The following is a 113,451-nucleotide window of genomic DNA, read 5'->3' on the forward strand; positions in this document are numbered from 1 at the left end:
AGCCCGTCCGGCGTTTGAGGACAGCGCCCGCAGGGCGCTTCGGGGGTGCGGGGGCTCGCCCCCGCAAGAAACGGTGAAAGGGCGGGACCGGGGCAACACCCCCTGGACGGCGACGCCACTCCGCGCTACGACAGAAGCGCGACGCGTCACCGACCCGCCCACGAAAGGGCCCGCATGTCCAAGCGCACCCGCAAGCGCAAGTGGCGTCTCAAGAAGAACCGAGCGAACCACGGCCGCCGCCCGGCCTGAGCAAGGCTCAGCGAGAGGACACCCCGGGCCCGGCGCCCGCCTCCCACGGCGGGCCCGACTCCGGATCCCGCGGCCCGAACGCCGCGGTGAGCAGCAGATGGACAGCCATCGCCGCGATCGGGAAAGCGAGCAGCATCCCCTTCGCCCCCAGCCGCAACGGCGCGTCGAAGACGACCCCCTTGCCGACCGACCGCGCGTGGGCCGCCACGTCCGAGGCCGGGCCCAGCCAGACCCCCAGCCGCCAGGCGAGCACCGACGCCAGCAGGGAGCCCACCGCCAGGGCGGCGACGACGCCGATCCCGCCGGCCCGCCGGAAGAGGAAGACCAGGGCCGCGGCCACCGCGCCGAACCCCAGGCCGAGCAGGGCGAACGTGCCGTCGGCGCCGATCGCCTGCTCGCCCTCCGAGTTCTTGAGGAACACCGCCCGGCCGTCGGAGATCAGCGGTACGTGCGGCGCCAGCCACACCCACAGCAGCCCGAACAGCGCCCCGGAGACCGTCACGGCCGCGGCCACGACGCCGGCGGCGGGCAGTTCGGCGCGCACCGCGTCGAGGAGGGCGGCCCGGCCGCCGCGGCTCTCGTAGGAGGGGCTGTGCGGGGGCCGGTCGTTGGGGGTCAGTGGTGCGGTCACCCCGCCATCGTGCCAGGTCGAGGACGCGCCGTCGGCGGCAGGACGGGCATCGCGGCGCGTCACCGCACCGCCGCCCGGCGGTAGGCCCAGGTGGCGACGGCCAGCGAGACCACGCCGACGGCCGCGCAGACGCCGAGGTCCCCGGCGACCCGCAGCCAGTCGGGGTGCGCGTCGAAGCTGCGGGCGAACGCCTCCACACCGTAGGTGGACGGCAGCAGGTCGCGGGCGAGGGCGATCGGCGCGGGCATGTGGGAGACGGGCAGCACGCCGAGCAGCAGCGCCGCCGACATCCCGAGCTGCCCGAGCAGCGTCGCCAGTTCCTGCCGGGGCGCGAGCAGCCCGAGGGCGGCGCCCAGCCCGGCCAGGGCCGCGCCGGACAACGGAATGACGCCGGCCAGCACCCACAGATGAGCCAGCGGCAGCTTGAACAGCACGCTCCCGATGACGGCGGTGACGGCCGTCCCGGGCACGGTGAACGAGGCGTAGGCGCCCGCCGCGCCCAGCACCACGGCGGCAGGCGGCACGGGCAGCGTCGCGTAGTGGTCGAGCCCGCCGCTCGCGCGCAGTTGCCCGAAGTACTGGGCCAGCAGGTTGAGCGCGACGAACGCGACCACCAGCACGCTGGAGCCGGCCACGACGGCCCGCGCCTCGTCGCCGCCGTCCACGACGCCGCGCATCAGGATCATGATGCCGACGGACTGGAAGGTCGCCACGAACAGCAGCGGGATCCGCGCCACCCGGGCGCGGGAGAGCTGCGCCCGGTAGACGGCCGACAGCGCGGGCAGCAGCCGCGCGCGCGGGGCCAGCGGCGCGGGCTCCCCGCCCACGGGCCGGGAGCGGACCGCACCCCGCTCCCGTACCTTCCCGGACACCGCTTCTGCGGACACAGCACTCACGCGGAACGACTCCTGTTCGGTACGGGCGGTACGGGCGGCATGGGCGGCACGGCGGCGGACGTTCCTCGGGCCCTCGTCACCCCTTCACCAGACCCTCCGCACGGCCGCCCAGCGCGAGGTACACATCCTCCAGGCTGGGCGTGGCGAGCGTGAAATCGTCGAGCGCGGCGAAGGCGGGTCCGCCGGTGACGGCGGCGACGGCCGCCCGGGCCTCGGCGTGGCCGAGCCGCAGCGACCAGCGGCGGCCGGTCTCGGTGGCGATGTCGCGGAGCGCCGCGACCTCGGGGACGTCGAGCGGCGGCGCGTCGCGCCAGACGAGGTCGAGCCGCACCTCGTCCGCGACGAGCTCCTTGAGTCCGGCCGGGGTGTCGCAGGCGATGATGCGCCCGCGCTCCAGCACGGCGACGCGGTCGAGGACGGTCTCGGCCTCGATGACGTTGTGGGTGACGAGCAGGACGGTCGCCCCGCGCTCGGCGCGCCGCCGGTCGACGGCGGCCCAGACGGCGCGCCGGGCGACCGGGTCCATGCCCGTGGTCGGCTCGTCGAGGACCAGCAGCGGGCGGTCGCCGACCAGGGTGGCGGCGAAGCAGGCGAGGCGGCGCTGGCCGCCGGAGAGCTTCTTCAACGGCCGTGCCGCGAGCGGGCCGAGACCGAGCTCGTCGAGGACGGCGTCCCGCTCGGCCCGCGCCGCCCGCAGCCCCAGCCCGCGCAGCCGCCCGGTCGTCTCGGCGGCCAGCGCCACCGTCAGCTCGTCGAGAGCGCTGGACTGCTGCCCGAGGTAGCCGACGAGCCGCGCGGCGCGGTCCGGGTACCGGACGAGGTCGTGCCCCAGCAGCTCGACGCTGCCCCGGTCGGGGCGGAGGAGGCCGGTGAGCTGGCGGACGAGGGTGGTCTTGCCGGCGCCGTTGGGACCGAGCAGCCCGAAGATCTCGCCTCGGTGGACGTCGAGGTCGATGCGGTCGCTGGCGCGGATCTCCTGGTCGGCCGGTCTTCCGCGACGACCGCGAGCGGCGGCGTATGTCTTGACCAGACCGCGCACGGAGCACACCACCGGCTCCCCGGCGTGCCCTGCCGCCTGCTTCACGCCCATCCTCACGAGCTATGAGGGTACGCGTACGGCGGGCGACGGCTGCGACGGGGGTACGGGGGTGTTGCCCCGGTCCCGCCCCTTCACCGTTTCTGCGGGAGGGCCCGCACCCCGGCATCGCGGCTTCGCCGCGAGGTCCTCAAACGCCGGACGGGCTGACAAGTCAGCCCGTCCGGCGTTTGAGGACAACCGCGCGGAGCGCGGTTTCGGGGGTGCGGGGGCGCAGCCCCCGCAAGAAACTGGGGGCACCTCCCAGCGGTAGCTGGGGGAGAAAGGGCGGGACCGGGGCAAACCCCCTAATCCCCCGCAGGCGCATGCTCCGCCGCCGTCCGCGCATCGATCTCGCGCCAGAACCCGGCGCGAATCGCGTACCGGTCCCGCTCATCGATCTGATCGTCCTTGTGCGCCAGCAGCCCGAACCGCGCCGCATACCGCAGCAACTCCCCGTCGATCCGGTGCGGAATCCGCGGATACTCCGTCGACAGATGCTGCAGGTGCACGGAATCGGTGATCCGCTCCGTCCACCGCCGGGCGAACACCTGCCCCACCTCGAAGGGGTCACCACCCACCGTGGTGATGTCCTCCTCCCGGTCGGCCCACCGCTGCTCCGCGCTGGTGAGCTGGGCGAGCGTCGGGAGGGCGGCGATCTCGGGAGGTTCCCCGGAGCCGTTGCCGGGCCCCCGGTCGACCAGCCCCCGGTCGGAGGACCAGCGCAGCGTCGCGTTCGGATGGCCGAGAGCGGGCGTCGCCGGCACGGCCGCGCCGGCGGCGGGTCCCTTGCCGAGGACGGCGAGGTCCTTGGGCGTGGGCACGGTCCGCGTGCCGGAGGCCTCCCCCCGCTCGGAGGCGGCAGCGGCGGCGGGCACCGGCGCGGGACGCACCCCGTTGCGTACGGGCTCCCGCCGCTCGGCGGACGAGGCCGGCGCCCCCACCCGCTCCCCCGCCCCGCCGCTCTCGGGCAGCGGCGCGGAGAGGATCGCCGCGATCTCCGGCTCGGCGGTGGGCGCGGGGGCGCAGGGTCCGGTGAGTTCGCGGGCGCGGACGGCGCGGGTGATCCAGGTGCGGTCGAGGACGCGGCGCTCGTCGGCCTCGGCGACGAGGTCCTCGGACTGGTTGTAGTCGCCGTCGGCGGCCTGGACGGCCCAGAGGTGGACGGCGACGCCGTGTTCCTTGGCGGACATCAGGCCGGGCAGCAGGTCGCCGTCGCCGGTGACCAGGACGATGTCGGAGCAGGCCCGGTTGCGGGCGAGTTCGGTGAGTTCGGCGTGCATGGCCGCGTCGACGCCCTTCTGGGCCCACCGGCCGTCGGTGCGGGTGAGGGCGCCGAGCCGGACGGTGACCCGGGGCATCACGCGCAGCCGGCGGTGCTCGGGCTGGGGCACCCGGTCGGGGGCGCCGTCGAACCAGTAGATGCGCAGCAGGGGGCGTTGGGTGTCGTCCTCGGCGCGTTCGCGCAGGCCCTGGATGAGGGTGGTGTGGTCGACGGTGATGCGGGACCGGGCGGGCTCCCCGGCCAGCAGGCTGGCGGCGGCGCCCAGCAGGTACCCGGCGTCCACCAGGACGACGCAGCGGTCCACGGTGCACCTTCTCTCCGTATGTCCAGCATGTCCGGCATGTCGAGTGATGCGGTCGCCCCCGGCACGGCAGTGCCCCGGTTGTCACATGGCTTTCCCAGGAGTCTGCCCGACCGCACGGGGGTTATCAGTCCGAACTGGATCATCGGCGTGGCGGATACGGGGTGCGGCCGAGAAGTATCCCTGTCACACATGGTTATGGACCGAAATGCGGGTTTCGTCCACGCGTGCCAGGGTGTTGTGCGGAGACACCCGGGGGGCATCCGGAGTGGAGGCGAACAACGGCCATGGCCAAGAACAAGAAGCAGGACCGGAGTCAGCAGAAGGCGACGCAGGCCGAGCGCGGCCAGCAGCAGGCGCAGCAGTCGTCCATCGAGGCACAGTCGACACGGGTGACGCCGGCGGACGTCGCCCACAAGAGCCGGCAGAAGCGCTTCGGCCACAACTGACCGCCGCACGACCGGCGTCTCGACGCACGTGAGGGCGCGCCCGCGGCAAGCGGGCGCGCCCTCCGTCGTGCAAGACCCTCAGCCCGCCAGGCAGGACGGCCCGAGCAGCTGCTTCAGGTCACCGAACAGGGCGGGGTCGGGGTTGACCCGGTGCCGGTCCAGCCGCAGCACGGTCGTCTTGCGCGCGCCCTGGAGCTTGATGCGCACCTCGGTGGAGCCCCGGTGGTGGGTGAGCACCTGGCCGAGCCGCTCGACCAGCGGCGGGGTGACCTTCACCGTCGGGATGGAGATGATCACGGGGGCGTTCGTCCCCGCGTTGGACAGGTCGGGGACCATCAGCTCCATGGCGACCAGCCGCGGGATGTCCTCCCGCTTGTCCAGCCGGCCCTTGACGAAGACGACGGCGTCCTCGACGAGCTGGGTGGAGACCAGCTGGTAGGTGGCGGGGAAGAACATGCAGTCGATGGAGCCGGCCAGGTCCTCGACGGTGGCGATGGCCCAGGCGTTGCCCTGCTTGGTCATCTTCCGCTGGAGGCCGGAGATGATGCCGCCGATGGTGACGATCGCGCCGTCGGAGTAGTCGCCGCCGGTGAGCTGGCTGATCCCGGCGTCGGCCTTGTCGTTGAGGACGTGCTCGATGCCGAAGAGCGGGTGGTCGGAGACGTAGAGGCCCAGCATCTCGCGCTCCTGCGCGAGGAGGTACGACTTCTCCCACTCGACGTCGGAGAACTCCACGTCCAGTCCGAAGCCGGGCTCGCTGCTGTCCTCCTCGCCCATGCCGCCGAAGAGGTCGAACTGCCCCTCGGCCTCCTTCCGCTTGACCTGCACCACGTTGTCGATCATCGGCTCGTAGTGCGCGGTGAGGCCCTTGCGGGTGTGCCCCATCTCGTCGAACGCGCCGGCCTTGATCAGCGATTCGACGGTGCGCTTGTTGCAGACGACCGCCTCGACCTTGTCCAGGAAGTCGGGGAACGAGGTGTACTTCCCCTTGGACTTGCGGCAGCGGATGATCGAGTCGACGACGTTGGCGCCGACGTTCCGGACGGCGGTGAGGCCGAAGAGGATCACGTCGTCACCCTGGGCGGCGAAGTTGGCCTCGGACTCGTTGACGTTCGGCGGGAGCACCTTGATGCCCATGCGGCGGCACTCGTTGAGGTACGTCGCGGACTTGTCCTTGTCGTCCTTGACGGAGGTGAGCAGCGCCGCCATGTACTCGGCCGGGTGGTTGGCCTTGAGGTAGGCGGTCCAGTAGGACACCAGGCCGTACGCGGCGGAGTGCGCCTTGTTGAACGCGTAGCCGGCGAACGGGACCAGCACGTCCCAGAGCGCCTGGATGGCCTCGTCGGAGTAGCCCTTGTCCCGCGCGCCCTTCTGGAAGAGGACGAAGTTCTTCGCCAGCTCCTCGGGCTTCTTCTTGCCCATGACGCGGCGGAGGATGTCGGCCTCGCCGAGCGAGTACCCGGCGATGATCTGGGCGGCCTTCTGGACCTGCTCCTGGTAGACGATCAGGCCGTAGGTGACGGCCAGGACCTCCTGGAGCGGCTCCTCCAGCTCCGGGTGGATCGGGGTGATCTCCTGCTGGCCGTTCTTCCGCAGCGCGTAGTTGGTGTGCGAGTTCATGCCCATCGGGCCCGGCCGGTACAGGGCGGACACGGCGGAGATGTCTTCGAAGTTGTCGGGCTTCATCAGCCGCAGCAGGGACCGCATGGGCCCGCCGTCGAACTGGAAGACGCCGAGGGTGTCACCGCGCTGGAGCAGTTCGAAGGTCGTGGGGTCGTCGAGCGGCAGGCTCAGGAGATCGATGTCGATCCCCTTGTTGGCCTTCACCATCTTGACGGCGTCGTCCATGATCGTGAGGTTGCGCAGGCCGAGGAAGTCCATCTTCAGCAGGCCGAGCGACTCACAGCTCGGGTAGTCCCACTGGGTGATGGTGACGCCGTCGGAGTGCCTGACCCAGACCGGGACGTGGTCGGTGATCGTCTCGCTGGACATGATCACGCCGGCCGCGTGCACACCCATCTGGCGGACCAGGCCCTCGACGCCCATCGCGGTGTCGATGACCTTCTTGACGTCCGGCTCGTTCTCGTACATCGCCCGGACCTCGCCCGCCTCGCTGTAGCGGGGGTGGTTGGGGTCGGTGATGCCGGAGAGCGGGATGCCCTTGCCGAGGACGTCGGCGGGCATGGCCTTGGTGATGCGGTCGCCCATGGCGTACGGGTAGCCGAGGACGCGCGCCGAGTCCTTGATCGCGTTCTTGGCCTTGATGGTGCCGTAGGTGCCGATCATGGCGACCTTGTCGGCGCCGTACTTCTCGGTGACGTACCGGATCACCTCGGAGCGCCGGCGCTCGTCGAAGTCGATGTCGACATCGGGCATCGAGATGCGCTCGGGGTTGAGGAACCGCTCGAAGATCAGGCCGTGCGGGATGGGGTCGAGGTCGGTGATGCCCAGGGCGTAGGCGACGATCGAGCCGGCCGCGGAGCCTCGGCCGGGGCCGACGGCGATGCCCTGCTTCTTGGCCCACATGATGAAGTCGGCGACCACGAGGAAGTAGCCCGGGAAGCCCATCGAGATGATCGTGTCCATCTCGTACTCGACCTGCTTCATGCGGTCCTCGGGGATGCCGCCGGGGAAGCGGCGGTGCATGCCCCGCATGGTCTCCTCACGGAACCAGGTGACCTCGGTGTAGCCCTCGGGGATGTCGAACTTGGGCATGAGGTTCTTGGCCGTGAACATGCCGTCGATGTTGATCTGCTCCGCGACCAGGCGGGTGTTGGCGCAGCCCTCCTGCCAGGCGTCCGAGGAGTCGATGGCGTACATCTCCTCCGTGGACTTCAGGTAGTAGCCGGAGCCGTCGAACCGGAAGCGGTCCGGGTCGGAGAGGTTCTTGCCGGTCTGGATGCAGAGCAGGGCGTCGTGGGCCGCGGCCTCGTGCGCGTAGGTGTAGTGGGAGTCGTTGGTGACCAGCGGGGGGATGCCGAGCTTCTTGCCGATCTCCAGCAGGCCGTCGCGGACCCGGCGCTCGATCTCGATGCCGTGGTCCATCAGCTCCAGGAAGTACCGGCCCTCGCCGAAGATGTCCTTGTAGTCCGAGGCCGCCTTGATGGCCTCGTCGAACTGCCCGAGGCGGAGCCGGGTCTGCACCTCGCCGGACGGACAGCCGGTGGAGGCGATCAGCCCCTCGGACCACTGGGAGATGGTCTCCTTGTCCATCCGGGGCCACTTGGTCAGCCAGCCCTCGGCGTAGGCGTCGGAGGACAGCCGGAAGAGGTTGTGCAGGCCGGTGGCATTCGCCGCCCAGATCGTCTTGTGCGTGTAACCACCCGAACCGGACACGTCGTCCCGCTTCTGGTGCGGCTGGCCCCACTGGATGCGCCGCTTGTTCCGCCGCGACTCGGGCGCGACGTACGCCTCGATGCCGATGATCGGGGTGATCTCGGCCTTCTTCGCCTGGTGGAAGAAGTCGTAGGCGCCGTGCAGGTTGCCGTGGTCGGACATGGCGATGTGCGTCATGCCCATGTCCTTGCAGGCGGCGAACATGTCCTTCAGCCGCGCGGCGCCGTCCAGCAGCGAGTACTGGGTGTGGACGTGCAGGTGCGTGAAGGGCGGCTTGCTCACGGGGGAGGACCTCCGGCGGGGCGGGTGGGGGTGGGCGAGAGTCGGCAGTCTTGAAGGTTACCGGCCCGCCCCGGGCGTCGAGCCGGGCCCGGGAGTCACCCACGCCACGGGCGACACTTCGCACGTACATTCGAGCACCACCCGCATGAATCGCCCTTTAAGCAGCGCTTACCGCAGAACGTGCCAGACTCGCCATATGGACATATCCGCAGCACTGCCGCGGGCCCTGCGGGCGGCCCTGTTCACGGCGCTGTGCGTGCTGCTGTCCACCTCCTCCCACGTCCTGCTGTCCGGCCGGCAGCTGCCCGCGGCCGTCGTGGCCGCGGTCGCGGCGGGCGTCTACGCCGCGGCCTGGGCGCTGTACGGCCGCGAGCGCGGGTACGGGCGCACGGCCGCCCTCCTCGTCCCCCTGGAGCTGGCCGCCTCCACCGTCTTCACCACCGGCCAGCACGCCTGCTACGACCCGGCCGGCCGGCCCCTGCCCGGCGCCCTCACCCTGATCTGCGGCGGAGGCGGGGTGGGCGGCCCGCTGGCCCGGGTCGCCGGCCCCGGCACCGTCCCCTGGCTCGTCCTCGCCGGGCACCTGGCGGCCGGCCTGCTGGCCGCCGCCTGGCTCGCCCGCGGCGAGGCGGCGCTCGGCCGGCTGGTACGCGCCGCCGGCGCCGCCGCCTTCCGCCCGCTGCGCCTGGCCGCGGCCCGCACCACCCCGGCCGCGCGGGTGCCCGCTCCCGCCCGCCCCGCCCCGTACGTCCCCCGCACCGGCGCACGCCCCCTGCTCCTCCACTCCGTCATCCGCCGCGGCCCTCCGGCCCAGGCCGCCCCCGCCTGACCGGAAACCCCCCGCAGCCACACCACGGAGAAGCAGCATCATGAGCAAGCGCAACAACTGGGAGAACAAGCAGTCCGCCCGCGAGCGGCTGCGCGCCGAGCGCGAGCAGCAGGCGAAGAAGGAGCGGACCCGCCGCCAGCTCCTCGTCGGCGGCGCGGTCGTCGGCGTCCTGGCCCTCGCGGCCGGCATCGGCGTGGCCGTGTCGCAGCTCGGCGGCGACGGCAAGGACTCCGCGTGGGAGGCCGCCGCCAAGAAGACCCTCGTCAAGCCGGCCAACACCGCGGGCGACAAGGGCACCGAGATCGTCATCGGCGACAAGAACGCCAAGCACACCCTGGAGATCTACCAGGACATGCGCTGCCCGGTCTGCTCGGTCTTCGAGCAGAACGTCGGCGACACCGTCGACAAGGACGTCAAGGCCGGCACGTTCAAGGTCAGGTACCACATCGGTGCCTTCCTCGACCGCGGCCTGGGCGGCACCGGCGCCAAGAACGCGCTCAGCGCCGTCGGCGCGGCCCTCGACGTCAGCCCCGAGGCGTTCTCCGCCTACAACAAGGCCCTCTACTCCAAGGCCAACCACCCCGTGGAGACCAAGGACGCCTTCGCGAACGACGACACCCTGCTGGAGATCGCCCAGCAGGTCCCCGCCCTGAAGGGCAACGCGAAGTTCGAGAAGAACGTCAAGGACGGCACCTTCGACAAGTGGGCGCTGGAGATGTCCGACGAGTTCGACAGCCACAAGGACGTGACCGGAACGCCGACGATCAAGCTGGACGGTGAGAAGCTGACGGTGGACACCCCCCAGGGCAAGGGCGCTCCGATGACCGCCGAGCAGTTCCGCCAGGCGGTCGACGCACGCCTGAAGTAGCCCGCGCGGCGCGGCTCCCGTCCCCGCCGGAAGATGCCGAATCTTGACACGACAATTACGGAGTGTCGTGGCACACTTCCCGGTTATGGAGGGGACGGGAGTTCGGTTGCGGGCGCTGCGCGCCGCGCTGTTCACCGCGGTGTGCGTCACCCTGTCGTCCGCCTCCCACGTGCTCCTCTCCCGGATGCCGCTCCCGGTGTCCACGGTCGCCGCCCTGTCGGCCGCCTTCTTCGCCCTCGCCTACGCCCTGGCCGGCCGCGAGCGCGGTTACGGGCACATAGCCGCCCTCCTCGTCCCGCTGGAACTGGCCGCCGACACGGTCTTCACCACCGGTCAGCACGCCTGTTACGGCGCGGCGGGCGGCCCGGTCGCGGGCCCGCTGCGCTCCATGGGCATCGACCTGGTCTGCCGCGGCGGCGACGTCGGCACCCCCCTCGCCCACCTCACGGCGGGCCAGGGCCCACCGGCGGACGCGCTGGACTCGGCGGTGCCGTGGCTGTTGCTGGCCCTGCACATCGCCGTCGGCATGCTGGCCGCCGCCTGGCTCCACCGCGGCGAAGTGGCCCTCGCCCGGCTGCTGCGCGCGGTGGCCGCCTTCGCCTTCCGCCCGCTGCTGCTGGCCATCGCGAAGGGCACGGCACCCGCCCCGTCGGGCGTGACGGCACGTCCGTCCCGCGACACCCTGCACGCGCGCGCCCTCCCCCTGCTCGTCCACTCCGTCGTACGTCGGGGACCGCCCCAGGCACGCACCGCCTGAGCCGGACCGTCCCCGACCTTCGTACGTCCCGTGAGAGGACATCATGAGCAACCGCAACAACGCCCAGAACAAGCAGGCCGCGCGCGAGCGGCTGCGCGCCGAGCGCGAGCGCCAGGCCAAGAAGGACAAGACCAGGCGCCAACTCATCGTCGGCGCCGCGGTGGTGGGCGTCCTGGCGATCACGGCCGGTGTGGTCGTCGCGGTCACCAAGATGAACGACGGCACCAGCGACCACTGGAAGGCGGCCTCCGAGAAGACGCTCGTCAAGCCCGCCAACACCACCGGCGAGAACGGCAACGAGATCGTCATCGGCCAGAAGAACGCCAAGGAAACCCTGACCATCTTCGAGGACCCGCGCTGCCCCATGTGCTCGGACTTCGAGCAGTCCGTCGGCTCGACCGTCCGTCAGGACATGAAGGACGGGCGGTTCAAGGTCCGCTACGTCATGGTCAACTTCCTCGACCGCCAGCTCACGGGCGACGGCTCCAAGAACGCCGTCAGCGCCCTGGGCGCCGCCCTGAACGTCAGCACGGACGCCTTCCTCGACTTCAAGGAAGCCCTCTACTCCAAGAAGAACCACCCGAACGAGCGGGACGACGCCTTCGCCGACGACCAGCACCTCATCGACATAGCCCAGCAGGTGCCGGCCCTGAAGGGCAACACCAAGTTCGAGACGAGCGTCAAGGACCACGTCTACGACCGCTGGGCCCTGGAGATGGGCAAGCTCTTCGGCAAGAACGGCGTGAACGGCACCCCGACCCTCCTCCACGGCGACAAGCAGCTGACCGTGGAAGGGCCCAACGGCCCGGTCCCGCCGGCGACCAAGGAGCTGTACGACGGGGTCATGGACAAGGAGTTCGGCCCGCGCAAGAAGTAGCGGCCGGCCCCCGGCCGGGGAGGCGGAGGCCCGCGCGGCCGTCCGCCTCCCCGCCGGACACCGGACGGTTCTCCGACGGCGGCGTGGAATGCGGCGCGAATTCGAGGCGACGGCACGGAGACGGGCGGACGAACTCCTGACAGAGCGTCCGCTCATACGTGCGAACAGCGATAAAGTAAGCGCCCGTGAACCCACGCCCCCCGATATCCCGCCGTGCAGCCGTGACCGGCGTGGCGGCCACCGCCGCGCTGCTGCCCCTCGCCGTCGCCCCGGCCGCCCGCGCGGCCACCGCCGCCACCGCCGCGGCCCGTGCCGAGACGGCGTCGGCCCCCGCCTTCCTGCACGGTGTCGCCTCCGGCGACCCGCTGCCCGACGGCATCCTGCTGTGGACCCGGGTCACCCCGGTTCCGGAGGCCGCCCCCGGGTCCGGTCTCGGCCCGGACGTCCAGGTGAGCTGGCAGGTCGCCGAGGACGCCGGGTTCGGCCGGGTCACCGCCTCCGGCACGGTCACCGCGTCCGCCGCCGGCGACCACACGGTCAAGGCCGACGTGCGCGGACTGCGCCCCGGCACGGACTACTTCTTCCGGTTCACCGTCACCGGCGGCGCCGGCACCGGCGGTTCGGGCGAGGTCCACTCCCCCACCGGCCGGACGCGCACCGCGCCCGCCCCCGACGCCCAGGCGGACGGCCTCCGCTTCGGCGTGGTCTCCTGCGCCAACTGGGAGTCGGGCCACTTCTCCGCCTACCGCCACCTCGCGGCCCGCCGCGACCTGGACGCGGTGCTGCACCTCGGCGACTACCTCTACGAGTACAAGTCGGGCGAGTACCCGGCCGCCAAGTACGTCGTCCGCCCGCACGAGCCCAGACACGAGATCATCACGCTCGCCGACTACCGCACCCGGCACGGCTGTCACAAGACCGACCCCGACCTCCAGGCCCTGCACGCGGCCATGCCGTTCGTCGCCATCTGGGACGACCACGAGTTCGCCGACAACGCCTGGTCCGGCGGCGCCGTCAACCACACACCGGGCACCGAGGGCGCCTGGGCCGACCGCGTCGCGGCGGCGAAGAAGGCGTACTTCGAGTGGATGCCGGTACGTCCCTCCGTCGAGGGCACCACCTACCGCCGGCTCCGCTTCGGCCGCCTCGCCGACCTGCACCTGCTGGACCTGCGCTCGTTCCGCTCGGAGCAGGTCAAGGCGGGCAGCGGCGCGGTCGACGACCCGTCCCGGACCCTCACCGGCCGCGCCCAGCTCGACTGGCTGAAGGACGGCCTGGCCGCCTCCGACACCACCTGGCGGCTCGTCGGCAACCCGGTGATGATGTCCCCGCTGGCCTTCGGCGCCATGCCCGCCCACCTCCTCAAGCCGCTCGCCAAGCTGCTCGGCCTGCCCGAGGAGGGCATCGCCGCCAACACCGACCAGTGGGACGGCTACACCCACGACCGCCGCGAACTCCTCGGCCACCTCACCGGCCGCGGCATCGGCAACACCGTCTTCCTCACCGGCGACATCCACATGGCGTGGGCCAACGACGTCCCGGAGACGGCCGCGACGTACCCGGTCTCCCGCTCGGTCGCCACCGAGTTCGTCGTCACCTCGGTCACCGCCGACAACCTCGACGACACCCTCCACGTCCTCCCCCACACGGTCTCGCTCCCGGCCGTCGCCGCCATCCAGGCCGCCAACCGGCACGTGAAGTGGGTCGACATGGACTCCCACGGCTACGGCGTCCTCGACATCACCGCCGAGCGCGCGCAGATGGACTACTACGTCCTCTCCGACAAGCGGGACCCGAAGGCGACGTCGTCGTGGGAGCGCTCGTACCGCACGCTGTCCGGGAGCCAGCGGGTGGAGCGGGTGAAGGCGCCGGTGCGCTGAGCGCTGACGCGGGTGGGGTGCCCCGGTCCCTCCCCTTCGCCGCTTCCTGGGGCTGTGCCCCAGCCCCCCCTTCGCGGCTTCGCCGCTCGTCCTCAAACTCCCCCAGAGGGGGCACCCCCAACGGGCTGAAATAGCCCGTCCGGCGTTTGAGGACAGCGCCCGCAGGGCGCTTCGGGGGTGCGGGGGCGCAGCCCCCGCAAGAAACGGTGAAAGGGCGGGACCGGGGCCCCTACAGTTCCGCGAGGAACGCGAGCGCCACCCGCCAAGCCGCCTCCGACGCCTCCGCGTCGAAATCGTCCAGCTCCGGATCCGTGAACAAGTGCCCGGCCCCGTGGTACCGATGCACCTCAACCTCCGCCCCCGCCCGCCCCATCCGCAGATACCAGGCGTTCAGCCAGTCATGCGGCTCGAACGGATCCGGATCCGCCACATGCAGCTGCACCGGCAGCTCGTCCACCGCCGCGTCCTCCGCCAGATCGGACGTCCCGTGGAACAGCAACAGCCCCCGGGCCTTCTCGTCCCCCAGAGCCAGGTTCTGCGCGATCGACCCGCCCAGTGAGAACCCGGCGTAGACGAGCCCCCGCTCGGACAGCGGCGCCGCCGCCGTGATCGCCCGCCGCAGCAGCTCCTCCCGCCCGATCTCGTCCTTGATGGCCATGCCGTCCTCGACGGTGTCCGCCGTCCGCCCGTCGTAGAGGTCGGGTACGTGCACCTCGTACCCCGCGCCGCGCAGCCGCTCGGCGGCCGCGTGTACGGCCGGTCGCAGACCGTAGGCCGAATGGAACAAGACGATCGTGGTAGGAGACGGCACCGGAGTCACTTCCTTGCAGGGCTGGATCGCGTGGCCTCCATCGTGCCAGCTACGGTCGAAAGGAGGAGCGCGTGCCCGGCAGGAGCCGGAAGGAGCTGGTGCTCATGGAGGACGTGCTGCGGCCTCTCGCGGTCCTCGGCGCCGCCCTGGTCATCACGGTCGTGGTGGGCTGGGCCGCCGACAAAACGGTTCGCCGGATCGCCGAACGGCATCCGGAAGCCCCCTTGTGGCGCCTGCTGCGCCGCTGCCGGATGCCCCTGCGGCTGGTGCTGTGCACGGCCCTGCTGCGCGGCGGCTACGAGTCGGCCGAGCTGTCCGACAAGCACGAGGCCCTGCTGACCAGGCTGCTCACCCTGGTGCTCATCGGAGCCTGCGCCTGGCTCGCGACGCGGGTGGCGACGGCCGTCGTGGAGTCGGCGTACGCGCGCTACGCCGCCGGCAGCCGCGATCCGGCCCGGATGCGCCGGGTCCGCACCCAGGTGACGCTGATCCGCCGCATCGTCACGGCGGCCGTCTGCGTCGTCGCGGTGGCGGCGATGCTGCTGACCTTCCCCGGCATGCGGACGGTCGGCACGTCCGTGCTGGCCTCCGCCGGTCTGATCGGCATCGTGGCCGGTGTCGCGGCCCAGTCCACGCTCGGCAACCTGTTCGCGGGCCTGCAGATAGCGTTCGGCGACATGGTGCGCATCGGCGACACCGTGGTGGTGAACGGCGAGTGGGGCACGGTCGAGGAGATAACGCTCACCTATCTGGTGGTCACCACCTGGGACGAGCGCCGCATCACCATGCCGGTCTCGTACTTCACCAGCCGCCCCTTCGAGAACTGGTCCCGCGGCAACCCCCGGATGACCGGCACGGTCTTCTTCCACCTGGACCACTCCGCCCCCATCGACCTCATGCGGGACCGGCTGCACGAGGTGGTCAAGGGCAGCCGGCAGTGGGACGGCCGGGCCTGGAGCCTCGTCGTCACGGACACCACCCCCACCACCATCCAGGTGCGGGCCCTGGTGACCGCCAAGGACGCCGACGACATCTGGACGCTGCGCTGCCTGGTCCGCGAGCAGCTGATCGAGTGGCTGCGCCGGAAGCACCCGTACGCGCTGCCGCGCCTCAGCACCGCGCCCGCGCCGGGCCCGGCCGAGACACCGGACCGCCGGCAGACACCGCCCACGTCGGGCGACATCGGCCCGGGCCCGGGCCCGGTCTGAACCGGCCGCACGGCGTGAACGGACCACCCGGCCCAAACGCGCCGCCCGGCCCAAGCGGACCACCCGGCCGTAGCCGACCGCACGCGCGGAAACGCTCACATCCCCCGCAACGACCGCATGTCCAACTGCCGCAGCACCCGGTCCACCACCTCCGGATCCATCCACGGCTCGCTCCGCGCGTCGAGCACCGCGTGCCGCGCCGCCGAGAGGAGCTCGCCCTGGATGCGCTGGATCGTGTGCAGCCGCTGCACCCGCTGCGTATGCGCCTCCCGCCGCTCCTCGTCGACCATCTCGGGGCTGATGCGGGCGCCGACGTCGTAGGCGCGCCGGTGGAGCATCTCCCGCAGGTCCTCGGAGAGCTCCTCCTCCTGCTCGATCTCCAGCAGCCGGTGCCGGGCCGCCTTGGCGGCGCGAACGGCCAGCTGGCGCTCCAGCTCGCGGGTCCAGTCGGTGTCCGCGCGCACGCCGAGCAGCTCGACGAGCCAGGGCAGCGTCAGCCCCTGGACGACGAGGGTGCCGATGATGACGGCGAAGGCGATGAAGAGGATCTCGTCCCGGGCCGGGAAGGCCGATTTGTCGGCCGTGGTCAGCGGGATGGCCAGGGCGAGCGCCGCGGAGGCCACGCCGCGCATCCCGGACCACCACATCACGAGGGTCTCCCGCCAGCTGGTGAGGATCTCCTCGTCGACGTCCCGGCCCTTGTGCAGCCGCTTGGCCAGCCAGGCGGCGGGCAGCAGCCACGCCAGCCGTACGACGACCACGACGGCGAGGACGACGCCCCCGATGCCGAGCATCTCGCCCCAGCGGCCGGAGGCGGTTTCGACGGCGTTGTGCAGTTCGAGGCCGACGAGGCCGAAGGCGACGCCGGTGACGAGGGTGTCGACGACCTCCCAGAAGGTGTGCCCGGCCAGCCGCCCCAGGACGTCGTCCGCGTCGCTCGCGAACTCCGCGAGGAAGAGCGCGGTGGTCAGCACCGCGAGCACCCCGGAGCCCTTGAGCTCCTCCGCGAGGACGTAGGAGACGAACGGCACGAGCAGCGTGAGCCCGATCTGGAGGGTCGCGTCGCCGAGGACGTCCATCAGCCGCTTGGCCCCCCAGCCGAGCAGCAGACCGACGCCGAGCGCCACCACGGCGGAGAACACCAGCTCGCCGACGGCCTTCGGCACCGAGAAGCTGCCGCTGACGGCCGCGGCGACGGCCACGTGGTAGAGCACGATGGCGGTCACGTCGTTGAAGAGCCCCTCGCCCTCCAGGATCGACACCAGGCGGCGCGGCAGCCCTATCGAACCGGCGACGGCCGTGGCGGCGACGGGGTCGGGCGGGGCGACGAGCGCGCCCAGGGCCACGGCCGCGGCGAGCGAGATCCCCGGCACGATCGCGTGGGCCACGGCCGCGACCGCCGAGGTGGTGACGAAGACCAGCGCGACGGCCAGCAGGAAGATCGGTCGCTTGTTGGCCGCGAACTGCCGCCAGGAGGTGCGCTGCGCGGACGCGTAGAGCAGGGGCGGCAGGACCAGCGGGAGGATGAACTCCGGCGGGACGTCGATGTTCGGTACGAACGGCAGCAGGGCCAGGACGATGCCGCCCAGCGTCATCAGCACCGGGGAGGGCAGGCCGAGCCGGTCGCCCAGCGGCACCGTGACGAGCGCCCCGAGCAGCAGCACGAACAGCAGGGCCAGCTGGTCCACGTGTGCCCTCCGGGGCGCATGGGGGAACAGTCGTTCACCCCAGCGTGCCATGAAGCGGCTCGTCAGGCGGCCCCGGGGGCCCCTGCGGCCACCCGCCCCGAAGGGGGCGGACGGGTCAGAGCGCCTTGCTCATCGCCCGGTGCGGTATCCCGCTGCCCTCGTCGAACTCCGGCCCGTACGCCGCGTAGCCCAGCCGCTCGTAGAAGCCCAGCGCGTGCGTCTGCGCCTCCAGGTAGACGCGGGCCAGGCCCAGCCGCCGGGCCTCCTCCTCGACGGCCCGGACCAGGGCGGCGCCCAGCCCGGTGCCCCGCGCGGCCCGGCCCACGGCCAGCCGGCCGAGCACGGCCGTCAGGTCGTCCGCCACGCCCGCGTGGGCGTACTTCCGGCGGGCGGGCTCGCCGTGCAGGAAGCGGACGGTGCCGACAGGCCCGGACGGGCCGGTGGCCAGCAGGTGGACGGCGTGGACGTCATAGGCGTCCAGCTCCTCCGCCTCGGGGATGTTCTGCTCCCCCACGAACACCTCACGGCGCACCGCGAAGCAGTCCTCCAGCTCTCCCGGCCCGGCGACGACCCGTACCTGGGCGGGGATCCCGCTCACGCGCTCTCGGCGCGCACGATCTCCAGGGCGCGCCGCAGGTCCTCGGGGTACTCGCTGGCGAACTCCACCCAGCGGCCGTCCGACGGGTGCTCGAAGCCGAGCCGGACGGCGTGCAGCCACTGGCGGGTGAGCTTCAGCCGCTTGGCGAGCGTCGGGTCGGCGCCGTACGTCAGGTCGCCGACGCAGGGGTGCCGGTGGGCGGCCATGTGCACCCGGATCTGGTGGGTGCGGCCGGTCTCCAGCTTCACGTCGAGGAGGCTGGCGGCGCGGAACGCCTCGATGAGGTCGTAGTGGGTCACCGAGGGCTTGCCCTCGGCGGTCACGGCCCACTTGTAGTCGTGGTTGGGGTGCCGGCCGATGGGCGCGTCGATGGTGCCGCTCATCGGGTCCGGGTGGCCCTGGACGAGCGTGTGGTAGCGCTTGTCGACCGTGCGCTCGCGGAACTGCTGCTTGAGCAGGGTGTAGGCGCGCTCGGACTTGGCGACGACCATCAGCCCCGAGGTGCCGACGTCCAGCCGGTGCACGATGCCCTGGCGCTCGGCCGCGCCCGAGGTGGAGATCCGGTAGCCGGCGGCGGCCAGGCCGCCGATGACGGTGGGACCGGTCCAGCCGGGGCTGGGGTGCGCGGCGACGCCGACCGGCTTGACGATGACGACGATGTCCTCGTCGTCGTGGACGATCTCCATGCCCTCGACGGGCTCCGCGACGATCTGCACCGGCGCGGGCGGCGCGGGCATCTCGACCTCCAGCCAGGCGCCGCCGCTGACGCGGTCGGACTTCCCGGCCTCGGCCCCGTCCACCTGGACCTTGCCCGCGGCGGCGAGCTCGGCCGCCTTGGTACGAGAGAACCCGAACATGCGTGCGATGGCGGCGTCGACGCGCTCGCCCTCCAGGCCGTCGGGTACGGGCAGGGCGCGGATCTCGGGAATCGTGCTCACCCGTCGAGTATGCCGGACGGGTGACCCACCGCCGTACGACAGCCCGGGCCGGGGCTGCCGGATCCGGGGTCAGTCCTGATGGACGGTCCCGTCCGGATCCAGCCCCCGGAAGGACAGGATCACGATCAGGAAACCGCCGCAGACGATCGCCGAGTCGGCGAAGTTGAAGACCGCGAAGTGGGCGGGGGCGATGAAGTCCACCACCCCGCCCTCGAACCCGCCGGGCGAACGGAACAGCCGGTCCGTGAGATTGCCCAGCGCGCCGCCCAGCAGCAGGCCCAGCGCGATCGCCCAGGGCAGGCTGTACAGCTTCCGGGCGATCCGGGCGATCACCAGGATCACCGCGGAGGCGATGATCGTGAAGACGATGGTCATCGTCTCGCCCAGGCTGAACGCGGCCCCGCGGTTGCGGATCACGTCCAGCTGCAGCCAGGTGCCGAACACCTCGATCGGGTCGTGGTGCTCCAGCTTCGCCACCACGAGCATCTTGCTGGACAGGTCGAGGAGGTAGGCGAAGGCGGCGACCGAGAACAGCGCCACGAGCCGGCGCCTGCCCCGTGCCGCGCCGTCGCCGCCCGTCGTCCCCCCGGTCACGTCGGTGCCCTCCGGCGTACCGGTGGGCCGTCCGGCCTGCTCCGCCTCTGTCACGTGAGTCCTTCGCTTCCGCGCGTCACCCACCACCGGCCATGGCGGTGCCGCGCACCGCTGTGTCTGATGGGCTCCGGGTGCACTGCCCGGATGAGGACGAGGGTACGGCACACCACCCGCGCCGGGTCAGCGACGTTCCTGGCGCTGCTTGCACTCGACACACAGCGTGGCCCGGGGAAACGCCTGCATCCTGGCCTTGCCGATCGGCCTCCCGCAGCTCTCGCAGAGGCCGTACGTACCGGCGTCCAGCCGGACGAGCGCCCGCTCGGTCTGGTCGAGCATCTCGCGGGCGTTGGCGGCGAGGGCGAGCTCGTGCTCACGGGCGATGTTCTTGGTCCCGGTATCGGCCTGGTCGTCCCCCGCCCCGTCCCCGGAGTCCCGCATCAGCCCGCTGACCGCCTCCTCCGCCGACCGGATCTCGCCCCGCAGCCGCGCCACCTCGCCCTCCAGCACGGTCCGCGCCTCGTCCACCTCCCCCGGCGACCAGGGCTCCTCTCCCGGCCGCACGGCCAGCTCGCCGGGCCCCGCGGCCCCGTCCGCCCGCGCTCCCGGCACCTTCGCCGCGTCCGGCACCTCGCCCACGGTCTTCTTCGCAGCCACGGTTCCGACTCCCGTCTCCTCGCTGGTCCCCGCCGGCGCGTCCCCCGCGACGACGATCCCCTCTCCCACGGCCCCCGCCTTCACCGGAGCGGCCTTCCGCGCCACGGCCGACCCGGAAAGCCTCGTCCGGTGCGGCGAGGCGACACTCTTCGCGGGCGCGGGCGCACCGGCCGCCGTCTCCTCGGCCTCTGCCCCGGCAGGGGCCGCCTCGACCCCCGACGCCTCCGCGGCCGAGACCCCCGCCTTCTTGGCGGAGCGCACGCCCCTCTCCGCCGACGCCTTCGCGGCCGAGGACGCGGTCTTCCCGGCGGAGGGCACGGCCTTCCCGCCCGCCGCAGTGGCGGACTCCGCGTGCTTCACCGACGCCTTCCCGGCCGAAGGAACGGCCTTCGTCCCCGCGACCCGCTTGGCCGGGGCCGCCACCGCTTCCCCGGGCGCCGTTCCCACAGCCGCCGGCTTACCCGCGGCCGATGTGCCGGCCGCCGCCTTCTCCGGCGAGGGCGCCGCCTTCTTGGCCGATGCCCTCTTCTCCCCGGCCTTCTTGGCCGGCGCCGCCGTGGAAGCGGCCCTTTTCCCCGACGCCTTCTCCGAAAGGTCGCCCGCGCCGGCCCCCGCCTTCGCCGCCTTCTCAGCGGCGGACCCGGCCGCGGTCGCCTTCCCGCCGGTCCGCTTCGCGACCGTCTTCGTAGCCGCCGACTTCCCCACCGCCTTCTTTTCCGCCTCTCCAGCGGCCGGCTTCGCGCCGGCCTTCTTCGTGGCGGTGTTCTCCGCCGACTTCTTCACGGCGGTTTCCGCCGACTTCTTCGCGCCGGACTTCCTCGCGGCCGTCTCCGCAGCCGCAGTCTTGCCGGACGCCGCCCTGCCGGCCACCGCCTCGTCGGCCGATCTCTTCCCAGCGGCCTTCTTCGCCACCGACTTCGCGGCAGCGGGCTCCTTCGCAGCGGCGGCCTTCTTCGCCGACGCCTTCCCCTTCGCGGACACGCTCCCGTTCGCGGGCGCCTTCCCGGCAGCCGTCTTCGCCGCCGCCTTTCCGGCGGTCTTCTTCGCGGGCGCAACCGCCGCCTTCCCCGCCGCTCCCCGCGCGGCCGCCTGCTCGGGCCCCGGGGCGCCCCGCCCCGCGGCCTTCGACGCCACTGCCTCAGCCACCGATTTCCCGGCCGCCGCCTTCTTGGCCGAGGTCCCCTTCGCCGACGCCCTCTTGCCCGAGGCCGTCTTCCCCGAAGCCGTCCCCGCCCCCGCTTCCGACACCTTCTCCGGCCCCGCCGGAGCCTTCTTGGCGGCCTTCACCCCGGCCGCTCCCGCCGTCACAGCGCCCCCCGGCGCCGGCCCCGAAGGGCCCGGCCCACCGAGCCCACCCGGCCGGCAGGCCCCCGCGCCGCGGTCCCTGTCGAGGACTTCTCCGCCATGACCGCGACCCCTTCACATTTTATGATCTTGCGCGCGAATCGTGCGGGAACGATAAATCGGCTCGGAGCACGCGGCAACGGGGCACGCCGGTGCCGACCCGTGTGCCCCGCGCCCGGCCCTGTAACCCGCGGGGCGCGTCCCGCCCGGCCCCGGACGGAATATCCGGTCGGTCCGGCCCGCCCGCGCCCCGTACACTGGGCGCAGCGAAAGGCGTGGATGGGACGAGTAGCGCCGCACGCAGCCATCAGCGATCCGGGGACGGTGTGAGCCCGGAGGCGTGCGCGGTGTGAAGATCACCCCGGAGCCGCCGGAGGAAAGCCAGGGGTGTCACCACACACCCTCGGTGAGTAGAACCGGCATCGCGACCCCAATGAGGGGGCCACGGGCACACGCCCGCGGCCAAGGAGGGTGGTACCGCGGGAGTACGGACAACGGCTCTCGTCCCTCCGACGGACAGCGCACAACCGTCCAGCCGGAGGTAGCCACCGATGAGTTCCGCGAGCCCCCAGAGCCCCGCGCCCCAGTACCGCTCCGTCCCCGCCCAGGTCGACCTGCCCGCGCTCGAACGCGCCGTGCTCGACTTCTGGCAGGAACAGAAGATCTTCGCCCGCACCCTGGCCCAGTCCGAGGGCCGGCCGGAGTGGGTCTTCTACGAGGGCCCGCCGACCGCCAACGGCATGCCGGGCGCGCACCACATCGAGGCCCGCGTCTTCAAGGACGTCTTCCCCCGCTTCCGCACCATGCAGGGCTACCACGTGGGCCGCAAGGCCGGCTGGGACTGTCACGGCCTGCCCGTCGAGCTGGCCGTCGAGAAGGAGCTGGGCTTCTCCGGCAAGCAGGACATCGAGGCGTACGGCATCGCCGAGTTCAACGCCAAGTGCCGCGAGTCCGTGACCCGGCACACCGACGCTTTCAGCGAGCTCACCACCCGCATGGGCTACTGGGTGGACCTGGACGACGCCTACCGCACCATGGACCCGGACTACGTGCAGTCCGTCTGGTGGTCGCTGAAGGAGATCTTCACCAAGGGCCTGCTGGTCCAGGACCACCGCGTGGCCCCCTGGTGCCCCCGCTGCGGCACCGGCCTGTCCGACCACGAGCTGGCGCAGGGCTACGAGACGGTCGTCGACCCGTCCGTCTTCGTCCGCTTCCCGCTGACCTCCGGCCCGCTCGCCGGCGAGGCCGCCCTGCTCGTCTGGACGACGACGCCGTGGACGCTGGTCTCCAACACGGCCGCCGCCGCGCACCCGGACGTCACCTACGTCGTGGCGACGGACGGCAACGAGAAGCTGGTCGTCGCCGAGCCGCTGCTGGAGAAGGCCCTCGGCGAGGGCTGGACGGCCACGGGCCAGTCCTTCACCGGCCGCGAGATGGAACGCTGGACGTACCGCCGCCCGTTCGACCTGGTCGAGTTCCCGGACGCCGCCCACTACGTCGTCAACGCCGAGTACGTGACGACGGAGGACGGCACCGGCATCGTCCACCAGGCCCCGGCCTTCGGTGAGGACGACCTCCGCACCTGCCGCGCCTACGGCCTGCCGGTCGTCAATCCGGTCCGCGCCGACGGCACGTTCGAGGAGGACCTGCCGCTCGTCGGCGGCCAGTTCTTCAAGAAGGCCGACGAGGCCCTCACCGCCGACCTCGACGCGCGCGGCCTCCTCTTCAGGCACGTGGCGTACGAGCACAGCTACCCGCACTGCTGGCGCTGCCACACCGCGCTCCTCTACTACGCGCAGCCGTCCTGGTACATCCGCACGACGGCCGTCAAGGACAAGCTGCTCGCGGAGAACGAGAAGACCAACTGGTTCCCGGACTCGGTCAAGCACGGCCGCTTCGGCGACTGGCTGAACAACAACATCGACTGGGCGCTTTCCCGCAACCGCTACTGGGGTACCCCGCTGCCCATCTGGCGCTGCGAGGACGACCACCTCACCTGCGTCGGCTCCCTCGCCGAGCTCTCCGAGCTCACCGGCACCGACCAGAGCGGCCTCGACCCGCACCGTCCGTACATCGACGACGTCACGTTCCCGTGCCCGACCTGCGCCGGGACCGCGACGCGCGTCCCCGAGGTGATCGACGCCTGGTACGACTCGGGCTCCATGCCGTTCGCCCAGTGGGGCTACCCGTACAAGAACAAGGAGCTCTTCGAGAAGCGCTACCCGGCGCAGTTCATCTCGGAGGCCATCGACCAGACCCGCGGCTGGTTCTACACCCTGATGGCCGTCGGCACGCTCGTCTTCGACAAGTCGTCGTACGAGAACGTCGTCTGCCTGGGCCACATCCTCGCCGAGGACGGCCGGAAGATGTCCAAGCACCTGGGCAACATCCTCCAGCCGATCCCCCTGATGGACCAGCACGGCGCCGACGCGGTCCGCTGGTTCATGGCGGCCGGCGGCTCCCCGTGGGCGGCGCGCCGCGTAGGCCACGGCACGATCCAGGAGGTCGTGCGGAAGACCCTCCTGACCTACTGGAACACGGTCGCCTTCCAGGCCCTCTACGCCCGCACCGCCGGCTGGGCCCCCTCGGCCGCCGACCCGGCCCCGGCCGACCGCCCGCTGCTGGACCGCTGGCTGCTCGGCGAGCTCAACACGCTCACCGACCAGGTCACCCAGGCCCTGGAGGCATACGACACCCAGCGCGCCGGCAAGCTGCTGTCCGCGTTCGTCGACGACCTGTCCAACTGGTACGTCCGCCGGTCCCGCCGCCGCTTCTGGCAGGGCGACGCGGCCGCGCTCCGCACCCTGCACGAGGTCGTCGAGACGGTCACCCGCCTGATGGCCCCTCTGGTGCCGTTCATCACCGAGCGCGTCTGGCAGGACCTGGTCGTCCCGGTCGACCCGGAGGCCCCGGAGTCGGTGCACCTCGCCACCTGGCCGACCGCCGACACCACGCTCATCGACCCGGAACTGTCCCGTCAGATGCTCCTGGTCCGCCGCCTGGTCGAACTGGGCCGCGCCACCCGCGCCGAGTCCGGCGTCAAGACGCGCCAGCCGCTGTCCCGCGCACTGGTCGCGGCGGCCGGCTTCGAGACGCTCGGCGAGGAGCTCCGCGCCCAGATCACCGAGGAGCTCAACGTCTCCTCCCTCGCCTCCCTCTCCGAGGTCGGCGGCTCCCTGGTCGACACCACCGCCAAGGCCAACTTCCGCGCCCTCGGCAAGCGGTTCGGCAAGGGCGTCCAGGCCGTGGCCAAGGCGATCGCCGCGGCGGACGCGGCGGCGCTGTCCCTGGCCCTGCGCGAGGGCAACGCGTCGGTGGAGCTCGACGGCGAGACCGTGACGCTGACCCCCGACGAGGTCATCATCACCGAGACCCCGCGCGAGGGCTGGTCCGTCGCCTCCGACTCCGGCGCCACGGTCGCCCTCGACCTGGAGATCACCCCGGACCTGCGCCGCGCGGGCCTGGCCCGCGACGCGATCCGCCTCATCCAGGAGGCCCGCAAGAACTCCGGCCTCGACGTGGCCGACAGGATCGCTCTGCGCTGGCAGTCGGCTGAGGAGGAGGTCCGGACGGCCCTGGCCGACCACTCCTCGCTGATCGCGGACGAGGTCCTGGCGACGGACTTCGCCTCCGGCGAGGCTGACGACTCGTTCGGCGAGCCGTTCACGGACGAGCCCCTGTCCCTGACGTTCCGCCTGCGCAAGGCATAGTCAGTCCCCACTCCCGCCCCTTCCCATTTCCTGCGGGGAGGGGCCCCGCACCCCCGAAACCGCGCTCCGCGCGGCTGTCCTCAAACGCCGGACGGGCTGAAATGTGCGCCCGGGCGCGATATCCAGCCCGTCCGGCGTTTGAGGACGAGCGGCGAAGCCGCGAAAAGCGGGGTCTGGGGCGGCAGCCCCAGGAAACGGCGAAAGGGCGGGACCGGGGCCCCACCCTTCCACCAAAGCGAACGCGCCGGAGCGGGACGGAATCGAACCGCCGTCTTCCTAGATGCCATCGAGGCGTTCCACCTACTGAACTACACACCCCGGCGCTGCCGATCAGCATACATGCACACGACAACGGGCCGGGCCCCGGGGATATCCCCGGGGCCCGGCCCGTTGTGATTGCGACGACCACCGCTCAGCGGCAGCGGACCGCCGCCGTCAGTTGTCGTCCTCGTCGATGAGGAACCCACGCATCGGCGAGGGCGCCTGCATCGGCTGCGGCCCCTGCGGCCGCACCGGAGCCATCGGCTGCGTCATCGCGGGCGACATCTGCTGCTGCCCACCGTACGACGGGTTGCCCGACGACTGGCCGTGGCCGCCACCCATGGACGAGTTGCCGCCCATGCTGTGACCGCCCATGCCGGCACCGGCCGAGGCCATCGACCCGCTCATCGAGGGGGCCGGCGGCAGCGACGGGGCGCCGGTGGCGCGCGGCGGGGCGAGCGAGTCGTCCGCCTGGTTCTCCAGCTGGCGCAGCTGGCTCTCCAGGTAGGACTTCAGCCGCGTGCGGTACTCGCGTTCGAAGCCGCGCAGGTCTTCGACCTTGCGCTCCAGCGTGGCGCGGGCGGACTCCAGGGAGCCCATGGCCACGCGGTGCTTCTCCTGCGCGTCCCGCTCCAGCGCGTCGGCCTTGGCGCGGGCATCCCGCTCCAGGCCCTCGGCGCGGCTGCGGGCCTCGCCGACGATCTTGTTGGCCTCGGAGCGGGCCTCCGCGATCGCCTGATCGGCCGTCTGCTGCGCGAGCGAGAGCACGCGAGCGGCGCTGTCGCCACCCGGGCCCTGACCCGGCTGCTGCATCTGGGGACCGGGGCCGCCCATCGGACCGCCCTGACCCATCGGGCCGGGACCACCCTGGCCCATCGGACCGCCCTGACCCATGGGGCCGGGACCGCCCTGACCCATGGGACCGCCCATGGGTCCACCCATCGGACCGCCCTGGCCCATGGGGTTCTGTCCCATCGGACCCGCGCCGTGCGGGCCCTGGGGACCGTGGCCGTGTCCGCCCGGCCCGGCCGGCAGCTGCGGGGCACCGCCCGGAAGCTGCGGCGGGCCGCCCATCTGCTGCTGGTTCGGCGGCACCGGCTGCGGGCCGGATATGGCGGCGGGCACCGGAGCCCCGGGACCTGGTCGTTGGTCCTGCGGCTCGGGCTTGCGCATGTTCTGCTGCTGGTTCTGCGCCGCGGCTCGGGTCGCTGCCGCCAGCTTGGCGCGCAGGTCCTCGTTCTCCCGGAGCAGGCGGGTCAGTTCTGCCTCGACCTCGTCGAGAAAGGCGTCGACCTCGTCCTCGTCGTAGCCTTCTCGCAGACGGACGGTCGTGAACTGCTTGTTCCGCACGTCCTCGGGGCTCAGCGGCATCTCTTCTTCACCTCAACGTAGTCGTCGGCAATCGGCAAGACCGTATCGTTCACAGCCGCGTTCACAGCCGCTCCACGACGGTGATCAGGATGTAGACGATGATCATCAGTACGAAGAAGGACAGGTCGAGCGCCACGCCCCCGAGACGCAGCGGCGGGATGAACCGCCGCAGAAGCTTGAGTGGCGGATCGGTGACAGTGTAGGTGGCCTCAAGGACGACCACCATCGCCTTACCGGGTTGCCACGAGCGGGCGAACTGGAAGACGTAATCCATCACCAACCGGAAGATGAGCACGATGAGGAAGACGTACAGCGCGATGTAGACCACCTGCCGTGCGATGTCCATCCTCGCGCTTCCCTCTCCCCTTGTGCCCGGCCTATTGACCGTCTCTCACCGGCATTGCCTGATTGTGCGTCTCTAGCTCTGGTTGAAGAACCCGCCCTCTGCGATGCGGGCCTTGTCCTCCGCCGTGACATCGACGTTAGCAGGAGACAGCAGGAACACCTTCTGCGTCACCCGTTCGATGCTGCCGTGGAGGCCGAAGACCAGACCGGCGGCGAAGTCGACAAGTCGCTTCGCGTCGGTGTCGTCCATCTCGGTCAGATTCATGATCACCGGGGTGCCTTCACGGAAGTGTTCCCCGATGGTACGGGCCTCGTTGTAGGTCCGAGGGTGCAATGTCGTGATGCGGTAAGGCTCCCGCTCGGACACGACTTTGGGCATGATCACCGGTGCGTTCTTCTCCAGGGAGTGGCGTTCGGGTGTGATGGACGACACGGGGGCGATTCGGGCGGGTCGTCCCGTTTCCGCTGTCAGCGGAGCCGGTTCGCGCTGTGCCGGAGGCTGGGCGACCCGTACCGGTTCGTCCGGTTGCGTCTGCTGAGCCTGGTGTTGCTGGTGCTGCTGCCGGCGCCGGTCGGGCTCCGGCTCGGGCTCGAACTCGTCATCGGGATCGAATCCCCGGCCGTCGTACCCATCGTCCTCCACGAGGCCGAGGTAGACCGCCATCTTGCGCATCGCGCCGGCCATTCTCTGCGTCCTCCGCTCTGTGGTGGATCGGCTCCTCAACGGCGCTGGATCCACTTGGTCCGCCCGTCTTTTGACGGGAATGACCATATTTTGTGCTGTGGTCCGACTCTTGGCGACGTTACCCGAGGCCGGGTCGGTCTCCGAGTACCGCTGTGCCGACGCGTACATGTGTCGCACCCGCCGCCACGGCGTCCTCCAGATCCGCGCTCATTCCCGCGGACACCATGTTCGCAGCCGGATGCGCCGCGCGCAGGTCCGTTGCGATTTCCCGCAGCCGCTCGAAGGCCGCCCGGGGGCGGCCCGCATAGGGCCCGGCCAGCGGAGCGACCGTCATCAGGCCCGCCGGGCGCAGCCCGTCGGCCTCGGCCAGGGCGTCGGCGAGGGCCGCCACCCCGTCCGGCGCGACGCCGCCGCGGCCGGGGCCGTCGCCCGTCTCCGCGTCGAGGGCCACCTGGATCAGACAGCCGATTTCCCGTCCGGGACCCCGGCCTTTCCGTACCGCGGCGGCGGAAAGCGCGGTGACCAATCTCAACCGGTCAATGGAGTGCACCACGTCTGCATAATTCACCACGCTTTTCACTTTGTTTGTCTGCAATTGACCGACGAAGTGCCAGGTGAGCGGCAGATCCGCGCATTCCGCGGCTTTCGGCGCCGCGTCCTGGTCGCGGTTCTCGGCGACGTGACGGACCCCCAGTTCCGCGAGCAGCCGGACGTCGCTCGCGGGATAGGTCTTGGTGACCACGATCAGGGTCACCTCTTCACGCTTTCGGCCCACCGCCGCACAGGCGTCGGCGATACGTTCCTCCACCCGGGCGAGGTTGCCGGCCAGTCGCGTCCTGCGGTCCGTCATCGGCCGTCCCCTCCTTCCCCGGCACGGTCGTCGCCGAGCCACACATAACTGGCGAGCCGTCCGGTCACGCGGTCGCGCCGGTAGGAGAAGTGGTCCGCCGATTCCATCGTGCAAACGTCCGACTGCCCCGCGAGGCTGACGCCCATTCGGCCGAGTTGCGCGCGGACCCCGGCGGCCACGTCCACGGCCGGGGTGCCCCACCGGGTGGTGGCCCACGCCTCGGGCACCACCGCGGTGACGTCGGCCCGCATGGCCTCCGGCACCTCGTAGCAGCCGCCGCAGACCGACGGGCCGATCCACGCGAGCGTCCGGGCCGGGTCGGCGCCGAGTCCGGTCATCGCCTCGACCACCGCGGGCACCACCCCGGCGACCAGGCCGGGGCGGCCGGCGTGGGCCGCGCCCGCGATCCCGGCGACCGGGTCGGCCAGCAGGACGGGGGTGCAGTCGGCGGTCAGCACCGCGAGGGCGAGCCCCCGGCGGTCCGTCACCACCGCGTCCACCGCGGGGATCTCGTCCCCGGCGCGCCACGGTCCGTCGACCACGGCCACGTCCTTGCCGTGCACCTGATGCATCCAGACGACCGCCGCCGGGTCGATGCCCAGCGACCGGGCCGCCCGCTCCCGGTTGGCCCGGACCGCGGCCGGGTCGTCGCCGACCGCGCCGCCCAGGTTGAGCTCCGCATACGGAGCGGCGCTCACCCCGCCCCACCGGTCGGTGAAGGCGAAGTGCGCGCCGCTCGCGTGTGCCACGTGTGGCCGTCCCCGGGTGTCCGGGGCCGGGTTTCCTATCACCGGGGTCACGTCCTGCCCGGTCACTTCAGGAAGTCGGGAACGTCCAGTTCCTCGGCGGTCGAGTCCTGGTACGGACGGGCCGGCGGCACCTGCGGGGAGGCGACCGGGGGCGGCGGGACCTCGGCGACCGGCACCGGGTCCGGGACCGGCTCCTCGGTCCGCGGGGTGACGTTGCCGAGACCGCCGAACGAGGGGCGGACCGGCTCGGCCGGCCGCTCGGTGCGGCTCACGGCCGGCGCCGGCGCGGCGGGGGTCTCCTCGCGGCCGTAGGAGGAGCCGAGCACCTTGTCGCGGCTGCCCTTGGCCGGCGGCTGGCCGCCGTCGAAGCCGGCGGCGATGACGGTGACGCGGACCTCGTCGCCCAGGGCGTCGTCGATGACGGCACCGAAGATGATGTTCGCCTCGGGGTGGGCCGCCTCGCTGACCAGCTGGGCCGCCTCGTTGATCTCGAAGAGACCGAGGTCGGAGCCGCCGGAGATGGAGAGCAGGACGCCGCGGGCGCCGTCGATGGACGCCTCCAGCAGCGGCGAGGAGATGGCCATCTCGGCCGCGGCCACCGCGCGGTCGTCGCCGCGCGCCGAGCCGATGCCCATCAGCGCGGAACCGGCCTCCGACATCACGGACTTGACGTCCGCGAAGTCCAGGTTGATGAGGCCCGGGGTGGTGATGAGGTCGGTGATGCCCTGAACACCCGACAGCAGCACCTGGTCCGCCGACTTGAACGCGTCGAGCACGCTCACCTGGCGGTCCGAGATGGACAGCAGCCGGTCGTTGGGGATGACGATGAGGGTGTCGACCTCGTCGCGGAGGCTGGCGATGCCGTCCTCGGCCTGGTTGGCCCGGCGGCGGCCCTCGAAGGTGAACGGGCGGGTGACCACACCGATCGTCAGGGCGCCCAGCGAGCGGGCGATGTTGGCGACGACGGGCGCGCCGCCGGTGCCGGTGCCGCCGCCCTCGCCCGCGGTCACGAAGACCATGTCGGCCCCCTTGAGGACCTCCTCGATCTCCTCGCGGTGGTCCTCGGCGGCCTTGCGGCCGACGTCCGGGTTCGCGCCGGCGCCGAGACCCCGGGTGAGCTCCCGGCCGACGTCGAGCTTGACGTCGGCGTCGCTCATCAGCAGGGCCTGTGCATCGGTGTTGATCGCGATGAACTCGACGCCCTTGAGACCGACCTCGATCATCCGGTTGATGGCGTTGACGCCACCGCCGCCGATACCGACGACCTTGATGACTGCGAGGTAGTTCTGCGGTGCTGCCACGTCGAAGGCCTCTCGCCTCGAGTTACGTATGCCTGGGGGACGGTTCGCAATGCCAACCCGAACCCTAACGTTGAAGTTTAGGGTTACCCGTGCCACTGTTCCCTGGGTTCTCGGAACAGGACACTAAGTCGACAAGTGGCGCGTGTTCAACGAACACGCCGAACCTCCCGTTTTTCTTTTCACCCTATGTGATCACCCATAGGCGTAGCCAACCAGGGTGCTGCCAGCTCCCGGCCGCCGTCAACTCCCCGACGCGGCAGGGGCGCCCGGGGCGCTCACGTCGAAGTGGTCCGCCCCGTGCGCCGCCTTCATCAGGGCGGTGAGCGAACGGGCCTTCGCGTCACCCCGTTCACCGCTGCCCCAGACGACGGTCCGACCACCCGTCAGCTCCATGATGATCGAATCGTATGAGCGTACCCGGATCACGCGGGTGTCGCGGCGGACGTCGGACGGGAGCGCGGCGGCGGCGCGCACGCCCTCGCGTTCGAGGCGGGGGCGCCCGAACCGGCGGGTGCTCGGGGCGTCCGCCGGGGCCTCCATCACCAGCCGCGGCACCTTGGCGGGCGGCCGGTCGACTGTGGCGAACCGCACTCCCGAGCCGTCGATCTCGACGAACTTCCCGTCCTTCTCGACGATCGCCCGCGGCTGGCGCTCCGTCACCTCGACGGCGACGCCGTGCGGCCAGTCCCGGGAGACGTCGACGGACTCGATCCGGGGCAGCCGTTCGCGCAGCCGGGCGGCGATGGCGTCGGTGTCGACGGAGATCAGCGGGTCGCCGAGCGGGACGGCCGCGGCCTCGCGCACCTCGGCGGCGGAGAGCACCTCGACGCCGTCCACGTCCACGCGGGTGGCGCGCAACCAGCCGGAGCCGTAGAGGACCCAGCCGGCGCCGGCGCCCGCGAGGGCCACCGCGAGGACCCAGAGGATCAGGCGGGGGCGGCTTCCCGGCAGCAGGCGGCGGAGGCCCGTGCGGGCCCCCGCCGCTCCGGCGGACTTGGACTTTCCGCCCGCTTTCCCGCCCTTGCCGCCGTTCTTGGGAGCCTGGGAGGAGCCGGCCGGCGACTTCCGCTTCGGCTTACGGTTCCGTTCGTCACCGCGCCGGGCGGTCGTCGGTCCGGCCACGCTTCCCAGCCTCCTGCCGCGACGTCAGCCCCTGCGGGCGGCGATCGCCTCGTAGACCATGCCGACGAGCAGCTCGTCGGCGTCCCGGCGGCCGAACTCGGCGGCGGCGCGGGACATGTCGTACAGCCGCTGCGGGTCGCTGAGGACCGGGAGCACGTTGTGGTGGATCCACTCCGGGCTCAGCTCGGCGTCGTCGACCAGCAGTCCGCCGCCCGCCTTGACCACCGGCTGGGCGTTGAGCCGCTGTTCGCCGTTGCCGATGGGCAGCGGGACGTAGGCGGCCGGGAGCCCGACGGCGGAGAGTTCGGCGACGGTCATCGCGCCCGCGCGGCAGAGCATCATGTCGGCCGCGGCGTACGCGAGGTCCATGCGGTCCACATACGATACCGGGATGTAAGGCGGCATACCGGGCATGTTGTCCACATGCGGCACGTCGTTCTTCGGGCCGACCGCGTGCAGGATCTGGATGCCCGAGCGCTGCAGCGACGGGGCGACCGCCTGGACGACCTCGTTCAGCCGGCGGGCGCCCTGGGAGCCGCCCGAGACCAGCAGGGTCGGCATGTTCGGCTCCAGGCCGAACGCGGCGCGGGCCTCCCAGCGCAGGGCCGCCCGGTCCAGGGTGGCGATCGTGCGGCGCAGCGGGATGCCCACGTAACGGGCGTTGCGCAGCTTGCTGTCCGGGGTGGACACCGCGACGCCGGCCGCGTAGCGCGAGCCGATCTTGTTGGCCAGGCCGGGGCGGGCGTTGGCCTCGTGGACGATGATCGGCACACCGAGCCGCTTGGCGGCCAGGTAGCCGGGGAGCGCCACATAGCCGCCGAAGCCGACCACGCAGTCGGCCTTGGTGCGCTCCAGGATCTGCTCGGCGGCCTTGATGGTGCCGCGCAGCCGCCCGGGCACGGTGATCAGCTCGGGCGTGGGCTTGCGGGGCAGCGGCACCGCCGGGATCAGGCCCAGCTCATAGCCCCGCTCGGGCACGAGCCGGGTCTCCAGCCCGCGCTCCGTGCCGAGCGCCGTGATCCCCACGGTCGGGTCCTGCCTGCGCAGGGCGTCCGCGAGGGCGAGCGCGGGCTCGATGTGGCCGGCGGTCCCCCCGCCGGCGAGTACGACATGCACCGAAATTCACCGCTCTCCGGACGGCCGCTTCTTGACGCGCCGTCTCATCGTCTTCCATCTCACCCCAGGCTGCCGCATGGCCAGCGCCGCCCGCGCACCGGGTTCGTCGCGCGCGAAGGCGATCAGGAGCCCGATGGCGAACATGGTCGGCAGCAGGGCGGACCCTCCGTAGGAGAACAGCGGGAGCGGCACACCGGCGATCGGCAGCAGGCCGAGCACCGCACCGATGTTGACCACGGCCTGGGCCGTGATCCAGGTGGTCACCGCTCCCGCGGCGTACCTCACGAAGGGGTCCTCCGTGCGTCCGGCCACGCGGATACCCGCATAGCCTAGAGCCGCGAAGAGGGCGAGGACCGACAGCGTCCCCGCCAGGCCCAGCTCCTCGCCGGTGATCGCGAAGATGAAGTCGGTGTGGGGCTCGGGCAGTTCGCCCCATTTTTCGACGCTGGCACCCAGTCCGGCACCGAACCAGCCGCCGTTGGCCAGGGCGTAGATTCCGTGCACGGCCTGCCAGCACTGGTCGTTGGCGCCCGGGTCGGTGGCGCCGATGCAGTCCAGGCGGGACATCCGGTTGGCGCTGGTCTTGATGAACAGGACGGCGAGCGCGCCTGTGACACCGATCACCCCGGCGAACAGCCGGGTGGGGGCGCCGGCCACCCAGAGCAGGCCGAACAGGACGAAGGTGAGCACCACGGTGGTGCCCATGTCGCCGCCGACCATGATCAGGCCGAGCAGGACGAAGGTGACGGGCACCAGCGGCACCAGGAGGTGCTTCCACTGGGTGAGCAGCTTCTTGTGCTGCTTGCGGGCCAGCAGGTCGGCGCCCCAGAGCACCAGGGCCAGCTTGGCGAACTCGCTGGGCTGGGCCTGGAAGGGGCCGCCGAGGGAGATCCAGTTGGTGTTGCCGTTGATGGTCTCGCCGATGCCGGGCACCTGGACCAGGACGAGCAGGAAGGCCGAGACGGCGAGCAGCGGGTAGGCGAGCGCCCGCAGCACCTTCACCGGCAGCCGGGCGGCCACCAGCAGCAGGACGGTGCCGATGGCGGCGGCGAGCAGCTGCTTGCGGAAGAAGTAGGTGGGGGCCAGCCCGTTCTGCAGGGCCTTGATCTGGGAGGCCGAGTAGACCATCACCAGGCCCAGCACGGTGATCAGCAGCGAGCCGCCGAGGACGAGGTAGTACGCCGTCAGGGGCCGGTCCCAGGCGCGGCGGGCGCGGGCGTGCAGCGTACGCAGCCCGCCCGGGCCGCCGGGGAGCCGGCCGCGCGGCGGGCCGCCGCGCGGGGAGCCCGTGGCCGGGCGTCTGCCCGCCGCCCCGCGGGCCGGGGTGGCACCGGACGGGCGGGCGGACCGGGGGCGCGCGGAGGGCCCGCGCAGGGCCGTCCAGGCGCCGGGCGGCCCCGCGGTGGCGTGGACGTGGTCGGCGTGCATCCGGGTCCCCTCCGCTGCTGTTCCGGGCCGCCCGGCCCGCGGCGCGGGGCCGTGGCGGCTAGTTGTCCGTGGCGCGGCCGCCGGCGGACTCCCCGGGCCCGGCCTCGTCGGCCAGCTCCCGGACCGCCGCCGCGAACGCCTCGCCCCGCTCGCCGTAGTGGGTGAACATGTCCATCGACGCGCAGGCCGGGGCCAGCAGGACCGTATCGCCGGGGGCGGCGAGCCGGGCCGCCTCCCGGACGGCCTCGGCCATCGCCCCAGTGTCGGTCCGGTCGAGGTCCACCACCGGGACATCCGGGGCGTGTCGTGCCAGCGCCTCCTTGATCAGGGCCCGGTCGGCCCCGAGCAGGACGGCGCCGCGCAGCCGCCCGGCGGCGCCGGTGACCAGGTCGTCGAAGGTCGCGCCCTTGGCGAGGCCGCCCGCGATCCACACCACGGACCCGTAGGCGGCCAGGGACGCCTCGGCGGCGTGGGTGTTGGTGGCCTTGGAGTCGTCCACGTACGCCACCCCGGCCACGTCGGCGACGTGGGCGATGCGGTGGGCGTCCGGCCGGAAGGCGCGCAGGCCGTCGCGGACGGCCTTGGGCTCCACGCCGAAGGCGCGCGCCAGGGCGGCGGCGGCCAGGGCGTTGGCGATGTTGTGCGGCGCCGGCGGGTGGATGTCGGAGACCTCGGCGAGCTCCTGCGCGTTGCGCTGCCGGTCGGCGACGAACGCACGGTCGACGAGGATGCCGTCCACCACGCCGAGTTCGGAGAGGCCGGGGGCGCCGAGGGTGAAGCCGATGGCGCGGCAGCCCTCCTCGACGTCGGCGTCGCGGACCAGCTGCTCGGTGCGCGGGTCGGCGGTGTTGTAGACGCAGGCGATCCGGTTGCCCTCGTAGACCCGGCCCTTGTCGGCGGCGTACGCCTTCATGGAGCCGTGCCAGTCGAGGTGGTCCGGGGCCAGGTTGAGGACGGCCGCGGAGTGGGCGCGCAGCGAGGGCGCCCAGTGCAGCTGGTAGCTGGAGAGCTCGACGGCCAGGACGTCGTAGGGCTCCTGCGAGAGCACCACGTCGACGATGGGGGTGCCGATGTTGCCGACGGCGGCGGTGCGCAGGCCGGCGGCCTCCAGGATGGAGGCGAGCATCCGGACGGTCGTCGTCTTGCCGTTGGTGCCGGTGACGGCGAGCCAGGGGGGCGCGCCTTCACCGCGCAGCCGCCAGGCGATCTCGACGTCGCCGACGACGTCGACGCCGGCCTCGGCGGCGGCGGTGAACAGCGGGCTGTCCGGGCGCCAGCCGGGCGAGGTGACGACGAGGTCGGTGCCCTCGGGGAGGGTGTCGGCGTCGTTCAGCCGGACGGTGACGGCGTCGCCGAGGCCGGCCGCGCGCTCGCGCAGGGCCTCGCCGTCACCGCCGTCGACGACGGTGACCCGGGCGCCGAGGCCGGCCAGGGCGCGGGCGGCGCTGACGCCGCTCACGCCGAGGCCGGCGACGGTGATGTGCTTGCCGTGGAATTCCGAGGTGGTCACTTGATGGCCAGCCATCCCGCGTAGAAGATTCCGAGGCCGACGGCCACGCACAGGCCCTGGATGATCCAGAAGCGGACCACCACGAGGACTTCGCTCCACCCCTTGAGTTCGAAGTGGTGCTGGAGCGGGGCCATCCGGAAGACGCGCTTCCCGGTGAGGCGGAACGAGCCGACCTGGATCACCACGGACATGGTGATGAGGACGAACAGACCGCCGAGCACGGCGATGAGGAGCTCGGTGCGGGAGCAGATGGCCAGTCCCGCCAGCGCGCCGCCGAGGGCGAGCGAGCCGGTGTCGCCCATGAAGATCTTGGCGGGCGAGGTGTTCCACCAGAGGAAGCCGAAGCACGAGCCCATCAGCGCGGAGGCGACGACGGCGAGGTCGAGTGGGTCTCTGACCTCGTAACAGGCGGCGCCCGCGGTCAGCGGGTTGCCGCAGGACTGGCCGTGCTGCCAGGTGCCGATGAACACGTACGCGCCGAAGACCATCACCGAGGCGCCGGTGGCGAGGCCGTCGAGGCCGTCGGTGAGGTTCACGCCGTTCGACATCGCGAGGATCATGAACAGCGCCCAGACCACGAAGATCACCGGACCCAGCGCCCAGCCGAAGTCCTGGGTGAACGACAGCCGGGTGGAGGCCGGGGTCTGGCCGCGGGTGTCCGCGAACTGCAGGGCCAGCACCGCGAACGCGATGCCGACGATCAGCTGACCGGCCATCTTGGCCTTGGCCCGCAGACCGAGGCTGCGCTGCTTGACGATCTTGATGTAGTCGTCGAGGAAGCCGACCAGGCCCATGCCGGCGGTCAGGAACAGCACCAGCAGACCGGAGGTGGTCGGCTTGCTGCTGGTCGCCACCTTGGTGACGGCGTACGCGACCAGGGTGGCCAGGATGAAGGCGATGCCACCCATGGTGGGCGTGCCCTTCTTCCCGGCGTGGCCGCGCGGGCCGTCGTCCCGGATGAACTGGCCGTAGCCCTTGCGGGCGAGGAACTTGATCAGCAGCGGAGTGCCGATCAGCGTCAGGAAGAGTCCGACGACTCCCGCGACAAGGATCTGGTTCATCGACCGGTGACCTCGCCCTCACCCGCGAGCAGCTGTTCCGCGACCCGCTCCAGCCCGACCGACCGGGACCCCTTCACCAGGACGACGTCCCCCGGACGCAGCTCGCTGCGCAACAGGTCGACCGCCGCCCGCACGTCGGACACGTGCACCGACTCCTCACCCCACGAACCCTCGTTGTAGGCGCCCATGCACAGCCAGGCCGCTTCCCTGTCCCCGACTGCCACGAGCTTGCTGACGTTGAGCCGGACGGCCAGCCGTCCGACCGCGTCGTGCTCGGCGAGCGACTCCTCGCCGAGCTCCGCCATCTGGCCGAGCACCGCCCACGTGCGGCCCCCCCGCGCCCTGGCGGTCTCGCCCATGGCGGCCAGCGCGCGGAGCGCGGCCTTCATGGACTCGGGGTTCGCGTTGTAGGCGTCGTTGACGATCGTCACGCCGTCCGCGCGCTCGGTGACCTCCATCCGCCAGCGGGAGAGCTGGCCCGCCTCGGAGAGCGCGGAGGCGATCTCCTGCACGGGCATGCCCAGCTCGTGGGCGACGGCGGCGGCGGCGAGCGCGTTCGACACGTGGTGCTCACCGTACAGCCGCATGGTCACCTCGGCGCACCCGGTGGGGGTGTGCAGCGTGAAGGCGGGCCGGCCGTCCGGGGTGAGGCGGACGCCCTCCGCCCGTACGTCGGCGTCGGCGGCCTCGCCGAACAGCACCGTACGGGCCTTGGTGCGCGCGGTCATCGCGCGGACCAGCGGGTCGTCGGCGTTGAGCACGGCGACGCCGCCCTCGGCCGCCGACGGCAGCGCCTCGACCAGCTCGCCCTTGGCCAGCGCGATCCGCTCCCGGCCGCCGAACTCGCCGATGTGCGCGGTGCCGACGTTGAGCACGAGGCCGATGCGCGGCGGGGTGAGCTCGGCGAGGTAGCGGATGTGGCCGACGCCGCGGGCGCCCATCTCCAGGACGAGGTGGCGGGTCTCCTCGGTGGCGCGCAGGGCGGTCACCGGGAGGCCGATCTCGTTGTTGAGGTTGCCGGCCGGGCACACCGTCGGTCCCAGGCGGCCCAGGAGCTGCCCGATCAGGTCCTTGGTGCTGGTCTTCCCGGCGGAGCCGGTCAGGCCGACGACGGTGGCGCCCAGGCGCTCCACGACGGCGCGGGCCAGGGCCCCGAGGGCTGCGACGACGTCCGGGACGACGATGGCGGGTACGCCGACGGGACGGGTGGCCAGTACGGCGACCGCCCCGGCCTCGATGGCGCGTCCGGCGTAGTCGTGCCCGTCGACGTGCTCCCCGGCGAAGGCCGCGAACAGGCCGCCGGGGACGACCTCACGGGAGTCGTAGACGACCGGGCCGGTGGCCAGGGCGTCCGGGTCCGGTATGTCGTGCTGCCGCCCGCCGACGAGGGCGGTGATCTCGGCGAGGGACAGGGGGATCACCTGGGGTCACCTCCAGCCGTTCGGTCGGGCTTCCGGGGGGAGGTTTGTGCGCGCATGGCGGTCTGTCATCCCTGGTCGTTCCGGTGCTTGGTGACCGCGTGGGTACCGGTGCCGCGCTCGATGGCCTCGCGCAGCACCTGGCGGTCGTCGAAGGGGCGTACCACTCCGGCGATGTCCTGGCCCTGCTCGTGGCCCTTGCCCAGGACGAGGACGGTGTCTCCGGGCTCGGCGCGGGCGACGGCGGCGGCGATGGCGGCGGCGCGGTCCTCCATGAGCAGGACGGCGCCGCGCTCGGCGGCGGGCACCTCGGCGGCGCCCGCGAGCATGGTGGCGAGGATCGCGAGGGGATCCTCGGAGCGGGGGTTGTCGGAGGTCAGGACGGCGGTGTCGGCGAGCCGGGCCAGCGCGGCGCCCATCGGGGCGCGCTTGGTGGTGTCCCGGTCGCCGCCGCAGCCGAGGACGGCGTGGATGCGGCCGGGGGTGACCTTGCGCAGGGCGCGGAGAACCGATTCGACGGCGTCCGTCTTGTGGGCGTAGTCGACGACGGCGAGGTAGCCCTGCCCGGCGTCGACGCGCTCCAGCCGGCCGGGGACGCCGGCGACGGCGGCGACGCCGTCCGCGGCGGTCCGCGGGTCGGCGCCGGCGGCGACCAGCGCCACGACGGCGGCGAGCGCGTTGGCGACGTTGAACGGGCCGGCCAGCGGTGAACGACCGGGGACGGAGACGCCGTCGGGGCCCTCGATGGTGAACGTGGAGTCGAACAGGCCGCTCTCGACGTCCACCGCGCGCCAGTCGGCGTCCGGGCTGCCCGCGGCGGAGAAGGTGACGACGGGGACCTCGGACTCGCCCCCGGCGAGCCGGCGGCCGTACGCGTCGTCGAGGTTGACCACGCCGATCCGGCTGCGCTCCTTGGTGAAGAGCTCGGCCTTGGCCCGGAAGTAGTCCTCCATGTCGGAGTGGAACTCCATGTGCTCCGGGCTGAGGTTGTTGAAGACGGCGACGTCGAAGACGCAGCCGTCGACCCGGCCGAGCACCAGCGCGTGGCTGGAGACCTCCATGGCCACCGAGTGGACGCCCTTCTCGCGCATCACGGCGAACAGGGCCTGGAGGTCGGTGGCCTCGGGGGTGGTGCGCTCGGACTTCACGCGCTCGTCGCCGATGCGGGACTCGACGGTGCCGATCAGGCCGGTGAGGGCCGCTGGGCGGTCGCCGGTGGCGCGGGAGCGCTCCCAGGCGCGCAGGCCACCCTCGATGAGGTACGCGGTGGTGGTCTTGCCGGAGGTGCCCGTGATGCCGATGCGCAGCAGGTCCCGGCCGGGCTCGCCGTAGACGGCGGCCGCGAGGGCGCCCATCCGGCCGCGCGGGTCGTCGACGACCAGGACCGGCAGGCCGGTCGCGGCGGCGCGCTCGGCGCCCGCCGGGTCGGTCAGCACGGCCGCGGCGCCGAGCTTCGCCGCCTGCTCGCTGAAGGCGGCGCCGTGGAACCGGGCGCCGGGCAGGGCCGCGTAGAGGTCACCGGGGCGGACGGCACGGGAGTCGTGCGTGATGCCGGTGACCTCGGACGCCGGGCTCCCCGGGGCGCGGACGCCCAGCTGACCGGCGAGCTCCGTGAGCGGCACGGGCCGGACCCGGGTGGGGCGGGGCGCTCCCGGAGCGGTGGGTTCCGGGGTGGTGGCTGGGGACTGATCAGCGTGGGGCACGGCGGTGAGCGTACCGGGCGCACCCGGCCCGTCGCGAAGCGAGGGGCGCGCCGGGCCGCGGTTCCCCGGTTCCGACGTGCCGTGCGTCACAGTCGGCACGCCCCGGTGGCACGGCGCGGCGGCACCGTCAGTACTCCACGGGCAGCCGGGGCGGCCCGCTGCCGGAGGGCGGCACCTGGAGCGTCTTCAGCGCGAAGGACATGACCTGCTGGAACACCGGTCCGCAGATCTGGCCGCCGAAGTAGCTGCCCCGGGTGGGGTTCTGGATGGCGCAGTAGACGGTGACGCGGGGCTGGTCGGCGGGGGCGAAGCCGGCGAAGGAGGCGGTGTAGCCGTGGTAGCGGCCGGTGCGCGGATCCACCCGGTTGGACGTGCCGGTCTTGCCGGCCACCCGGTAGCCGGGGATCTTCGCCTTGGTCCCGGTGCCGTCCCGGTCGTCGACGACCGACTCCAGCATCTCCGACAGCTGCTTGGCGGTCTTCTCGCTGATCACCCGGGTGCGGGGCGGGGCGGGCGCGGGGAGGTAGCGCCCGTCGGGGCCCTTGGTGCCGCGTACCAGCGTCGGCCGGACGCGTTCGCCGCCGCCGGCGATGGTCGAGTAGACGGAGGCGGCCTGGACGGCGTTGAGGGACAGGCCCTGGCCGAACGGGACGGTGTAGCGCTGGGAGGCGCTCCACTCCCGCGCCGGGGCCAGGATGCCCGGCGTCTCGCCCGGGAAGCCCAGGCCGGTGGGCTGCCCGAGGCCGAACTTGCGCAGGTACGAGTAGAGGACCGCGCCCGACTCCTCGGGGGTCTTGCCGAGCTGCTCGCTGGCCAGGATGGTGCCGATGTTGCTGGACTTGGCGAGCACCCCGTTGAGGGTGAGGTGCCAGGTGGCGTGGTCGATGTCGTCGGCGAACGCCCGGTCGGCGCGCGGCAGCCGGTTGGGGACCTCCACCCGGGTGTCGGGGGTGGCGACGCCTTCCTCCAGGACGGCGGCCATCGTCATCACCTTGTTGACGCTGCCGGGCTCGTAGGCGTCCTGGAGCGCGGCGTTGCCCAGCGCGGCGCGGTCGGCGTGGGCGAGGTCGTTGGGGTTGTAGCCGGGGGCGTTGGCCATGGCCAGGATCTCGCCGCTGCGGGAGTCCTGGACGACGACGTAGCCGCGGTCGGCGGCGGACGCGCGGACCTGGGCGGCGATGGCGCTCTGGGCGGCCCACTGGATGTCCCGGTCGAGGGTCAGCTCGACGTCCGAGCCGGGGACGGCCGCCTGCTCCTTCAGGTCGCCGGTGGGCACCTGCCGGCCGCCGGACTGGGCGTAGACCCGCTTGCCGTCCTTGCCGGCGAGCGCGGTGTTGAGCTGGGCCTCCAGCCCGCCGCCGCCCTTGCCGTCGGCGTTGACGAAGCCCAGTATCCCGGCGGCGAGGTCGCCGTTGGGGTACACGCGCTTGCTGTGCGCCTCGCGGTTGACGCCGGTGAGCAGGTTGAGGGCGCCGTTCCTGCCGCGGACGCGGGCGGCCTTCCCCTGCTTGAGCTCCCTGATCCGGTCCCAGACCTGGGGCGGCTGCTGCCGGGCCAGGACCACGTACTTGGAGGCCGGGTTGGCGGTGAGCTTCTCCTCCACCTCGTCGACGGGCCCGCCCAGGACCGGGGCCAGCAGCTCGGCGGCCTTGCGGGCGGCGTTCTTGAGGCCGGTGTGCTCGGGGGTGAGCAGGTCGGGGGCGGCGGTGATGTCGTAGGCGTCGACGGTGGTGGCCAGGTTCACGCCGTTGCGGTCGGTGATGGCACCGCGCTCGGCGGCCAGGGTGACGGGGATGTAGCGGTTGACGTTGGCGCGGGCGGCGTAGGCGTCGGCGTCGACGGCCTGCACCTGGAGCAGCCGCACGGTGAACACCAGCAGCACCAGGGTGAGGCCGAGGCCGATCAGCCGGAGCCGGGGCCGTGGATTGCCCAGGCGGAGCGGGCGGGTGCCAACGCGGGGGCGCGCCGGGCGGGCCGCGGGGCGGGCGGGCCCGGGAACCGGGCGGCGGGGCTGCTGCCTGGGCGCCGTCACGACGTCACCTGCCTGGGAGTCCGGGGAGGGAAGGTGCGGAGGGTACGAGGGGTGCTGTGGGTGCGGCCGGTGCTGTGGATGCCGCGGGTGCCGGCGAGGGGGCCGGTTCGGCCGCCGGGGGTCCCGGGGCCGGCACGGGGGACGGTACGGGCGCGGGTGCCGGCGGCCGGTACGCGGCCGGGTCCGGCCCGTCGGCGCCGGGGGCCGCGCCCCCCTCGGGCGCGGGGGCGGGCACGCCACTGACCGTCCCGTCGGGGTTGAGGAAGGCGGGACTGCCGCCGGGGACCATGCCCAGCTCCCGGGCCCGGCGCTCCAGCGCGTCGGGGGCGGCGAGCTGGTCGACCTCCTGCTGGAGGGCCTGCTGCCGGTCGGTCAGCTCGGTGGTCTTCCGCTGGAGCCTGCTGAGCTCGAACGAGCCCTGGTTGAGCGCCGAGTTGAGCAGCAGCAGGCCGATCAGCCCGGAGCCGAGCAGCACCACGACCAGCAGCACGAAGGGGGTGCGCCGCGCGCCGCCGGTCCCGACCGGCAGCAGCCGGCCGAGCCGGCTCCCGCCGGCGGTGCCCCGGGTGCGCGCGGTGGCCGTCATGGCGCGTCCGTCACGTCCTCGCGGACGCGCTCCGCTCCGCGCAGCCGGGCGGGGGCGGCCCGCCGGTTCTCGGCGACCTCCTCCTCGGTGGGCAGTTCGGCGCCGCGGGTGAGCAGCTTCAGCCGCGGCTGGTAGCGCTCGGGGACGACGGGCAGGCCGGGGGGCGCGGTGGTGGCGGCGCCGGCCGCGAAGACCTGCTTGACGATGCGGTCCTCCAGCGACTGGTAGGACAGCACCGCGATCCGGCCGCCCACCGCGAGCGCCTTGACGGCGGCCGGAATGGCCCGTTCGACGCTGGCCAGTTCGCCGTTGACCTCGATGCGCAGCGCCTGGAAGGTGCGCTTCGCCGGGTTGCCGCCGGTGCGCTTGGCGGCCTGCGGCAGCGCGTCCCGGATCAGCTCGACGAGCCGGGCGCTGCGGGTGAAGGGCTCCTTCTCGCGCTCCCGGACGACCGCCTCGACGATCCGCCGGGCCTGCTTCTCCTCGCCGTACGCCCGCAGGATGCGGACGAGTTCGCCGGGCGGGTAGGTGTTGAGGACCTCGGCGGCGCTGATGCCCTTCGTCTGGTCCATGCGCATGTCGAGCGGCGCGTCCTGCGCGTAGGCGAAGCCGCGGTCGGCCTCGTCGAGCTGCATGGACGAGACGCCGAGGTCGAACAGGACGCCCTGGACGCGCGGGATGCCCAGCCGCTCCAGCACCTCGGGGAGCTCGTGGTAGACGGCCTGGACGAGGGTGGCGCGGTCGCCGAAGGGGGCCAGCCGGCCGCCGGCCAGGGCGAGGGCGGTGGGGTCGCGGTCGAGGGCGACGAGCCGGGCCTCCGGGAAGGCGGTGAGCAGCGCCTCGCTGTGCCCCCCGGCGCCCAGCGTGCAGTCGACGACGACGGCACCGGGCTCCGTGAGGGCGGGGGCGAGCATGTCCAGGCAGCGCTGGAGCATGACGGGGACGTGACGCGCGTTGCTGCTCATGCGCCCTTCTGGGAGTGCGGTACGGCGCGGGGCGCACGCACCGCCGGGTCCCCGCCCGCTCGAAGGGGGTGCGCCGCCCGGCCCGGCGCCGGCGGGCGGCGCGGGACGGCCGGGGAGCGGGAAGGGGCCGAGGGGTACGGACACATCGCGCACGTGGCGGGTTTCCGGATTTCCTGGTACGGCTGGGTCGCTGGGTTCCGGCGGTTCGGGGGAGCGGCTCGCCTCCCACTTCGCGCCACTTTAGTCCACTCGTCCCCCCGGTCAATCAACCGGCCAGCGCGCCGGAGGACGGGCCGCGGCGGCGGGCTCACCCGGACGGCCGCACGCCCCTCCGGGCTGTGGCTTGCCTCACAGATGGCCGCGTTGACGGCGTTTGCCCGCCTCTTCGGGGGGCCGACGGGCCGGTAGCCGACTACCTTCGTGCACATGTCGATATCCGCGTCTCCGCCCCCCAGCACCTCCGGCGCCGACGGCGGCCACTCCACGGTCACGGACCGTCTCGTGGCGGCCAACGCGCGCTACGCAGCCGAGTTCACCGATCCGGGCATGGACGCCCGGCCGGTCCTCAAGGTCGCGGTCGTCGCCTGCATGGACGCCCGCATCGACCTGCACGCCGCGCTCGGCCTGGAGCTCGGCGACTGCCACACCATCCGCAACGCCGGCGGTGTCGTCACCGACGACATCATCCGGTCCCTGACCATCAGCCAGCGCGCCCTGGGTACCCGTTCGGTGGTCCTCATCCACCACACGGGCTGCGGCCTGCTGAACCTGACGGAGGACTTCCGGCACGAGATCGAGGAGGAGGTCGGACAGCGGCCGCCGTGGGCGGTGGAGGCGTTCCGCGACCTGGACCAGGACGTCCGGCAGTCCATGCAGCGGGTGCGCACCTCCCCGTTCCTGCTGCACAAGGACGACGTCCGCGGGTTCGTCTTCGACGTGGCCACCGGGCTGCTGCGGGAGATCGACCCGCGGCCCTGAACCGCACCGAAGGGCCCGCCCGCGCTGCCGTCGTGCCGCGCGGGCGGTGAGAATGCGTAAAGGAACCGCCGTCCCGCCCGCCTCGCGCGGGCGGGGCGCCGGCGGGGTTGGGGAGGGGCCGTTCCCGGTGGGGGGCGGGATCCCGTGAACGTGTGGACGGGCCGAGGAGGGCCGGGGTGACGACCTTTGACGAACGAGCGGGCCTGAGCGATCTGACGAGTACGGCGGAGCGGGTGCGCGCCTCCGTCGAGGCCGTGATCGAGGGCAAGCCGGAGGTCGTCAGGACCGCGCTGACCGTGCTGCTGGCCGAGGGCCACCTGCTCATCGAGGACGTGCCGGGGGTGGGCAAGACCATGCTCGCCAAGGCGCTGGCCCGCTCGATCGACTGCTCGGTGCGGCGCATCCAGTTCACGCCGGACCTGCTGCCGTCCGACATCACCGGCGTCAGCGTCTTCGACCAGGAGCGGCGGGAGTTCGAGTTCAGACCCGGGGCGATCTTCGCGCAGATCGTCATCGGCGACGAGATCAACCGCGCCTCCCCGAAGACCCAGTCGGCGCTGCTGGAGTCGATGGAGGAACGCCAGGTCACGGCCGACGGCCGGACCCACGAACTGCCCAGCCCCTTCATGGTGGTGGCCACCCAGAACCCGGTCGAGATGGAGGGCACCTACCCGCTGCCGGAGGCGCAGCGCGACCGGTTCATGGCCCGGGTCTCCATGGGCTACCCCAGCCCGGAGGCGGAACTGCGGATGCTGGACCTGCACGGCGGCACCTCCCCGCTGGACGACCTCCAGCCGGCCGCGCACGCCCACGACATCGTCAAGCTGGTCGAGGCCGTCCGGGCCGTGCACGTCGCCGAGTCGGTGCGGCGGTACGCGGTCGACCTGGTCAACGGCACCCGGCACCACCCCGAGCTGCGGCTCGGCGCGTCGCCGCGCGGCACCCTGCACCTGCTGCGCGCCGCGAAGGCCACGGCGGCGCTGGCCGGCCGCGACTACACGCTGCCCGACGACGTCCGGGCGGTGGCCGTCGCGGTGCTGGCGCACCGGCTGCTGCCGACCGCGCAGGCGCAGCTGAGCCGGCGCGCCCCGGAGCAGATCGTCCTGGACATCCTGCGGCTCACCCCCGTCCCCGTCCCGGAGCAGGCCGCGCCGCGGCCCCCGGAGGCGCGACGGCCGTGACGGACCACCCGTACCCCCCGGGCGAGCCGGCCGCCGACGGCGACGGCGGACTGCGGGCGGCGTTCGGGGGGCTGACCACGCGCGGCCGGTCCTTCCTGGCCGCCGGGGCCGCCGCCGTCGTCTGCTCCTACGTCCTGGGCCAGGAGGGCCTGCTGCGGGTGGGGCTGCTGCTGGCCGTCCTGCCGGTGGTGTGCGTCCTGGTGCTGCACCGCACCCGGCACCGGATCACCGGCGACCGCGTCCTCTCCCCCGCCCGGGTGACCGCCGGGCAGGAGGCGCAGGTGCGGCTGCGCGTCGCCAACGTCTCCCGCGTCCCCACCGGCGTGCTGCTGGTCGAGGACCAGGTGCCCTGGGTGCTCGGTCCGCACCCGCGGTTCACCCTGGACCGGATGCGGCCGGGCGGTCACCGCGAGGTGGCCTACCGGGTCCGGGCCGACCTGCGCGGCCGCTACCCGCTGGGGCCGCTGCGGCTGCGGCTGACCGACCCGTTCGGCATGTGCGAGGTCAGCCGCGGCTTCGGCACCCACGCGATGCTCACGGCCGTCCCCTACTGCGAGCCGCTGCCGCCGCTGCGGATGTCCGGCGACGCGGCCGGGCGCGGCGACGGCAGCCTGCGCACGCTCGCCCTCGCGGGCGACGACGACATCATTCCGCGCGCCTACCGGCACGGCGACGACGTGCGCCGGATCCACTGGCGGGCCACCGCCAGGACCGGCGAGCTCATGGTCCGCCGGGAGGAGCAGCAGCGGCGGGCCCAGGCCACGGTGCTGCTCGACACCCGGGGCGTCGCCTTCGCCGGGGCCGGGCCGGGCGCGCCGTTCGAACGGGCGGTGGCGGCGGCCGCGTCCGTCGCCGTCCACCTGCTCCAACTGGGCTTCACCGTACGGCTGCTGACCGACACCGGCGCCTGGCTCTCCGGCCCCGACGGCGTCGGCGGACGGGCCGGCGGGGCCCTCGACCCGGCGGACGCGGCCGGGACGCTGCTCGACGCGCTCGCGGTCGTCGACCACTCGGAGGCCGTCGGGCTGTCCGCCGCCCAGGAGGCGCTGCGCGGCGACACCGGGGGGCTGCTCGTGGCGTTCCTCGGCGGGCTGAGCCCGCAGGAGGCCACGCGCGTCGCCGGCCTGCGGCGGCGCGGCACCACGGCGTTCGCGTTCCTCCTCGACCCGGTCGCCTGGCCGGGCGCCCACCTGGGCCACCCGAACGCCTTCGTCCCGCTCCACACCCTCCACGCCGCCGGCTGGACGGCCCTCGCCATGACCCCGCATCTCCCGTTCCCGGCCCTGTGGCAGCTCGCGGGGACACCGGCGGGACGGGGCGGCAGCGCGATGGGCACTCCCGGGTACGGGGGGCCGGGGGGATGGGCGTGAACGCGGTGTGGGACACGGTGACGCCCGGGGCGACCCGGCGCGGCGCGGGACGCCGGGCGGACGGGACGGGCCCGGCGGCCGGCTCTTGCCGGTGCGGGGCACGGACGGTGCCCGGCGCGGCGGACGGTACGCGGTACGCGATCGGCGGCCCCGGACGCCCCGGGGCGCGGCGCGGCACAGGCTGCCATACGGACGGGGCGCCCGCACCGTGCCGGTGCGCGGCGCGGCCACTGCCCGGCACGACGGACGGCGCTCCCGGACGCCCCCGGGCGCGGCGTGACGCGGGACACCACGCCGACGGGACGGGCCCCACGCCCGTCCCCCGCCGGTGCGCGGCACGGACGGTGCCCGGCCCGGCGGACGGCGCTCGCGGACGGGCCGGGGCGGTGCGGGGGCCGTCGGAGACGGACCGGCCCGGGTCGTACGGACGGGAGCGGGGCCGGGCGGGCACGGCCGGGGCCGGATGGCACCGGGCGTACGGGCGGGAACGGGGAGGTCGGGTATGAGTGGCGGTATACGGGCCGCTCTGTGCGCCGTGGTGGCCACGGTCGGGGCCGCCTGCGCGATGGTGCCGCTGGTGGACGGCGCCGGCTGGCTCGTCCAGGCGGCGGCGCTGCTCGCGGTGCAGGCCGCGGCCGGGGTGGCGGTCCGGCGGTTCGTGGCGGCCCGGCCGCTCGCGACCGTCGCGGAGGCGCTCACCGGGCTGCTGCTGCTCACCCTGGTCTTCGCCCGCGGCCACGCCGTCGCCGGGCTGCTGCCGGGCCCGGAGGCGTTCGCGGAGTTCTCCCGGCTGCTGAACCAGGGCGCGGACGACATCGGGCGGTACGCGATACCGGCGCCCGCGTCAGCGGGCATCCGGTTGATGCTGGTCGGCGGCGTGCTGGTGATCGGCTTGGTCGTGGACCTGCTGGCGGTCGCCTGCCGGAGCGCGGCGACCGCCGGGCTGCCGCTGCTGGCGCTGTACTCCGTCGGGGCCGGGCTGGCCCAGGGCGGCGGGGACTGGCTGTGGTTCCTGGCGGGCGCGGGCGGCTATCTGCTGCTGCTCCTCGCGGAGAGCCGGGAGCGCCTGGCCCGCCGGGGGTTCGCCGGCCAGGCCGGAGCCCCGGAGCCCGCGCAGGGAGGCCCGGTCGGGGGTGCGCTCGCGGGCGCGTTCGGGAGCGCGTTCGCCCCCGGCCGCACCGGCCGCCGGATCGGCGCGCTCGCGCTGGGGGTGGCCGTGGCCGTCCCGGCGGTGCTGCCCGCGATCGGCGGCGGCCTGCTGACGCCGCGCGGCCGGGACTCAGGGCAGGAACGCGAGGGCGGCACGATCTCCGCGGTCAACCCGCTGGTCTCGCTGCGGGACAGCCTCAACCAGCGGGAGAACCGCGAACTCCTGCGCTACCGCACCTCCTCCGAGGCGCCGCAGGACCTGTATCTGCGGATCGTCGCGCTCGACCGGTTCGACGGCGCCACCTGGCGCACCTCGGAACGGCGCGTCACCGACGTCCCGGACCGGCTGCCCACGCCCCAGGGCCTCTCCCCCGACGTGCGCACGGTCCGGGTGAACACCTCCGTCGTGGCCGCCGACGGCTACGGGCAGGACTACCTGCCGCTGCCCTACCCGGCGGACTCGGTACGCGTCGGCGGCCAGTGGCGGTACGAGCCGGAGGGCCGGACCCTGGTCGGCGACCACGGGCAGACCACCCGCGGGCTGCGCTACCAGGTGTCGACCCTGGCCCCCCAGCCGACGGCCGAGCAGCTCACCAACGCGCCCCGGCCGCCCGAGGCGCTGCACCGCGAGTACACCAAGGTGCCGTCGACGCTCCCCCCGGTGGTCGAGGAGCGGGCGCGGCAGGTCACCGAGGGCGCGCGCAGCGACTACGAGCGGGCGGTACGGCTCCAGGAGTGGTTCGCGGTCGGCGGCGGCTTCACCTACGACACCGACGTGCGGACGGGCGGCGACGACGAGGCCGTCGCGCGGTTCCTGGAGGAGAAGCGGGGCTTCTGCGTCCACTTCTCCTTCTCGATGGCGGCGATGGCGCGGACGCTGGGCATCCCGGCGCGGGTCGCGGTCGGCTTCACCGCGGGCGACCGGCAGGAGGACGGCTCCATGTCCGTCGGCTCCAAGGACGCCCACGCCTGGCCGGAGCTGTACTTCGAGGGCGCGGGCTGGACCCGCTTCGAGCCGACGCCCAGCCGCGGCAGCCGCCCGGTGTACACCGTCGAGCAGCCCGCCCCCGGGGCCTCGCCGGGCGCCCCCGTGCCCACCCCGGACCACTCCGCCGCGCCCCGGCCGGCGCCGACGGCGGGCGCGGACTGCCGCTCCGGGCGGCCGTCGCGCGGGGAGTGCCCCGACCCGTCGGGGAAGCGCTCCCCGGCGCTCTCCGCCGACCCGCCGGACTCGGACTCCGGCATCCCGGTCGTCCCGGTGGCCGCCGCGGGCGCCCTGCTGGTGCTCCTCCTGCTGGCCGCTCCCCCGCTGCTGCGCACCCGCATCCGGGCCCGGCGGCTCGGCGGTCCGGAACCGCGGACTCCGGAGGAGGCGGCGGGCCGCACCCTGGCGGCCTGGCGGGAGCTGCTGGACACGGCCTGGGACTACGGGATCCCGCCGGATGCGGCGCGGACGCCGCGGGGGGCGGTGGAGCGTCTCGTGCGGGAGGGCTCGCTGGAGGCTGATGCCGCCTCCGCGGCGGGGCGGGTGGCCGACGCGGTGGAGCTGGCGCTCTACGCTCCACGGCCTGCGCCGGCCGATGTGCCTTCGGGTGAGGTGGCCCTGGTGCGGGCCGGGCTGCGCTCGGCGGCCGGCCGGGCCGCTCGGCTGCGGGCGTTCTTCGCGCCGGCGTCGCTGGGACGCTCCCTGCGGGGGCTTCGCCTGCGGCGGTAGGTGCCCCGGTCCCGCCCTTTCACCGTTTCTTGCGGGGGCTGCGCCCCCGCACTCCCGAAACCGCGCTCCGCGCGGTTGTCCTCAAACGCCGGACGGGCTATATCAGCCCGTCCGGCGTTTGAGGACGAGCGGCGAAGCCGCGAAAAAGGGGGGGGGGGGGTCTGGGGCGCAGCCCCAGGAAACGGCGAAAGGGCGGGACCGGGGCATACACCCCGTCCCGCCCCGGAAGCACGGCGCGTCAGCGCCCCTGCTCGTCGCGCCGCCGCTGCCAGCGCTGTTCGATCCGGTCCATCATCGAGCGGCGCTGCCGCATCTGCCGGCGTGCGGCCAGGCCGCCGCCCAGGGGCCCTGCGCCGGGCGCGGAACCGGGACGTGGCGCCTTGCGCCACCCCGTCACCACCAGCACCGCACACCCCAGCATGACGAGGAACCCCACCACGCTGATCCAGATCCACTGGGCGACCATTCCGGCCATGAGGAGCGCGATGCCCACCAGGAAGCCCGCGATCGCCTGGTAGACCCGTCGCCGGGTGTACGTGCGCAGGCCGCTGCCTTCGAGCGCTGTGGCGAACTTGGGATCTTCGGCGTACAGCGCTCGCTCCATCTGCTCGAGCATGCGCTGCTCGTGCTCCGAGAGCGGCACGGAGTCCTCCTACTCGTCGGTCGCGGGGGGCGACCGGGGTGCGACCCTTTCAGGATAGGCAGGGAATCGCCCCCATGAAACCCGCCCCTCTGCGCCAATTCGCCCACCGGACCCGGTGTGGCGGTCGGTGTTGTGGTGATGACGTCGGGACGTTCATTCCCTGCCCGCCGACCCGTCATGCCGGACCGTGTCTACCGATCATACGGGGCGAACGGGCTGATCGGGCGGGCCCGTGCGGGCCCGGTTCAGACCCGTTCGGCCAGGACGTGGAGCTGGGTGGCCACCGCGTGGAAGGCGGGGAGCGCCGCCGCCTCGGCTTCCAGCCGGGCCAGGGCGTCCCGGGCGCCGGGCTGGGCGTCCACGAGGACGCCGGGGACGAGGTCGGCGAAGACGCGGACGCCGTGCACGGCGGTGACGTCCAGGCCGGCGCCGGTGACCAGCTCCGAGAGCTGGTCGGCGGTGAAGCGGCGCGGCACCGGGTCGCCGGCTCCCCAGTGCCCGGCGGGGTCGGTGAGGGCCTGCCGGGCCTCGGTGAAGTGGCCGGCGAGGGCGCGGGCGAGGACCGCGCCGCCGAGGCCGGCGGCGAGCAGACTGAGCACGCCGGAGGGGCGCAGGGCGGCGGCGACGGCCCGCAGGCCCTCGGCGGGGTCGTCCACGTACTCCAGGACGCCGTGGCAGAGGACGGCGTCGTACGCGCCGCGGCCGACCACGTCGAACAGGCCCTGGGTGTCGCCCTGGACACCGCGCACCCGGTCGGCGACGCCGGCCTCGGCGGCCCGGCGCTCCAGCGCGAACAGCGCGTTGGGGCTGGGGTCGACGACGGTGACCCGGTGTCCGAGGCGGGCCACCTCGACGGCGAACTGGCCGCTGCCGCCGCCCGCGTCCAGGACCTCCAGGCCGGCACCGGCACCCCCACCGGCACTCTGACCGGCACTCTGACCGGCCGCAGCCCGCCGGTCGAGGGCGTCCCGGAGGACCTCCCAGACCACGGCGGTACGCAGGGACGCGCGGGGGCGCGATGGGGTCTCCCCACCCAGGGAAAGCTCGGACACGGCGGGTGGCTCCTCGGCGCGGGTGGCGGCACCGCCGGTGCGGCGGTGGCGGATGACGGTCGTCGGCGCCCCCAGCCTAATGGGCCGGGTCCCGGCCGCCCGCACTCCGCTCCCCCGCGGGCCGCGGCGGGCCCGGTCACCCGCCGGTCACCCCACCCTGCCGCGGCCGGGGGCCGGTTGTGCGGGGAGCCGGGGCTGGAGGACCAGCCCCCGTTCGACGAGCCGCAGGAACATCGCCGCCGCGCGCAGCAGCTCGTCGGCCTCCCGCTCGTCCGCCGCCGACGCTATGCCGGCCTCGGCCCGCGCCCGGCGGGCGGCGCCGGCGGCGAACAGGGCGCTCCACTCGGCGAGTTCGGGCACCACCTCGGGGAGGATCTCCCAGGCGCTGCGGATCCGGTGCCGCCGGCGGCCCGTGGTCTCCGGCCGGCCGCGCGCGGCGAGCACGGCGGCGGCGGTGCGCAGCGCGGCGAGGTGGGCGGTGGCGAACCGCTCGTGCGGGGCGTCGAGGGCGGCGGCCTCCACCAGGGCCTGCCGGGCCTGCGCGAGGAGTTCGGTGGCGGCGGGCGGGGCGGTGGCGCGGGCGGGCGGGGGCACGTCCCACACGCCCGTGCCCGGGGCAAGGCGGACGTCGCTCCTGCTGCGGGCCATGACGAACCTCCTTCGTCGGGGCGGCGCGGGCCGGTCGCCCGTACCACCGTCTGCCCTTATCGTCCTGCACCCCACTGACAATCGCCCTGACCTGCAAGGACTTTGGGCATGCGACCCCGGCGACGGGGCAGAGGAGGGGTGCGCCATACTTTTTGCACTGACTGGTCAGTGCAAGTGCAGGACGCTCACGGAAGCCGCACCACCGCCACGTCACCTGGAGGCCGTCGCATGGACCGCACCTCGCTCGGGGCCGCCGTCACGGCCCGCGGACTCGGCGTCGCCGGGCCCCGCGGCTGGACGTTCCGCGCCGTGGACGTCACCGCCGCCCCCGGCGACCTCGTCGCCGTCGAAGGCCCGTCCGGCTCGGGCCGTACCTGCCTTCTGCTCACCCTCACCGGAAGAATGCGCCCCACCGCGGGAACGGCCGAGGTCGGCGGCCTGCCGCTGCCCCGCCGGATGACCGCGGTCCGCCGGATCTCGGCGCTCGCCCAGGTCGCCGGCGTCTGCGAGCCGGAGGGCGCGCTGAGCGTCGCGGAGCACGTACGGGAACGGATGCTGCTGCGCCCACTGGCCGAGCGCCGGGCGAAGGCGGCCGGGCGCGCCGACGCCGCCCTGGCGGCCGTCGGCCTCGACGTGGACGCGCTGCCCGCCGGCCCCCGCACCCTCGCCCGCGACCTGGACCGGCCGGAGTCGCTGCGGCTGTCCCTGGCCCTGGCCCTGATCGGCGGCCCGCGCCTGATCGCCGTCGACGACGCCGATCTCAAGCTGGACCCCGCCGGACGCGCGGACGCCTGGGCGCTGCTGCGGTCCGTCGCGGCGTCCGGCCCCACCGTGCTCGCCGTCTGCGGCGAGGCGCCCGAGGACGCCGACGCCGTCGTCACCACCCACGGGAAGGAGACGGCGGATGCGTTCGCCGAGGCTGGCCGCGCTTGAGCTCAGGAAGTTCGGCAGAGGTGCCCTGCCGCGCGCCGCGCTCGTCGCGCTGCTGCTCCTGCCGCTGCTCTACGGAGCCCTGTACCTCTGGTCGTTCTGGGACCCCTACGGGCGGCTCGACAAGGTGCCCGTGGCGCTGGTGAACGCCGACCGGGGCGCCACCGTGGACGGCAAGCGGCTCACCGCCGGCGACTCCATCGTCGACGGCCTGCGCGACAGCAAGACGTTCCGGTGGCGGGAGACCGGTGCCGCCGAGGCCCGGAAGGGCCTGGAGGACGGCACGTACTACCTGTCGCTCACCATCCCCGCCGACTTCAGCCGCCGGGTCGCCTCCAGCGCGGGCGACTCCCCGGAGACCGGAGCGCTCCAGGTCCGGACGAACGACGCCAACAACTACATCGTCGGATCCATCTCCCGCACGGTCTTCTCCGAGGTCCGGGCCGCCGCCTCGCGCAAGGCGTCCCGGACCTTCTACGACCGGATCTTCGTCTCGTTCTCCACCCTGCACGGGAAGACCCAGGAGGCCGCCGAGGGCGCGGACAGACTGGGCGACGGCATCGGCACCGCCCGCAAGGGCGCCGGCGACCTCAAGGACGGCCTGGCCAAGGCCGCGGAGGGCAGCGGGCGGCTGCGGAAGGGCGTCGGCGAACTGTACGGCGGCGCCGGGAAGCTGGACGACGCCTCCGGGCAACTCGCCGACGGCGCGGGCAAGGTGGCCGCCGGCACCCGCAAGCTCGCCGACCGGGTCAACGGCGCGGCGACGAGCCCGGACGCCCGCTATGTGAAGGAGCACGCCCGCGAGATCGGCGAGGACGCCCGCAAGGTGGCCGCCGAGGCGCGGACGCTCCGCCGGCACCTGGACGACCTGCCGTCCGCCGCCACCACCGCCAGGCTCGCCCGGGGCAGCGCGGCCGGCGCCGAGGTGCTCGGCGACTCGTACGCCGAGCTCTGCGAACGGGCCGCCGAGCCCCCGGCGTTCTGCCCGAAGCTGCGCAAGGCGCTGTTCGCCGCCCGGCAGTCCGCCCTGGGCGCCCGCGAGCTCGACACCCTCGTGCAGAACCGGAACGGCGAACTCGACGCGTTCCCGGCCAAACTGGACGCCCTCCGCTCCGGCGCCGAGAAGCTGCGCGACAAGGCACCCACGCTGGCGGCCGAGATCGACGCGGCCGTCCGGGACGTCAACACCCTCGACTCCGGCGCCCACCGCGTCGCGGACGGCGCGGAGAAGCTGCACGGCGGCGCCGGGAAGCTGCGCGACGGCCTCGGCACCGCGCGGACGGGCGCCGCCGGCCTCGACGACGGGCTCGGGAAGCTGCGCGACGGCGCCGACAAGCTCCAGGGCGGCATGGTCAAGCTCTCCGACGGCTCGTCGAAGCTGGCCGGCGGGCTGCACGACGGCGTCAAGAAGATCCCCGACTACGGCAAGGACGAGCGCGACGCCCGCACCGGGGTCATGGCCGACCCGGTCGGACTCGCCTCCCGCGCCACCCACAAGGCGCCCAACTACGGCACCGGCTTCGCCCCGTACTTCATCCCGCTCTCCCTCTGGGTCGGCGCGATGGTGGCCTACATGCTGTTCCCGCCGCTCAACCGGCGCGCCCTGGCCGCCGGTGCCCCCGCCTGGCGGACCGCCCTCGCGGGCTGGCTGCCGGTCGTCGCGGTCGGGGTGCTCCAGGCCGGCGCGCTGCTGGCCGTCCTCTGCTGGGGGCTGGGCCTGCACCTGGCCCGCGCGGCGGGCACGATCGGCTTCCTGTGCCTGGTGGCGGCGTCGTTCGCCGCGATCGTGCAGTGGCTCAACGCCCGCTTCGGCCCGGCCGGCCGGATCCTCGTCCTGATGCTGCTGATGCTCCAGCTGACGTCGGCGGGCGGCACCTATCCGGTGCAGACCAGCCCCGGCTTCTTCAACGCCCTGCACCCCTTCCTGCCCATGAGCTACGTGGTCGACGGGCTGCGCCACCTCATCACCGGCGGCGATCCGGCGGCCGTGTGGCGGGCCTGCGCGGTGCTGGCCGCGTTCGCCGCGGGCGCCTTGGCGCTCACCGCGTGGACGGCCCGGCGCCGGCAGGTGTGGACGGTACGGGACCTGCACCCGGAGCTGAGCCTGTGAGGCCCGTGGGACCCGTGGGGCCCGTACCGGAGGACACGGTGCGTACAGGGAGAATCACCGGCATGGACAGCAGCAGTACGCGCCGCGGCAGAACCCGGCGCCGCCTCTTCGAGGCGGCCGTCACCCTCATCGCCGAACAGGGCTTCTCCTCCACCACCGTCGACGAGATCGCCGAACGCGCCGGAGTGGCCAAGGGCACCGTCTACTACAACTTCGCGAGCAAGACGGTCCTCTTCGAGGAGCTCCTGCGGGACGGCATCGAGCTGCTGACCGTCTCCCTGCGGCAGGCCGCCGACGACACGGCGGCCCGCGGCGGCGGCCGGGTGGACGCCCTCGACGCGATGGTGCGCGCGGGCCTGGACTTCATCGCCCGCTACCCGGCGCTGATGCAGCTGTACGTCGCGGAGCTGTGGCGCACCAACCGGGCTTGGCAGTCGACGCTGATGCAGGTGCGGCAGAAGGCGATCGCCGTGATCGAGGGGGTGCTGGCGGAGGCCGTCGCCGAGGGCGAGCTGAGCCCGGAGATCGACGTTCCGCTGACGGCGTCGGCGCTGTTCGGGATGGTGCTCGTGGCCGCGCTGGACTGGCAGTCGTTCCAGCCGGAGCGGTCGGTGGAAGACGTGCACGCGGCGCTGTCGCGGCTGCTGCAGGGGCGCGTGGGCGGGCACGCCTGCTAGCCGGCGGGTGAGGAGCGCGGTCCCGCGCGCGGCGCCCGTTCCGCCGCCCCGTGCCGGCGGTGCGGGCGCCGCGCTCCCCCACGGCCCCACTCTTCCGCCCGCCGGACCGGGGGCTCATCCGTGCCGCTACTCAGCCCGTACTCAACCGGCGGCGTCCGGAGGCGTCCGGCGGGCTGAGTACGTCCGCCTACGATCGTCCCCATGTCCGTACTCCCCATGGTGTTCACCAGCGGCTGGGCGAGCGGGATCAACGCCTACGCGGTGGTCCTGCTGCTCGGCCTGTTCGGCAGGGCCGGCGTCGGCGGCGAGGTGCCCGAGGCACTGCAGCGCCCCGAGGTGCTGATCGTCGCCGGTGTGCTGTTCCTCTGCGAGGCCGTCGCCGACAAGGTCCCGTACGTGGACACGGTGTGGGACGCCGTCCACACGCTGGTCCGGCCCGCCTGCGGGGCGATGGTCGGGGCGCTGCTGGCCGGGCAGAGCGGCGGCTCGCTCTCGGAGGTGGCCTACGGGGCCGTGGGCGGGACGACGGCGCTGGTGATGCACCTGGTGAAGATGAGCACGCGGATGGCGGTCAACACCTCGCCGGAGCCGCTGAGCAACATCCTGCTGAGCGCCGCGGAGGACCTGGGCGTCGCCGCCCTCGTGGTCTTCGCCCTGTTCCACCCGGCCGTCGCGGCGGGCATCGCCGGGACGCTGCTGGTCCTGGGGATCGGGACGGTGGTGGTCCTGTGGCGCCGGGTACGGGCGTTCCGGCAGCGGCGCAAGGAACGGAAGGCGGCACGGCGGGAGGGGCGTACGGCGGAGGCGCCGGCGTAGGACGAGGCGGGCCCCGGCGGCGTTTCCGGTTCCGGATAGGGTCGGCCGCATGGCACGAATTGCGGTGATCGGCGCCGGCATGGGCGCCATGGCGGCTGCCGCCCGGCTGGCCGTCGCCGGCCACTCGGTGACGGTGTACGAGCGCGGCGAGACGTACGGCGGAGGCGTCGGGCGGTACGCGCGGGACGGCTTCGTCTTCGACACGGGACCGCAGCTGCTGCACCTGCCGGCCGTCTACCGCGACCTCTTCGTCAAGACCGGCAAGGAGTCCCTGGAGCAGAGCGTCGGCCTCACCCAGGTGGACCCGGCGAGCGCCCACCTCTTCGCCGACGGGACGGCGTTCGCGCTGCCCAACGCCTCGCGCGCCGGCGTCGTCCGGGCACTGGACGAGGCGGTGGGCGCGGGCGCGGGCGAGCGCTGGAGCGAGCTGGTCAACCGGGCCCGGGAGGCGTGGGACGCGACGCGGCGCCCGCTGCTGGAGGAGCCGCTGAGCACGGACCCGGCGGAGCGGGCGGCCCTGGCCCGCGACGCGTACCCGGCGCGGCGCGGCTTCTTCCGGCGGAGCGCGCCGGCCACCCTGGCGGCCGTCGCCGGCCGGGAGCTGCGCGATCCCCGGCTCGCCGCCCTGCTGGAGAGCCACGCGCTGGCCCACGGCCTCGACCCGCGCACCGCGCCGGCGAGCGCGACCGTCCTTCCCTACCTGGAGCAGACCTTCGGCAGCTGGTACGTGGCCGGCGGGCTGCGCGGCCTCGCCGACGCGCTGCACCGGCGGTGCGTGGCCCGGCGGGTGGAGTTCCGGTTCGGCGCCGAGGTGGCCGGGGTGGTCGAGAAGGACGGTCGCGCGGCGGGCGTCCGGCTCGCGGACGGGATGGTCGAGGAGGCGGCGTTCGTCGTCACGGGCGCTCCGGACCCGGCTTCGGCGCCCCTGTCCCCCGGCCGGTTCACCGTCCTCCTCGCCCTGCGCGGGGGCCGGCCGGCGGGGGTGGCGCACCGCACGGTCGTCCACGCGCCGTCGCGTGAGCGGGAGTTGGCGGGCGTCTTCGACGCGGCGGGCCCCGACCTCGGTTACGTGCCGACCGTCACCGTCCTCCGGCCCGACGATCCGGCCGTCCGGCCCGACGACGGGCACGAGGCGGTCACGCTGACCGCGACGGTCGCTCCGCAGGGCCGTGTGGACTGGAGGGATGCGGGGGGCGTCGCCGCGTTCGCCGACCGGATGCTCCTGGCCGCCGAGGCGGCCGTTCCCGGGCTGGCGGATCGGGTGCTGTGGCGGGAGGTGCGGACGCCGGTGGATACGGCGGCGGTTACGGGGGCTCCGGGCGGGGGTGTGCCTGCGCCCGCGTTGAGTGGGGGTGGCGGTGCTTTCCTGTTCCCGGCGAACAGTGGGGAGTTGCCCGGGTTGTTCCGGGTGGGTGGGTTTGCCCATCCGGGGGGCGGGCTGGCGCACTCGGGGATGTCGGGGGCGTTGGTGGCGGGGCTGATCGTGGAGGGGGAAGGGTTCAGGGGTTCACAGTGAGGTGTGCCCCGGTCCCGCCCTTTCACCGTTTCTTGCGGGGGCAAGCCCCCGCACCCCCGAAGCGCGCTGCGCGCGCTGTCCTCAAACGCCGGACGGGCTGAATCGTGCCTGCGCGGGCACTATCAGCCCGTCCGGCGTTTGAGGACGAGCGGCGAAGCCGCGAAAGCGGGGTCTGGGGCGCAGCCCCAGGAAACGGCGAAAGGGAGGGACCGGGGCGAGCTCAATACCCGTACCCCTGCGGCGGAGTCGGCGGCGGCGGCGCCTGCCCGTCGCCGTCGCCCTGCCGCTGCTGCGGCACCCACACCCCACCCGGCGGGGTGTCCATGTCGTACTGCCCGTACTGCCCGTACTGCTGACCCTGCTGCTGGCCGTACTGCTGCGGATAAGCACCGTGCTGCCCATACGCGTCATACGGTTGCTCGTACCCCGGCGTCGGCTGCACGCCGGCCCCGGCCCCGATGTACGGATCGGAGTACGCCGGGTACTGCTCCTGACCCTGGCCGTAGTCGTAACCGCCGCCGCCGAACACGGAAGCCGCGTCCCCGACGGCCGGGAACGCCGCCGTGTCACCGGGCCCCGCCGCCAGGGGCCCCGGCCCCGCCGGGCCGGGCACCGCGTGCTCGTCGGTCGGCTGCTGAGGCACCGTCGGCATCATGGTCGTCGCCGCCCCCGCCTCCGCCGCCGTCAGCCGCTTGCGGCCGGCGCCCGGGGTGCCGGGGGCGGGAGGCGCGTCGGAAGCGGCCGGGGCCGCGGCCGCGCCGCGCTCGGGCCGGCCGCGCCGGCGCCCGCCGCGGGAGCCGGAACGAGAGGCGGAACGGGAACCGGAAGCGGCCGGCCCGGCCTCGTCCCGGCCCTTGCGCCGCAGCGCCCAGCCCGCCGAGAAGCCGCGCCGGAACGACAGCGTGACGTAGACCTGGCCGATCGCGAACGCCACGGCGCCGACGGCGATGACGGCCACGGACGGGATGGCGACGCCGGCCACCACCCCGAGGAAGCCGGTGAACGCGAGCAGCCGCCATCGCAGTCGGGCCTTGTACTGAAACAGCACTTCGCCGAGCAGCCACAGCCCGACGACGCCGAACGCGATGTAGAGGACCGTCCAGCCCATGAATCGCCCCTCCAGTCCGGCCGCCGCGACCGGCGGGCCGTCAGGACCGCTGGTGCAGTCCCAGGTTCTCGTAGATTTCCAAGGTGGCCGTGGAGTGGTTCAGGGTAATGAAGTGCAGCCCCGGAGTCTCCTCGGCCATCAACCGGGCACACAGCTCCGTCGCGTACTCGATCCCGATCGAGCGTACAGCCGCCGGATCGTCCTCCACCGCGCGGATCCGCTCCGCGAGGTCCTCGGGGAAGGCGGCGTTGCTGAGCTGCGCGAACCGTTCGATCTGCCGGACGTTGGTGAGGGGCATGATCTCGGGGATGATCGGGGTCTCGCAGCCGGCGGCGTGGACGCGGTCGCGGAGCCGCAGGTAGTCGTCGGCGTGGAAGAACATCTGGGTGATGGCGAAGTCGGCGCCCGCCCGGCACTTGTCGACGAAGTGGCGGACGTCGGTGTCCCAGTCGGTGGAGCGCGGGTGCATCTCGGGGAAGGCCGCGACACCCACGCAGAAGTCGCCGGACTCCTTGATGAGCCGCACCAGTTCGACGGCGTAGTGCAACCCCTGGGGGTGACGCACCCACTCCCCGGTGGGGTCGCCGGGCGGGTCGCCGCGCAGGGCGAGCATGTTGCGGATGCCGACGTCCGCGTACTGGCCGATGACGTTGCGCAGTTCGGCCACGGAGTGGTTGACGGCGGTGAGGTGGGCGACGGGGGTGAGGGTGGTGTCGGTCGCGATGCGCTCGGTCGCCCGTACGGTGCCCTCGCGGGAGGAACCGCCGGCGCCGTAGGTCACGGAGACGAAGGTCGGCGCGACCGCTTCGATCCGCCGGATGGCGTTCCAGAGCGTCCGCTCCCCCTTCTCGGTCCTCGGGGCCGCGAATTCGAAGGAGTACGAACGCTCGCCGGACGCGAGCAGGTCACGCACGGTGCGGGCGTGATCCGTCCTGGTGGAGGCAGTGCCTAGGGCCATACCGGTCAAGTTAACCAGCGCGGCGACGATCTTCCCAAGCGGTGTCCACGATCTGGCCGTTTCCCGGCCCCGGGTGTCCGGTACACCCTTCTCCGGACCATCCCCAAACACCGACTTTTCGGATTTTCCCGGACCGGCGAGCAGGATTCCGGATTCCCGTCCGGACGAATTCCCGTCCGCTCTTCGAAGAAAATACCCCGCGGGAATGACTCATGAAGCCGCATCCGTTTTGCCTTCGTTTCACGGCCGACGAATTCCGCCCCACCGACCGGCGCACCGGCCACACCGCACTCCCGATTCGGCCATGATTATCTGACTTGAACCGCGATGAATCGTTTTGGCATGCCTAGTATGGCCATACGCCCTGCGGCCGAACGGGACACCGACCCGCTGTCGGGGCGCCTCTCCCCAGGGCAGCGCGGCCGGCCGAACGGATTTCGGGGCGGAAAGGGTACTCCCATCAAAGGAGACGTCATGAAGAAGACGTACGAAGCTCCCACCCTCGTCAAGCGCGGCACCTTCCGGGCCAAGACCGGCCTGCTCCGGACCCACGGCAACGACCGTCTGGTCCTCAGCAAGAACTGACGGCGGCCGGAGACAGAGGGCTGAATGCCTACGCCTCGCGAGGCGGGGGGAGCGGGCCCGGGCGCCGCGTCCTTCGTGGTCCTTCCGGACTGCGACGACGCGCTCACCGCGGCCCGCTCCCTCATCCGCCGGAACCCCCAGGACACCCAGGACACCCAGGACACCCGGGAAACCCGGGAAACCCGGACCATCCCCCACCCCTCCGGCCGGCCCTGGATCGCCGGCCACTGGCACGACGAGGACGTCATCGCGGCGCGGACCGGCCGGGCCGCCCTGGCGGTGATCGGCTGCTGCCCCGTCCGGCCCGAGGAGCTCCGCCGGCGGGCGGACGCGCTGCGCGACCTCACCGCCCTGGACGCCCTGGCCCGCGCCCTGCCCGGCAGCTTCCACCTGGTGGCCGCGCTGGACGGCGCCCTCCGCGTCCAGGGCACGGCGTCCGGCCTGCGGCCCGTCTTCCGGGCCACCGTCGGCGGCGTCGAGGTGGCCGCGAGCGACGCCCTGCCGCTCGCCCGCGCCCTGGGCTCCGCGCCCGACGAGGAGGAGTTGGCCGTACGGCTGCTGTGGCCGGTCCCGTACCCCCTCTTCACCACCTCCCTCTGGCGGGGCGTCACCGCCGTCCCCGCCGAGGACGCCCTGTACGTGTCCCGCGACGGGCGTTCGGCCCGCCACTCCCGGTGGTGGACGCCGCCCGAGCCGGTGCGCTCGATGACCGGCGGCGCGCCCCTCGTCCGGCAGGCCCTCCTCGACGCCGTGGCGGCCCGCACCCACCGGGGCTCCACGGTCAGCTGCGACCTGTCCGGCGGACTGGACTCCACCTCCGTCTGCTTCCTGGCCGCGGCGTCCTCGGCCCGGGTCGTCGCGAGCACCTGGCCGGGGCGCGATCCCGCCGACAGCGACCTGGCCTGGGCCCGGCGCGCCGCGCGCCGGCTCCCGGACGTCGAGCACGTGGTGTGGGACGCGGACGAGTCCCCGCTCGTCTACACCGACCTGCTGGACATCGACGAGCCGATGGACGAGCCGACCATCGGCGTCATGGACCGGGCCCGGGCGCTGCACCACCTGCCGGAGCTGGCCCGCCGCGGCAGCTCGGTGCATCTGACGGGCATCGGCGGCGACCACGTGGCCTGGTGTTCGGAGGGCTACTACCACCGGCTGCTGCGGAGGCGCCCGTGGTTCGCGGTGCGGCGGCTGCGCGGCTTCCGCACCCTCTACCAGTGGCCGCTCGCGCCGACCGTGCGCACCCTCGCGGACTCCCGCCCCTACGGCCGCTGGCTGGCCGGCACGGCGGCGCGGCTGCGCGATCCGCTCCCGCCCGGCGTGGAGGGGGCACTGGGCTGGGGCACCGCGCCCCGGCTGTTCCCCTGGGTCACCCCCGAGGCCGCCGAAGCCGCCCGGCGGGCCCTGCTGCGGGCCGCCGCGACCGCCGAGCCGCTGCACCCCGACCGCGGGCTCCACCAGGACCTGGAGCAGATCCGGATCTGCACCCGGATCGTCCGCCAGTGGGACCTGATGGCCGCCAGGGCGGGGCTGCCGATGGCGTCGCCGTTCTTCGACGACCGGGTGATCGAGGCGTGCCTGGCCGTCGACCCGCGCGACCGCGTCACCCCCTGGGCGTACAAGCCGCTGCTGGCGGCGGCGATGCGCGGGATCGTCCCGGACGCCTGCCTGGCCCGCACCGACAAGGCGCACGCCTCGATGGACGCCTCGAACGGGCTGCGGGAGCACCGGGGCGACCTGGTGAAGCTCTGGGAGGACTCGTCCCTGGCCCGGCTGGGGCTGGTCGACGCCGGCGCCCTGACCGCCCTCGCCCAGCGGCCCGCCACGCCCGGCCTGGGCGACGCGATCCTCTACTCCACGATCGGCTGCGAGGTGTGGCTCCGGACCCTCACCCGCTGACCGGCCCACCGGATCGACCGCGGACGACGGCGTCCGCAGGACAGGAAGGGAAGGCTCCATGGCACTGCGGTTCGCCCCGGACGTCGCCACCGCGGAGACCGAGTACGGCACGGTCCTGCTCGACCAGCGCAAGGGCCGCTACTGGGAGCTCAATCCCACCGGCACCCTCGTCGTCCGCACGCTGCTGGACGGCGGCGGGGAGGCGGACGCGGTGGAGGCGCTCGTCGGCGCGTTCACCGTGGACCGGGAGCGGGCCGCCGCGGACGTCGCCGCGCTGGTCGCGCTGTTGCGGGACGCGGGGCTGGCGGCATGACCACGCCCAGCGCCCTGGTCCGGCCGTCGGACGTGCCGTTCCGCCGGCGGCTGGCCGCCCGGCTCGCCCTGGCCGTCGCCTTCCCGCTCGTCCTGCTGCCGCCCCACCGGCTCCGCGCGGTCCTCGCCGTGCTCCGCCGGGGCGCCGTCCCCGCCTCGTACGAGCAGTCCCGCGCGGCGCGGCGGGCGGTGTGCGCGGCCAGCCTGTACTGCGCGGGGCCGCGCGGCTGCCTGCCGCGCTCGATCGGCACGGCCCTGCTGTGCCGGTTCGGCGGCTGCTGGCCGACGTGGTGCACGGGGGTGCGCAAGGTGCCGCCGTTCAGCGCGCACGCCTGGGTGGAGGCGGAGGGGCGGCCGGTGGACGAGGGGGTTCCGGACGACTACTTCAGCCGGCTGCTCGCCGTGGCCCCCGCCTCGGCGCCCCGGAAGCGACCGCCGCCATGACGCCGGCCGGGACCGGGCGGCGGCGCGGGCCGGGTGCGGTCCGCACGGTGTACCGGCTCACCGCCGGCCACCGCCCGGCGCTGGCCACCGCCATCGTCCTCACCCTGGTGGGGTCGGCGCTGGGGCTGGCGCAGCCGCTGCTCGCGCAGCGGATCGTGGACGCGAGCGCGGGCGGCCGGCCGCTGTGGCCGCTGCTGTTCCTGGCCGCGCTGTTCGTGGCCGAGGCCGGCACGGCGGCGGTGGGCCGCTTCCTCCAGGAGCGGATGGGCGAGGGCGTCGTCCGCGGGCTGCGCCACCGTCTGGTCGGCCGGCTGCTGCGGCTGGAGATGCGGGAGTACGAGCACCACCGGACCGGCGACCTCGTCTCCCGGGTCACCGTCGACACCACCGTGCTGCGCGAGGTCCTCTCCCGGGCGCTGGTGGACCTGGTCACCGGTTCGCTGGCGTCGGCGGGGGCGGTGGCGCTGATGCTCTGGCTCGACCCGCTGCTGCTGCTCCTGGTCACCCTCACGGTGGCGGCGGCGGCCGCGGTGGTGATGTGCGTCCTCGCCGGGCTCCGTACGGCCTCGGAGCGGACCCAGCACGCCGTCGGCGCCGTCGCGGCCGAACTCGAACGGGCCCTGGGCGCCGTGCCGATGGTCCGGGCACACCGGGCGGAGCGGCGGGAGGCCGCCAGGATCGGGGAGCGGGTGGACGCGGCGTACGGCGCCGGGGTGCGCACCGCGCGGCTGGCGGCGGTGATGAGTCCGGCGGTCGAACTGGCCGTGCACGGCTCGTTCCTGCTCGTCCTGGTGATCGGCGGGCTGCGGGTGGACGGGCGCACGCACAGCCTCGGCGACCTGGTCGCCTTCCTGCTGTACGCCAGTTATCTGGTGGTGCCGCTGTCGTCGGTGTTCCATGCGGCGGGGCTGGTACAGCGGGGTGTGGGGGCGCTCGGGCGGGTGGAGGAGGCGCTCGCGCTTCCGGTGGAACCGGCGGGGGCGGAAGCGGTGGGTACGGAAGGAGCGGAAGGAGCGGAGGGGGAGGCGGCGGCCCCGGAACCGGCCCCACCCGTACTCTCCCCCGCCCCTTTTCCCCCACCCGTCCTGGCCCTGGAGGACGTCCGGTTCGGCTACCGCCCCGGCCGGCCGGTGCTGCGCGGGATCTCGCTGGAGGTGCCGCCGCACCGGCAGGTCGCGCTGGTGGGCAGGTCGGGGGCGGGGAAGAGCACGGTCTTCGCGCTGGCCGCCCGCTTCTACGAACCGGACGCCGGCCGGCTGCTGTTCGACGGCCGCCCGGCCACCCGGATGACCCGCGCCGAGTGCCGGGCGCGCATCGCCGTCGTCGACCAGAACACCCACGTCGTCCACGGCTCCCTGTGGGACAACATCACCTACGCGGCGCCGGGGGCGAGCCGGGCCGAGGTGCGGCGGGTGGTCGGACTCGCCCGGCTGGACGAGGTGGTGGACCGGCTGCCGGGCGGGCTCGACGGGCCGGTCGGCGAGCGGGGCGCCACGCTCTCGGGCGGCGAGCGCCAGCGGGTCGCCCTGGCCCGGGCGCTGCTCACGCGCCCCGCGCTGCTGTTGCTGGACGAGCCGACGTCCCAGCTCGACGCGGTCAACGAGCTGGCGCTGGGGCGGGTGATGCGCGAGATCACCGAGGAGTGCGCGCTGCTGGTGATCGCCCACCGGCTGTCCACCGTGCAGAACGCCGACCGCATCGTCGTCCTGCAGGAGGGCCGGGCCGTCGCCTCCGGCCGGCACGAGGACCTGCTGTCCGGCTGTGCCGCCTACCGCGAGCTGGCGGCGGCACAGATGCTGCGGACGGGCTGAGGCGGGGTCAGCCGCCGAGCTGGGGCAGGCCGGGCAGCTTGGCACCGCCGCTCTGCCGCGTGAAGGTCTCCTTCGGCCCGCCCTCCCAGAAGACGACCATGGAGGTGGCGTCGGACTTCTCGATGAGTCCCCTCGTGCGCTTGTCGCCGCCGTCCGAGCACTTGAGCGTGAGGGACTTCCCGCTGAGGGTGCCGGAGCAGGTGCGCTTGCCGCCGTCGGACGCCAGGGCCGCCTGCCCGGCGACGATCGTCAGGGCGACCGGTCCCTCGGCGGACTGCGCCAGGTAGGCGCCCCCGGGAGAGCCGATGAGCTTGTCCTCGGACCCATCGCCCTTCGCGCCCCCGCCGTCCTGGCCCGAAGCGGCGGACTGTCCCGCCGACTGCTCCGGCTTGGCGTCGGCCTTCTTGCCGTCCTTGTCGTCGCTCCCGCTGGAGCACCCCGTCATCAGCACAGCGGCGATGAGCGCCGCCCCCGTGATCTGTGCCGCCTTGCGCACTGCCCGTTCTCCTTCGTCGTGTTCCACGTCACACCGCCCATTGGACGCGAACACGACAACCTACCGGAGGATCAGTCGCGTTCCCGGATCCGGCGGGCCAGGCGGGCCGCGGCGGCACCGGGGTCGTCGGCCTCGGTGAGGGCGCGGACGACGACGACACGCCGGGCCCCGGCGTCCAGGACCTCGTCCAGGTTGCTCTCGTCGATGCCGCCGATGGCGAACCAGGGCCGCTCGGGCCGCAGCGCGGCGGTGTGCCGCACCAGGGACAGGCCGGGCGCGGAGCGGCCGGGCTTGGTGGGGGTGGGCCAGCAGGGGCCGGTGCAGAAGTAGTCCACGCCCGGTTCGCGCATCGCCGCCTCGGCCTCCGCCTCGCTGTGCGTGGAGCGGCCGATCAGCACGTCGTCGCCGAGGATGGCGCGCGCGGCGGGCACGGGAAGGTCGCCCTGGCCCAGGTGCAGGACGTCGGAGCGGATCGCGTGGGCCACGTCGGCGCGGTCGTTCACCGCGAGCAGCCGGCCGTGCCGGCGGGCGGCGTCGGCCAGGACGGCCAGGTGCTCCAGCTCCTCACCGGCCTCCATGCCCTTGTCACGGAGCTGCACGACGTCCACACCGCCGGCGAGGACCGCGTCCAGGAACTCCGGCAGGTCGCCCTGGCGCTTGCGGGCGTCGGTGCACAGGTACAGCCGGGCGCCGGTCAGAGCCGCACGGGCCGTCGGGGCGTACGGGAGCGTACGGGCGGTGGCGGACATCGGGTTGTTCCCCCCGGGGTCGGCGGTGCGCGGACGGGACGGGCCCGCCCGCGCACCGCGGGCTGTTCACTGCGGAACGGTCAGACGGCGAGCGCCTGGGCGCGCCGCTTCACCTCCGTGCCGCGATTCTCCCGCAGCGCCTGCGCGGGCGTGCCCGGCAGGGTGGGGTCCGGAGTGAACAGCCACTCCAGCATCTCCTCGTCGGTGAACCCGTCGTCCTTGAGCAGCGTCAAGGTCCCGGCCAGGCCCTTCACCACCTTGCCCTCGCCGATGAAGGCGGCGGGCACCTGGAGCACCCGGTTCTCCCCGCGGCGCACGGCGATCAGCTGGCCCTCCTTCACCAACTGCCGTACGCGCGTCACCTCCACGTCGAGCATCTCGGCGATGTCGGGGAGGGTGAGCCACTCGGAAACGAGGGCATCGGTCTTCGTGTCAATCTCGGTCACGGGACAAGCGTGCCATCCTGCGGGGGGAGTCGGTACCCGGGGACACCCGAGGGTGTGTCCCGCGGCAACGCGGCTTCGCCGCGACAAGGGGGTCCGGGGGCTTGCCCCCAGGAATCGGCGAAGGGGAGGGACCGGGGCACACCTCACCCCACCGCCGCCTTCAGCGGCACCGCCGGATCGGCCACCCGCCCCCGGTCCACCACCGCGCCCCGCTCGATCAGCTTCCGCCCCTGCGCCAGATCCCGCGGCCGCCCCACCGCCAGCACCGCCACCAGCACCCCGCCCCGCAGCCAGCACACGGTCCACGCCGCCCCCGCCGGATCCCCCCGCCACACCAGCTCGTCAGCGGCCGCGTGATGCCCCGCGTACTGCACGAACCGCCCGAACTGCTCGGACCAGAAGTACGGCACCGGGTCGTAGACCGGCCCCTCGGCCGGCCCGTGCACGATGTTCGCGGCGACGGTCTTCGGCCCCTGCAGGGCGTTGTCCCAGTGGTGGACGAGGAGCCGTTCGCCGTACCGCGCGGAGGGGAAGGAGGCGCAGTCCCCGACCGCGTACACGTCCGGGACGGACGTCCGCAGCCGGTCGTCGGTGACGACGGACCGGTCCGCCGCGAGCTCGACGCCCGAGCCGGCGAGCCAGCCGGTGGCGGGCCGCGCGCCGATGCCGACGACGACGGCGTCGGCGGTCAGCCGGGTGCCGTCGGCCAGCAGCACGGCGCCCGGCTCCAGGGCGGCCACCCGGGCGCCGGTGAGCAGCCGGGCGCCGCTCTGCTCGTACCAGCCGGCCATGTGCGCGGCGACCTCGGCGGGCAGCGCGCCGGCGAGCGGGCGGTCGGCGGCCTCGACGACGGTCACCCGGCAGCCGGCCTCGCGGGCGGCGGTGGCGAACTCGGCGCCGATCCAGCCGGCGCCGACGGCGACCACGTCGCCCTTCCGCTCCAGCAGTGGCCGCAGCCGCTCCGCGTCGTCCAGGGTGCGCAGCAGGTGGACGCCGTGCAGGTCCTCGGCGCCGGGCAGCCGGACCGGCTCGGCGCCGGTGGCCACCACCAGGACGTCGTACGGGACGGGCCCGCGCGGCGTGTCCACCTCGTGGTCGGCGGCGCGCAGCCCGGTGACCTCCAGGCCGAGTGCGAGCTCGATGTCCAGGGAGGCGAAGTCGACCTCGAACGCGGACCCGTCCGCCTTGCCGAGCAGCACCGACTTGGACAGCGGAGGCCGGTCGTAGGGCGGGTGGGGTTCGGCGCCCAGCAGGGTGATCGTGCCCTCCCAGCCCTGTTCGCGGAGGGCGACGGCGGTCTGCACGCCGGCCATGCCGGCGCCGGCGACGACGACGCGCCGCCGCGCCGTGCCTCCCGCCGGCTCGTCGGGGGCCGTACCACTGCGGGTGTTCGTCTGCTCACTCACCCGATCACTGTAGGCGGGCGGACGAGGTCCGCCGGAGCACCGTGCGGCGAGACCTCCGACACAACACCCCCGCGCCGCGCGCCCCCAGGGCGGTGCCCGCCGCCTTCCGCCGCGTTCGCGGCCCGTACTAGGGTGGCCGGTGCACAAGCACTCGCGGGAGCCCGGACGGACCGGGCTGAGAGGGAGGCTGGACGGCCTCCGACCGTACGAACCTGATCCGGGTCATGCCGGCGAAGGGAGGGGCTGGACGCCCATGCACGCGTCTCTGCGCACCGGACCGTACGACGTCCTGGTGGCCGGCGGCGGGATCATCGGCCTGGTGACCGCCTGGCGGGCCGCCCAGCGGGGCCTGCGGACCGCCGTCGCCGACCCGGCGCCCGGCGGCGGGGCCGCCCTGGTGGCCGCCGGGATGCTGGCCGCCGTCACCGAACTGCACTACGGCGAGCAGGCGCTGCTCGCCCTCAACCTGGCCTCGGCCCGCCGCTACCCCGCGTTCACGGCCGAGCTGGAGGAGGCGAGCGGCCGGGACACCGGCTACCGCGCCTGCGGCACCCTCGCCGTGGCCCTCGACGCCGACGACCGCGCCCACCTGCGCGAACTCGGCGCGTTCCAGCGGCGCTGCGGGCTGGAGGCGGAGTGGCTGACCGGCCGCGAGTGCCGCCGTCTGGAGCCGATGCTCGCCCCGGGCGTCCAGGGCGGCCTGCGGGTGGACGGCGACCACCAGACCGACCCCCGGCGGCTGGCCGCCGCCCTGCTGACCGCCTGCGAACGCGCCGGGGTGACCCTGCACCGCGCGGCCGTCACCCGGGTGCTGCTCGACGGCGACCGGGCCGCGGGCGCCGAACTCGCCGACGGACAGCGGATCGCCGCCGGCCAGACCGTCCTGGCGGCCGGCAGCCACAGCGGACGGATGGCCGGGCTGCCCGACGCCGTCCTGCCACCGGTCCGCCCGGTGAAGGGCCAGACCCTGCGGCTGCGCGTCCCCGAGGCGTACCGGCCGTTCCTCTCCCGCACCGTCCGGGCGGTCGTCCGCGGCAATCCCGTCTACCTGGTGCCCCGGGAGAACGGCGAGCTGGTGATCGGCGCGACCACCGAGGAGCTCGGCTGGGACACCACCGTCACCGCCGGCGGCGTCTACGAACTGCTGCGCGACGCGCACGAGCTGGTGCCCGGCCTCACCGAACTGCCGCTCGCCGAGACCTCCGCCGGGCTGCGCCCCGGTTCCCCCGACAACGCGCCCCTCCTCGGCCCGACCGACCTGCCGGGCCTGCACCTGGCCACCGGCCACCACCGCAACGGCGTCCTGCTGACCCCGCTCACCGGGGACGTCATGGCCGAGGTGCTCACCACCGGGCGGCTGCCCGAGGAGGCCCGCCCGTTCACCCCCCGCCGGTTCGCCGCACCCGGCGCCGCCCCTTCCGCCCTCGCCCAGGAGCCCTCCGCATGACCGACGTCCACACCATCCACGTCAACGGCGAGCGGCGCGCCGTCCCGCCCGGGACCACCCTCGCCGCCCTCGTCACCGGCCTCACCGGCCGCCCCGGCTCCCCGGGCGGCGTGGCCGCCGCCGTCAACGAGGCCGTCGTCCCGCGCGGCAGCTGGGCGGACACGCCCCTGCGCGACGGCGACCGCGTCGAGGTCCTCACCGCGGTGCAGGGAGGCTGACGTGGCGGACGACGTGCTCACCATCGCCGGCACCCCGTTCGCCTCCCGCCTGATCATGGGAACGGGCGGGGCGCCCAGCCTCGACGTCCTGGAACGGGCCCTGCTCGCCTCCGGCACCGAACTGACCACCGTCGCGATGCGCCGCCTCGACCCGGCGGTCCGCGGCTCGGTCCTCTCGGTCCTGGAGCGGCACGGCATCCGGGTGCTGCCCAACACCGCCGGCTGCTTCACCGCCGGCGAGGCCGTCCTCACCGCCCGGCTGGCCCGCGAGGCGCTGGGCACCGACTGGGTGAAGCTGGAGGTCATCGCCGACGAGCGCACCCTGCTCCCCGACCCGATCGAACTGCTCGACGCGGCGGAGATCCTCGTCGACGACGGCTTCACCGTCCTCCCCTACACCAACGACGACCCGGTCCTCGCCCGCCGCCTGGAAGACGTCGGCTGCGCCGCGATCATGCCCCTCGGCTCCCCCATCGGCTCCGGCCTCGGCATCCGCAACCCGCACAACTTCCAGCTCATCACCGAGCGGGCCAAGGTCCCCGTCATCCTGGACGCGGGCGCCGGCACGGCCTCGGACGCGGCCCTCGCCATGGAGCTGGGGTGCGCGGCCGTGATGCTCGCGTCGGCGGTGACGCGGGCCCAGGAGCCGGTGCTGATGGCGGAGGCGATGCGGCACGCGGTCGAGGCGGGGCGCCTCGCACACCGGGCGGGCCGCATCCCGCGCCGGCACTTCGCGGAGGCGTCGTCGCCGACGGCGGGCCTGGCGGTCCTGGATCCGGAGCGGCCGGCTTTCAGCGCGCGCTGAGGGGTGGTGCCCCGGTCCCGCCCTTTCACCGTTTCTTGCGGGGGCTCCGCCCCCGCACCCCCGAAGCGCGCTGCGCGCGCTGTCCTCAAACGCCGGACGGGCTGATTTCAGCCCGTCCGGCGTTTGAGGACGAGCGGCGAAGCCGCGATAAGGGGGTCTGGGGCGCAGCCCCAGGAACCGGCGAAGGGGCGGGACCGGGGCACACACCACCGTCCGGCCCCACAACCGCACAGCTCACCGCCGATCACTCGTAGACTCGTCAACCGTGGATACGACCCTGCCGGACCCCCTCGTCGACCAGCTGCTCGACGGCCGCTACCGCATTCAGGCGCGGGTAGCCGCAGGCGGCATGGCCACGGTGTACCGGGCGCTGGACACCCGGCTCGACCGGGTGCTCGCCGTGAAGGTGATGCACCCGGCCCTCGCCGCGGACAAGGTCTTCGTCGAACGCTTCATCCGGGAGGCCAAGTCCGCGGCCCGCCTGGACCACCCGAACGTGGTGAGCGTCTACGACCAGGGGACGGACGGCGGATACGTCTACCTCGCGATGGAGTACGTGGCCGGCTGCACCCTGCGGGACGTGCTGCGCGAGCGGGGCGCGCTCCAGCCGAGGGCGGCGCTGGACATCGTGGAACCGGTGCTGGCCGCGCTGGGCGCCGCCCACCGCGCGGGCCTGGTGCACCGGGACATGAAGCCGGAGAACGTGCTGATCGGCGACGACGGCCGGGTCAAGGTCGCCGACTTCGGCCTGGCGCGCACCGTGGGTACCAACAGCGCCACCAACACCGGCTCCATCCTGGGCACCGTCTCCTATCTGGCCCCCGAGCAGATCGAGCACGGCACGGCGGACACCCGCACCGACGTCTACGCCTGCGGCGTCGTCCTCTACGAGATGCTCACCGGCGTCAAGCCGCACAGCGGCGCCAGCCCGGCCCAGGTCCTCTACCAGCACCTGCACCGGGACGTGCCGCCCCCGTCGCAGGAGGTCCCGGGGCTGGCCCCGGAGCTGGACGACCTGGTGACGGTGGCCACAGCCCGCGATCCCGAGCTGCGCCCGTCGGACGCGGTCGGCATGCTGGGCCTGGTGCGGGCCGCCCGCGCCACGCTGACCCGCGAGCAGCTGGACGCCCGTCCGCCGCTGGCCGCGGGCCCGGCCGTGGCGGGCGACGACGAGGAGGCGACGAGCGTCCTGCCGCGCCCGGTCACCGCGCAGCCGCTGCCCCCGGCGGAGACCCCCGAGCCGGACCCGATGGACATGACGGCGCGGTTCGACGGCCCGCCCGAGCCCCCGCCGCCGCCCGCTCCCCCGGCCCGCCCCCGGCGGTTCGCCGCCCTGCGGCGCCGGCCGCGGCGCGCGGTGCTGATCGTGGCCGGCGTGCTGCTGGCCCTGCTGGCCGGCACGGGCGTCTGGTACATCAACGCGGGCCAGTTCACCTCCGTCCCCGCCGTACTGGACCTCACCCAGGCGCAGGCGGAGAAGAAGCTGGGCAAGGCCGGGCTCAAGGTCCGCCTCCAGCCCGAGTTCAGCGACACCGTCGAGCGCGGCCATGTGATGTCCACCGACCCCAAGCCCGGCGAGCGCATCCGGAACACCGGCCGGGTGACCGTCGTCGTCTCCCGCGGCCCGGAGCGGGCCGAGGTCCCCAACGTCGTCGGCATGCGGCTGGACGACGCGAAGAAACGGATCACCCAGGCGGGCCTGACGGTCGGCGACGTCCGGACGCAGTTCAGCGACGAGACCCCGCAGGGCGAGGTGCTCTCCAGCGACCCCCGCGGCGGCGACGAGCGGCGCCCCGACTCCCCGGTGTCCCTGATCGTCAGCAAGGGCGAGCCGGTGGAGGTGCCGGACGTGTCCGGCCTGTCGCCCGACGACGCCCAGTCGCTGCTGAGCGACGCGGGCCTGCGGATCAAGGTCTCGGACGCGCAGGTGTACTCCGACCGGGAGAAGGGCGACGTCGCCGAGCAGTCCCCCGCCCGGGGCGTGCAGGTGGCCAAGGGCGACACCGTGACCGTCACCCTGTCCAAGGGCAAGGAGATGCTCACCGTCCCGGACGTCACCGGCCGCAGCGAGGCCGACGCCAAGCGGATCCTGACCTCCGCCGGCTTCCAGGTCCGGGTGGACCGGCCGTTCTTCTTCCCCAAGGACTCCGTGGACAGCCAGTCCGTCCGGGCCGGCGACAAGGCCGCCCGCGGCGACACGATCACCATCCGCCTCAAGGGAGCCCTGTGATGTCCGGGATGTCCGGTGCTGTGACGGCGGGCATACCCCGCAACCCCGTCGGCGGCCACATCCCGGTGGCCGGCGGCCTGGCCCGCACCGGCCTGCCGTACGCCCGCGAGATCGGCGCCGAGGCCGTACAGGTCTTCGTCGCCAACCCGCGCGGCTGGGCGACCCCGCCCGGCAGCCCGCGACAGGACGAGGAGTTCCGCGCGGGCTGCGCGGCGGCCGGGCTGCCGGTGTACGTCCACGCGCCCTACCTGATCAACTTCGGCTCCCACACGGAGGCGACCGCCGAACGCTCCGTGGACTCCCTCCGCCACTCCCTCCGCCGGGGCCGGCAGATCGGCGCCCGCGGCGTCGTCGTCCACACCGGCTCCGCCACCGGCGGCCGCCCGCGCGCCGAGGCCCTGTCCCAGGTGGGCGAACGCCTGCTCCCGCTCCTCGACGAGATGACGCACGACGACGACCCCCGCCTCCTCCTGGAGCCGACGGCCGGCCAGGGCGCGTCCCTCTGCTCCTGGATCGCCGACCTGGGCCCCTACTTCGACGTCCTCGACCGGCATCCGAAGCTCGGCGTCTGCCTCGACACGTGCCACTTGTTCGCGGCCGGCCATGACCTCGCCGCTCCCGGCGGGATGAAGGCGGCTCTCGACGAACTGGTCGCCGTGGTGGGGCCGGGGCGGCTCGGCCTGATCCACGCGAACGACTCGAAGGATGTGGCCGGGGCGCACAAGGATCGGCACGAGAACATCGGCTCGGGGCATATCGGGGCCGCCCCCTTCGCGGATCTGTTCTCCCACCCGGAGACGGCGGGGGTGCCGCTGACGATCGAGACGCCTGGGGGTGTTGCGGGGCATGCGGCGGATGTGGCGCGGCTGAAGGGCTTGCGGGGCTGACGCCCCGCGGGGGGGCGCCCCGGTCCCTCCCCCAGAGGGGGGACCCCCATTTCACCGTTTCTTGCGGGGGCAAGCCCCCGCGCCCCCGAAGCGCCCTGCGGGCGCTGTCCTCAAACGCCGGACGGGCTATATAGCCCGTCCGGCGTTTGAGGACAACCGCGCGGAGCGCGGTTTCAGGGGGTCCGGGGGGCTTGCCCCCGGGAATCGGCGAAGGGGTGGGACCGGGGCACCCTCACCGCGGCCAGCAACCGCCCCACCACCCCCACCCCATCCAACGTCAACACCGACTCCGGATGGAACTGCACCCCGGCGAACCCAGGCCCCCGCAACGCGTGCACCTCACGCGTCACAGCGTCCACCGCGACCTCCACCCCATGCGCCGCCAGCTCCCCCGCCACAACAGCGCCGCACCGCGCCGTGAACGTGTTGTAGAACCCCACCGTCTCCGGCACCCCGAAGAAGTCGATCCGCTCCTGCGCACCCTGGAAGGGCACCGCCTTCCGGACGATGTCCAGCCCCAGCTCCGCGGCGATGAGTTCATGCCCGAGGCAGACGCCGAGAAGCCCGTGCCGGTGGCCGGCGAGGAGGTCGGCGGTGAGCCCGCGCAGCAGCCGCATGCGCGGGTCGCCGGAAGCGGACGGGTCGCCGGGGCCGGGCCCCAGGACGACCGGGCCCTCGTGGGCGAGGGCCGCCTCGCGCAGGCCCGGCTCGTCGAAGCGCCGGACGGTGACGGCGAGCCCCGAGGCCCGGAGCAGATGGGCGAGCATCGCCGTGAACGTGTCCTCGGCGTCGACGACGAGCGCGTGCCCGGACGCCGTACCGGGCATCGCCCCGGACGGCTCCCGCATCCGCAGCCAGAACGGCGCCAGGTCCGCCCGCCGCGCGTCCAGCGCGGCCCGCACCCGCGGATCGTCGGCGAGCCGGACGGGAGCACCGGCGGCCGGGCGGCCGACGGGCGGCCGGACGCCGAGTGCCGCCAGGACGGCCGCCGCCTTCGCGTGCGTCTCGGCCACCTCGCCGCGCGGGTCGGAGTGCCGGACGAGGGTGGCGCCGACGGAGAGCCGCAGCCGGCCGCGCCGGTCGATGTCGGCGGTGCGGATGAGGATGGGCGAGTCCAGGGTCCGGGCGCCGCCGGCGTCGCGGCCGATGAGGGCGAGGGCGCCCGCGTAGTAGCCGCGCCCGCCGGCCTCGTGGCGGCGGATGACGCGGCAGGCGTTCTCCACCGGCGACCCGGTGACCGTCGCCGCGAACATCGTCTCCTTCAGCACCTCCCGCACGTCCAGCGACGACCGTCCCCGCAGCTCGTACTCGGTGTGCGCGAGGTGGGCCATCTCGCGCAGCCGCGGGCCGATCACCACGCCGCCCCGGTCGCCGACGGTGCACATCATCTTCAGCTCCTCGTCCACGACCATGGACAGCTCCTCCACCTCCTTGCGGTCGTGGAGGAAGGCGAGCAGCCCCTCGGCGGAGGGCCCCTCGGCGGGGTAGCGGTAAGTGCCGCTGATCGGGTTCATGACCACCGTGCCGCCGGACATCCGCACATGGACCTCGGGGCTCGCCCCGACGAGCGTCCGGTCGCCGGTGTGCACGACGTACGTCCAGTACGCGCCGCGCTCGCCGGACAGCAGCCGGCGGAAGAGGGCGAGCGCGTCGGCCGGCCCGAAGCCGTGCACCTCCCCCTCGAAGGTGCGGCGGACGACGAAGTCGGCCCCCTCGCCGCCGCCGATCTCGTCCCGGACGACCCGCTCGACGATCCGCGCGTACTCCTCGTCGCCGACGTCGAACGCGCCGCCCTCCACCCGCACCTCGTGCGCGGGCAGCGCGGCGAGGACGTCGGCGAGGGGCAGCTCGTACGTCTCCTCGGGGTGCAGGACGAGCAGGGGCGTCCCGTCGTCGTGGACCTCGAAGCCGCGCTCGCGCAGCTGCCGGAACGGGACGAGGGCCAGCGCGTCGTGCGCCGGGGCGCCCGGCGCGGGCGGCCCGTCCGGCAGCGCGATGTCCGCCAGCCGCGCGGCCTCGGCGACCGGGCCGGTGAGCAGTTCGACGGTGTCCCCGGCGAGTCCCGGGGTGCGGCGGTGGAGCAGGGCGAACGGCGGGTGGCCCGGGGCGGTGAGCCGGGCCAGAAGGGAGGGGAGAGTCGCGGTCGTGTCGGGCACGGGGGTTCCTTCCGGTGGGGGGAGAGGAACGGCCGGGCCCGAAAACGCCGAAGGCCGCCCCTCGGGCGGCCTCGCGTCGGTTGGGTACGCGCAGTCAGTGGGCCGCCGGATGAGCGGTCCACCACCAGTTCTGGTTGCTGTGCGCGTACATGCCGCGCACCTTACCCCAACGCTTGCCGGATGGCGGAGTCCTTCGTCTCAGAGTCCGGTCCTCCGGATGGACGGGCGCCCGCACCCCGTAATGTGGGGAGCGTGACCGTGAACGCTGAAATCCACGCCGGTGGCAACACCTGGCGCTCCCTGCCCGCGGCGCAGCAGCCTGATTGGCCGGACTCCGAGGCTCTGCGCGATGTGATCGCCGAGCTCGAGTCCTATCCGCCCCTGGTCTTCGCCGGTGAGTGCGACCAACTGCGTCAGCGTCTGGCCGCCGTGGCCCGGGGCGAGGCGTTCCTGCTCCAGGGCGGCGACTGCGCCGAGGCGTTCGACGCGGTCGGCGCGGACCAGATCCGCAACAAGCTCAAGACGCTGCTCCAGATGGGGGCGGTGCTCACGTACGCCGGTTCGGTGCCGGTCGTGAAGGTCGGCCGGATCGCCGGCCAGTACAGCAAGCCGCGTTCGAAGCCGACCGAGACCCGGGACGGCGTGACCCTGCCGACCTACCGGGGCGACTCGGTCAACGGCTTCGCCTTCACGCCGGAGGCCCGGACCCCGGACCCGCAGCGGCTGAAGCGGATGTACCAGGCGTCGGCGTCCACGCTGAACCTGGTGCGCGCCTTCACCACCGGCGGCTACGCGGACCTGCGCCAGGTGCACGCCTGGAACCAGGACTTCGTCCGCTCCTCGCCCTCCGGCCAGCGCTACGAGCAGCTGGCGCGCGAGATCGACCGGGCGATGAACTTCATGAACGCCTGCGGGGTGGACCCGGAGGAGTTCAGGACGGTCGAGTTCTACGCCTCCCACGAGGCGCTGATCCTGGACTACGAGTCGGCGCTGACCCGCGTCGACTCGCGGACCGGCCGGCTCTACGACGTGTCGGGCCACATGGTGTGGATCGGCGAGCGCACCCGGCAGTTGGACGGGGCGCACATCGAGTTCGCGTCGAAGATCCGCAACCCGATCGGCGTGAAGCTGGGTCCGACGACCACGCCCGAGGAGGCGCTGACCCTCATCGAGCGGCTGGACCCGGAGCGCGAGCCGGGCCGGCTGACGTTCATCACCCGGATGGGCGCGGACAAGATCCGCGACAAGCTGCCCACCCTGGTGGAGAAGGTCACGGCGTCCGGCGCCCAGGTGGTGTGGGTCTCCGACCCGATGCACGGCAACACCTTCGAGGCGGCCTCGGGCCACAAGACCCGCCGTTTCGACGACGTGCTGGACGAGGTCAAGGGCTTCTTCGAGGTCCACAAGGCGCTCGGCACCCACCCGGGCGGCATCCACGTCGAGCTCACCGGTGACGACGTCACCGAGTGCGTGGGCGGCGGCGACGAGATCTTCGTCGACGATCTCCACCAGCGGTACGAGACGGCCTGCGACCCGCGGCTCAACCGCAGTCAGTCGCTGGACCTGGCTTTCCTGGTCGCGGAAATGTACCGGGACCAGTAAGAGCCGCTGAGCCGGCATACGCGAGGGGCGCGGATCTGTGATCCGCGCCCCTCCGTGCTACCGCGCGTTGTCGCCGCCGGAGCGGGACGGGTAAGGTAAGGGTTACCTACCTTTTGGATCTTCCTTCGATCCCCTTCTTCCGGCGAGGCGGTGACCGCGTGTACGTCTGCTCGTGCTTCGGCATCACGGAGCAGCAGGTGCGTGAGCACGCGGAGAACGGCGCGTGCACGCCCCGGCAGATCGCGTCCGCGACCAAGGCCGGCACGGACTGCGGCAGCTGCGTACGGCGCGTCCAGGCCCTGCTCGGACGGGGCGCCTGCCCGCGGCGGGAGCTGGTGGACCGGGGCTCCCGGGACCCGCTGGGCGCGGAGGGGAACGGACCGGCGCCTTCCGTCCCGTCCGTTCCACCGCTGGCACCGCCCGTGACGCCGCCCATGACCCCACCCCTGGACGGAATCGCCCGCGCGGCCTAGCGGAGACCGGCCGTCGGCTCAGTGCGACGCCTCGCCGCTCGACTGCTCGATGTACTGCGCCAGGTACAGCGGCTCGCCCAGCTTCTCGATCAGCTCCAGCTGGGTGTCGAGGTAGTCGATGTGGTCCTCCTCGTCCGCGAGGATCGACTCGAAGATGTTGGCCGACGTGATGTCGCCCTTGGCCCGCATCACCTCCACCCCGCGCCGCAGCCGGTCGATGGCCTCCACCTCGACCTGCCGGTCGGCCTGGAACATCTCGGTGATCGTCTGCCCGACGCGGACGTGGAACAGCCGCTGGTAGTTGGGCAGCCCCTCCAGGAAGATGATCCGGTCCGTGAGGACCTCGGCGTGCCGCATCTCGTCGAACGACTCGGCCCGCGTGTGCTCCGCGATCTTGGTCCAGCCGTGGTGCTCCTGCATCTTCGCGTGCAGGAAGTACTGATTGATGGCGGTCAGCTCGCCCGTCAGCTGTTCGTTGAGGAATTCGATGATCTCCGGGTCGCCCTGCATCGCGCGGGCTCCTTCCCAAGCTCATACCGGCAGGATGCGCGCATCCTCGCACCGGCCCCCCGGACCGTCCAGTAAGTGCACACTTAGTGGGAGTTGTCCGGACAGCGGGCGGCCCCCGGTCATCGGCATCCGCCGGTGTCTGACACCATGGAGACATGGGTCAGTCGGGTCAGTCGGGTCAGTCGGAAAGCCGCGAGGGGGAACATCTCCAGCTGCCTCCGGGGCAGCGTCTCCAGCGTGGCTGGCCGGTGACCCACTACGGGCCCGTGCCGCGGTTCCGGCCGGAACGGTGGGAGTTCCGGGTCTTCGGCGCGACCGCCGACGGCGACAAGCACTGCTGGACGCACGAGGAGTTCTCGGCCCTGCCGTACACGACGGTGGTCGCGGACCTGCACTGCGTCACCAAGTACAGCGTCCTCGACGCCGAGTGGGGCGGTGTCGCCACCCGCACGATCCTCGAACTCGCCCCGCCCGCCCCCGACGTCACCCACGTCATGGTCTGGGCCGAGTACGGCTACAGCTCCAACCTGCGCCTCTCCGACTTCTCCTCCGACCGCTCGATTTTCGCCACGCACAAGGACGGCGAACTGCTGACCGCCGAGCACGGCTTCCCGGTCCGGCTGGCCGTCCCGCACCTCTACGCCTGGAAGGGACCGAAGTGGGTGCGGGGCGTGGAGTACATGACCGCGGACCGGCGGGGGTTCTGGGAGGAGCGCGGGTACCACAACGTGGGGGATCCGTGGCGGGAGCAGCGGTATTCGTACCAGGAGGTACCCGGCGACGGGCCTGAGCTCTAGGAGGCCCCTGCGGGGGGCTGTGCCCCGGCCCCACCCCTTCGCCGATTCCCGGGGGCAAGCCCCCGGACCCCCTTTCCGCGGCTCCGCCGCTCGTCCTCAAGCGCCGGACGGGCTGAAACAGCCCGTCCGGCGCTTGAGGACAGCGCGCGCAGCGCGCTTCGGGGGTGCGGGGGCGGAGCCCCCGCAAGAAACGGAGAAAGGGCGGGACCGGGGCACCCCCCGGCGTCAGCCGAAAAGCACCTTGACTTCCTCGTACCGCTCAGCGGAAACCGTCTTCAGACAAGCCGTCGCCTCCCCCAGAGGCACCCGCACGATCTCCGTCCCCCGCAACGCCACCATCCGCCCGAACGCCCCCTCCCGCACCGCGGCGATCGCGTGCAGCCCGAACCGCGTAGCCAGCCACCGGTCAAAAGCACTCGGCGTCCCACCCCGCTGGATGTGCCCGAGCACGGTCGTCCGCGCCTCCTTCCCGGTCCGCCGCTCGATCTCCTTGGCGAGCCACTCCCCCACCCCGGACAGCCGGACGTGCCCGAAGGAATCCAGCCCGACGGAGGCGTCCTTCAGCACCAGATCCCCGTCGACGGGCATGGCCCCCTCCGCCACCACCACGATCGGCGCGTAACTGGCCCGGAACCGCGAGGTGACCCACCCGCACACCTCGTCCAGGTCGAACCGCTGCTCGGGGATGAGGATGACGTTGGCGCCGCCAGCGAGGCCGGAGTGGAGGGCGATCCAGCCCGCGTGCCGGCCCATGACCTCGACGACCAGGACGCGCATGTGGGATTCGGCGGTGGTGTGCAGCCGGTCGATGGCCTCGGTGGCGATGTTGACGGCGGTGTCGAAGCCGAAGGTGTAGTCGGTGGCGGAGAGGTCGTTGTCGATGGTCTTGGGGACGCCGACGCACGGGATGCCGTGCTGTTCCCAGAGCCGGGCGGCGACGCCGAGGGTGTCCTCGCCGCCGATGGCGACGAGGGCGTCGACGCCGAGGGCGGCCAGGTTCTCGCGGATCCTGCGGACGCCGTCGCGCTCCTTGAAGGGGTTGGTCCGCGAGGAGCCGAGGACGGTCCCGCCGCGGGGCAGGATGCCGCGGACGGCCGGGATGTCGAGGGGGACGGCGGTGCCGGTGAGCGGCCCGCGCCAGCCGTCCCTGAAGCCGGTGAACTCGTACTGGTGGTCCTGGACGCCCTTGCGGACGACGGCCCTGATGACCGCGTTGAGCCCGGGGCAGTCGCCCCCGCCGGTCAGCACTCCGACGCGCATGACGCACACCTTCCCTCCAGCCGGGACGACCGCCCGGCCGCGGGAGACCGGTGGCTCAGGCGTCGTCGAGACCTCGCTCTATGGCGTAGCGGACGAGCTCCACCCGGTTGTGCAGCTGGAGCTTGCCCAAGGTGTTCTGCACATGGTTCTGCACCGTCCGGTGGGAAATAACCAGCCGTTCGGCGATCTGCTTGTAGGAGAGGCCCTTGGCGACGAGCCGGAGCACCTGGGTCTCGCGGTCGGTGAGCCGGGGCGCCTCCGGGGCGGAGGGCCCGGAGGCGGGCGCGGCGGGGGCGGGTTCGGCGGCGAGGCGCCGGTACTCGCCGAGGACGAGCCCGGCCAGGCCGGGGGTGAAGACGGGGTCGCCGGCGGCGGTGCTGCGGACGGCGGCGAGCAGTTCCTCGGTGCTGGCGGACTTGACCAGGTAGCCGGTGGCGCCGGACTTCACGGCCTCCAGGACGTCGGCGTGCTCGCCGCTCGCGGAGAGGACGAGGACGCGCAGCGCGGGGTTCTCGCCGACGAGTTCCTTGCAGACGGCGGCGCCGGGCAGGCCGGGCAGGTTGAGGTCGAGGACGAGGACGTCGGGGGCGGCGGCGCGGGCGCGGCGGACGGCCTGGGGGCCGTCGCCCGCGGTGGCGACCACGTCGAATCCGGCGGCGGCGAGGTCCCGGGCGACGGCGTCGCGCCACATCGGGTGGTCGTCGACCACCATCACCTTCACGGCCTGTTCCGCGGCGACCGTCATCACACCTCACTCTTTCGCAGGACACGTGGGACCGTCAGTTCGACCTCCGTGCCCTGGCCGGGCACCGAGACCAGTTCCGCCGTGCCCCCGAGGTCGCGGAGGCGCCCGCGGATGGACAGGGCGACGCCCATCCGCCCCTCCCGCTCCGCGTCGGCCAGCCGGCCCTCGGGGATGCCGGGTCCGTCGTCGCGCACGCTGACGATCACCTGGCCGGGTTCGTCCTCGACGAGGATCCAGGCCCGGGCGTCCTCGCCCGCGTGCCGTTCGACGTTGTCGAGGGCGGCGCCGACGGCGGCGGCGAGCTCGGCGGCGGCGGCCGACTCCAGCAGGACGGGGGTGCCGGGCGCGGAGAAGGTCACCGCGGGGCCGGCGTAGGGGGCGAGGAGGGCCCGCAGGTCGCAGGGGCCCTCGGGCGGGCGGGAGGCGGGGACGGGCAGGGGCTCGGCCGGGGCGTCGGCGGGCCGGGCCCCCGAGGCCCCCTGCGACCGGCGCGGCGGCACCAGGCCGCCGGCGACCAGGGTGCGCAGCGCGATCTCCTGTTCACCTGCCATCCGGCCGAGCTCGGCGGCCTCGCCGCCGAGGGCGGCGCCGCGGCGCTGGACCATGGCCAGCACCTGGAGGACGCTGTCGTGGATGTCCCGGGCCAGCCGTTCGCGCTCGCGGTTGGCCGCCTCGATCCGCAGGGCCCGGGCGAGGGTGCGCTCGCTGACTCGGGCGACCTCGACGACGTAGCCGATGGCGATGCTGGCGACCCAGACCAGCAGGACGTCGTGGAGGGTGTCGCGGGGCAGCCCCTCGCGTTCGACGGCGTTGGCGAGGGCGACGAGGGTGGCGGCGCCGGCCGCCCACCGCCAGCCGCCCTTGATGGCGCAGCCGAGGACCGCGCCGGCGGTCCAGACGGACGGGAGGGTGGCGGCGCCGTCCTCGATCCGGAACCGGGTGTCCAGCACGCCGGTGAGCAGGATGCCGCTCAGCGCGACGGCGAGGTCGGCGACGAGGAAGCGCCGGGTACAGCGTTCGGCGGAGGAGACGCGGTTCCAGGTGAGCAGCGTCCACAGGGTGAGTACGCCCATGTAGAGCGCGGCACCGAGCGGGTGGGCGTACTCGTGGTACGCCGGGACGAAGAGGACGAGCGCGTAGCAGAGGGTGACGATCCGGTACCCGGTGAGCGCCCGCCACAGCGGCAGCTCCACCGACATGCGTACCGGGCCGCCCGAACGCCCCGTACCCCCGCCGCCCGTCATCCCCCGCCCGCTCTCCTCGTCCGGCCCCGCTACTCGCTCCGGTGCCGCTTCCGCTTCTCCGCCGGCTGGTCGAGACCGGCGGCCTTGGCGGCCTTCTCGGCCTCCTTCTCCTCCTCGGCCTTCTTCTTCGCGGCCTCGGCGATCTGCCGCTTGGCGGCCGTCGCGTAGATGTCCACGTACTCCTGGCCGGAGAGCTTCATGATCTCGTACATGACCTCGTCGGTCACCGAGCGGAGGATGAAGCGGTCGCCGTCCATGCCGTGGTAGCGGCTGAAGTCCAGCGGCTTGCCGATCCGGATGCCGGGCCGCATCAGCTTGGGCATCACCTTGCCGGGCGGCTGGATCTTCTCCGTGTCGATCATCGCGACGGGCAGCACCGGCGCCCCGGTGGCCAGCGCCACCCGGGCCAGGCCGCCCGGCTTGCCCCGGTAGAGGCGGCCGTCGGGGGACCGGGTGCCCTCGGGGTAGATGCCGAAGAGCTCACCGCGCTCCAGCACCTCGATGCCGCTCTTGATGGCCGCCTCGCCCGCGCCGCGGGCGCCGGAGCGGTCCACCGGGAGCTGGCCGACGCCCTTGAAGAAGGCGGCCGTCAGCTTCCCCTTGACCCCGGGGGAGGTGAAGTACTCCTGCTTCGCGATGAACGTGATCTTCCGGGGCAGCACCGCGGGAAGGAAGAAGGAGTCCGAGAACGACAGGTGGTTGCTCGCGAGGATCGCGGGCCCCTCGGCGGGCACGTTCTCCAAACCCTCCACCCAGGGCCGGAAGGCAAGCTTCAGCGACCCGCCGATGGACAGCTTCATAGCGCCGTAGAACAACCGAGAACCTCCTGTGTGTGACGAGGAGACCTTAACCCGCCTACCCGCCGTGCGGCGCTCCGCGTAGGCTGAGGGACAGACCCTGTCCTTCCGCGGCCGCCGCGCGTCGTGCCCGCGGTCACGCTCCATCGATCGGAGATCCCGGTGCCGCTCCTCCCCGGCGCCGAGCCGTTCCGCCATGACGGCGGAGAGGTCGGCGTGCTCGTCTGCCACGGCTTCACCGGTTCCCCGCAGTCCGTACGGCCCTGGGCCGACCACCTCGCCGAGCGCGGCCTGACCGTCTCGCTCCCCCTGCTGCCGGGGCACGGCACCCGCTGGCAGGACATGCAGATCACCGGCTGGCAGGACTGGTACGCCGAGGTCGACCGCGAACTGCGGGCCCTGCGCGAGCGCTGCGCGCAGGTCTTCGTCTGCGGGCTGTCCATGGGCGGCGCGCTGGCCCTGCGGCTCGCGGCCCGGCACGGGGACGCGGTCTCCGGCGTCGCCGTCGTCAACCCCGCCAACAAGGTCCACGGCCTCGGCGTCAAGGCGCTGCCGCTGCTGCGCCACCTGGTCCCGTCGTCGGCCGGCATCGCCAGCGACATCGCCAAGCCCGGCTGCCGGGAGGTGGGATACGACCGGGTCCCGCTGCACGCCGCCTACTCCTTCCACCGCTTCCTCCAGCTCGTGGACCGCGAACTGCCCCAGGTCACCCAGCCGTTGCTGCTGATGCACAGCCCGGAGGACCACGTCGTCCCGCCGGCCGACTCCGCCCGCATCCTGGCCCGGGTCTCCTCCCGGGACGTCACGGAGCGGCTGCTGGAGCGCAGTTACCACGTGGCCACCCTGGACCACGACGCCCCCGCGGTCTTCGAGGACACGCACGCGTTCATCACCCGTCTCACCCGGCAGGGGAGCACCACGCAGGGCACCGCCCCACAGGGGACGGCCTCCCGTGGCTGAGCGCGACGCGGGCCACGACCGCGACGACAGCCGCGACCCGCTGGACGAGGACGCCGCCTGGGCGGAGCTCGTCGCGGCCTACGGCGAGCAGCCCGACCCGGAGAAGGGCCTCTGGCCCGCGACGGGCGACGACACGCGCCCCACGGCGCCGGAGCCGCCCCCGGCGCCAGCCGCTCCCACGGCGCCGCCGTCCGGCCGCCCGGGCGGCTTCATCGTCTACGCCCCGGGCGTCGGCCCCCGCGACACCCCCGCCCCCGAGCCCGTGGACGAGGACGACGACGAGGGCCACTTCATCCCCCCGGAGCCCCCGCCCCTCCCCACCGGCGACGTCACCTCCCGCTTCGCCTGGATCGCCGTCCTCGGCGGCCCGCTGCTCCTGCTCATCATGGTGCTGCTGCGGCAGGAACTGACCTGGTGGATCACCACCCTGGGCATCGGCGGCTTCCTCGGCGGCTTCGCCACCCTGGTCCTGCGCATGCGGGACGGGGACGAGGACGAGGACGACCCGGGTCGCGGCGCGGTGGTCTGAGCCCTGGACCCGCGTGACCGCATCCCTCCGAACGCCGGACGAGCTGACTCCAGCCGTCCGGCGTTCGGCGTTCACCGGGGCGCGGAGCCCATGAGGGCCGGAAGGGAACCGGGATCCGGCGAGCGGTGAAGGACGGGGGAAAGCCCAGCCCTTCACCGCGTCCGCACGGACGAGAGGAGCCCCGATGACCGCCCCGGCAGGCGTCAGAACCTCACCGCCGAAGGAGGATTCCGACGCCTCGGTGATCGCCCGGTCCCAGGACGACCCCGAGGTCTTCGCCGCGCTCTTCGACCGCCACGCCGACTCCGTCCACCGCTACGCGGCCCGCAGGCTGGGCGCGGAGGCGACGGAGGACGTCATGGCGGAGACCTTCACCACCGCCTTCCGGCTGCGCCACCGCTACGACACCGGGCAGGACAACGCCCGGCCGTGGCTGTTCGGCATCGCGACCAACCTCATCCACCGGCACCGCCGTTCCGAGGCCCGCCGCTTCAAGGCACTCGCCGCGCTCCCCGCCGAGGCCGGCCACGACGAGGGCCCGGCCGACCGGGCGGTGGCCCGGGCCGGCGCCCAGGGCGTCCGCCGCGAGCTGGCCGCCGCCCTGGCCCGGCTCCCGCCCCGGCACCGCGACGTCCTGCTGCTGGTCGCCTGGGGCGACCTCGGCTACGAGGAGGCCGCGCGGGCCCTGGACATCCCGGTCGGGACGGTCCGGTCGCGTCTGCACCGGGCCCGCAAGACCCTGCGCGCGGCGCTGGGCGGCACCGACCCCACAGCTTTCCGAGAGGCAGAGACCCATGCGTGAACCCGACACCGCACTCCATGAGCTCCGCGCCTGGGACGCGGACGCGCCCCCGCTCACCGACGAGGCCCGCCACCGGGCGCGCGTCCGCCTCTTCGCCGCGATGAACGAGCGCCCTGCGGCCCCCGTCCGTCTGCCGCGCCGCCGCCGGCTCGTCCCCCGGATCGCCCTGGCGGGCGCGGTCGCGGCCGCGGTCACCGGGACGCTGCCGGTGACGACGGACGAGGAGGGGCGGGCCGGATCCGCCACCCCGGAGCGCCTGGACTACGTCAGCGCCGGCACCGTGCTCAACGGCGCGGCCGAGCAGGAACGCAGGGCCGGTCCGCGGATCGCGCCGCGCGGGGACCAGTTCATCTACACGCGGACCGTGGGCGTCGAGGAAGGCTCCCGCAAGCGGTACGTGGACGAGAACTGGTACGCCGTCGATCCGCACCGCTCGGACTCGTGGATCTCAGGACACGGCAAGGGGTGGTGGTCCGGCGTCCTGCCGAAGGGCAACAGTCTGTGGCCGACGTCGGACTGGACCGAACTGCGGACCTACCCCACCGCCCCCGACCGGCTCATCGAGAAGGTCAACCACTACACGCCGAGCGCCGAGAAGGAGCCGAAGGACCTCGACCGGGAGGAGTGGGCCGCTGTCTTCAACGGCTTCGCCGGCCTGGTGTGGCACGCCCCGGTCATGCCGGAAGGGCTCAAACCCGCCGTCTACAAGGCCATGTCCAGGATCCCGGGCGTGCAGGCGACACGCGGCGTCCAGGACCTCCGCGGGCGTCCCGGGGTGGGGGTGTTCTACCCCGTGAGTGTCCGGGGGTCCGAGGGGAAGCCGGAGACCTTCCTCTTCGACGAGAAGACGTACGAGTACCTGGGGTCCTGTCAGGAGTGGGAGGGTCAGCGGTGCGTCGTGGGGTCGTACCTCGACGCGTACGGGGTGACGGACGAGGCGAAGCGGCGGCCTTGACGGGGGGTGGGGTGCCCCGGTCCCGCCCTTTCACCGTTTCTTGCGGGGGCAAGCCCCCACACCCCCGAAACCGCGCTCCGCGTGGTTGCCCTCAAGCGCCGGACGGGCTGAATAGTGCGCCCGGGCGCGACCACCAGCCCGTCCGGCGTTTGAGGACCTCGCGGCGAAGCCGCGATGCCCGGGGTGCGGGCCCTCCCGCAAGAAACGGGAAAGGGCGGGAACGGGGCACACCCCCCTACCCCACCGGCACCCGCAGTGCCGCAAGCACCGGCAGATGATCCGTTGCAGCCCGCAGGTCAGCCTCACTCACCCCGGGCAACCCCATCGGCACCCCGCACCCCAGAACCTCCACCCCGCCCGTGGCGAACACCGCGTCGATCCGCTGCAACGGATCCCCCAGCCGCGTCGTATGCTCCCGCCCCCACGGCTTCACGGCCCACCCGTCCTGCAACTCCCCCGCCAGCAGCCCGAACGTCCGCCCGTCGGGCCGGTCGTTCAGATCCCCGGCGACGACACCGTGCGGCACCCCGAGCGCGGCCAGCCGCGACAGCACCAGCCGCCCCTGCGCGTACCGCTCCTCGTCCCGGATGCTCAGGTGGCAGCTGACGACGCCCAGCCGGGCCCGCCCGAACCGCAGGACCGCGGTGGCGAGACCGCGCTGGTGCAGTCCGGGGGTACGCGGCAGCAGCACGTCCTCGGTGCGCTCGACCCGCGGCCGGAGCGTGGAGAGGATCATCGGCCCGGAAGCCGTGGCCCCACCGGTCACGTACGTCAGACCGGACGCACGGGCGAGCCGCGCCGCCGCCTTCCGCCACCGGAAGAACCGGGGCGCTTCCTGCACACAGACGACGTCGGGGGCGCAGGCCCGGATCACCCGGGCCAGCGCCCCCACGTCGTCCCGCATGGAGCGGATGTTGTAGCTGAGCACGCGGACCACGGAGGCGTCCGCTTCGGTCGAGGATTCCGGCAGGTCCGCGAGCATGAGCCCTCCGCTGAGAGAGATCCGTCCTTCAGACGATCAAGCTCTGCGGACCCTACCGCGTCAGCCCTGGCGGGCCAGGTCCGCGGCCCCCACCAGCCCCGCCTTGCCGCCCAGCTGCGCGGCGAGCACCTGCGCGTGCGGGCGCCACTTGCCGCCGACGAGCCAGCGGCGGAAGGACTTGCGGATGGGGTCGAGGACCAGGTCGCCCTCGTCCGAGAGGCCGCCGCCCACGATGAACGCCGACGGGTCGAACAGCGACGCCAGGTCGGCGAGGCCGGCGCCGACCCAGCGGGCCAGCTCGCGGAAGGAGTCGACGGCCACCGGGTCGCCCTGCCGGGCGGCCAGGCTGATGTGCTTGCCCTCGATGCCCTCGGGGGTGCCGTCGCCGAGGCCCAGCAGGACCGTGGCGTTCTCGGGGGTGGCGTGGGCGCGCTGGCGGGCGTAGCGGACCAGGGCGCGGCCGGACGCGTACTGCTCCCAGCAGCCCTGGCTGCCGCAGCCGCACAGCAGGCCGTCGGGGACGGTCCGGATGTGGCCGAACTCGGCGGCGACGCCGAAGCGGCCCCGGCGCAGCTTGTTGCCGATGATGATGCCGCCGCCCAGGCCGGTGCCCAGGGTGATGCAGATGACGTCGTCGTGGCCCTGGCCTGCGCCGAAGCGGTACTCGCCCCAGGCGGCGGCGTTGGCGTCGTTCTCGACGACGACGGGGAGGCCGACGCGCTGCTCGACCTTGTCCTTGAGCGCCTCGTGCCGCCAGTTGATGTTGGGGGCGAAGAGGACGGTGGCCCGCTTGTCGTCCACGTAGCCGGCGGCGCCGATGCCGACGGCCTCGATCTCGTGGTCGGCGCTGACGGTGCGCACCGCGTCGGCGATGGCGTCGATGACCCCTTCGGGGGTGTCCGGGGTCGGCACCTTGCATGTCGCGAGGATCGAACCCGCTTCGTCCACCACTCCGGCCGCGATCTTCGTGCCGCCGATGTCGACGCCGATGGTGAGTCCCATGTGTCCCTCAGTTTTTCGCTCGATCCCCGCCGCGACCAACCGTACCGGAGCCCGGGAGCGCCCCGGCCCGTGGCGGTCGCCGGACGGGGAACGGTGGGGAATGAAGGGGCGGCGTCAGTCGAGGTCGATGCGCTCGGTGCCGCCCGCGGCCTCGCCGCCGTCGCCCTTGCCGTCGCGGTCCCCGGCCGGGCCGCCGCCCGCCGGGCGGTCCTCGGCGGCGCTCCGCGTCCACCGCTGCTCCTGGCCCTTGACGGCGGCCCGGTAGGCGGCCATCAGCTCGGAACCGGCCGACGCGAGGTGGTCGAAGACGTCCGGGTTGCGTTCGATGACGGGCTCGACGACGGCCTTGGCCCGCTCGACGACCTGCTGCACGGCCCCCTGGGCGGCGGCGCCGGCGAGCGGCAGCTGGAAGGACGCGACCTTGTCGGCGACCGCCTCGACGAGCCTGCGCAGCTCCTCGGCGGCGGAGCCGGGCGCCTGGCCCTCCCCGGACCGCTCCCGCCTGCGGGCACGCTCCTCGGCGAGGTCCTCGGCGCAGGCCGCCTCCCAGGCGTCGGGGTCGGGTCCCGTCGGGGAGGCGGGGCGCTCGGTGGCATCGTTCACGACGGACTCCTGGGGCAGGCTCTTTCCTTCGACGGTACCCGAAGGTGGCCCTGCCGTTCAGGGCGCTGCGGACACCCGTAGGGGTGCCCCGGGCGGTGGCTCCGGGGGCGGCTGCCGGGGAGCCGTCCGAGGCAGGCAGGGGGCCGGAAGGGGCCCGGAAGGAATCCGGAAGTGGTCCGTCCCCCACGGCCCGTAAGGGACCGCGTAAGGGACCGCCCCCAGACCCGTACGGCGCCCGCACAACGGCCCGTACGGGGAAGGACCCCCTACACCCCCGTCCGCGGCCAGAGCCCCGGATCCGGCGTGAAGCGGACGCAGAGCGCCCCGTCGCGCAGCCCCGCGCCGGAGACCGTGCACCGGCGGAGGGCGGACGGCAGGGGCAGCGCGCGGCGGAACGGGCCGACGGCGACGAGGAGTTCGTCGCCCCGCCGGACCAGGCCGATCCGGTCGCGTTCGGCGCCGGGCAGCGGCAGCCGCCAGACGAGCAGGTTGTCGTCGGCCAGCCGGTCCTCGACGGTGGGGGCCGGCGCCGGCGGCGGAAGGGGGACGGGCCCGACGGCCGCGGCCAGCACCTCAAGGCCGCCGGAGCCGTCGATGCCCAGCGGGTCCAGCCCGAGGTGCGGCAGCTCGACGACGGGCACGCCCCCGGCGCCGTACTCCTCGTACAGCCCCTTCAGCGCGGCCCGCTGCGCCTCCCCGCGCCCCGCCGGCCAGGGATCGCCGCCGTCCGGCAGCAGCCGGTTGGCGACGAGGGCGCCGAGCCGGCAGCCGTGCAGGGCCAGGCCGGCACGGACGGTCCGCAGGGTGTCGGCGGTGAGCGGACCGGGTTCGGCGACCAGGTGGACGGTGGTGCCCCCGGTGCCGTCGGCGCCCTCCGCGTCGAGGATGTCCTGGACGGCGGCCAGTTCCGCGTCCCAGTGCCCGGCGAGCTCGTAGAGCCGCTGGGCGGGCATCGGCACCCCGGCGAGCTGGGCGAGGACCGGGCGCAGGGCCCGGGCGGCCTGCCGCTCGGGCGGCAGCAGCCGGCGGAGGTAGCGGCGGAGCTGTCCGGGCAGGGCGAGCAGGCGGACGGTGTCGTGCCCGGGGGGCATGTCGACGACGAGCAGCTCCCACCCGCCGTCGGCGTGCGCGGCGCGCAGGGCGGCGAGCAGGGCGAGCGGTTCGGCGCCGGGGAGTTCGGTGAACTCCTCGGGGTCGAGGGGTGCGGCGCCCAGCAGGTCGAAGAGGGCCGCGCCGCGTTCCTGGAGTTCGCCGGCGAGGGCGGTGAAGTGCTCGCCGGTGGCGATCCGGGCGGCCCACAGCCCGGGGGCGGCCTCGACGGGCGGAGTGAAGGGCCGGCGGGCGTCGCCGCCGTCCGGCAGCGGGGTGCCGAGGACGGCGCCGGGCGCCGGCCCGGGGTCGGTGGTCAGCAGCAGGACGCGCCGTCCGGCGCGGGCCGCGGCCAGCGCGATGGCCGCGGCGACGGTGGTACGGCCCGCGCCTCCGGGACCGGTGACGAGGACCGTACGCAAGGGAGATGCCTCCGTGGAACGAGAGGAGTGGGGTCAGGAAGCGGCGACGGTCTCGACGCGCTGCTTCAGCCCGGCGAGGGCACGGTCGATGATGACCTTCTCCGCCTTGCGCTTGATCATCCCGAGCATGGGGATCTTGACGTCGACGGTGAGCATGTAGGTCGCCTCGGTGTGCCGCCCGCCCGCCACCGGCTTCAGGCTGTACGAGCCGTCGAGCTGGCGCAGCATGGCCGACTTCACCAGGGACCAGGAGACGGTGTACTCGTCGGGCCAGCTGTAGGCGAGGGTGTGGTCGTCCTTGATCGCACCCGCGTCGAGCACCAGGCGCACCTTGGCGGCGCGGCCCTTCTCGTCCCGCTCCAGCACCTCGGCCTGCTTCACCTCGCCCGTCCACGCCGGGTAGCGGTCGAAGTCGGCGATCACCGCCATGACCTCGGCGGGGCTCGCCTCGATCGTGATGCTCGAGCTGGTGTGTTCCGCCATCGCTGTGGCTCCTCCGTGCCGGTCCGGCCGACTGTCCGCGCGGGCTGCGCTGTCTGCCGGTGAAGGCTACCTCTCCCGGCGTGTCACCACTCCATGGCCCACGGTGTACCGGTGGAGGCGAAGTGCCCGACGTTGACGCATTCGGTCACGCCGACGCGCATCCGGCGGGCGAGCGGCTGGTGGACGTGGCCGAAGAGCGCGTACCGGGGGCGGGTGGCGCGGATCGCCTCCAGCAGGGCGGAGCTGCCGCGCTCGAAGCGCCGGGCGACCGTGTCGTAGCAGAGTTCGGGCAGGTCAGGGGGGATGTGGGAGCAGAGGACGTCGACCTCGCCGAGCGCTTCGACCTTGGCGGCGTACGCTTCGTCGTCGATCTCGTAGGGGGTGCGCATGGGCGTTCTCAGGCCACCTCCGACAAAGCCGAAGACGCGCCCTCCGATCTCGACGCGTTCGCCGTCGAGGACGGTGGTGCCGGGGCGGGCGAATTCCGGCCAGAGCGGCGGGAGGTCGACGTTGCCGTAGGTGGCGTAGGTGGGGGTGGGGAAGGCGGCGAAGAGTTCGGCGTACTGCTTGCGCACCGCCCGCTCGATGGCGGGGACGCGGTCGACGCCGTCCCAGAGGCCGCGGGTGAAGGCGCGGGCCTCGTCGAAGCGGCGGGCGGTGCGGAGCTCGACCAGGCGGGCGGTGTTCGCCACGCCGAAGAGGTCGGAGAAGATGCCGCGCGCGTGGTCGGCGTAGTCGATGAAGAGGACGAGGTCGCCGAGGCAGATCAGGGCGTCGGCGCCGTCGCCCGCCCGGGCCAGGTCCCGGGCGTTCCCGTGCACATCGCTGACCACATGAACCCTGGTGCTCCCGGTACCTCTCATGAGCAGCACCCTAGGTCGCGTCCCGGTCCTATGGAAGGGCCGCAGTAGGGCCGCGGGAGGGCCGCGACCTGCGGTTACTTCCGGGTCACCGAAGGGAGGGGCTAGGGTGCCGGGAGCGGTCCCGCGGCATGTGACGCACAGAACATCTGGGCGTGACCCTCTATTCGAAACCAGTACTGGTGGGTAACGTCCGGGCCGTCCTTCACCGTGCCCGTATTACATGGACCGCAGCCGACGCAGCGCCCCTCGACGACGCGGCGGCGCCGGCGCCCGACGAGGAGCAGCAGTCTTGCGCGAGTTCAGCCTTCCGGCCCTCTATGAGGTCCCAGCGGACGGAAACCTGACGGATCTCATCCGCCGGAACGCTTCGCTCCACCCAGATGTCGCGGTCATAGGGCGCAAGGTCGGGGGCCGGTGGCACGACGTCACCGCGGTCGAGTTCCTGGCGGAGGTGCGCGCCGCCGCCAAGGGCCTGATGGCCTCGGGCATCCGGCCCGGCGACCGCGTCGGCCTGCTCTCCCGCACCCGCTACGAGTGGGCGCTGCTGGACTTCGCCATCTGGAGCGCGGGCGGCGTCACCGTCCCCGTGTACGAGACGAGCTCGGCCGAGCAGATCGAGTGGATCCTCGGCGACTCCGGGGCCGTGGCCTGCCTGGTGGAGACGGACGCGCACGAGGCGGCCGTCGCCTCCGTCCGGGAGTCGCTGCCGGACCTGAAGCACGTCTGGAAGATCGAGGGCGGCGCCGACGAAGACGCCGTCGAGACCCTCCGCACCGCCGGCAAGGACCTGACCGACGAGGAGGTGGACGAGCGCAGCGCGCTGGCCGACGCCGACACCCCCGCGACCATCGTCTACACCTCGGGCACCACCGGCCGGCCCAAGGGCTGCGTCCTCACCCACCGCAGCTTCTTCGCGGAGTGCGGCAACGCGGTGGAGCGCCTCAAGCCCCTCTTCCGCACCGGCGACTCCTCCGTCCTCCTCTTCCTCCCCGCCGCGCACGTCTTCGGGCGGCTGGTCGAGGTGGCCGCGCTGATGGCCCCCATCCGGCTGGGCATGGTCAGCGACATCAAGAACCTGACCGACGACCTGGCGGGCTTCCGCCCGACCCTCATCCTGGGCGTCCCCCGGGTCTTCGAGAAGGTCTACAACGGCGCCCGCGCCAAGGCCCAGGCGGACGGCAAGGGCAAGATCTTCGACAAGGCGGCCGACACCGCCATCGCCTACAGCCGCGCCCTGGACACCCCGTCGGGCCCCGGCTTCGGCCTCAAGCTCAAGCACAAGGTCTTCGACCGCCTCGTCTACGGCAAGCTCCGCGCGGTCCTCGGCGGCCGGGCCACCCACGCCATCTCCGGCGGCGCCCCGCTGGGCGAGCGCCTCGGCCACTTCTACCGCGGCATCGGCTTCACCGTCCTGGAGGGCTACGGCCTGACGGAGTCCTGCGCCGCCACCGCCTTCAACCCCTGGGACCGCCCGAAGATCGGCACGGTCGGCCAGCCGCTCCCCGGCTCGGTCATCCGCATCGCCGACGACGGCGAGGTCCTGCTGCACGGCGAGCACCTCTTCACCGGCTACTGGAACAACGAGAAGGCCACCGCCGAGGCCCTGGAGGACGGCTGGTTCCACACCGGCGACCTCGGCACCCTCGACGAGGACGGCTACCTCAGCATCACCGGCCGCAAGAAGGAGATCCTCGTCACCGCCGGCGGCAAGAACGTCGCCCCCGCCGTCATCGAGGACCGCATCCGCGCCCACGCCCTCATCGCCGAATGCATGGTCGTCGGCGACGGCCGCCCCTTCGTCGGCGCCCTCGTCACCCTCGACGAGGACTTCCTCCCCCGCTGGCTCGAACGCCACGCCAAGCCGTCCGGCCTCACGGCCGCCGACCTCGCCGACGACCCCGAGCTCCTCGCCGACGTCCAGAAGGCGGTCGACGACGGCAACGCGGCGGTGTCGAAGGCGGAGTCGGTGCGCAAGTTCCGCATCCTGCCGGGGCAGTTCACGGAGGAGTCGGGGCATGTGACGCCGTCGCTGAAGCTGAAGCGGAATGTGGTGGCGAAGGATTTCGCGCACGAGATCGAGGCGATCTATCACGGGTAGGGGGTGGGGGTGCCCCGGTCCCGCCCTTTCGCCGTTTCTTGCGGGGGCAAGCCCCCGCACCCCCGAAACCGCGCTCCGCGCGGTTGTCCTCAAACGCCGGACGGGCTATTTCAGCCCGTCCGGCGTTTGAGGACCTCGCGGCGAAGCCGCGATGCCGGGGTCCGGGGCGCAGCCCTGGAAGAAACGGTGAAAGGGCGGGACCGGGGCACACCCCCTCACCCCGACACGAGCTCCGACGCCCGCTCAGCCGGAGGCTCCGGCTCCCCCGCCGCGGAAGGCGGCACACTGACAGTGGCCCGCCACAACCGCCGGCAGGCAACCACCGTCGCCACCACCAACAACGCATTGCGCAACGTCAACGTAGCGACCCCCAACTTGTCGCTGGCGATCACATGCTGGAACCAGATCGGAAACTCCAACTGCGTCAGCGGCGCGGCGAGCAACACCAGCACGATCGGCAACCCCTGCCGCGTGGACCGAACGGTCGCGCAGACGGCCGCGAGCCCGATCAGCCACACCACATACTGCGGACTGATCACCCGGCTCGTCGTCGTGAACAGCAGCACCGCGGTGAAAGCCGCATCCGACGGCGTGCACTCCTCGAACCTCCGGGCCCGCACCCGCCACAGCAGCAACCATCCGAAAGCCACCAGACTCAGCCCGAGCGCCAGCGCGCTCACCGCGTGCACATGCCGTCCCAGAAACTCGACGGACCCGTAGTGCAGCCGGGCCCGCCCGTGCCACCCGAAGTGCCGGGCCAGATGGAACACCATCGACCCCAGCGACTCCACCTCGGTCCCCCGGTCCCGCTGGAAGGTGAGAAAAGCAAGCGCCCCGAGCATCGCGGCGGCGAAGAGCATCAGCAGCACGACGCCCGTGACCAGCGCCGAGCTCCAAGCGGACCGCGTCCGGCCCCCCCGCGGCACCCCGGCCAGCAGCAGCACGGGCCATACCTTCAGCAGCGCCCCGAACCCGGCCAGCGCCCCCGCGAGCCGCGTCCGGCGGCCCAGGGCCAGCAGTCCGGCGGCGGCGACGGCGGTCACCATCACGTCGTACCGGGCGTAGACGATCGGCCCGAGCAGCGGTACGCCGAGCACCCACACCCACACCCCGCGCGCGCTGCGCCGCCCGTCCCGCACGGCGTACAGCAGCATGCCGAGGACCGCGGCGTCCGCCACCCAGCACACCAGGAAGAAGGCGTGCGCGTAGTCGAGGAACGGCAGCAGCCCCGGGGAGAGGACGGCGAGGGCGGCGGCGGGCGGGTACTGCCATGTGACGTCGTCGTACGGGAAGACGCCGGTCGAGAAGACGCCGTACCAGCGCCGGTAGATCACCTCGATGTCGATGCCGACGTCCGAGCCGGGCATGTCCAGCACCCGGAACACGCACAGGAGGAGGACGGTCCGGGTGACGGCCCACACCGCCCCCACCCTGAGGAGCAGCCGCAGTCGTGAGCCCGTACCGGAGGAGCCCGTACCGGAGCCCGCCATCGTCCACCTCGTCCCGTCGGGGCACCACACGCCGTGATGATGCCGTCACTGCAAGGCATGATGCCCGTCCGGCGACCGGTCCTCGGTGACGTGCGGCGTCGTGGCGCCATTGCCGCCCGATCGCCGCCGCCGGCGCCTCCGCCGCCACAGGGGTCCGTTCACGCCGCCGCCCGGCCGCCGTCCCGGCACACAGGGCGGGTACTGTCGCACACGCCACCTCCCACGACACCCGCGCCATGCGACGCCGCGCGGACGGAGAAGCGACGGAGAAGCGAACAACCGGCATGCACAAGACCCTGATCGTCACCAACGACTTCCCGCCCCGCCCCGGCGGCATCCAGGCGTTCCTGCACAACATGGCGCTGCGGCTGGACCCGGCGGACATCGTCGTCTACGCGTCGACGTGGAAGCGGAGCCGCGAGGGTGTCGAGGCCACCGCCCGGTTCGACGCCGAGCAGCCGTTCCGCGTCGTGCGCGACCGGACGACGATGCTGCTGCCCACGCCCCGGGTGACCCGCCGCGCGGCCGGGCTGCTGCGGGAACACGGCTGCTCCTCGGTCTGGTTCGGCGCGGCGGCCCCGCTGGGCCTGATGGCCCCGGCGCTGCGGGCGGCGGGCGCGCGGCGGATCGTCGCCACCAGCCACGGCCACGAGGCCGGCTGGGCGCAGCTGCCCGCCGCACGGCAGTTGCTGCGGCGCATCGGCGAGGGCACCGACACGATCACCTATCTGGGTGAGTACACGCGCTCCCGCATCGCCTCCGCCCTCACCCGCGAGGCGGCGTCCCGCATGGTCCAACTCCCGCCCGGCGTGGACGAGAAGACGTTCCACCCCGGTTCGGGCGGCGACGCGGTCCGGGCCCGGCTCGGCCTCACCGACCGCCCGGTGGTCGTCTGCGTCTCCCGGCTCGTCCCGCGCAAGGGCCAGGACACCCTGATCCGCGCCCTGCCCGCCGTCCTCGCCCGCGTCCCGGACGCCGTCCTGCTCATCGTCGGCGGCGGCCCGTACGCCGGCGACCTGCGCAAGCTCGCCGAGGAGACGGGCGTCGCCGCGTCCGTCCGGTTCACCGGCCCGGTCGAGTGGGACGAACTCCCCGCCCACTACGGCGCCGGCGACGTCTTCGCGATGCCCTGCCGCACCCGGCGCGGCGGCCTGGACGTCGAGGGGCTCGGCATCGTCTACCTGGAGGCGTCCGCGACGGGCCTGCCGGTCGTCGCCGGCGACTCGGGCGGCGCCCCGGACGCGGTGCTGGAGGGTGAGACGGGGTTCGTGGTGCGCGGCGAGTCGGCCGCCGAGACGGCGGACCGCGTCGCGACGCTCCTCCTCGACCCGGAGCTGCGCGCCCGCATGGGGGCGCGGGGCCGCGCCTGGGTGGAGGAGCGCTGGCGCTGGGACCTGCTGGCGGAGCGGCTTCAGGAACTGCTGTGACGCTCGGTCTCCGGGCCGCCGTCCGGACACTCCGCACCTAGGCCGCCGTCGGGACGCTCCGCCCCGGGCCGTTCGGACACCCCGAGGCCGTTCAGCAGGGCGGGCAGGCGTCCCAGGGCGTGGCACGTGCCGAGCGTGTCCATGTAGTCGAGGGCTGCACGATCAGGCCATCCCGAACCCGCAGGATCAGCAGGCCGGTGATCGCCGCCGGCTCCGCTCCGGGCCCGGACGTCGCGGTGGCCGCCCACTGCCCGATCACGACCTCGGGGTCGGCGGCGCCGAGGACGACGACGTCGTGGATCTCCTCGAGCCGCACCGGGCCGGCGCCCCACGCCGCCCGGTAGGCCGGCCCGGACCTCCTCGCGGCCTTCGTAGCGGCGGGGCATTCCCGGCGTGAAGAAAGGGAACTCGTGGACGGCGTCGGGCGCGTAGAGGCCGGCCGGATCGTCGGCGGACCAGCCCTGCATGGCCCGGTGGTAGGCGGCGAGGACGTCGCGGGGGGACGGCGGCACGGTGAACTCCGTTCGCCGGGCAGGGATTGCCGGCTACGGTACGGCGCCCGTACCACCATAGGATCCCCGCCGTGAAGAAGATCACGACGGAGATCGATTACGGCCGCTTCGGGGAACGCCTGGAGGCCGCCCGGCGGGCGGCGGCGACGGAACCGGCGGGCAGCGCCGCCCGCTGGGAGCTGCTGTGCGCGTTCCAGGAGGAGTGGGGGTACGAGCCGACCGGCGGCGCCCGCTGGGAGCGCGACGAGCCGGACGCGCACAAGGAGTACGTGACAGGCCTGCGCCCCGCCGCGCCCGAGGACGAACCCGAGCCCGACGACGTCGACCGCCTCCTCCCCATACCCGCCGCCCTGGACGAGTGGTGGGACCTCCCGTTCAACTCCTTCGCCGACCGCTGGCGGCTCTACTGGACGAACCCGGTCTGGCCGCCCACCGTCCGCCCCGACCCGACGGGGTACGGCGTCGCCGACGGCCTGCCGCGCGACAACCCGTTCACGGGCCCGGACGAGGACCCCCGGGTCTGCGTCCTGATGGCCGAGGACCAGTTCTGCAACGAGTGGGGCTACCCGGCGGCCCGCGCCCACCTCGTCGACCCGCCGGTCCTGGTGACCGTCGAGGACCGCGAGTGGACCCTCCAGAGCCACTCGGTCTCGGAGTTCTTCCTCGCCCTGGCGGCCGTCCGCCTCCCCGACCACTACGGCTGGACGGTCGAGGAACCGGATCTGACCCCGGAGGCCATGTCCCGCCTCCGCGAGGCGCTGCGCCCGATGGGCCTGCTGCCGTGGCGCGAACTGGGCGCGCATACGGAGTTCCTGGGCGGCCCGGACGTCATCGCGCGGCACAACACGGGGTACGGCGACACGGAACTCGCCTTCTACGGCCGCACCGAGGCGGCACTGCACCGCCTCGCCTCGGCGCTGGGCACGGACTGGTCGGAGGAGATCGCGGAGCCGGAATCCCACCACGAGGAACCCTGAGGCACCGGATCAGGCGCGCGGGTCAGACCTGCCGGTCCGGCTGCCGGTGCGGATACTGCCCCTGATGCCCGGCCCGCCTCCGCCGGTACACCTCCGCCGCCTCCCCGTCCCCGCGCTGCCGGGCCGCGGTCTCGGCGGCGGTGTACCACCGGCACATCCCGCACTCGTGCGGCGCGGGATTCACCAACGGCCCGCTCCCGTGCGGCGTCGGCGGCAGGGGCGGCGGGTCCCACATGGGCGGCGGGAACGACCGCGGGCTCACGCGTCGCCCCGCCGCGAACCGGTCCCGTACCGGGTGCCGACGAACGATCCGCCCGGCACCCCCGCCCGCTCCCGCTCCTCCAACGTCGCCGGCCGCACCCACCCCGGCTCGGCCTCCCACTCCCGCCCGCCCCCGGGCGCCCGCAACCACACCCTCGGCCCCCGGTGCTCCATCACCTGCCCGACCTTCCCCCGCCGCGTATCCGTCAGCCACGCGCCGGGCCGGTAGGCGGCCTTCGATTGCGTCATGCGTTCGACCCTTCGTGGTGTTCCGCTCTTCGCGAGCGGGCATCAACCGTGAGGCTTAGACTCCACCTCCGCGGCCCGCCTGAACAGGCCGTTTTGGATTCCAAAGCCGCTTGGAATAAGGGGAGTTGAACACATGCTCGACCGTTCACCCGGCGAACCGCTCTCCCCCGCCCGCGAGTTCGGCGAGGAGGTCAAGGCCGCCCGCGAAGCCCGCGGCTGGACCCAGGAGCAGCTCGCCGAGGCCCTGCACTGCGGACAGCCGTACGTCAGCAAGGTCGAACGCGGCGAACAGCTCGCGTCGGCGGCCTTCGCGATGCAGTGCGACCGCGTCTTCGGTACGCCGGGTACGTACGCGCGCATGCGGCAGCGGGCGGCGGACGCGGGGTCACCGACGTGGCTGATCCCGTACCTGCAGTTGGAGCGCCAGTCGGATTCCGTCTGCGACTACTCACCTGGCGTGATCGCGGGCATCCTGCAAACTCCTCGATACGCCGAGGCAGTGTTCCGGGCAACCTGCCCCGACGGCTCGGCGGACCACATCCGGCAGCGCGTCGACGACCGCATGCGGCGCCGAGAAGTCTTCGAATCGCCTGAACCGCCAAGCTTCTGGGTCATCGTGCACGAGGCAACGTTGTGGTCCGCCATGGGCGGCCCGCATGTCATGCGGGAACAGCTGCGACATCTCGCAACGCTTTCCGAGCATCCGCACATCACGGTGCAGGTATTCCCGCTCAGCGGCACTCCGGCCAGAAAGACACCTTTCATCTTGCTGCGCCAACGAGACGGAACCGACGTGCTTTTCGCCGAGAGCTACGTCAAAGGCCACGTGTACGACTCACCCGCGGTCGTCACCGAAGCACGTACGACGTACGAGAGACTGCGTGCGAACGCCCTGTCCCTGACCGACTCCCTGTCCCTGATCCAAAACGTCATGGAGGCGTACGACGATGAAACACGCACCAGACCTCGCCCGAGCCATATGGATAAAGTCCAGCCACAGCGAGGGAAACGGCGGAACCTGCGTCGAATGGGCCCCCGCGTACACCTCATCCGGCCTCGTCCCAATACGAGACAGTAAACGCCCGACTGAGCGAGCCCTTACCTTTTCCGCTTCCTCATGGTCCGCGTTCGTCACGAGCATCAAGACACGCTGAGAAGAGGCTAATGATGAGCACCACTCCCGCCCTCACCCACGCAACGTGGAAAAAGTCGACCTACTGCGAGGGGAACAGCGGCCAATGCCTCGAATGGGCCCCGGCCTACGCCCCCACCGGAACCATCCCCATCCGCGACAGCAAACACCCCACCACCCCGGCACTCCGCTTCCCGACCCCCGCCTGGTCCGCGTTCGTCGCGAACATCCAGGAGCACTGAACGGAGACCCATAGGACTTACGCACCGCGCCAATCGACGGCGCACTCCACGAGACCGAACACGCCCTGCACACACGGCTGGACAGGAAAACCTGCGTACGCAAGCGACGTTCACTGGGCGCGCGCACCGACCGAGGCACCTGGGTACGGATCGAGCGGCGCCGCCACGACAAGATCGGCGGCCAGGGCTGGAACGGCGCCGAATACGCCGCCCTTCTGGAGGGAGTGGCGAAGCCACAGTGGCCCCGGGGTGCCGTCTGGCGGCAGCCCGGTGAGCCGGCGATGTGGCGGGCCGACAAGACGGACGTCTTGCCGAGCCCGCCCGTCGGCGGCAGCGTCCTGACCGCCGTTTGGCGCTGCCGCCGTTGCGCGGGGGAGCCGCCGGCAGGCGGAGAACAGAGACGCATGAGCCAGCTATCACCGACCAACCCCCTCACCCAGGCCCGCGCCGACGACTCTGCCCTTCGGCGCCGACGAGTCCTCAAGGCCCTCGACGACCTGGTCGGCGACGGCCAGCCGACCAGCGTTTCCCCCGTCGCGCGCGTGGCCGGCGTTAACCGCAGCCTGATCTACCGGCACAGTGGAGCTGATGACCCAGCTCAACAGCAACCCTCACCGCGATACCGTCTGGGCGAGAACAGCCAAGGGGGCGGGATGACAGGTCGGATCGAGTTCGATTGGCAGCTCAGCGGTACCGGCTGGGCAACATGCCGAATCGTCGACGCGACTGCCGAAGCGACGTACGAGGTCAGTTACTGCACCGATGCCTTGGCGGACCTGCTCCATGGGCTGGCAGGCATGTACCGTCCGGATCCGGTCGAACGGGTCTCTTTCGACCTTGAACCCGCGGAAATCAGATGGGTGCTTCGTGGCATCGGCGCAGGCGTTGACGTCTCGATCCACAGGTTCCCCGACATGTCCACGAGCTTCGGCGTTCCCGACGCCGACGGCGCCGTTTCGTGGCGGTCGACCCAGCCTCGAAGCAGGCTGGTGCATGCTGTGATCGGAGCCGCTCAGAAGGTGTTGCAGGAGCACGGCGAGGCCGGCTACAAGGCCCGGTGGGTTCGGTTCCCCTTCCCAGTCGCTGCCCTCCAGGACCTTCTGCGACTGCACCTGTCGAACGACGAGTGCGACCAGCCGCACGAGCCGCTCGCGCCGTAGCTCATGGGCGGGAAGCCGAAGGCCATCTCGTACGAGCCGGCCGACTGTTCAGGTCACCGTGCCACCGCCGGCAGTGCGGCTGCCACCCCCAAAGCGAACCAGTGCAGGGCCTGGTCAGCGGCATACATCCCGTTCAAACCACCCGAGTTCAACTGAGCGAAAGCAGGCGAGCCGGTGCGTTCCGGCAGCCACCGCACCGGCCGGCGCCGATCAAGCAGAGCATGAGTTCCCGCCGACCACACCAACGCCGCGACCACAACCCATTGGCGACCAGTGCAGCGGCAGGTGTTGCCGTACGCGGCCGGTGAGGCGCGGCCGGCTTTGTTCACGAGAACGGGGTTCTGGCACAGATCTTGGGGAGCCGTCGCGGAGGGTGACGGCGTCGTTCGATTGGGAGGGGACCAAACCCCGGTTGCTCAGGTGAACGCTCTCCGCGTACTCTCCGCGCATGGCTGATGATCCGTTCCAGTGCCGCTGTGTCCTCTGCCATGACTACGGCGACCGGGACGAAACGGACCGCATGGATCTGACGATCATCGAGCATGTGCAGCAGCACGGATGGCACGTCGTGATGGTTCCCGAAGACGAGATCGGCCCTGGATTCGCCTACACGATCGGCCTCGCGCACACTCATGGCGGACCTGAACTCGCCATGTTCGGGCTCGATGTCCACGCCATGCACCGCATGCTCAACACCCTCGGAGAGAAGTCCGCCGCAGGCGAAGCACTGGCGGACGGCCAGAGCCATCCTGATGTTGTCGACGGTCATCGAGTCACGCTCAGGCAAGTTGATCGCGGCTGGTACCGAACCTTCTTCGGACGGGCCATCGGGTTCTACCGGCGGCCACCTCTCCCCGTGCTGCAAGTCGCGTGGCCTGATCCCGAAGACCGTTTCCACTGGGATGAGCAGGCTGACGAAAGGCATCGCGAGTCACAGCCTCAGTTGTGGCTGCCTCCGAGTGACCACCCTGTCGGGATCTGGACAGCCGAACTCTGATCTAAAGGGCTGGGAAGCGGCGATCCCGCACCCCAGCAATGCACTACTGAAGCAAGATCATCTTGCGTAGAAGTTCGAATCCAGCGCGGCCATAGAGCTGTCTCTTGATCTGTTTGATGCGGTTCACGGCTCCCTCGATGCTGCCCGAGCTCCAGTCCAGGGAGAGGCCGGCGGTCACGGCGTCGAGGTCTCGAAGCAGGTGAAGTGCGAAGCCGGTGAGCCCGGGTAGCTGGCTGGCATCGACTGCGTCGATCCAGACAGGGAGCGTGGCGCCGAGGCGGCCGCTGAGTATCTCTCCGAAATCGCGGACGTGTCCGGCGGCCGTGTCCAGTTCGGGACAGCGGGTCAGGACGTCCTTCAGACCGACGCGGTCTTCCTCGCTCAGGGCGGCGGGGTGGCGGGTGAGCCAGCCGGTCACCTGCCGTACCGTCGGCGGCCGCGGCGATGCGGCGGACGGAGCTCCGCGCAAGTGGCGATGTGCGCGCGGACCATGCCGTAGGTGACCGGAGCTTGCTCGGCGATCAGTTCGCCGTGGAGCTGGGTGACGCTGGTGCATCCCTCCGTAAAACGTCGTTCCAGGTAGGGCTTGTAGGGGTCCAGCCTGCTGGGTCGGGGCCGGTTCTCCCGGACGGTGTCCTGCCAGCATGCGGCGTTCGCGTATCGGAGCACGGTGTTGAGACCCCAGCCCAGGTGCCGGGCGATCGCCCGGCGTGAGTGGCCCTGGGCGAGCATCTTGTGGACCAGGGCGTGTGCGGCCTTCTTGCGTTCGGCCCGCCGGCCGACGGGCTCCGCGTCGTTCTGCGGCCGACCGGAAGCCGGTGGGCTGTCCTGCGGCAGCATGCCGCTGGGCATCGGGGTGCGCAGGCAGTCGCGATGGGCGGCGACGCAGGTCTCCACGGCCCGGCCAAGGCCCTGCCACAGATGGAACCGGTCAGCGACCTGCAGGGCGTCGGGGGCACCTCGCCGGGCGCCCTCAGCGTAGGCGCCCGCCCGGTCCCGGCAGATGATCTCCACGCCGGGGTGGCGGTCCAGCCAGGCAGCCAGCGGCCCGGCTTCCCGCGTCGGGAGCACATCGACTACACGATGATCTTCAACACTGGTCAGCACCGTGGAATAGGCCTGGCCGCGACGGATCGCGAAGTCGTCGACGCTTAGCACCCGTGGAGTACTGAACCGCGGATCGGGCAATGCCATGACCCTACGCAACAAGGTCATCCGTCCCGCACCGAAGCCCAGCTGGGCCGCCAGACGCGCGCCGGCCCGCCCCGCCAGGGCGAGCTCCACCCGTTCCAGGGCGCGGTTGAGCCGCGTGGTGAACCGCGCATGTGCGACAGTCAGCCGGGAGAACGGCTCGGCGAACGTCCGGCGGGGGCAGCCCGCCGACCCGCAGATGAAGCGCCTGACCGTCAGCCGGATCACAAAGCCCTGGCCAGCCAGAGGAAGGTCCCTCAGCCTGCGCTGGTAACGGTCGTGGACTCGGCCCGAGAAGCAGCCGCAGCCCGGACACGAAGCGCCGCCTGTACGACCTCTCGCCACCACCTCGACCGTGCCGAACGCGGTCGTAACCGCCGCGACCTCCACATCGTCGATCCCCTCGAACACCAGCGAGCCCCAGAACAGTGCGTCGGTCTGCATGACCAGCACCATCACCGTCCTCCGCCGACCACGGCAGTGAACGGAAATGAACCTGATGGAGCGTCACTTCCGGTGTCAGGCGACAAGACATACGCCGTCTCCCATGAGTCAGACTCCTCGCGATCGAACACCGAGGTAACGCTCCGCGACGGCTCCCCAAGATCTGTGCCAGAACCCCCGTTCTCGTGAACAAAGCCAGGCGGGGCTGTGCGCGGGGGCGCCGGGTGGCGGGGTGAGGGCGCGGTCCAGGGCTTCGAGTACCTTCGGGCCGCCGGGGTGGCGGATCCAGACGGTGATGTCCGCGGTCGTCAGCCGGTGCCGGGCCAGGAAGCCGTGTACCTCGTCGGGCAGGTGCTTCCACGGCGTCCGGGACGTCGGGGGCCAGGGAGCGCGAACCCGTCGGTCCCAAGGCGCATGCCCATCAGGTGCTCGGTGCCGGGGTGCAGGCGGCTGCGGGTGGCGATCAGTCGTGGCCTGGCGGTCTGCCGCACCCGCGCCAGGCCGGCGCCGAGGAGCACGTGTCACTCACCTCCGACTCCCGCGGGCGGATCGGCCTCGTGACGACTGACGGTGGCGCCGCCGCGCCGCTCCCGGGCAGGGCGTGCGGCGGGCGCCAGGGCGCACGAAGGGGTGTGAGGAGCCTGTGTCGCTTCTGACCGTCCGAGGAGGCGGTGCGGCCGACGATGCGGAGGGGTATCCAAGGGGCGTCGGCCACACCGTGGTTCGGGCTACGAAGGGACGCATCATGATCGGCAGTCGTGGAGCGGGCATCGCCCTGGCCTCCCTCGCCCTGCTGGCGGCGGCCGTCGGCGGCGTCCCCGCGGCGCAGGCCGGAGGCCAGGCCCGGGAACGCACCGCCCTGGAGTGCACAGGCCAGGAGAACATCACCTACGGACCGGGCCTCGGCCTGTCCTCCGCCGGCTCCGCCGAGGTCTCCGTCGACGGGACGTATCACTGCACGGACGGCTCGGGCCGCGGCAGCACGGCCACGTACCACACTGAGGGGAAGACCGGAGGCGGCTGCCTCCTCCTGTCCTGGAACCGGTCCAGGGAGGTCCTGCACCACGCGGACGGCGCCACGACCGTCATCGTCTACGAGGCCGGCCCCTCGGTCCGCGTGGCGGGCCTCAACACCGCCCTGCTCAGAGGCGAAGTCGTCGGCGGCCGCGGCAAGGGTGCGACGGCGGAGAAGACCATCCAGACGCTGCCGGGCAGCCTCCCGACGGACTGCGCGCTCGGCGGAGGCATCCGCCACACCACCGGCCTGACCCGGCTCAGCATCCGCCCCTGAGGATCGAGGACGCGACGACGGCCCTGGCGCCGACCCGGCCCCCGGGGCCTGAGCTCGCCGCTTGACGACCGTGCCCGCTGGTCAGTCCCATGCGTTGAAGAGGACTCCGCCCAAAGTCGTGATGCCGTAGAAGCGCACCTCGCGCCACTCGCCCGGCCCGAGCACCGAAGTGTCCGCGTCGGAGAGCGGGGTGGCGAGTCGCGCACCGCTCAGAACGGCGAAGCCCGCGTCGGCGAAGACCTGCGCTCATGGGGGCGGCGCGAGGAACTTCTCCTGGCGCCAGTCCTGGCGTGTCCGGGCGAAGGCGACCCAGGGGTGAGGGGCGTGACACAGGACGACGCTCTCGCCTGAGCCCGCGCTTCCGCCCGCGCCTCCAACAACCGCCGCCGTGTGGAAGGTCCGGGGATACGCCCGTTCCTCAACCTCGCCTACCTCGCCTCCGGCGAGCCGGGCAGCGGCGTACAGACTGGTGCGGAACGCCCGCACGTCAGTCTCCGGAAGCGGGCCCTCCTTGGGCCGGAAGAAGCCCGTCGCCCCGCGCGGCAGCACGAAGCCGGTGTCCCCGTCGTCGATCACACCGCCCAGCATGCCTGGCCGGAGGCGCGTCGGGCAGGACGGGTCCCGGTTCCGCGAGGGTGCTGACCGTGGGACGTCTCCAGCACAGCGAAGGCTCGGCGACGCCACGCGCATGCCCCTTCGGCTCGCTCCCCGCCTCGCCGTCCCTTCCGCGCCGCCCGAGACGTCCGCCCGCGCGCCGCTCGTCCTCTCGGCAACCGCCCCTCCGCGCGGCGCCGCTCAGCAGCCTCTCACCGGCGGGCGGTGACGATGAGGTTGACGGGCTCGGTGGCGGCCGGGAGGCCGTGCAGGGGCTCCCAGGTGATGTCGGTGAAGCCGCAGGCGGTGAGGGCCCGTTCGTACGCCGCGCGGGTCCAGAAGTGGACGGCGAGCGTGGAGGGCGGGTCGGTGGGGATGGAGATGGTGCAGGGGTCGCCGTCGCGCGGGACGGCGGGGCGGTGGAGGATGAAGCCGTTGGGCTGGGGGACCTCGGGCTCCAGGCCCGGGTTGCCGACGACGGCGAGCAGGCGGCCCCCCGGCGCGAGGTTGGCGTACGCGCCGCGGCACATGCGGGTGAGGGTGTCGAAGGAGTCGGCGTAGTGCAGGACGGCGGCCGCGGTGACGAGGTCGAAGGCGCCCAGGACGGGCAGGTCGGCGATGTCCCGCACCTCGTACCGTACGCCGAGCGGCTCCTCCCCCTCCTCCAGGTGCGCGAGTTCGATCATCGGGCCCGAGGCGTCCACCCCGAGCACGTCGGCCGCGCCCTCGCGGCGCAGCAGCCGGGTGAAGGGGCCCGTGCCGCAGCCCAGGTCGAGGACCGAGGCGCCGTCCACCGGGCCGAGGGCCCGGAGGATCGAGGGGATCTCCACGTTCTCGCGGTAGGACTGGAGGAGGCGGTCCACCTCCCCGTACTGCGCGGCGATGAGGTCGTACTGTGGCGTCAACTGACTTCCCCCGTCGGGTTTCCGGTGGGCGGTGGGCAGTGTGTCGGCGTACGGCGGCCGATCTTCGCACTACGACCGGTGGGGCTCAAGAGTGCCCGCACGGCCGTTCCGGTGGGATGAATGCCCGTATAAGCGCCCAAATCAGGGCGGAATCGAGCGTTCCCAGGGTCGCGTACGTGGCCGATGTGACCTGAGTTACATGCCTCAGCGCAGCGTCTTCCCCACGTACCCCCGCCACCCCTCCGTGAGTTCCCGCTCCCCCACCCCCAGGACCCCCCGCGCCGCCTTGTCCACGGAACCCGTACCGGCCGCCCGGTAGAAGGCGACGAGCTTCCGTTCGCCCCACCGTTCCGCCACCATCCGGCAGGCGAGCCAGGCGCCCTCGTACGCGCGGGCCAGACGGTCGGCGCCGCCGGTGAAGCGGAAGTCGGCGTCGGCGGGGAGGCGCTCCGGGGGCCGGCCGGCGTGGACCGCGCGGGCCAGTTCGGGGGCGATCGCGGCCGGGGCGCGGTCGGCGGTGCGGTAGGCGACCCAGTCGGCGAAGCCCTCCGAGAGCCACATGGGCGTGGTGTCGGTGGTCCGGGCGCGGGTGGCCACGTGGGTGGCCTCGTGGGTGAGGACGGCCCGCCGGCCGAAGGGGCTGAGGGCGGTGTACGCCTCGGGGTTGACGACGATCCGCCCGGCGGGGGCGGGACCGCCGCCGCCCTTCTCCCCCGCCGTGGTGGTCACCGCCGCGATGCCCCGGTAGTCGGAGGGCGGCGCGCCGAGCAGGGCGCCCATCCGGTCCAGCGAGGCCGGCATCTCGACGACGAGCCGCCCAGGGCGGTCGCCGTCCCGACGGTCGCCGTCCGGTCCCGCGCCGTCCGGCCAGGCGGCGGCCACGGCGGGCACCGCCGCGTCGGCCAGGCCGGACAGGGCCCGCAGCGCGGCCGGTTCCTGGCCCGCGCCGAGGACGAGGCTGTGCCGGCCGCGGACGGCGGTGACCCGGCCCTGTTCCCAGAGCTGGCGGTCGCCGGACGCGGTGTCGTCCCCCGCCACGTACCAGCGCCCGGCGCGCCGGACGGCCGTCAGCCGGACCGGGACGGCGACCGGCGCGGTGTCGTAACCGGCCAGCCGGTAGCGGAGTTCGGCCTCGGCGGCGACCCGGTGGCCGTCGCCGGGCGCGGGGGTGAAGCCGCCGGTGCGGACGGCGCCGTACTCCCAGGAGGCGAGCGGCACGTCGGCGAGGTTGGCGAAGACCTGGCGCCGCCGGTCCCGGTAGGCGCGCTCGCCGGGGTCGACGGCGGCGAGGTACGCGCCCTCGTCGCGGTCGCGCAGCGCCGTCGCCCAGCCGTCGAGCAGCCGCCGGACGGCGTCGGTGTCGCGGACGGCCGCACCGTCGACGGGCCCGGCCCCGCAGCCGGCGAGGGCCGGCAGGGCGATCAGTACGACGGCCAGGAAGCGCAGCGCCGCCCGGCGTCCGCCGCCGGGTCGTCTCGTGGGGCCGTCCATGGCCCGCATCGTACGAGCCGGCCGGCCGGTCACCCGGAGCGGGGGGCGCGGCGGGGGGGAAGCAGGCCCCGGTCCCGCCCCTTCACCGTTTCCTGGGGCTGCCGCCCCAGACCCCGCTTGTCGCGGCTCCGCCGCTCGTCCTCAAACTCCCCCAGAGGGGGTGCCCCCAGACGGGCTGGATCTCACGGCCGCGTGACCGACGAGATCGGCATCATGTCCGCCCGGTCGTACCGCACCCGCGCCCCCGGGTACGGCGCGTGCACCACCTGCCCGCCGCCCACGTAAATGCCCACGTGGCTGGCGTCGTCCCGGTAGATGACGAGGTCGCCGGGGCGGGCCTCGGACAGCGGGACGTGCCGGCCCGCGTTCCGCTGGGCCTGGGAGGTGCGCGGAAGACCGACGCCCGCGCGGCCGTAGGCCCACTGCGTCAGCCCGGAGCAGTCGAACGCGAACGGGCCGCTCGCGCCCCAGGCGTAGGGGGAGCCGACGGCCGAGCGGGCGGCCCGCGCGGCGGCGGCCCCGCGTGCGGAACCGGCGTCGGGGAGCGCGGAGTCCCCGCCCCGCGAGGGGTACGGCGAGGGCACCGCGAAGAGGAAGCCGGCGCGGGACCCGCCCGCGGAGCGCGAGGCGCGGGCGTACCGGGCCCGTTCGCCGTCGGGCAGCGTGTTGAGGAGCCGGCGGGCGGCGGCGAGCCGGCCCTCGACCTCGTGCTTGTGGCGGGCGACGGCCCGGCGGCTGTCCTCCAGTTCGGCGAGGGCGCGGGTGGCCTCCAGCCGCTCCTGGACGAGCGCGCGCTGGGCGGCGAGCAGGGCGTGCAGCCGCTCGGTCTGCCGGCCGGTGACGCGTTCGAGGGCGGAGGCCCGGTCGAGGTAGCGGTCGGGGTCGGAGGAGAGCAGCAGGCGGAGGGCGGGGTCCACGAGCCCGTTCCGGTACTGGGCGGCGGCGACCGTCCCGAGGGCGTTGCGCATCCGGTTGACCGTCTCCTGGCCGCGGGCGACCCGGTCGGCGGCCTGTTCCACCTTCCGCCGCAGGGCGCCGGCCCGTTCACCGGCGGCGTTGTACTGCTCGGTGGCCCGCTCGGCCTGCCGGTAGAGCCGGTCCAGCCGCGCCCGCACGGAACCGGACGAGGCGGCGCCACCGGCTCCCCCCGCGGAACCCGCGGAACCTGCGGGATCGACGGGGTCGCCGGGGCGTGCGGCGGCGGACGGCGAGAACGCGGCCGCCGCGGTGGCCACGGCGGCGGACAGGACGGTGACCCGTACGGTCCGGGCGAGACCGGAGGGCGTGGATCGGCGGTGGGACGCCACGTGTTGCCGTACTCCCTTCGCTCGCGCGGCCCCCTGCCGGCCCCCTGCCGCCCGGACGGGCGGACGACGACGGGGGCACCGCGCCGGCGGCAGACAGTAGCGGCTCGCTCACTCTCCGTTCAAAGACCGCTACGGAGCGTGGAACCCGGGCGCGTCCTCGGGTAACGCCGGACGCCCCGCCCAAGACGCAGGTCATGGACGGGGCGTCGGAGCCTCCGCGGCCGGTGCGACGCCACCCGAACGGGTGGATTGGCGGGGCCGGACGGCTTAACGGTGGAACCGGAGGGCAAACCGGTAAGGCGGCCACCCCCGTGCCCGGTCAGCCCACGCGCACGCCGAACTGGAACGGCATGTTGCTCATCGCCTCGTAACGGACGACGGTGCCGGTGCGCGGCGCGTGCAGCACCTGCCCGTTGCCGGCGTACAGGCCGACGTGGTGCATGTCGCCGTAGAAGATGACCAGGTCGCCGGGCTGGAGCTGGCTCTGGTCGTAGATCCGGGTGCCGTCGTTGGCCTGCGCCTCCGACGTGCGGTCGAGCGTGACGCCGGCCTGGGCGTAGGCCCAGGAGGTCAGCCCGGAGCAGTCGAAGGAGCTCGGGCCGGTCGCGCCCCAGACGTACGGGGACCCTATCTTCGACTGCGCGGCGGCGAGCGCGGCGCCCGCCCGGCCGGAGCCAGGGACGGCCTTGCCGCTGCTGCCGGTCTGCCCCGAACCGCCGTCCTTCGAGCCGCCCTTGGACCCGCTCGCACCCGAGTCGTCCGTGCCCGCCTTGGCGGCGGCCTTGGCGGCCGCCTCCTTCTCGGCGGCGGCGATCGCGGCGCGCTCCTTCTCCGTCAGGGAGTTGAGGACGTCCTGCGCCTCGGCGAGCTTGCCCTGCACCTCGGCCTTGCGCTCGCCCAGCGCCTTGCGGGTGGACTCCAGGTCGGCGAGCTTGCCCGCCGCCTCCTCGCGCTGCTGCTTCAGGGCGCGCTGCTTGGTGGCGATCTGCCGGAGCGCCTCCGCCTGCTTGGCGCTGACCTGGTTGAGCGTGGACGCCCGCTCCAGGTACGTGTCGGGGTCGGACGAGAGCAGCAGCTGGAGGGAGGGGTCCACCGAGCCGGTGCGGTACTGGGCGGTGGCCACCGCGCCGAGCCCGTCCCGGAGCTTGTTGACCTCCTCCTGACCGCGCGCGACGCGGTCCTGGAGGTCGCCGGCCTCCTTCTCCAGCTTCTCCTGCCGCTGCTTGGCCCCGTTGTACTTCTCGGTGGCCTGCTCCGCCTGCTCGTAGAGCCGGTCGACCTTCTCCTTGGCCTCGCTGCGGGTCGGCTTGGCGCCGGGATCGGCGGAGGCCGCCTGGGCGGAGAGGGCGACGGCTGCGGCGGCGGTCGCGGTGAGGACGGTCACCCGAGTACGGCTCGGCTGTTTGGGACGACGGTGGGACGCCACGGAGTCGAGCTCCTTTTCTCCTCGGCCGCCGCGGGTGCGCTGGGGCGCGGATGGGCACGGCGGGACACTTCACGTCATCCGGATTGGATGATCACCGCGCGAAGGTTCGAGGCCCGACCTTAGTGACCCTCATATGATCGGTTCAAATCCCTTGGGGGAAATCGTTGCTCAGCTTTCACGTTGTTGACGTGGGGGGTGCTCCGGTCCCGCCCCTTCGCCGATTCCCGGGGGCGAGCCCCCGGACCCGCTCGTCCTCAAACGCCGGACGGGCTGAATAGGGCGCCCACTCCAGCCCGTCCGGCGTTTGAGGACAACCGCGCGGAGCGCGGTTTCAGGGGGTGCGGGGTCCGCCCCGCGGAAACGGCGAAAGGGCGGGGTTGGGGCTCAAGTCCGCGCCAGCCTCCGCAGCAGCAACGCCGAAGCCACCGGCCGCGCCCCCGCCTTGGCGACCCCGTCGGCCACCTCCCGGTCGGTGGACACGACCACCACAGGCCGCCCGGGCGGCTCGGCCCGGACGAGCTGACGGATCAGCTCGTCGGCCGTCACCCCGGGCTTGCTGAAGAGCACCCGCACCCCGCGCGGCGGCGCGAGCAGCACCGGAGCGGCCAGCTCGGCCCCGTCGAAGACGCACGTCATCTCGGCGCCGGTCTGCGCGGCGAGCATGGACAGCCCGCCCAGCAGCCGCAGCCGCTGCTTGTCCAACGGCATCGTCGGATAGCCGGTCTTGGTGACGTTGTAGCCGTCGACCACCAGGTGCGCCTGCGGCAGGGCGAGCAGTTGGTCGAGCAGGGCGGGGTCGGTCTCGGACAGGGCACGGGCCGCGATGTCCTTGGGCGTCATCCGGCCGGGCTCCACCGCGTCGACGAGGTCGGCGGGGTGGACGGAGGTGGGGGGCAGGGCCAGTTCGCGGCGCAGCCCCTGGGCGGCGTCCAGGACGGTGTCGAGCAGCAGCCGCAGCCGCATGTCCTCGACGCTGCGGCCCTCGCGGACCGCCCGGCGGCTCGCCTCCAGGGCGGACTCGGCCTCCGCGAGCCGGGCCTTGACGCGCCGGGTCTCGCCGAGGGCGGCGGCCAGTTCGGCGGCGGCGTCGGTGCGCAGCGCCTCCAGCTCGGCGTGGGCCTTGCGGAGCGCCGCCTCGCCGCGGCGTACGTCGTTGAGGGCGCTGCGCAGCTTGCGGTGCAGGCCCTCGCCCTCCTTGCGGACGGTCTCCAGCTCGGCGCGGGCACGGTCGGCCTCGGTGCGGGCCTCGTCGCGCACCCGGGCGAGCTCCTCGCGGAGCTGCCGGAGCTCGCGCTGGGCCTCCTCGCCAGCCCGTTCGGCGCTGGCCCGCTGGGCCTCCTCGCCGGCGGCGGTGACCAGTTTCACCCAGCCGGGCGGGCGCAGGACGAAGGCCATGGCCGCGACGTCCTCGGGGTCGGCGGCGGCGGGCGGCGACCCGGCCTCCAGGGCCCGGGCCAGCTCGGAGCCGGTCTCCCGGAGCCGGGCGGAGATCCGCTGCCGGAACGCGGTGTCGGTCTCGACGGCGGCGGCCATCGCGTTGCCGGCGAACTTGGCCCGGCGGGCGGGGGTGAAACGGGCGTACTGGCGCAGCTGCGCGGGGAGTTCGGGGACCGTCAGCCCGCCGAACGCCTCGGCGAC

Annotated in this window: 104 protein-coding genes, 1 pseudogene and 1 riboswitch (1 of these 106 only partly in view); of the genes and pseudogenes, 44 read left to right on the top strand and 61 right to left on the bottom strand. The window is 73.4% G+C overall.

Annotation, left to right across the window (positions count from 1 at the left end):
* Positions 1-256 precede the first annotated feature (256 nt).
* The 4 genes from ACH4PU_RS24460 to ACH4PU_RS24475 all read right to left on the bottom strand — a co-directional run bounded on the left by ACH4PU_RS24460 (position 257) and on the right by ACH4PU_RS24475 (position 4,440).
* Positions 257-880, bottom strand: a complete 624-nt coding sequence (locus tag ACH4PU_RS24460) for an ABC transporter permease (RefSeq protein WP_398275841.1) — start codon at positions 878-880, stop codon at positions 257-259.
* Between the two features lie 59 nt (positions 881-939).
* Entirely contained in the window at positions 940-1,776 is an 837-nt protein-coding gene (locus ACH4PU_RS24465) for an ABC transporter permease (RefSeq protein WP_398275844.1), read from the bottom strand.
* A gap of 76 nt (positions 1,777-1,852) precedes the next feature.
* Positions 1,853-2,824 carry an ABC transporter ATP-binding protein gene (locus ACH4PU_RS24470; RefSeq protein WP_398276284.1) on the bottom strand — a complete coding sequence of 324 codons (972 nt, stop codon included), beginning with the start codon at positions 2,822-2,824 and terminating at the stop codon, positions 1,853-1,855.
* Between the two features lie 335 nt (positions 2,825-3,159).
* Positions 3,160-4,440, bottom strand: coding sequence for an NYN domain-containing protein (locus ACH4PU_RS24475; protein WP_398275847.1), 1,281 nt, complete (start codon positions 4,438-4,440; stop codon positions 3,160-3,162).
* A gap of 284 nt (positions 4,441-4,724) precedes the next feature.
* On the opposite strand from ACH4PU_RS24475, the gene ACH4PU_RS24480 reads away from it, so the two are divergent.
* The gene (locus ACH4PU_RS24480; protein ID WP_185943629.1) at positions 4,725-4,886 is read left to right on the top strand and encodes a hypothetical protein; all 162 of its coding nucleotides are present in this window, start codon (positions 4,725-4,727) and stop codon (positions 4,884-4,886) included.
* A 78-nt stretch (positions 4,887-4,964) separates the two neighbouring features.
* Here ACH4PU_RS24480 and dnaE read toward each other — a convergent pair whose 3' ends face one another.
* A complete protein-coding gene (gene dnaE / locus ACH4PU_RS24485; protein ID WP_398275850.1) occupies positions 4,965-8,504 on the bottom strand; it encodes a DNA polymerase III subunit alpha in 3,540 nt (1,179 codons plus the stop codon).
* A 196-nt stretch (positions 8,505-8,700) separates the two neighbouring features.
* Here dnaE and ACH4PU_RS24490 point away from each other — a divergent pair, with 196 nt between their 5' ends.
* From ACH4PU_RS24490 to ACH4PU_RS24510, 5 genes are all read left to right on the top strand, one after another.
* The gene (locus ACH4PU_RS24490) at positions 8,701-9,333 is read left to right on the top strand and encodes a hypothetical protein (protein WP_398275853.1); all 633 of its coding nucleotides are present in this window, start codon (positions 8,701-8,703) and stop codon (positions 9,331-9,333) included.
* Between the two features lie 40 nt (positions 9,334-9,373).
* Entirely contained in the window at positions 9,374-10,201 is an 828-nt protein-coding gene (locus ACH4PU_RS24495) for a thioredoxin domain-containing protein (RefSeq protein ID WP_398275856.1), read from the top strand.
* Between the two features lie 85 nt (positions 10,202-10,286).
* On the top strand, positions 10,287-10,958 hold the full coding sequence (locus tag ACH4PU_RS24500) for a hypothetical protein (RefSeq protein WP_398276287.1): 672 nt from the start codon (positions 10,287-10,289) through the stop codon (positions 10,956-10,958).
* Between the two features lie 43 nt (positions 10,959-11,001).
* Entirely contained in the window at positions 11,002-11,835 is an 834-nt protein-coding gene (locus ACH4PU_RS24505; RefSeq protein ID WP_398275858.1) for a thioredoxin domain-containing protein, read from the top strand.
* A 185-nt stretch (positions 11,836-12,020) separates the two neighbouring features.
* Positions 12,021-13,715: an alkaline phosphatase D family protein gene (locus ACH4PU_RS24510; protein ID WP_398275861.1), complete on the top strand. Its 1,695-nt coding sequence runs from the start codon at positions 12,021-12,023 to the stop codon at positions 13,713-13,715.
* Positions 13,716-13,944: 229 nt separating this feature from the next.
* Here ACH4PU_RS24510 and ACH4PU_RS24515 read toward each other — a convergent pair whose 3' ends face one another.
* The gene (locus tag ACH4PU_RS24515) at positions 13,945-14,526 is read right to left on the bottom strand and encodes a dienelactone hydrolase family protein (protein ID WP_398275864.1); all 582 of its coding nucleotides are present in this window, start codon (positions 14,524-14,526) and stop codon (positions 13,945-13,947) included.
* A 104-nt stretch (positions 14,527-14,630) separates the two neighbouring features.
* On the opposite strand from ACH4PU_RS24515, the gene ACH4PU_RS24520 reads away from it, so the two are divergent.
* Positions 14,631-15,734: a mechanosensitive ion channel family protein gene (locus tag ACH4PU_RS24520; RefSeq protein ID WP_398276290.1), complete on the top strand. Its 1,104-nt coding sequence runs from the start codon at positions 14,631-14,633 to the stop codon at positions 15,732-15,734.
* Positions 15,735-15,829: 95 nt separating this feature from the next.
* Here the strand turns inward: ACH4PU_RS24520 and ACH4PU_RS24525 are convergent, their stop codons facing one another.
* The 5 genes from ACH4PU_RS24525 to ACH4PU_RS24545 form a co-directional block, all read right to left on the bottom strand.
* A complete protein-coding gene (locus ACH4PU_RS24525; protein WP_398275867.1) occupies positions 15,830-17,422 on the bottom strand; it encodes a Na+/H+ antiporter in 1,593 nt (530 codons plus the stop codon).
* Between the two features lie 115 nt (positions 17,423-17,537).
* Positions 17,538-18,020, bottom strand: coding sequence for a GNAT family N-acetyltransferase (locus ACH4PU_RS24530; protein WP_398275870.1), 483 nt, complete (start codon positions 18,018-18,020; stop codon positions 17,538-17,540).
* Positions 18,017-18,958, bottom strand: coding sequence for an RluA family pseudouridine synthase (locus ACH4PU_RS24535; RefSeq protein ID WP_398275873.1), 942 nt, complete (start codon positions 18,956-18,958; stop codon positions 18,017-18,019). Before ACH4PU_RS24535 ends, ACH4PU_RS24530 begins: the two co-directional genes overlap by 4 nt.
* Before the next feature lie 69 nt (positions 18,959-19,027).
* Positions 19,028-19,606: a signal peptidase II gene (gene lspA, locus ACH4PU_RS24540; RefSeq protein WP_185943617.1), complete on the bottom strand. Its 579-nt coding sequence runs from the start codon at positions 19,604-19,606 to the stop codon at positions 19,028-19,030.
* 126 nt (positions 19,607-19,732) lie between these two features.
* Positions 19,733-20,467 (bottom strand): TraR/DksA family transcriptional regulator, encoded by a 735-nt coding sequence (locus tag ACH4PU_RS24545; protein WP_398275876.1) that lies wholly within the window; start codon positions 20,465-20,467, stop codon positions 19,733-19,735.
* Between ACH4PU_RS24545 and ACH4PU_RS24550 the strand changes: the two genes are divergently transcribed.
* Positions 20,454-21,614 (top strand): hypothetical protein, encoded by a 1,161-nt coding sequence (locus ACH4PU_RS24550; protein ID WP_398275879.1) that lies wholly within the window; start codon positions 20,454-20,456, stop codon positions 21,612-21,614. The two genes, ACH4PU_RS24545 and ACH4PU_RS24550, sit on opposite strands and share 14 nt — an antisense overlap.
* Positions 21,615-22,101: 487 nt before the next feature.
* A complete protein-coding gene (gene ileS / locus ACH4PU_RS24555) occupies positions 22,102-25,260 on the top strand; it encodes an isoleucine--tRNA ligase (RefSeq protein ID WP_398275882.1) in 3,159 nt (1,052 codons plus the stop codon).
* 435 nt (positions 25,261-25,695) lie between these two features.
* Here the strand turns inward: ileS and ACH4PU_RS24560 are convergent, their stop codons facing one another.
* The 16 genes from ACH4PU_RS24560 to rsmH form a co-directional block, all read right to left on the bottom strand.
* A complete protein-coding gene (locus tag ACH4PU_RS24560; protein WP_185943615.1) occupies positions 25,696-26,892 on the bottom strand; it encodes a DivIVA domain-containing protein in 1,197 nt (398 codons plus the stop codon).
* A 61-nt stretch (positions 26,893-26,953) separates the two neighbouring features.
* Complete coding sequence (locus tag ACH4PU_RS24565) at positions 26,954-27,238, bottom strand: YggT family protein (protein WP_004955828.1); 285 nt, start codon at positions 27,236-27,238, stop codon at positions 26,954-26,956.
* 72 nt (positions 27,239-27,310) lie between these two features.
* Positions 27,311-27,922 (bottom strand): cell division protein SepF, encoded by a 612-nt coding sequence (locus ACH4PU_RS24570; protein WP_004955830.1) that lies wholly within the window; start codon positions 27,920-27,922, stop codon positions 27,311-27,313.
* Between the two features lie 118 nt (positions 27,923-28,040).
* Entirely contained in the window at positions 28,041-28,772 is a 732-nt protein-coding gene (locus ACH4PU_RS24575; protein WP_398275888.1) for a YggS family pyridoxal phosphate-dependent enzyme, read from the bottom strand.
* Positions 28,769-29,521: a peptidoglycan editing factor PgeF gene (gene pgeF, locus ACH4PU_RS24580; RefSeq protein ID WP_398275891.1), complete on the bottom strand. Its 753-nt coding sequence runs from the start codon at positions 29,519-29,521 to the stop codon at positions 28,769-28,771. The genes ACH4PU_RS24575 and pgeF overlap by 4 nt, the downstream gene beginning before the upstream one ends.
* Before the next feature lie 62 nt (positions 29,522-29,583).
* Positions 29,584-30,822 (bottom strand): cell division protein FtsZ, encoded by a 1,239-nt coding sequence (gene ftsZ / locus ACH4PU_RS24585; protein ID WP_004955836.1) that lies wholly within the window; start codon positions 30,820-30,822, stop codon positions 29,584-29,586.
* A gap of 240 nt (positions 30,823-31,062) precedes the next feature.
* Positions 31,063-31,944, bottom strand: coding sequence for a cell division protein FtsQ/DivIB (locus ACH4PU_RS24590; protein ID WP_398275894.1), 882 nt, complete (start codon positions 31,942-31,944; stop codon positions 31,063-31,065).
* A 24-nt stretch (positions 31,945-31,968) separates the two neighbouring features.
* Positions 31,969-33,060 carry an undecaprenyldiphospho-muramoylpentapeptide beta-N-acetylglucosaminyltransferase gene (murG, locus tag ACH4PU_RS24595; protein WP_185943611.1) on the bottom strand — a complete coding sequence of 364 codons (1,092 nt, stop codon included), beginning with the start codon at positions 33,058-33,060 and terminating at the stop codon, positions 31,969-31,971.
* Between the two features lie 6 nt (positions 33,061-33,066).
* Positions 33,067-34,488: a putative lipid II flippase FtsW gene (gene ftsW / locus ACH4PU_RS24600; RefSeq protein WP_398275898.1), complete on the bottom strand. Its 1,422-nt coding sequence runs from the start codon at positions 34,486-34,488 to the stop codon at positions 33,067-33,069.
* A gap of 58 nt (positions 34,489-34,546) precedes the next feature.
* Complete coding sequence (gene murD, locus ACH4PU_RS24605) at positions 34,547-36,013, bottom strand: UDP-N-acetylmuramoyl-L-alanine--D-glutamate ligase (protein WP_398275901.1); 1,467 nt, start codon at positions 36,011-36,013, stop codon at positions 34,547-34,549.
* Positions 35,995-37,059 (bottom strand): phospho-N-acetylmuramoyl-pentapeptide-transferase, encoded by a 1,065-nt coding sequence (mraY, locus tag ACH4PU_RS24610; protein WP_004952655.1) that lies wholly within the window; start codon positions 37,057-37,059, stop codon positions 35,995-35,997. The genes murD and mraY overlap by 19 nt, the downstream gene beginning before the upstream one ends.
* The gene (gene murF, locus ACH4PU_RS24615; RefSeq protein WP_398275906.1) at positions 37,056-38,480 is read right to left on the bottom strand and encodes a UDP-N-acetylmuramoyl-tripeptide--D-alanyl-D-alanine ligase; all 1,425 of its coding nucleotides are present in this window, start codon (positions 38,478-38,480) and stop codon (positions 37,056-37,058) included. Before murF ends, mraY begins: the two co-directional genes overlap by 4 nt.
* A gap of 65 nt (positions 38,481-38,545) precedes the next feature.
* Entirely contained in the window at positions 38,546-40,270 is a 1,725-nt protein-coding gene (locus ACH4PU_RS24620) for a UDP-N-acetylmuramoyl-L-alanyl-D-glutamate--2,6-diaminopimelate ligase (RefSeq protein ID WP_398276293.1), read from the bottom strand.
* Positions 40,271-40,307: 37 nt separating this feature from the next.
* Entirely contained in the window at positions 40,308-42,212 is a 1,905-nt protein-coding gene (locus ACH4PU_RS24625; RefSeq protein ID WP_398275909.1) for a peptidoglycan D,D-transpeptidase FtsI family protein, read from the bottom strand.
* A gap of 4 nt (positions 42,213-42,216) precedes the next feature.
* The gene (locus ACH4PU_RS24630) at positions 42,217-42,798 is read right to left on the bottom strand and encodes a septum formation initiator family protein (protein WP_398275912.1); all 582 of its coding nucleotides are present in this window, start codon (positions 42,796-42,798) and stop codon (positions 42,217-42,219) included.
* On the bottom strand, positions 42,795-43,763 hold the full coding sequence (gene rsmH, locus ACH4PU_RS24635; protein ID WP_185943605.1) for a 16S rRNA (cytosine(1402)-N(4))-methyltransferase RsmH: 969 nt from the start codon (positions 43,761-43,763) through the stop codon (positions 42,795-42,797). The genes ACH4PU_RS24630 and rsmH overlap by 4 nt, the downstream gene beginning before the upstream one ends.
* A 426-nt stretch (positions 43,764-44,189) precedes the next feature.
* Here rsmH and ACH4PU_RS24640 point away from each other — a divergent pair, with 426 nt between their 5' ends.
* The 4 genes from ACH4PU_RS24640 (at position 44,190) to ACH4PU_RS24655 (ending at position 50,155) form a co-directional block, all read left to right on the top strand.
* Entirely contained in the window at positions 44,190-44,741 is a 552-nt protein-coding gene (locus ACH4PU_RS24640; RefSeq protein WP_398275915.1) for a beta-class carbonic anhydrase, read from the top strand.
* 176 nt (positions 44,742-44,917) lie between these two features.
* Complete coding sequence (locus ACH4PU_RS24645; protein ID WP_398275918.1) at positions 44,918-45,922, top strand: AAA family ATPase; 1,005 nt, start codon at positions 44,918-44,920, stop codon at positions 45,920-45,922.
* The gene (locus ACH4PU_RS24650; RefSeq protein WP_398275921.1) at positions 45,919-47,292 is read left to right on the top strand and encodes a DUF58 domain-containing protein; all 1,374 of its coding nucleotides are present in this window, start codon (positions 45,919-45,921) and stop codon (positions 47,290-47,292) included. The genes ACH4PU_RS24645 and ACH4PU_RS24650 overlap by 4 nt, the downstream gene beginning before the upstream one ends.
* 502 nt (positions 47,293-47,794) lie before the next feature.
* Entirely contained in the window at positions 47,795-50,155 is a 2,361-nt protein-coding gene (locus tag ACH4PU_RS24655; RefSeq protein ID WP_398275923.1) for a DUF3488 and DUF4129 domain-containing transglutaminase family protein, read from the top strand.
* 238 nt (positions 50,156-50,393) lie between these two features.
* On the opposite strand, the gene ACH4PU_RS24660 is transcribed toward ACH4PU_RS24655, so the two are convergent.
* From ACH4PU_RS24660 to ACH4PU_RS24670, 3 genes are all read right to left on the bottom strand, one after another.
* A complete protein-coding gene (locus ACH4PU_RS24660; RefSeq protein WP_398275926.1) occupies positions 50,394-50,798 on the bottom strand; it encodes a DUF3040 domain-containing protein in 405 nt (134 codons plus the stop codon).
* A gap of 245 nt (positions 50,799-51,043) precedes the next feature.
* Entirely contained in the window at positions 51,044-51,850 is an 807-nt protein-coding gene (locus tag ACH4PU_RS24665) for a methyltransferase (protein WP_398275929.1), read from the bottom strand.
* 147 nt (positions 51,851-51,997) lie between these two features.
* Complete coding sequence (locus tag ACH4PU_RS24670; protein WP_398275932.1) at positions 51,998-52,498, bottom strand: SAV_6107 family HEPN domain-containing protein; 501 nt, start codon at positions 52,496-52,498, stop codon at positions 51,998-52,000.
* 228 nt (positions 52,499-52,726) lie between these two features.
* Between ACH4PU_RS24670 and ACH4PU_RS24675 the strand changes: the two genes are divergently transcribed.
* The 5 genes from ACH4PU_RS24675 (at position 52,727) to ACH4PU_RS24695 (ending at position 58,547) form a co-directional block, all read left to right on the top strand.
* The gene (locus ACH4PU_RS24675; protein WP_398275935.1) at positions 52,727-53,431 is read left to right on the top strand and encodes an ATP-binding cassette domain-containing protein; all 705 of its coding nucleotides are present in this window, start codon (positions 52,727-52,729) and stop codon (positions 53,429-53,431) included.
* On the top strand, positions 53,403-55,538 hold the full coding sequence (locus tag ACH4PU_RS24680) for a YhgE/Pip family protein (protein ID WP_398275938.1): 2,136 nt from the start codon (positions 53,403-53,405) through the stop codon (positions 55,536-55,538). Before ACH4PU_RS24675 ends, ACH4PU_RS24680 begins: the two co-directional genes overlap by 29 nt.
* Before the next feature lie 62 nt (positions 55,539-55,600).
* Positions 55,601-56,215 (top strand): TetR/AcrR family transcriptional regulator, encoded by a 615-nt coding sequence (locus ACH4PU_RS24685; RefSeq protein WP_398275941.1) that lies wholly within the window; start codon positions 55,601-55,603, stop codon positions 56,213-56,215.
* A 201-nt stretch (positions 56,216-56,416) separates the two neighbouring features.
* The gene (locus ACH4PU_RS24690) at positions 56,417-57,031 is read left to right on the top strand and encodes a DUF4126 domain-containing protein (protein ID WP_398275944.1); all 615 of its coding nucleotides are present in this window, start codon (positions 56,417-56,419) and stop codon (positions 57,029-57,031) included.
* A gap of 49 nt (positions 57,032-57,080) precedes the next feature.
* On the top strand, positions 57,081-58,547 hold the full coding sequence (locus ACH4PU_RS24695; RefSeq protein ID WP_398275947.1) for a phytoene desaturase family protein: 1,467 nt from the start codon (positions 57,081-57,083) through the stop codon (positions 58,545-58,547).
* 220 nt (positions 58,548-58,767) lie between these two features.
* Here ACH4PU_RS24695 and ACH4PU_RS24700 read toward each other — a convergent pair whose 3' ends face one another.
* Both ACH4PU_RS24700 and metF read right to left on the bottom strand, forming a co-directional pair.
* The gene (locus ACH4PU_RS24700; protein ID WP_398275950.1) at positions 58,768-59,655 is read right to left on the bottom strand and encodes a hypothetical protein; all 888 of its coding nucleotides are present in this window, start codon (positions 59,653-59,655) and stop codon (positions 58,768-58,770) included.
* A gap of 40 nt (positions 59,656-59,695) precedes the next feature.
* The gene (gene metF / locus ACH4PU_RS24705; protein WP_398275953.1) at positions 59,696-60,613 is read right to left on the bottom strand and encodes a methylenetetrahydrofolate reductase [NAD(P)H]; all 918 of its coding nucleotides are present in this window, start codon (positions 60,611-60,613) and stop codon (positions 59,696-59,698) included.
* A 474-nt stretch (positions 60,614-61,087) separates the two neighbouring features.
* Here metF and ACH4PU_RS24710 point away from each other — a divergent pair, with 474 nt between their 5' ends.
* The 5 genes from ACH4PU_RS24710 to ACH4PU_RS24730 are packed head-to-tail and all read left to right on the top strand — an operon-like array spanning position 61,088 to position 65,661.
* Entirely contained in the window at positions 61,088-61,198 is a 111-nt protein-coding gene (locus ACH4PU_RS24710) for a keywimysin-related RiPP (RefSeq protein WP_398275956.1), read from the top strand.
* Positions 61,199-61,222: 24 nt separating this feature from the next.
* The gene (locus tag ACH4PU_RS24715; protein WP_398275959.1) at positions 61,223-63,094 is read left to right on the top strand and encodes a lasso peptide isopeptide bond-forming cyclase; all 1,872 of its coding nucleotides are present in this window, start codon (positions 61,223-61,225) and stop codon (positions 63,092-63,094) included.
* Between the two features lie 58 nt (positions 63,095-63,152).
* The gene (locus tag ACH4PU_RS24720) at positions 63,153-63,407 is read left to right on the top strand and encodes a lasso peptide biosynthesis PqqD family chaperone (protein WP_398275962.1); all 255 of its coding nucleotides are present in this window, start codon (positions 63,153-63,155) and stop codon (positions 63,405-63,407) included.
* Positions 63,404-63,850 carry a lasso peptide biosynthesis B2 protein gene (locus tag ACH4PU_RS24725; protein ID WP_398275965.1) on the top strand — a complete coding sequence of 149 codons (447 nt, stop codon included), beginning with the start codon at positions 63,404-63,406 and terminating at the stop codon, positions 63,848-63,850. The genes ACH4PU_RS24720 and ACH4PU_RS24725 overlap by 4 nt, the downstream gene beginning before the upstream one ends.
* Complete coding sequence (locus tag ACH4PU_RS24730) at positions 63,847-65,661, top strand: ABC transporter ATP-binding protein (protein ID WP_398275968.1); 1,815 nt, start codon at positions 63,847-63,849, stop codon at positions 65,659-65,661. Before ACH4PU_RS24725 ends, ACH4PU_RS24730 begins: the two co-directional genes overlap by 4 nt.
* A 7-nt stretch (positions 65,662-65,668) precedes the next feature.
* Here ACH4PU_RS24730 and ACH4PU_RS24735 read toward each other — a convergent pair whose 3' ends face one another.
* The 4 genes from ACH4PU_RS24735 to ACH4PU_RS24750 form a co-directional block, all read right to left on the bottom strand.
* Positions 65,669-66,157, bottom strand: a complete 489-nt coding sequence (locus ACH4PU_RS24735) for a hypothetical protein (RefSeq protein WP_398275971.1) — start codon at positions 66,155-66,157, stop codon at positions 65,669-65,671.
* A 71-nt stretch (positions 66,158-66,228) separates the two neighbouring features.
* The gene (gene thiE / locus ACH4PU_RS24740) at positions 66,229-66,906 is read right to left on the bottom strand and encodes a thiamine phosphate synthase (RefSeq protein ID WP_398275974.1); all 678 of its coding nucleotides are present in this window, start codon (positions 66,904-66,906) and stop codon (positions 66,229-66,231) included.
* Positions 66,907-66,986: 80 nt separating this feature from the next.
* Positions 66,987-67,352, bottom strand: a complete 366-nt coding sequence (locus ACH4PU_RS24745; protein ID WP_185945224.1) for a helix-turn-helix domain-containing protein — start codon at positions 67,350-67,352, stop codon at positions 66,987-66,989.
* Between the two features lie 143 nt (positions 67,353-67,495).
* Positions 67,496-68,758, bottom strand: coding sequence for an NAD(P)/FAD-dependent oxidoreductase (locus ACH4PU_RS24750; protein ID WP_398275977.1), 1,263 nt, complete (start codon positions 68,756-68,758; stop codon positions 67,496-67,498).
* A gap of 143 nt (positions 68,759-68,901) precedes the next feature.
* Positions 68,902-69,014, top strand: a riboswitch (TPP riboswitch).
* On the opposite strand from ACH4PU_RS24750, the gene thiO reads away from it, so the two are divergent.
* From thiO to ACH4PU_RS24775, 5 genes are all read left to right on the top strand, one after another.
* The gene (gene thiO, locus ACH4PU_RS24755) at positions 69,012-70,205 is read left to right on the top strand and encodes a glycine oxidase ThiO (RefSeq protein ID WP_398275980.1); all 1,194 of its coding nucleotides are present in this window, start codon (positions 69,012-69,014) and stop codon (positions 70,203-70,205) included. Its footprint overlaps the riboswitch before it by 3 nt.
* Positions 70,202-70,423 (top strand): sulfur carrier protein ThiS, encoded by a 222-nt coding sequence (gene thiS / locus ACH4PU_RS24760; RefSeq protein ID WP_398275983.1) that lies wholly within the window; start codon positions 70,202-70,204, stop codon positions 70,421-70,423. Before thiO ends, thiS begins: the two co-directional genes overlap by 4 nt.
* 1 nt (position 70,424) lies before the next feature.
* Positions 70,425-71,228, top strand: coding sequence for a thiazole synthase (locus ACH4PU_RS24765; RefSeq protein WP_398275986.1), 804 nt, complete (start codon positions 70,425-70,427; stop codon positions 71,226-71,228).
* Positions 71,229-71,493: 265 nt separating this feature from the next.
* Positions 71,494-73,458 carry a Stk1 family PASTA domain-containing Ser/Thr kinase gene (gene pknB / locus ACH4PU_RS24770; RefSeq protein ID WP_398275989.1) on the top strand — a complete coding sequence of 655 codons (1,965 nt, stop codon included), beginning with the start codon at positions 71,494-71,496 and terminating at the stop codon, positions 73,456-73,458.
* A gap of 8 nt (positions 73,459-73,466) precedes the next feature.
* A complete protein-coding gene (locus ACH4PU_RS24775; RefSeq protein WP_398276295.1) occupies positions 73,467-74,345 on the top strand; it encodes a deoxyribonuclease IV in 879 nt (292 codons plus the stop codon).
* A 173-nt stretch (positions 74,346-74,518) separates the two neighbouring features.
* Here the strand turns inward: ACH4PU_RS24775 and ACH4PU_RS24780 are convergent, their stop codons facing one another.
* Positions 74,519-76,501, bottom strand: coding sequence for an anthranilate synthase family protein (locus ACH4PU_RS24780; protein WP_398275992.1), 1,983 nt, complete (start codon positions 76,499-76,501; stop codon positions 74,519-74,521).
* 94 nt (positions 76,502-76,595) lie between these two features.
* A complete protein-coding gene (locus ACH4PU_RS24785) occupies positions 76,596-76,652 on the bottom strand; it encodes a trp operon leader peptide (protein WP_223766914.1) in 57 nt (18 codons plus the stop codon).
* A 101-nt stretch (positions 76,653-76,753) separates the two neighbouring features.
* On the opposite strand from ACH4PU_RS24785, the gene ACH4PU_RS24790 reads away from it, so the two are divergent.
* Both ACH4PU_RS24790 and ACH4PU_RS24795 read left to right on the top strand, forming a co-directional pair.
* Positions 76,754-78,103, top strand: coding sequence for a class II 3-deoxy-7-phosphoheptulonate synthase (locus tag ACH4PU_RS24790; RefSeq protein ID WP_223766856.1), 1,350 nt, complete (start codon positions 76,754-76,756; stop codon positions 78,101-78,103).
* A gap of 158 nt (positions 78,104-78,261) precedes the next feature.
* On the top strand, positions 78,262-78,576 hold the full coding sequence (locus ACH4PU_RS24795; protein ID WP_398275995.1) for a bacterioferritin-associated ferredoxin: 315 nt from the start codon (positions 78,262-78,264) through the stop codon (positions 78,574-78,576).
* An 18-nt stretch (positions 78,577-78,594) separates the two neighbouring features.
* On the opposite strand, the gene bfr is transcribed toward ACH4PU_RS24795, so the two are convergent.
* A complete protein-coding gene (gene bfr, locus ACH4PU_RS24800) occupies positions 78,595-79,086 on the bottom strand; it encodes a bacterioferritin (protein ID WP_004949494.1) in 492 nt (163 codons plus the stop codon).
* Positions 79,087-79,241: 155 nt separating this feature from the next.
* Between bfr and ACH4PU_RS24805 the strand changes: the two genes are divergently transcribed.
* Positions 79,242-79,883, top strand: a complete 642-nt coding sequence (locus ACH4PU_RS24805) for a sulfite oxidase-like oxidoreductase (RefSeq protein ID WP_398275999.1) — start codon at positions 79,242-79,244, stop codon at positions 79,881-79,883.
* Positions 79,884-80,108: 225 nt separating this feature from the next.
* On the opposite strand, the gene ACH4PU_RS24810 is transcribed toward ACH4PU_RS24805, so the two are convergent.
* The 4 genes from ACH4PU_RS24810 to ACH4PU_RS24825 are packed head-to-tail and all read right to left on the bottom strand — an operon-like array spanning position 80,109 to position 83,932.
* Positions 80,109-81,143: a 6-phosphofructokinase gene (locus tag ACH4PU_RS24810; RefSeq protein ID WP_398276002.1), complete on the bottom strand. Its 1,035-nt coding sequence runs from the start codon at positions 81,141-81,143 to the stop codon at positions 80,109-80,111.
* Between the two features lie 55 nt (positions 81,144-81,198).
* Positions 81,199-81,888, bottom strand: coding sequence for a response regulator (locus ACH4PU_RS24815; RefSeq protein WP_398276005.1), 690 nt, complete (start codon positions 81,886-81,888; stop codon positions 81,199-81,201).
* On the bottom strand, positions 81,888-83,132 hold the full coding sequence (gene macS / locus ACH4PU_RS24820; protein WP_398276008.1) for a MacS family sensor histidine kinase: 1,245 nt from the start codon (positions 83,130-83,132) through the stop codon (positions 81,888-81,890). The genes ACH4PU_RS24815 and macS overlap by 1 nt, the downstream gene beginning before the upstream one ends.
* 29 nt (positions 83,133-83,161) lie before the next feature.
* On the bottom strand, positions 83,162-83,932 hold the full coding sequence (locus tag ACH4PU_RS24825; protein ID WP_398276300.1) for a lysophospholipid acyltransferase family protein: 771 nt from the start codon (positions 83,930-83,932) through the stop codon (positions 83,162-83,164).
* 159 nt (positions 83,933-84,091) lie between these two features.
* On the opposite strand from ACH4PU_RS24825, the gene ACH4PU_RS24830 reads away from it, so the two are divergent.
* From ACH4PU_RS24830 to ACH4PU_RS24845, 4 genes are all read left to right on the top strand, one after another.
* Entirely contained in the window at positions 84,092-84,889 is a 798-nt protein-coding gene (locus tag ACH4PU_RS24830; RefSeq protein ID WP_398276012.1) for an alpha/beta hydrolase, read from the top strand.
* Positions 84,882-85,418, top strand: a complete 537-nt coding sequence (locus ACH4PU_RS24835) for a hypothetical protein (protein ID WP_398276015.1) — start codon at positions 84,882-84,884, stop codon at positions 85,416-85,418. Before ACH4PU_RS24830 ends, ACH4PU_RS24835 begins: the two co-directional genes overlap by 8 nt.
* A 184-nt stretch (positions 85,419-85,602) precedes the next feature.
* Positions 85,603-86,220: an RNA polymerase sigma factor gene (locus ACH4PU_RS24840; protein WP_398276018.1), complete on the top strand. Its 618-nt coding sequence runs from the start codon at positions 85,603-85,605 to the stop codon at positions 86,218-86,220.
* Complete coding sequence (locus tag ACH4PU_RS24845; protein ID WP_398276021.1) at positions 86,213-87,175, top strand: CU044_5270 family protein; 963 nt, start codon at positions 86,213-86,215, stop codon at positions 87,173-87,175. The genes ACH4PU_RS24840 and ACH4PU_RS24845 overlap by 8 nt, the downstream gene beginning before the upstream one ends.
* Before the next feature lie 235 nt (positions 87,176-87,410).
* Here ACH4PU_RS24845 and ACH4PU_RS24850 read toward each other — a convergent pair whose 3' ends face one another.
* The 6 genes from ACH4PU_RS24850 to ACH4PU_RS24875 all read right to left on the bottom strand — a co-directional run bounded on the left by ACH4PU_RS24850 (position 87,411) and on the right by ACH4PU_RS24875 (position 92,619).
* The gene (locus ACH4PU_RS24850) at positions 87,411-88,157 is read right to left on the bottom strand and encodes an endonuclease/exonuclease/phosphatase family protein (protein ID WP_398276023.1); all 747 of its coding nucleotides are present in this window, start codon (positions 88,155-88,157) and stop codon (positions 87,411-87,413) included.
* 60 nt (positions 88,158-88,217) lie between these two features.
* Entirely contained in the window at positions 88,218-89,159 is a 942-nt protein-coding gene (locus tag ACH4PU_RS24855) for an ROK family glucokinase (RefSeq protein ID WP_398276026.1), read from the bottom strand.
* Positions 89,160-89,273: 114 nt separating this feature from the next.
* A complete protein-coding gene (locus tag ACH4PU_RS24860; RefSeq protein WP_398276029.1) occupies positions 89,274-89,762 on the bottom strand; it encodes a DUF5304 family protein in 489 nt (162 codons plus the stop codon).
* A gap of 266 nt (positions 89,763-90,028) precedes the next feature.
* A complete protein-coding gene (locus ACH4PU_RS24865) occupies positions 90,029-91,273 on the bottom strand; it encodes an ArsA family ATPase (RefSeq protein ID WP_398276032.1) in 1,245 nt (414 codons plus the stop codon).
* A 33-nt stretch (positions 91,274-91,306) separates the two neighbouring features.
* The gene (locus ACH4PU_RS24870; protein ID WP_398276035.1) at positions 91,307-91,756 is read right to left on the bottom strand and encodes an SRPBCC family protein; all 450 of its coding nucleotides are present in this window, start codon (positions 91,754-91,756) and stop codon (positions 91,307-91,309) included.
* An 83-nt stretch (positions 91,757-91,839) separates the two neighbouring features.
* Positions 91,840-92,619: a metallophosphoesterase gene (locus ACH4PU_RS24875; protein ID WP_398276038.1), complete on the bottom strand. Its 780-nt coding sequence runs from the start codon at positions 92,617-92,619 to the stop codon at positions 91,840-91,842.
* 289 nt (positions 92,620-92,908) lie between these two features.
* Between ACH4PU_RS24875 and ACH4PU_RS24880 the strand changes: the two genes are divergently transcribed.
* Positions 92,909-94,717 (top strand): AMP-dependent synthetase/ligase, encoded by a 1,809-nt coding sequence (locus ACH4PU_RS24880; protein WP_398276041.1) that lies wholly within the window; start codon positions 92,909-92,911, stop codon positions 94,715-94,717.
* A gap of 215 nt (positions 94,718-94,932) precedes the next feature.
* Here the strand turns inward: ACH4PU_RS24880 and ACH4PU_RS24885 are convergent, their stop codons facing one another.
* Positions 94,933-96,207 (bottom strand): glycosyltransferase 87 family protein, encoded by a 1,275-nt coding sequence (locus ACH4PU_RS24885; protein WP_398276044.1) that lies wholly within the window; start codon positions 96,205-96,207, stop codon positions 94,933-94,935.
* A 284-nt stretch (positions 96,208-96,491) separates the two neighbouring features.
* Between ACH4PU_RS24885 and ACH4PU_RS24890 the strand changes: the two genes are divergently transcribed.
* A complete protein-coding gene (locus tag ACH4PU_RS24890) occupies positions 96,492-97,634 on the top strand; it encodes a glycosyltransferase family 4 protein (RefSeq protein WP_398276047.1) in 1,143 nt (380 codons plus the stop codon).
* A 91-nt stretch (positions 97,635-97,725) separates the two neighbouring features.
* Here the strand turns inward: ACH4PU_RS24890 and ACH4PU_RS24895 are convergent, their stop codons facing one another.
* Positions 97,726-97,950, bottom strand: coding sequence for a nuclear transport factor 2 family protein (locus ACH4PU_RS24895; protein WP_398276050.1), 225 nt, complete (start codon positions 97,948-97,950; stop codon positions 97,726-97,728).
* 267 nt (positions 97,951-98,217) lie between these two features.
* On the opposite strand from ACH4PU_RS24895, the gene ACH4PU_RS24900 reads away from it, so the two are divergent.
* Positions 98,218-99,123 (top strand): hypothetical protein, encoded by a 906-nt coding sequence (locus tag ACH4PU_RS24900; protein ID WP_398276053.1) that lies wholly within the window; start codon positions 98,218-98,220, stop codon positions 99,121-99,123.
* 22 nt (positions 99,124-99,145) lie between these two features.
* On the opposite strand, the gene ACH4PU_RS24905 is transcribed toward ACH4PU_RS24900, so the two are convergent.
* Together ACH4PU_RS24905 and ACH4PU_RS24910 are read right to left on the bottom strand one after the other, a co-directional pair.
* Positions 99,146-99,310 (bottom strand): hypothetical protein, encoded by a 165-nt coding sequence (locus ACH4PU_RS24905; RefSeq protein WP_398276056.1) that lies wholly within the window; start codon positions 99,308-99,310, stop codon positions 99,146-99,148.
* A 71-nt stretch (positions 99,311-99,381) separates the two neighbouring features.
* Positions 99,382-99,633, bottom strand: coding sequence for a hypothetical protein (locus ACH4PU_RS24910; RefSeq protein WP_398276059.1), 252 nt, complete (start codon positions 99,631-99,633; stop codon positions 99,382-99,384).
* 133 nt (positions 99,634-99,766) lie between these two features.
* On the opposite strand from ACH4PU_RS24910, the gene ACH4PU_RS24915 reads away from it, so the two are divergent.
* The 5 genes and pseudogenes from ACH4PU_RS24915 to ACH4PU_RS24935 all read left to right on the top strand — a co-directional run bounded on the left by ACH4PU_RS24915 (position 99,767) and on the right by ACH4PU_RS24935 (position 103,164).
* Positions 99,767-100,711, top strand: coding sequence for a Scr1 family TA system antitoxin-like transcriptional regulator (locus tag ACH4PU_RS24915; protein ID WP_398276062.1), 945 nt, complete (start codon positions 99,767-99,769; stop codon positions 100,709-100,711).
* Positions 100,674-100,787 (top strand): annotated as a pseudogene (locus ACH4PU_RS24920) (DUF397 domain-containing protein); the annotation flags it as partial. The gene ACH4PU_RS24915 and the pseudogene ACH4PU_RS24920, both read left to right, overlap by 38 nt.
* 13 nt (positions 100,788-100,800) lie before the next feature.
* Positions 100,801-101,007, top strand: coding sequence for a DUF397 domain-containing protein (locus tag ACH4PU_RS24925; protein WP_398276065.1), 207 nt, complete (start codon positions 100,801-100,803; stop codon positions 101,005-101,007).
* Positions 101,008-101,411: 404 nt separating this feature from the next.
* Entirely contained in the window at positions 101,412-102,167 is a 756-nt protein-coding gene (locus tag ACH4PU_RS24930; protein ID WP_398276068.1) for a hypothetical protein, read from the top strand.
* Between the two features lie 448 nt (positions 102,168-102,615).
* Positions 102,616-103,164 (top strand): DUF4262 domain-containing protein, encoded by a 549-nt coding sequence (locus ACH4PU_RS24935; protein ID WP_398276071.1) that lies wholly within the window; start codon positions 102,616-102,618, stop codon positions 103,162-103,164.
* A 43-nt stretch (positions 103,165-103,207) separates the two neighbouring features.
* On the opposite strand, the gene ACH4PU_RS24940 is transcribed toward ACH4PU_RS24935, so the two are convergent.
* Together ACH4PU_RS24940 and ACH4PU_RS24945 are read right to left on the bottom strand one after the other, a co-directional pair.
* Complete coding sequence (locus ACH4PU_RS24940; RefSeq protein WP_398276074.1) at positions 103,208-103,582, bottom strand: transposase; 375 nt, start codon at positions 103,580-103,582, stop codon at positions 103,208-103,210.
* Positions 103,579-104,811 carry an ISL3 family transposase gene (locus tag ACH4PU_RS24945; protein ID WP_398276077.1) on the bottom strand — a complete coding sequence of 411 codons (1,233 nt, stop codon included), beginning with the start codon at positions 104,809-104,811 and terminating at the stop codon, positions 103,579-103,581. Before ACH4PU_RS24945 ends, ACH4PU_RS24940 begins: the two co-directional genes overlap by 4 nt.
* Before the next feature lie 733 nt (positions 104,812-105,544).
* On the opposite strand from ACH4PU_RS24945, the gene ACH4PU_RS24950 reads away from it, so the two are divergent.
* Positions 105,545-106,090, top strand: a complete 546-nt coding sequence (locus ACH4PU_RS24950) for a hypothetical protein (protein ID WP_398276080.1) — start codon at positions 105,545-105,547, stop codon at positions 106,088-106,090.
* A 246-nt stretch (positions 106,091-106,336) separates the two neighbouring features.
* Here the strand turns inward: ACH4PU_RS24950 and ACH4PU_RS24955 are convergent, their stop codons facing one another.
* From ACH4PU_RS24955 to ACH4PU_RS24980, 6 genes are all read right to left on the bottom strand, one after another.
* On the bottom strand, positions 106,337-106,666 hold the full coding sequence (locus ACH4PU_RS24955) for a hypothetical protein (RefSeq protein WP_398276083.1): 330 nt from the start codon (positions 106,664-106,666) through the stop codon (positions 106,337-106,339).
* A 230-nt stretch (positions 106,667-106,896) separates the two neighbouring features.
* A complete protein-coding gene (locus tag ACH4PU_RS24960; protein WP_398276086.1) occupies positions 106,897-107,589 on the bottom strand; it encodes a class I SAM-dependent DNA methyltransferase in 693 nt (230 codons plus the stop codon).
* Positions 107,590-107,793: 204 nt separating this feature from the next.
* Entirely contained in the window at positions 107,794-109,089 is a 1,296-nt protein-coding gene (locus ACH4PU_RS24965) for a hypothetical protein (protein WP_398276089.1), read from the bottom strand.
* Between the two features lie 173 nt (positions 109,090-109,262).
* Positions 109,263-110,387, bottom strand: a complete 1,125-nt coding sequence (locus tag ACH4PU_RS24970) for an NlpC/P60 family protein (RefSeq protein WP_398276092.1) — start codon at positions 110,385-110,387, stop codon at positions 109,263-109,265.
* 319 nt (positions 110,388-110,706) lie between these two features.
* Positions 110,707-111,813, bottom strand: a complete 1,107-nt coding sequence (locus ACH4PU_RS24975; RefSeq protein ID WP_398276095.1) for an NlpC/P60 family protein — start codon at positions 111,811-111,813, stop codon at positions 110,707-110,709.
* Positions 111,814-112,197: 384 nt separating this feature from the next.
* Positions 112,198-113,451, bottom strand: partial view of an NYN domain-containing protein gene (locus ACH4PU_RS24980; RefSeq protein WP_398276303.1) — the 3' portion only. 51 nt of this gene lie beyond the right edge of the window; the window shows 1,254 of its 1,305 coding nt (coding positions 52-1,305); its start codon lies beyond the right edge, outside the window — the gene reads right to left on this strand; its stop codon occupies positions 112,198-112,200.

Source organism: Streptomyces sp. NPDC021100 (assembly GCF_044333095.1).
GTDB lineage: Bacteria > Actinomycetota > Actinomycetes > Streptomycetales > Streptomycetaceae > Streptomyces.

Bases quoted from the DNA above. Each gene is read 5' to 3' on its own strand.
- ACH4PU_RS24675 (WP_398275935.1), top strand. From the start codon at position 52,727: ATGGACCGCACCTCGCTCGGGGCCGCCGTCACGGCCCGCGGACTCGGC.
- ACH4PU_RS24715 (WP_398275959.1), top strand. From the start codon at position 61,223: ATGCCTACGCCTCGCGAGGCGGGGGGAGCGGGCCCGGGCGCCGCGTCC.
- ACH4PU_RS24500 (WP_398276287.1), top strand. From the start codon at position 10,287: ATGGAGGGGACGGGAGTTCGGTTGCGGGCGCTGCGCGCCGCGCTGTTC.
- ACH4PU_RS24710 (WP_398275956.1), top strand. From the start codon at position 61,088: ATGAAGAAGACGTACGAAGCTCCCACCCTCGTCAAGCGCGGCACCTTC.
- ACH4PU_RS24505 (WP_398275858.1), top strand. From the start codon at position 11,002: ATGAGCAACCGCAACAACGCCCAGAACAAGCAGGCCGCGCGCGAGCGG.
- ACH4PU_RS24930 (WP_398276068.1), top strand. From the start codon at position 101,412: ATGAGCCAGCTATCACCGACCAACCCCCTCACCCAGGCCCGCGCCGAC.
- ACH4PU_RS24495 (WP_398275856.1), top strand. From the start codon at position 9,374: ATGAGCAAGCGCAACAACTGGGAGAACAAGCAGTCCGCCCGCGAGCGG.
- ACH4PU_RS24925 (WP_398276065.1), top strand. From the start codon at position 100,801: ATGAGCACCACTCCCGCCCTCACCCACGCAACGTGGAAAAAGTCGACC.
- mraY (WP_004952655.1), bottom strand. From the start codon at position 37,059: ATGAACCAGATCCTTGTCGCGGGAGTCGTCGGACTCTTCCTGACGCTG.
- ACH4PU_RS24640 (WP_398275915.1), top strand. From the start codon at position 44,190: ATGTCGATATCCGCGTCTCCGCCCCCCAGCACCTCCGGCGCCGACGGC.
- ACH4PU_RS24720 (WP_398275962.1), top strand. From the start codon at position 63,153: ATGGCACTGCGGTTCGCCCCGGACGTCGCCACCGCGGAGACCGAGTAC.
- ACH4PU_RS24815 (WP_398276005.1), bottom strand. From the start codon at position 81,888: ATGACGGTCGCCGCGGAACAGGCCGTGAAGGTGATGGTGGTCGACGAC.
- ACH4PU_RS24810 (WP_398276002.1), bottom strand. From the start codon at position 81,143: ATGCGCGTCGGAGTGCTGACCGGCGGGGGCGACTGCCCCGGGCTCAAC.
- macS (WP_398276008.1), bottom strand. From the start codon at position 83,132: ATGACGGGCGGCGGGGGTACGGGGCGTTCGGGCGGCCCGGTACGCATG.
- ACH4PU_RS24945 (WP_398276077.1), bottom strand. From the start codon at position 104,811: ATGGTGCTGGTCATGCAGACCGACGCACTGTTCTGGGGCTCGCTGGTG.
- ACH4PU_RS24690 (WP_398275944.1), top strand. From the start codon at position 56,417: ATGTCCGTACTCCCCATGGTGTTCACCAGCGGCTGGGCGAGCGGGATC.
- ACH4PU_RS24575 (WP_398275888.1), bottom strand. From the start codon at position 28,772: ATGACGGACCGCAGGACGCGACTGGCCGGCAACCTCGCCCGGGTGGAG.
- bfr (WP_004949494.1), bottom strand. From the start codon at position 79,086: ATGCAGGGCGACCCGGAGATCATCGAATTCCTCAACGAACAGCTGACG.
- ACH4PU_RS24870 (WP_398276035.1), bottom strand. From the start codon at position 91,756: ATGGCGGAACACACCAGCTCGAGCATCACGATCGAGGCGAGCCCCGCC.
- ACH4PU_RS24850 (WP_398276023.1), bottom strand. From the start codon at position 88,157: ATGCTCGCGGACCTGCCGGAATCCTCGACCGAAGCGGACGCCTCCGTG.
- ACH4PU_RS24480 (WP_185943629.1), top strand. From the start codon at position 4,725: ATGGCCAAGAACAAGAAGCAGGACCGGAGTCAGCAGAAGGCGACGCAG.
- ACH4PU_RS24685 (WP_398275941.1), top strand. From the start codon at position 55,601: ATGGACAGCAGCAGTACGCGCCGCGGCAGAACCCGGCGCCGCCTCTTC.
- thiO (WP_398275980.1), top strand. From the start codon at position 69,012: ATGCACGCGTCTCTGCGCACCGGACCGTACGACGTCCTGGTGGCCGGC.
- metF (WP_398275953.1), bottom strand. From the start codon at position 60,613: ATGGCCCTAGGCACTGCCTCCACCAGGACGGATCACGCCCGCACCGTG.
- ACH4PU_RS24775 (WP_398276295.1), top strand. From the start codon at position 73,467: ATGTCCGGTGCTGTGACGGCGGGCATACCCCGCAACCCCGTCGGCGGC.
- ACH4PU_RS24680 (WP_398275938.1), top strand. From the start codon at position 53,403: ATGCGTTCGCCGAGGCTGGCCGCGCTTGAGCTCAGGAAGTTCGGCAGA.
- ACH4PU_RS24915 (WP_398276062.1), top strand. From the start codon at position 99,767: ATGCTCGACCGTTCACCCGGCGAACCGCTCTCCCCCGCCCGCGAGTTC.
- thiE (WP_398275974.1), bottom strand. From the start codon at position 66,906: ATGTCCGCCACCGCCCGTACGCTCCCGTACGCCCCGACGGCCCGTGCG.
- ACH4PU_RS24855 (WP_398276026.1), bottom strand. From the start codon at position 89,159: ATGGGACTCACCATCGGCGTCGACATCGGCGGCACGAAGATCGCGGCC.
- ACH4PU_RS24805 (WP_398275999.1), top strand. From the start codon at position 79,242: ATGGGTCAGTCGGGTCAGTCGGGTCAGTCGGAAAGCCGCGAGGGGGAA.
- ACH4PU_RS24630 (WP_398275912.1), bottom strand. From the start codon at position 42,798: ATGACGGCCACCGCGCGCACCCGGGGCACCGCCGGCGGGAGCCGGCTC.
- ACH4PU_RS24965 (WP_398276089.1), bottom strand. From the start codon at position 109,089: ATGCGGGCCATGGACGGCCCCACGAGACGACCCGGCGGCGGACGCCGG.
- ACH4PU_RS24490 (WP_398275853.1), top strand. From the start codon at position 8,701: ATGGACATATCCGCAGCACTGCCGCGGGCCCTGCGGGCGGCCCTGTTC.
- ftsW (WP_398275898.1), bottom strand. From the start codon at position 34,488: ATGCACGCCGACCACGTCCACGCCACCGCGGGGCCGCCCGGCGCCTGG.
- ACH4PU_RS24730 (WP_398275968.1), top strand. From the start codon at position 63,847: ATGACGCCGGCCGGGACCGGGCGGCGGCGCGGGCCGGGTGCGGTCCGC.
- ACH4PU_RS24570 (WP_004955830.1), bottom strand. From the start codon at position 27,922: ATGGCCGGCGCGATGCGCAAGATGGCGGTCTACCTCGGCCTCGTGGAG.
- ACH4PU_RS24700 (WP_398275950.1), bottom strand. From the start codon at position 59,655: ATGGGCTGGACGGTCCTCTACATCGCGTTCGGCGTCGTCGGGCTGTGG.
- ACH4PU_RS24840 (WP_398276018.1), top strand. From the start codon at position 85,603: ATGACCGCCCCGGCAGGCGTCAGAACCTCACCGCCGAAGGAGGATTCC.
- ACH4PU_RS24520 (WP_398276290.1), top strand. From the start codon at position 14,631: ATGGAGGACGTGCTGCGGCCTCTCGCGGTCCTCGGCGCCGCCCTGGTC.
- thiS (WP_398275983.1), top strand. From the start codon at position 70,202: ATGACCGACGTCCACACCATCCACGTCAACGGCGAGCGGCGCGCCGTC.
- ACH4PU_RS24935 (WP_398276071.1), top strand. From the start codon at position 102,616: ATGGCTGATGATCCGTTCCAGTGCCGCTGTGTCCTCTGCCATGACTAC.
- ileS (WP_398275882.1), top strand. From the start codon at position 22,102: ATGAGTTCCGCGAGCCCCCAGAGCCCCGCGCCCCAGTACCGCTCCGTC.
- rsmH (WP_185943605.1), bottom strand. From the start codon at position 43,763: ATGAGCAGCAACGCGCGTCACGTCCCCGTCATGCTCCAGCGCTGCCTG.
- ACH4PU_RS24825 (WP_398276300.1), bottom strand. From the start codon at position 83,932: ATGAAGCTGTCCATCGGCGGGTCGCTGAAGCTTGCCTTCCGGCCCTGG.
- ACH4PU_RS24725 (WP_398275965.1), top strand. From the start codon at position 63,404: ATGACCACGCCCAGCGCCCTGGTCCGGCCGTCGGACGTGCCGTTCCGC.
- ACH4PU_RS24885 (WP_398276044.1), bottom strand. From the start codon at position 96,207: ATGGCGGGCTCCGGTACGGGCTCCTCCGGTACGGGCTCACGACTGCGG.
- ACH4PU_RS24910 (WP_398276059.1), bottom strand. From the start codon at position 99,633: ATGACGCAATCGAAGGCCGCCTACCGGCCCGGCGCGTGGCTGACGGAT.
- ACH4PU_RS24670 (WP_398275932.1), bottom strand. From the start codon at position 52,498: ATGGCCCGCAGCAGGAGCGACGTCCGCCTTGCCCCGGGCACGGGCGTG.
- ACH4PU_RS24695 (WP_398275947.1), top strand. From the start codon at position 57,081: ATGGCACGAATTGCGGTGATCGGCGCCGGCATGGGCGCCATGGCGGCT.
- ACH4PU_RS24565 (WP_004955828.1), bottom strand. From the start codon at position 27,238: ATGGACATCGCACGGCAGGTGGTCTACATCGCGCTGTACGTCTTCCTC.
- murD (WP_398275901.1), bottom strand. From the start codon at position 36,013: ATGGCTGGCCATCAAGTGACCACCTCGGAATTCCACGGCAAGCACATC.
- ACH4PU_RS24560 (WP_185943615.1), bottom strand. From the start codon at position 26,892: ATGCCGCTGAGCCCCGAGGACGTGCGGAACAAGCAGTTCACGACCGTC.
- ACH4PU_RS24890 (WP_398276047.1), top strand. From the start codon at position 96,492: ATGCACAAGACCCTGATCGTCACCAACGACTTCCCGCCCCGCCCCGGC.
- ACH4PU_RS24655 (WP_398275923.1), top strand. From the start codon at position 47,795: ATGAGTGGCGGTATACGGGCCGCTCTGTGCGCCGTGGTGGCCACGGTC.
- ACH4PU_RS24845 (WP_398276021.1), top strand. From the start codon at position 86,213: ATGCGTGAACCCGACACCGCACTCCATGAGCTCCGCGCCTGGGACGCG.
- ACH4PU_RS24875 (WP_398276038.1), bottom strand. From the start codon at position 92,619: ATGAGAGGTACCGGGAGCACCAGGGTTCATGTGGTCAGCGATGTGCAC.
- ACH4PU_RS24950 (WP_398276080.1), top strand. From the start codon at position 105,545: ATGATCGGCAGTCGTGGAGCGGGCATCGCCCTGGCCTCCCTCGCCCTG.